We start from the raw sequence: 115,343 nt of genomic DNA on the forward strand, positions 1-115,343 counted from the left end.
TGCTTAGTGAGGCGTCTACATGGGCAGATTTGAACTTACGTTATGAATCAGTCGACCAAGATAATGCACTTGATGATGCTAGTGCATTAACACTTCGTACTCGCCTGGGTTTTAAATCCGGAACGTTGAACGGGTTTTCCTTTACCGCAGAAGTGGAAGATAGCCGCATTGTTATGGGGCAGGGCGATTATACAGTAGGCCCTACTGGCTATAACGTAGGTGAGTATTCAGTGATTGCAGATCCTGAAACCACAGAAGTGGATCAAGCCTTTATTCAGTATAAGAATGAAAAGCTAACACTCAAAGGGGGCAGACAAGTCATTGCCCTAGATAATCACAGATTCGTTGGGCATGTGGGATGGCGTCAAGATAGGCAGACCTTTGATGGCGTTACTGCTACCTATGCGCTTAACGAGAAAGTGAATTTCTTTTATGGGTACCTTACCCAGCGAAATCGAATTTTTGCAGAAGCCGCAGATTTTGATTCAAAAGATCATTTGTTCAATGCAAGTTTCAAAACAGCGGTAGGAAAATTTACCGCTTATGGCTACTTGTTAGAAATTGATAATGACACCGATAACGCGCTTGATACCTACGGTATTCGCTATAACGGCAGTATGAAAGGTGAGACGGTGAACTGGGCATACGGCGCTGAATTTGCTACGCAAAGCAGCGAGTCAGGTTCAGGCGACACCGCTACCGATTATGATGCGAGTTATATTAATGCCAACCTAGCGGCTACCTTTTCAGGCATTACCGCTAAGATTGATTATGAATTACTGGGTTCTGACGATGGTGCGTACGGCTTTGCCACGCCACTAGCCACCCTGCATAAATTTAACGGTTGGACAGATCAATTCTTAGGTACACCTGCACAGGGTCTTCAAGATATTACTTTTTCGGTATCTGGAAAACTAGCCGGTGGTAAATGGTTGTTGGCCTATCATGATTTTAGTGCCGATGAAGCTACAGCCGAGGTGGATGATTTAGGTAGCGAAATTAACGTGCAGTATGTGACTAAAGTGATAGATAACGTCACATTAGCCGTTAAGTACGGCAGTTACTCTGCGGGTGACACCAAGGTAGATGCCAACAAATTATGGATGTGGGCAAGTACCCGTTTTTAATCATGCTTGAAGGGAGTTTGATGACGTTTTTGATAAAAAGCGACATCAACTAAGCGTTACTAACAAGTTCTACCAAAAAAGCTCATAAAAAAGGTGCTAGAAAACCTGTTCTCTAGCACCTTTTTTGTCTTTTATGAGCGTTAACGTCAGGGCGTTTTACCGTTTTACCGTTTTAGCTTTTTGCTGGAAGCAGCCAATTATTTTGGACCGCGGTATCTAATTGCCGAGTGACGTAATCCCATAATTTAGGCGCACAATGCTTCAAATGTAAGTTACGCTTTTCTATCTTATCTCTGGTAACAGCGTGTTTATTCCAACTACCACCTTGGTTCTGCATGTTTTGAAACACAGGAAGCACCCGGTCCATCGCCTTGGCAAACTCAGCATCTGGAGTTTTCGCCTCTTCAAATTCTAGCCATAATGAGAGTAACTCATCGGCATAAGAACTAGGCAGTAATCCAAAAATACGTTTTGCCGCATCAAGCTCTTTTTGTGCTTGCGCGTCGTGTTCTGAGGCCTCGTTGAAGGCAAACAAATCGCCTGCATCAATTTCCACTACATCATGAATCAAAATCATCCGTATCACCCGAGCGACATCGATTGGCTTCTCGGAATAATGTGCCAAGGTACTGGCCATCAATGCCACATGCCAACTGTGCTCAGCAGAGTTTTCCTGACGATTGCCATCACAAGGTAAGGTTATTTGGCGCTTAACACGCTTTAGCTTGTCTAGTTCGCAAATAAAGGCACTGAAATCTTCCGGTAAAAACGACATGAATAGCTCCTGCTTTTTCACGCAATAAAAATGAAAATGGGCCTTAGCGTTAACCGCTACGGCCCATTTAACTCTTTACTGAAATAGGCATGTTGCAGCCTACTTCAATAATATTAGCAATTACTTTTGCTCAGATAACCAAACAATCAAATCAGCAATATCATCAAAGGTCATGTCAGCAGTAAACGTAGGCTGATATTTACCATTTATAACGAAGCTTGGTACGCCTGATAGGTAGTCTCGGTTCTTGTCGATAAGTTGCTGGTTCTTACGAATCATGTTGTTTACACCAAAGCTGGTGGCTAACTTATCAAACTCAGCGCCATCAACACCGTTTACCACAAAGATGTTTCGCAAATCTTTAAGGTTGGTAATAGTCGCACGTTGCTTATGAATGTAATTGAAGATAGCAGTGTTCATCGCATCTTCCTGTTTCATTGCACGGGCAATTAACATGGCATGGGTCGCGGCATCTTGAACATCAGAGCCTGTAAAGCGCATAAAGTTAACATGCACTTTTTCGAACTTAGTGTTCTCGCCTTTTTTCTCTTTAATTTGTTTTACGATTGGCTCAAATTGGAAGCAATGTGGGCACCAGAAAGAGAAGAATTCTGTAATAACTGGTTTTTTAGTCGCTTCTTCATCTAATACCGTGTAATGGGTACCTTCTTTCCACTTAGCTGTGCCTTCTTGGGCGCATGCGGTCAATGGCAAAAGCATTGCCATTACAAACAATACTGCAAACTTCTTCATGTAATTGAATCCTTTGATTTCAAATCTATCTATCAGTGCTGAGGTTACCACAGGCTTTTATTGGGCACTAGTTTACGCGACAAGCGAGCGGAAAAATGCAACGAATGGATAATATATGAGGGTAAAGCTTCGCTTCTTCGTAAAGAAGAAGCGAATAAAATGTCACTATTTGCGTCTAAAAAGTGACGTGGTAGGTTTTACTGGTGGCGGTAGCTCACAGATAGCAAAGCACGTCGTTCTTGGCCTGCATAGCCCACGATATCCTCGTAGTCGCTATCAAAAAGGTTATTCACTTTTAATGATAACGCCCACTTTTCAGAAATATTATAACCAAGATTAACTGACGCTAGTGTGTAAGCTGACAATCCCAAGGTTTCTGCATTCGCTGGGTAGGGTGGGAAATAAGTATCGTAATGGGTGCCGGTATAGGCCAGTTTTGCATAAAGGCTAAATTTCTCGGTACCTAAATCAGACAATACCGATAAAGCGCCTTGGTGTCGTGCACGTCGAAGCTCGGTGTTAGCAATACCATCATCTTTTTGCTCGGCGTCTAAATAGCTATACGACGCTGATACCTTCGCTAAATCGTGAAGCCACGTTACTTCAACGTCTACGCCGTCACGGCTACTTTCACCGTCTGTATTCGCAGCGGTATACACGCCTTGAGTGGTGTCAAAAACGAAGCCATTAATCTCATCTTCAAGTTGGGCACTATAACCACTTACTTGTGCTGAAACCGAATTCCAATTTGCTTTTACGCCAACTTCCCATTCTTCACTCTCTTCAGGTGTTAAGTCTGGGTTGCCAATAAAGCTATCTGGGAAATAGCCAAATCGCTCAGTAAAGGTTGGGGTTTTAATGGCCTTGCCGTAGCTAGAAAATAGCGCATAGTTTTTTGATACTTGCCATGTAAGACCTGCGCGATAACTCACGGCGTCATCAAATTCACTGTTGTTATCGAATCGTGCGCTTAAGGTTGCGAAAACATTCTCAACAAGGTCACCTGTAGCTTCACCAAATAGGCTGGTGGTATTGTCGTGTTGCTTTTGATTAGGATCGCCAAACAGCACAGGGCCACGTTGTTCAAACAAACGTTGTAAATATTCAGCACCACCTGCCACTTGCCAATTGTCGAAGCGATAAAAGCTTGTCCAGTTAAGTCCTAAGCGCTCGCCAGTCGTACCACCCGCATCGGCACCCGAAGTGGTATTGTCATTATCATCTTTTCGGTAATCGAAAGACACCGTAGATGCATAAGCTGATGCATCGGGTGCGTAGCGCCATGCTAGTTTAGTGCTTAGTTGGCTACCATCAGTCACATTGTCGGCATCAGCAGGCAACCCAGTGGTAACATAGTCAGTACCATCGTAATCATTTTCGTATTGGGTGCTGCGGAATTTCGCGCTTAATGTGTGTGCATCTGCCAACGCATAATCAACATTAATGCCTGCGGTCATGTTGTCATAACCGTCATCTTCATTACCGATGCGCGAAATGTTATCGCCATCTGTTTTAAGGTATGTGGCGTAAGTGCGCACTGCCACATCGCCATTTTGCGTAGCGGCGTTAATGCTGCCTTGGTAAGTACCTTGTGTGCCTATTCCTGCACTTAAATTAATGCTAGGTTTTGCACTGGTTCCTTCACCGGCTTTGGTGGTGATGCTCAATACGCCACCAATTGCGCCACTGCCCCATAAGGCACTTTGCGGGCCACGTAGTAGTTCTATACGGACCACGTTCGCTGAGGTCAAATGGGCCAAGTCTATCAAGCTTCCTTGGCCAATGTCGTTAGACACCACACCATCAATAAGCACAAGCAAGTGATTACTTTCGCTGCCTCGAACACGAAGTTCGGTAAGGCCGCCTGGGCTACCTGATTGGGAAAGGCTTACGCCAGGCAAACCACGAATTAAATCGGTAAGTTGCACAGCGCCTGAGGCTTGAATATCTTGCTCGGTAAGCACGCTTACCGATGCGGGTAGCTTAGCTATTTGTACAGGTAAACGGGTGCCGGTAACAGTGAGTGTTTCTATGGTATCAGGGGTTTGTGCTAAAACAGGTGCAGACAGCATTGTCGCCACAGCAGCGTATACTGCAGTGCAGGTAAAGTGTGTTTGAAATTTCATTGTATTTCTCGCTATGTACTCCGCCCGAGTACAAGGGTGAATGTAAGCAGAATAACTGCCGTGAAGCTAGGCCGGTATCCGGGCTCACTCACCAATACTGTGTATGGTTTCTCTGCCTTCCCATGTCGCGACATCAATAGCGATGACACAGTGGCGTATAAAGGAGAATGTGTGTGGTCACACTGAGTTTACCGTTGCGGGGGCAGCATCAGATTTCACTGATTTCCCGTTTAACCCATAGATGGGCACCTAAGCGCGACGGAGTATAGCTTAAGTGCCTAATAAATAGCGAGTGTGTTCAGGTTTTGCGCGCTAATATCCGAGTTTTAGAGGCGCTTCCTGCATGGCGGAAAGTTGTTCTTTTAACGCAAGAATTTGACCTTCCCAGTATTTATCATCGGCAAACCATGGAAAGGCACGAGGGAAAGCTGGATCTTCCCAGCGTCGAGACAGCCATGCCATATAGTGCACCATACGCATGGCGCGAAGGGGTTCAATTAGCGCAAGCTGATTGGTATTAAACGGCTGAAATTCTTCATAGGCTTCAATCAACGTATCGAGTTGCAATAGTTGTTGCTGTCTGTCGCCGCTCAGCATCATCCATAAATCCTGAATGGCAGGGCCCATTCGACAATCATCTAAATCAACAAAGGTGGGGCCATCGCGCCACAGAATGTTACCCGGATGGCAATCGCCATGCAGCCGAATAACGTCGGTGGCTTTGTAAGCCGAAGAGGCCGCGGTTATAACGGGGTTCAAAATAGCAAAAAAGGCCGTTTTAAGATGACTGGGCAACAAGGTGCTATTTTCTAAAACCTGGCGAGGTTCATCCAAATAACTTTGCGTGTCGATATCTGGACGTTGCTTAAAGGTTTTCGCTTGAGACACGCGGTGAATACGGCCAATAAAGCGCCCCATCCACTCAAGTTGATCTAAATTATCGTTCTCAAACTGGCGGCCACCTACCGAAGGGAAAACGGTAAAACGGTAATCACCATGGTGATGAAGGGTTTTTCCGTTTAGCGCTAGTGGCGCCACAATCGGAATTTCGCTATCAGCAAGCTCTTGGGCAAAACTGTGTTCTTCCAAAATTTGCGGGTCTGTCCAACGGGCAGGGCGATAAAACTTAACCACATAACGTTTGTTGTCATCGGCTTGAAATTGGTAAACCCGGTTCTCGTAACTATTGAGAGCAAGTAAGCCGCTTTGAAGAAAAATGCCCTGAGTCTCCAGGGCATCTAATATAGTGTCTGGATCTAATCCAGAAAACGAAAAGTCTTTCATCGATAAAGGAATTTGGTTGGCTCATTAACCGTAACGTTTTCACCTGAATCGGTGGTAGTGGTCACGGTGAATTGAATGTCTGTTACCACATCTTCCAGATTATACGGGTCGGTTGCAACCGAAATCGGTGTGCTATAAACCTCACCACCTTGTACCGTCACTTCTCTATTTCCAATAAAGGTGTATTCAGGCAGCCCTTGAACCGAAATAGTATAGGTCTGAGTTTGTTGAGATTTGTTGAGTACTTTAACGGTATAAACGTTCTCAATTAACCCTTCATTGGTTTCACGATATAACGAATTGCGGTCGCGAATAATATCAATTTCAAGAGGCACGCGGGTTACAATGTCAGCAACCAATAACCCTGTCATGACAATGAGTACGATTAGGTAGCCAATAAGCTTAGGCCGCACGATGTGTGTTTTGCCCCCCGCCAGCTCTTCTTCCGACGTAAAGCTTATTAGCCCTTTGGGGTAATCCATTTTATCCATTACACCGTTACACGCATCTACGCACGCGCCGCAGTTAATGCATTCATATTGTAAACCGTTTCGAATATCGATACCTGTGGGGCAAACCTGCACACATAGGTTACAGTCAATACAGTCGCCCAGGCCTTTTTCGTGCACCTGTTCATGACTTAGTTTACGAGGGCGGGGGCCTCGCTGTTCGCCTCGTTTCGCATCGTAAGAGACGGTAAACGTGTCTTTGTCGAACATGGCCGATTGGAAACGTGCATAAGGACAAATATGAGTACACATGATTTCACGCATGTAACCCGCGTTAGCGTATGTACACACTGCGAAAAAGACCACTGAGAACGCGGCCCAGAAACCCGTTTTAAAGGTAAAGAAATCAATAAAAAGGGCGCCGATGGGGGTAAAATACCCTACAAAGGTAAGTGCGGTAAGGAGGGCAACTGCCACCCAAGCCGTATGTTTGAGGGTTTTGCGAATAAACTTATCCGCGTCCATTTTTCGTGAATCTAGTTTTATGCGTTTATTTCTAGGGCCTTCTATCTTCTCTTCAAACCAAGTATAGATATATACCCAAGTGGTTTGAGGGCACATAAAGCCGCACCAGACCCTGCCAGCAAAAGTAGTCACAAAAAATAACGCGAATGCACCCACGATAAAAATATAAGCAAGCAAGGTTAAATCTTGCGGCCATAACGTTAACCCAAAGATAGAAAAGCGCTGTTCTACAATATCGAGTAGTACCGCCTGCTGGCCATTAAATCTTATCCAAGGAATGGCGGCGAAGATGGCCAGAAAAAACAAACCGAAAAAACGTCTAAATGTTTCAAGAGGGCCTTTAACCGCACGAACGTAAATTCGACTACGCGAGTCGTATCGCTTCCCTTCAGTATTCGATGCGGGCTTGTGCACCTTTACGGGAGTAACGTTTTTAACCGGAATTTGTTCGTTCATTTTTTCAAAACCTTAGCCAACTTCTTGTATTGCGCGGCGCATTATAACAGCTGAAATTTAAGCGTGTTTAACATAGATCAATGATAGGGCTAATGATCATCTTTATTTATCTTTCAGTCAATACTGAAAGTTCAGAAATTATATTTTATCAATCTATCTTTACTTAATGCTAGTTGACTACTATGGCGATAATAGCTTTTAATACCGAATAAAAATTACACAAGTAATTATCCTTTTGATTTTTTAACGAAAATGTTTGTTGAAAATAACTAACGATAGCTGTGTTGTTTGAATTAAGTATAGTAGTGGAATAATTTTAAATGCTTCGTTTCTTTGTAATCTGTGCCGAAATTGTATTATTGGTGATTGTGCTACGATCGCCTTTTGTTCAGTACTTTTTTTCAGATATACAAAGTACGGTCTCAGGTTGGTTTGTTTCCATTTCTGAGCTACCTGAACAAAGAGAGCTAGATGCGCTACGAAATCAGGCGACAGCGCAGCTTGCGCCATTAAAAGAATTCGAAGCAAACTACCTTCGAAGAATTCTGGCAAGTCGTTCAACGGTAATGCGCTTTCATATCGCTTACTGCGAAACCACCGATATAAACCCGAATTTTAGCCTCGGTAAGCGTCAGCAGTTGTGCACACTGATAGAGCAATCAAAACTACTGGAGCCCGATAGATAGTTACTGGAATCCGATAAATAAATAGTGCTAAGGCGTTGTTTCTTTTTTCTTGCTTCTTTTTGTTGTGCCTTCTAATCCTTCCTCACTTTTACCGAGTATTTAGAGTAAGCCATTCACTTTACGTTCAGCTTCCTGTGCTACTATTGAGCATATAGTTGTGATAAAAGTAGTAATGCTGCTATAAGTTGAAGCCATGCTTCATTAAGCGCCGTTACCCGTTTACTCAGTCTTGTAGCTGACTAATACCGGGTTTTTATAAACGAGGTAGGGGGTCACATGAAAATAGCTAAGTTAACCGGTTTATGTACGCTTTTGCTCGCCAGCATGGGAGTGTCTGGTGTCTTGCAAGCAGCGCAGGTTGAAGTAACCTGGGAAGAGCCAAAGTCTTACCGAGATGTTAAACCATCGAACGAATCTCGAACTCGCTTTAGAGAACGCACTTTTAAAGAGCTCGATGAGTTTTTTACTGAACTCGCAGAAAAACTTCCCGAAGATCAGAAGCTATCAATTACCGTCACTGATTTAGATTTAGCCGGTCAGGTTTGGCCTGCATCTTTTGTTGGTATGGGGCAGTCTGCTACCGATGTCAGGATCATTAAAGAAATAGACATTCCTAGAATGTCATTCTCATATGTACTTACAGGCGGTGACAGCACAGTGCTTAAAAGCGAAGAGGTTAAGATTAAAGATATGATGTTCATGAATACCGTTAATCGTAGGTTACCCAGCGATAATCTGGTTTACGAAAAGAACATGATTGAAGATTGGTTTAACGATACGTTTGCAGAAAGTCTGGTTGCTAATAAGTAGTTACGTTTAGCTACCAGCTGTTATGTATTGTATCAATATAAATAAAAAAACCGCCTATACAGGCGGTTTTTTTATTTAACTTGCTTGATTAAATGTAATCAAACTCACTGCCGGATACGGCCAGCGTGCTTTCGTAGCCTGCTGAGTATGCTTGCTTGTGCGCATTGCGACGAGGCAATATACGTTGCATGTAGAAATCACGGGTCTTCTGCTTAGAAGAAGCTAGCACAGCGTTGTCGGTACTCGCCGCTTTATCTGCCATGCTGTACCACAGCACACCAATTAGCGAGTAGGCCGAATAGGCTAAATAATCTGCTGCTGCCGCAGCTGCTGTAGTGCCATCCATACCTAGGCAGTCAGCTGATGATGCGCGCCAATCGTCAAGTAAGCCCTGCGCTAGCCCTTTACTTTCAGCATCGCTAATATCAGCAACTAGCTCAGCAAAAGCTTGGTAAGTGGCTTCCATCATTTGCCCGCCATCACGGGTTAACTTACGACCAATTAAATCTAATGCCTGAATACCGTTGGTGCCTTCATACAACATGGCGATACGAACATCACGCATCAATTGCTCCATGCCCCACTCACGGATAAATCCATGACCACCAAAAACTTGCACCCCAATGCTGGTAGTTTCAAGGCCCATATCTGTCATGTAGGCTTTGCAGATTGGCGTAAGAAACTGCAGCACTTTATCTGCATTTTCTTTTTCTTCGTCAGTGCCTAATTTTTCGATATCCATGAACTTTGCGTATAGCAAAGACAGTGCGCGGCTACCTTCAATTTGTGATTTTTGGGTAAGTAGCATGCGGGCTACATCTGGCTGAAATACAATAGGATCGGCTTTGCCATCAGGGTTTTGAATGCCTTGTGGCGCACGAGATTGAACGCGCTCGCGGGCATACGTTAACGCACCTTGGTAAGAGGCTTCTGCAGCGCCTAAGCCTTGCAAGCCAACTTGGAAGCGTGCGTCGTTCATCATAGTGAACATACAGGCTAAGCCTTGATTTTCTTCACCCACTAGCCAGCCTGTGGCGTCGTCGAAGTTCATTACGCAAGTCGGGCTCGCTTTAATACCCATCTTATGTTCAATACTGCCTACAGATAAAGAGTTTGCAGTACTTGGCTCGTTATTTTCATCAAGCATTAGCTTGGGCACTAAAAACAAGCTAATACCTTTCACGCCTTTAGGCGCATCGGGTAAGCGAGCGAGTACCAAGTGAATAACATTGCTGCTCCAGTCTTGATCGCCAGCAGTAATGAAGATTTTATTACCGGTAACTTTATAGCTTCCGTCACCTTGCGGTTCAGCCTTAGTGCTAAGTAAGCTAAGGTCGGTACCAGCATGCGGTTCGGTTAAGTTCATCGTACCTGTCCACTCACCGCTGATGAGTTTAGCGAGATACTTGTCTTTCAATTCCTTGCTAGCATGTTTAGTCACTGCCAAAGTGGCGCTTTCTGTTAGCATAGTTGTTAAACGCCAGCTTAGGTTTGCAGCATTTAGCATTTCATGTACAGGCACCGCCATGGTGTAGGGAAGTTCCTGTCCATCATATTCAGCCGTACCTAACATGGCGTTCCAGCCATTTGCTACATACTCTTGATATGCGTCGGCAAAGCCTTTCGGTGTGGTGATTTTTCCGTCTTCCAGCTTACAGCCTTCTTCATCACCTTCACGGTTTAACGGTGCAACAACATCAATGGCGAATTTAGCGCCTTGTGCAATGATTTCGTTGGCCAAATCGCTGTCAAAATCGCTGATACCCAATTTTTCATAGTGGGCATCTAGGCCCAACCAATCCTTAAGTAGGAACTGAAAATCGGTAGTAGGGGCGTGGTACAGAGGCATAGAAGACTCCCTTTTCAAACAAGTGTTTTAATTTTGCCACATTATAGACACAAAAAGCATAGACAGAGTAGCCCGTTAAGGGAAAGTTAATGAAAAATAATATCGCTGTATTTGCACAACAACCGCTCAATGCCTTTCAATTTTCATTACCGCGCCATCATAATCTTTGGCAAAGCTTGCTTTTCAACAGCTCGCTGGCATCCTATAACTATCGTTAATGCCATGTATTAAGAAGTAGAGTACTCATGAGCCACGGGCAATCAGTTTGTGTCGTTACCGGCGGAAGTTTAGGAATAGGGTTAGCGGTTTGTCATACCTTTAGTGAAAATGACTACCGAGTGATAAACCTAGATGTGAGAGATTTTGACGACACACCAACTAATGCTGAATGGGTGGCGTGTGATGTCAGTAGCATGGAGCAGGTGCGACATGCTATCGACAATATTGCGGTGAAATATGGCCGGATAGATGCATTGGTCTGTAATGCAGGCATGCACGTGTCGGCAACCATTGAAGACACCGATGAAGCATTGCTTGATAAGATAATGAGTCTAAACATTAAGGGCGCGTACGGTGCAATTAAAGCGTCACTACCTACCATGAAAGCACAAAAAAGCGGGGCTATTGTGGTGATGGGGTCAGATCAGTGTTTTGTGGGTAAACAAAACTCTTTTGCCTATGGGTTAACAAAGTCTGCTTTAGCGTCTATGGCGAAAACCACGGCATTGGATTATGCCCCTTTCAATATTAGGGCTAACGCGGTATGCCCAGGTACGATTGAAACGCCTTTGTTTCACCACGCCATTGATAAGTACGTTGCGGCTTCTGGCGCCGATAAAACTGCAGTTGTAGCCCAAGAAGCCGCCGAGCAACCTATTGGCCGCATCGGCCAACCCGAAGACGTGTCTGAACTGGTGTATTTTCTTTGCAGTGAAAAAGCGACCTTTATTACCGGTAGCTTGCATGCTGTTGATGGCGGTTATACCGCCAAGTGAATATCGTCGATGGTCACTTACATTTTTTTGCCCTAGAGGCGGGTGATTACCACTGGCTCAAGCCCCAAAACCCGCCGCATTGGCAAGATAAGCAAGCTATTGCGTTGCCGTGTGGTGAAAGAAGCTTAACACTTTCTAACGGTCATACCCTTGCTGGCTACGTGCATGTTGAGGCAGGGTTCGACAATGAACGCCCTTGGCGTGAAATCCGTTATTTAGAACAGCATGCCCAACTGCCGTTTAAAAGCGTTGCCAGTATCGATTTATGTAGTGAACGGACCCTGTCTGATATTCAAACATTGGCAGGGTTTTCTTCAGTAGCGGGGCTTCGTCATATATTAGATGAACAAGCCAGCTTTATATTAACCCACCCTAAAACAAAGCATGCGCTTAAGCGTAGTAGCGAATATGGGCTGTCTTTCGATGCCCAGCTGGATGTGGGCGACGACGAAGCAGTAAGTGCATTACTAAGGTTACTAGAGGCATTACCGGCACTGTCAGTCATTATTAATCATGCAGGCTCAGCGCTGCTAGGTTCTGCCGTTACCGCTGCCTACGTTAAGCAGTGGCGTATTAATATGAAAGCACTTTCTCAGTGTTCTCGTGTGGCGGTAAAACTCTCAGGGTGGGAAATGCATTGCAGAAACTGGCATAGGCGCAGTGTGCAAAATGTAGTCGTTGAAACAGTCGCTATATTTGGCGTGTCGCGAGTAATGTTAGCAAGTAATTTTCCACTTTCTAACTGGCGCCACAGTTATCAAGAGCTGTGGCTACAATATGAAAAAATGCTGGCGCCGTTTACCCTTGACGCGAAACGCAGCCTGTTGGCAAATAATACCGCCCGTTGGTATGGTCTAGATATTTAAAGGGCTGTGTCCGCCATTATTCTAAGCCGCCACTTTACACGCGTGTGCTAAGCATTAGTCTATAAGTTGATGGTGGGCGGCCACCGTCTGGCTCTCTATATGAATAAAGCTAAATTCTGCGTTTTGCTGCTTTTTCAAGATAGTGAGGAATGCACGAAGTTCATCCACAAAGCGCTCTGCTTTATCTGGCATTACCGCGCACCACACACATAGCGATTTCTCAGTAATTAAACTGGCGTCGTAGCGGGGTTTGAATTCGCAGGCATCTTCGCGCCATGAACCTTCACAATCAATGTGTGTACACCCACCATAATAAGTAGATAAGTATTCATTTAATGCGTGTTTCACGGGCTCGTAAGCATGTGTGCCTGGTGTCAGTATGATGGTAAATTTTGTGCGCTTATTCATTTGTTCTTCGCAAATAGTAAGGCCATTAATAGCACCGCTATTAAGGCTAGGTTAACCGTATTTTCAGATGACATTAGCGAGAAAATATCGTAGATACCCCACGTTGAATCGTGCTTCACAGATTGTGACGCTGCGACAAAGTTGTTGGTAATATCCACCAAAGAAATACCCCCAATTAGCATGAGTATTACTTCAATCGATTTATTTATAGCACGATTAAGTTGGTTCTCGTAACTTGATATGGCGTTATTAATATAGGCTGCCCTATCGAGTAAACTGTCTTCTACCGCATTAATTTCCCATGCATCTATAAGTGCGTTCGCGAGTGGCTTTCGACTTCCTTGCAGGCCTCGAAGCGAATCGCAAAACTCCAATCGAATATACTCTAGGGTTCTGATTGAAACCATGCGCTGGATCAACTTTTCCAGGGCTTTCCTGCGTCTGCTCGACGATAGTGCCTTTAGTGATTGCAGTTGATGATAGGCGCTGCTCATCGATTGTTGATAGGCATACAACATCGCATTGTAGTGCTGAAGCAAAAACAAAACCCGTCGGTTATCCAGCGACAGCGAAATATCATTGTTTAAAAATAGGCAATTTCCCGAACGAAAGAAAGCTTCATTATCTTCATAGTCGTTGGGCGGACATTCGTGAATAATTGTAAAGGCTTGTATGGCTTCCTCAGTAGACTCTGGAACGCGAGTAATATAACAACGTCCGGTCCACAATACCGCGTCACTGTCGGTGAGTTCAGAGGTCAGTAATTTACAGCGTTTACTCAGTGTATCGAAGCTGGTGTTTAGCAAGTTAATCATGACACCGCCTGCCGCTTGTAAAATTAAAGACAGGCGTTGTTCGATATCTCTGTTTTCAATCTTTTGCCAACACACAGTGAGTTGGGCCTCGGATGTGGGGGCCAATGTAGCTTGTAGTGTAGCAATACCCGTTTGATATAACCGTAAATTCAAACCCTGAAGCTTAAGGCCTATTTCTTCTAAAGTTGAAAATGCATGCTGAAACGCCGGGCTTTCGCGGTCAATTTCAAGTTTTACCAATGGGGTAAACATGGGGCTTAATAAGTCTGAGTCGGTAGATACATAGCCCATGTCCAGCTTACTTTCTTGGTTAAGCACCCAATCTTGGCTGTGCATGACTTCTTCAACTTTGCTAGCTAAAGACGGCGTAAGCGCGCTGAATTTACGAGTTAACGCGATAGGCGTATAAGTAACAATAGAGACCGGTGGTGAGCACAATAAAGCCGATGGGGAAGGCGAGGCTGACATACTTCTTCTTATCCTTGAAAACAGGCGGGGCAAAGAAAACCATTGCCCCAATCTATGTGTTTCGTTATTTAAGCTCTGTTACTGTCATGTGAGGTGAGCGGTAAACAATCTCATCGTTCAAGTCGATACCTAATCCAGGGGTATCTGGCGCTTCAATAAAGCCGTTTACTGGCTGTGGGTCTTGTAAACAAAGCTCGCGGTTCCAGTCTTTAATGGCGTAAGTGTGATGTTCGTGAATTAAGAAGTTAGGTATTGCGGTTTCTAAGTGTAAGCTTGCTGCTGTTGCCACAGGGCCGCCACATACATGGGCTTGAATGCGTACGTCATAAATATCAGCATAATCACATACTTTTTTCGCTTCAGTAAAACCGCCACACAAGCCTACGTCAGGCTGCAGTACATCGATAGATTGGTCTTCTAAATAAGGGCGCACGTCCCAGCGATGATACAAGCGTTCACCACCAGCAATCGGTACGTTTACATTTTTAGCCACTTTATCGTGGAGTTTTGAATTCAAGTAATTGACGGGTTCTTCGTAATACAAGCAGCCAATCTCTTCAACAATATCACCAAGCTGGATGGCGGTAGATGCCCCTAACAAGCTGTGGCATTCGAAAATAATATCGCCGTCTTCACCCATGGTATCGCGTATGGCTTGCAAGCGGGCTTTAAATAGCTTTAATTCTGGCTTAGAGAAAAGCTTGGTGCGGTCGAAATGGGTCACGCCATCTTTATCGTAAACAATAGGGTCTACTTTTACCGCATCGTAGCCGTCTTTTAATGCTTTTTCGGTCGCGCGTGCATAGTCAGCAGGATCGTTAAGCTTAGTAACTTCTTTATCCCAATCGAACTGCAATTGGCTAGCATAGCTGCGTAGCTTGCCGTTGGTTTTCCCGCCCAATAGCTCGTACACGGGCAAGCCTAGGGCTCTGCCTTTAATGTCCCAAAGCGCAGTATCAATGGCACTCATTGCTGCATAAATAACAGGTCCACCACCTAAGCCCCAAAAGCCTTCACGTAACATACGCGACCACAATAGCTCAGTGTGGAACGGGTTGAAGCCAATTAGCATGGCTTCTGCAATTTCTTTTATCATGTGCGCTGCGGCACTATGACCCCAATCGTAAGCTAAGCCTGCTTCACCGACACCGGTAATGCCTTCATCGGTATACACTCGTACGAAAACAGGGTTCCACGCTGGGCGCTTTGGGCACTCAATATCAAATATTTCTACTTTGGTTACTTTCATTTATGGTTTCTCTATTGTCTGTTTGTAGTCGTCGCTAGCGGCACTGGCAACGACGCATAATATGGATTATTCACAAAAGCCAGGGTCGAGCTTATAGGCTTTTCTTAGCATGGCGGGCCAGGCCTTCTGGCCGCCGGTTTCACCACTGTGCACTACGCTGGCTTGCTGATAAATGCCGTCAATAATAGGCTGCGGTATATCAATAACTTCTTCGTTCGACTGCATGAGCGCCAGCTGAATTTCACAGGCTCTTTGTAAATCATAAAAGCGCATGAAAGCATCGCCTACGGTGGGGCCGACAGTTAACCCTCCGTGATTAGGCAGTAGCATATGGTTGGTATCGCCTAAATCATCTTGAAGGCTTTTCTTTTCACTGTCATTTACTGCCAAACCTTCATAACTATGGTACGACAGCGAGGGAAGTGAAAATAAAGAATACTGGCTCCAAGGCTTTAATCCGCCTTTTACCGATGCCACAGAAATGGTGGCGAGTGTGTGCAAGTGAATAACGCACATTGCATCGTGTCGAACCTCGTGAATGGCACTATGGATAGTAAATCCGGCGGGGTTTATTTGGTAAGGCGAGTCATCAAGGATATTACCTTCAAGATCAACTTTTACAAGATTAGACGCGGTTACTTCGTCAAATCCTAACCCAAAAGCGTTAACTAAGTAATGTTCGGTGCCGGGAACTTTTGCCGAAATATGCGTATAGATAAGATCGCCCCAACGCATATCCGCAACCAGTCGATAGCATGCGGCTAAATCGACGCGGGTTTGCCATTCTATTTCAGACACTTTGCCTTTAAGGCTAAGAGGAGCTAATGAATACACGGCCTGTCTCCTAAATATCGTAGGCTAAACATGAAGATAATGATGGCTTAACCCCTTCTAATAACAGCGGGTAATCAAATTACCAAAGCAAGGGCATTGGCACAACCAAACGCACGTTATTCTTGCTGGGACTGGCTAGTTTTAATTTTATTAAAGCTATCGCGAAACGCAATTAGATCATCAGGAAAGCGAAGTTGAACATGGGTGAGCAAAAAGGGATCGACCTTTACCAATTCAATCACTTCCAGTTTTGCCCATGGCGGCGCATCAAACACATCTGGCAAGTGTTCTACCCCAGCATTTAATGTACACTCAAATAGCGCGAGACCATTTTGTGTAACGGCCAATTTTTCACCTACCTCGACATTGAAACCTGTTTCTTCCCATGTTTCTCGGTGGGCTGCGCAAACTAATGATTCGCCCTCTTTTTTTCCTCCGCCGGGGAAATCCAAACGGTTTGAAAGGCGGTGTTTAATCAAAAGCGCTTTGTTTTGCACTTTAATGATGCATGCAGCAGCATTTTGAGTATGCTCCTCGTTATTCGTGCTTCGGCAAAAAGGCGCTTCAGGTACCGTCTTTGAACATCCAAAAAACGTTAAAACTACCAAAATGGATGATAAGCGAAAATTGATACTCATTAGTTTGGGTAAAATACTATTCAGAAAAAATTAATAATAATAAAAACGTAGATAAAGGTTTTAGTTTGAACGCGACCCTGAATCTCGTTAATGCACCAACTTGGTTACTTTATCATGTGGTGCATATTTACCAATAGGAAAGGTTATGTCTTCACGCAAATTACTATCTCCATTATTAATAGGGGCTTTATTGTTAGCGGCTGTGGTTGTCTATTTAAACTTACCTGCAGAAGAACAGGTGAAAAAAGGCGGTCCACTACCCACAACAGTGAAAACCATATTGGTAGAGCAAGGCGAAATGGCAATAACTATTGAAGCACTTGGTACTGCCAGAGCGAACGAATCGATAGCAGTCACTGCGCAAGTTACCGAAACCGTGCGCTCAGTTAACTTCGAAGATGGCGATAGTGTGAAGGCGGGCCAAGTGCTTATTCAGCTAAACAATAATGAAGAGTTGGCTCGGGTGGCTGAATTGCGCGCCAACATTGATGAAGCTAAGCGCCAATATACTCGTATTTTCAATTTACGTGAGTCTAGCGCGGCATCAGAACAGTTGCTTGATGAGCAACAAGCACGCGTAAAAGGGCTAGAAGCGCAGTTAGATATCGCTGAAGCACAGGTTGATGATTTGCAAATTCGCGCGCCATTTTCAGGCGTGCTGGGTGCACGACAAGTCAGTATTGGTTCATTAGTGCAGCCCGCAGGTGTTATTACTACTCTTGATGATATTAGCGTAGTAAAAGTTGATTTCAGTATTGCCGAAAACCAGTTGGCGAGTGTAGCAAAAGGTCAGAAGGTTTCTGCTACATCAGTGGCCTATCCGGGTGAAACGTTTAGCGGTGAAATTACGCATATTGATACCCGATTAGACCCCATTAGCCGTGCTATTAGCGTACGCGCAATTATCGATAACGAAGACCAACGATTACGACCGGGCATGCTACTTACCATCGTGGTTGAAAAACGTGTGCTTGATACGCTTATCCTTCCTGAGAAAGCTTTAGTGCCAGTGCAAGATATTCAATATGTGTATGTAGTGGAAGATGACGTGGCCCATCAGCGTGAAGTAGTTATTGGCGAGCGTCGCCCGGGTATTGTCCAAATTGTTTCAGGCCTTAAAGCCGGTGATGAAGTTATAACGGAAGGCACCCTTAGAGTACGCGATCAGTCTGCTGTTAACGTTCTTAACCGTAACAACGAGGGTTAAGCCATGTTGTTATCTGACATTTCAGTAAAAAGGCCGGTATTTGCCACGGTGATCAACCTACTGTTGATTATATTTGGCGTGGTCGCCATTTCCATGTTGGCCCTTCGTGAATACCCAGACATTGACCCGCCTATTGTATCGGTTTCAACCAAATACACGGGTGCATCGGCTAATATTGTTGAAACGCGCATAACCCAATTACTCGAAGACAGAATTTCGGGTATTGAAGGGATTAAAAATATTACTTCAACGTCCACCAATGGGCGCTCTGATATCACCATTGAATTTAAATTATCCCGAGATATTGACGCTGCAGCCAACGATGTGCGAGAGCGAGTGAGTCGGGCATTGAATAACCTACCTGATCAGGCCGATCCCCCAGAAGTTTCAAAGGCCGACTCCGATCAAAGCGCCATTGTGTGGTACAACCTTCGAAGTACAAACCTTAATACCATGGAGCTTACCGACTACGCAGAGCGCTTCTTAGTTGACCGCCTCTCGGTAGCCGATGGAGTAGCACGGGTTCAAATTGGTGGTGGTCGTCGCTATGCCATGAAAGTGTTTCTTGATAGAAACGCGATGGCTGCCCGCGGCATTACCGTAAGTGATGTTGAAAACGTTATTAGTTCCGAGAACGTTGAACTTCCCGCCGGTGAAGTAGAATCGCTAGATAGAAACTTTGAAGTGCGTGTAGCACGTACGTTCTTATCGCCAGAAGATTTTGCGGCGTTAACCGTAGCGGTAGGGGACGATGGATACCTTGTTCGCTTGGGGGAAATTGCGAACGTAGAGTTAGCGGCTGAAGACGACGAAACCGAGTTTAGAGGTGACGGCGTTAACATGATTGGTTTGGGCATTATTAAGCAATCAAAAGCCAATACCTTAGATGTTGCACGCTCAGCAAAAGCGCAAATCAGAAAAATTGAAGAAACCTTGCCGGACAATATTTTCATTGTGCCTAGCTACGACTCATCGGTATTTATTGAAGCATCGATTAACGAAGTTTATGAAACCCTTGCCATAGCCATGCTTATGGTGGTGATTGTTATTTATCTTTTCTTAGGCAATGTACGCGCCACACTTATTCCCGCGGTCACCGTACCCGTATCTCTAGTCGCAGCATTTATTGTGATGTATGCATTAGGCTTCTCTATCAACCTACTTACCTTACTGGCCATGGTGTTGGCGATTGGGCTGGTGGTAGATGACGCTATTGTGGTACTTGAGAATATTTCCCGTCGTATAGAAATGGGCGAGCCCCCTATATTAGCCGCTTTTCGAGGCGCTAGAGAGGTGGGTTTTGCAGTTATTGCTACTACCCTGGTATTGATTTCTGTATTTGTGCCCTTGGTGTTTTTAGAAGGTAATGTAGGGCGTTTGTTTACTGAGTTTGCCTTAGCTATTGCTGCTGCTGTGGCGTTTTCTAGTTTCACCGCATTAACCCTATCGCCCATGATGGCCTCGAAAATTCTGAAAAAGCGTACCCGTTCAGCAGGATTCGGGGCGTGGATGGATAAGCGTTTTCATGCCCTAGAAAATCGCTATTTCAAAAGCCTAGGAAGTACTATTCACCAGCCGTTTATCATGGTGTTATTGCTGATTGTTTCAGTGGTGGCATTAGTGCAAATATCAGAAAAGTTACCTAGCGAATTTGTGCCAAAAGAAGATCGCGGTAATTTTTATATTTTAATGAATTCGCAAGAAGGGGCTAGTTTCGAAAGCAATGCCGCTAATTTAAAACTTATCGAAGACATTCTAATGCCTTACCGTGAAAGTGGTGAAATAGGCAGATTACTGGTACGTACACCTGGGTTTGGGAATAATGCAGGTATGGCTATTATTGGCTCTGCCGATTGGGATGAACGTGACTTTAGCACCTTCTCATTGATGGATGAAATCAGTGCGAAGCTTGATGTCGTGCCAGATGTAAGAGCATTTGCCATCATGCGAAGTGGTATTTCAGGCGCAGGTTTCGGCCGCCCAGTGCAATTCGTCTTGCAAGGTGATACGTACGAGAACTTAGTTGAATGGCGTGACATCCTAATCGAAAAAGCGTCAGAAAATAGAAACTTAGTTCGTATCGACTCTGACTATAAAGAAACATCACCTCAGTTGTTGGTCAATATAGACAGAGACAGGGCAGCTGATTTAGGTGTGTCTATAAGTGATATTGGCCGTACCTTAGAAGTGATGTTAGGGCAACGTACGGTATCCACATTTTTAGATAGAGGCGAAGAGTACGATGTTATTATCGAGGGTATAGAGGCTGATTTCAGAAGCCCAAATAGTATCGATAATCTTTATGTTCGCTCTTCCAGAAGCGGCGAGCTTATTCCCATGGACAACTTGCTTACTTTCGAAGAGCAGGCAACGTCCTCTCGTTTAAATCGCTATAACCGTATGCGTGCTGTGACCATTTCAGCCAACCTTGCCGGCGACTACACGTTAGGGGAAGGCTTAGCTTACCTCGAGAATATCGTACGCACAGAGCTACCCGACAACGTATCTATCGACTACAAAGGTGAGTCACAGCTTTATCAAGAACAAGGAAATTCATTTATCTATGTGTTCATGCTGGCGCTTGCAGTCACATACTTGATCCTTGCTGCGCAATTTGAAAGCTGGATACACCCGCTAGTCATCATGTTAACCGTACCTCTTGCGCTGATAGGTGCTTTTATTGGCCTCTATTTTGCCGGTATGACACTTAATATTTATAGCCAAATAGGGCTGGTTATGTTGATTGGTCTTGCTGCGAAGAACGGTATTTTGATTGTGGAGTTTGCGAATCAACTTCGCGATGCAGGTATGAACTTCGAAGATGCTCTGCGACGGGCAGCTGCTCAGCGTCTTCGCCCTATCGTTATGACTGGTTTTACGACGGTATTCAGTTCTTTGCCCTTAGTGTTTGCTTCAGGGCCTGGCGCGGAAAGTCGCATGGTTATTGGTATGGTTATCGCTGCAGGCGTGTTGGTTTCAGCATTCATGACCTTATACGTAGTGCCTACCGCTTACAGTTGGCTGGCCCGAAATACAGGCTCACCTCAGCAAAGAACCACTGAGATAGAACGCTTAGAAGTTGAAATTCCCTACCGTAAAGGAGAAGAAAACTAAGTCTGTTTTACTATGAGCAAAAGCGTGTTTATTAAACGCCTATTCAATTCATCTATACGTAGTGAATAACTAAGAAGTATTGAAAAGTTCAAAAAGTCGTACGATATTAAGGTATATGTTTTTATACATTAATATCGTTCGACACTCCTAAGTGAATTTTTTGATCTTCTTGTATGCATTTGATTATATTGGGTTTTATTTATTTTTCCGCTAAGCCTTAATTATTTTCACGTATGAATCAGTGACCCCTACCGTTACGCTTATCCTTTAGTATAGTTGTTTCTACGCCCTTCTTCCCTAAACTGCGCCTACTTTTTAAAGCCAGACTGAACGTACAGAAAGTTTATACGAAAATTTTTTCGTATCTCAGTTGGCAGTTTTTCCAATCCTTGCTAATACTTATCTTAATCTTTAAGCAGGAAGATATCTGTATGAGTAAGCTTAAAAAATAAGCATATCGGTGTTGCGAATTGAAGATTAACGTTCTTAAATCGCGCTACCGAAACAAATACGACTTAGAGGACATGTAATGAAACAGTGGATACTAGCAGCGAGTTTATGCAGCAGCATGGCTTTTGCAGATGTAGCAGTGATAGTTCACCCATCCAATGGTGATGCGTTAGATAAAGATTCAATCAGCCGCCTCTTCCTTAACAAAATGAAAGCTTTTCCAAACGGCACGAAAGCAGTTCCACTAGCACTTGCTGAAGGGCAAGCTGCGACAGATGAATTCAACGGTAAAGTTTTGAATAAATCAGCGTCTCAGCTTACCGCTTTTTGGTCTAAATTAGTTTTTACTGGGAAAGGTCAGCCTCCTAAAGCATTAGGTAGCGACGCCGAGGTGGTTTCAGCTGTTGCTGCAGACCCAGGTGCAATTGGCTATGTAGATGCTGGCTCCGTAGACGGAAGCGTTCGCGTAGTTGCCACTTTTTGATTACACAGTTTAAGAATTTTTAAGGAACGAGCATGAAAACCAAACTTGCCTTTTTGACCGCTGCTAGCCTTTTAGCCGCACCAGCATTTGCAGAAATTCAAATTAACGGCTTCGCTAACTTAATCGGTGGTATGACACTAGATGATGACGAAGCAGTATACGATTACGACAGCGACTTTACCTTTGATCCAGCAAGTGTCTTTGGACTGCAAGTACGTGGCGATGTAAGCGACAAGCTTTCTGCTACGGCGCAGTTAGTAGGCCGTGGTAGTGATGACTACGATGCAAGCTTCGAGTGGGCTTACATGACTTACGTGGTAAATAACAACGTAAGCATTAGTGCGGGTAGAATCCGTTTACCACTGTTCAAATACTCTGCGTCATTAGATGTGGGTTATTCGTACCACTGGTTAACGCCACCTGACTCTGTTTACGGCATCGATTTCAACAACATCGATGGTGTGCGTCTTGACTACAGCACATACTCAGGCGATTGGGAATATGGCGCGCAGTTTACTGTGGGTCGAGTTCAAGCTGATACTTTTATTTCCGGTACACCGGCTGAGCTAGAGTTAGAAAACGTAGTTGCCGTTTCTTTTGAAGCGACACGTGATTGGTTCAGTGCTCGTACTTTACTAGCACGCGGTAAAACCACGGCAGTTAACGAAGATTTTGATACGTTTGTTGCGGGGATGGGACAATTTGGGTCATTCATTCCATCAGCAACTGCTGCCGCAGAAGGGTTCAGCGTAAATGAAGACACAGGTACATTCTTTGAAGTAGCCGTGGCTATTGATAAATATGACTGGTTTGTTGGCGCTGAGTTTACAAAAACAGAAGTAGATGATGCAATCATCGCGTCAAACGAAGCATGGTATGTAACTGCTGGAATGCGCTTTGGTAAATTTACACCTCATATTACTTATGAAGTAGAAGAAGCTGATAATGCTGATCAAGTTGGGCTTGTAGCCGGGCTGCCTAGCATGATTGACACAGGCGATGCAGTAACGGATGCAACATGGTCTGCAATTTACCAAGCGGCTACAGGTATTGCTGCCGACCAAGCACAGGACACTTCTGCTGTTACTTTAGGCCTTCGTTATGATGTAGAGCCAGGATTTGCACTTAAAGCTGGCGTTACTTGGTACAGCGATGACCTAATTGACGCTAACGATGCTACGCTTCTTAGAGTTGGCGCAAACTATACATTCTAATTAGCATTACAGTTGGATGTTTTATAGCCCTGTTCAGCAATGCGCAGGGCTAAGATATTTCTAAAGTTTTTTGAGAAAGTGAAGATATAGAATAACAAAGCCATGTTTTGTGGCCGTGCCTAAAGTAACGTGACGTAATTGGTGAGATAAAAATGAATTTTCTAAAAAAAATGCCCATCGCAACAAAGATTTTCCTGATACCGGGAATTGCTGCATTAAGCTTTATTATTTACCTCTTAATTACGGTTTATGTTGCTTTGAACAATGGCGACACCCTAGAGAAAGTTGAGAAGGTTCAGTTCCCCGCACTTCAATTGTCTGCCTCTACTTTGGTAGATATGCAAAAGGTGAGGGATACATTGAGTAGCGCGGTGACCACAGGCGATCAAGATACATTAAGCGCTGCGAGTGAGTTAGCCTCAGATGCAAAAGCAGGGCTTGATGAGATTAAAGCAATTAGCCCTGAATTCGGTCCTGCAATATCTAAGATTTCCCAGGGGTTTGATGATTACTTCGAAGTGGCTTTCGGTGTATCTCAATCTATGGTTGATGGCACTGCTGATTTTAGCCGTTTAGGTCAATTGTCGTCGCAGATGAATGGCTCATATGACGCCGTTATTGCCTCTATGTCGAATTTTAGAGACGAGCAACAGGCCGCTTTTGTTGAGTCGTTTGAAAGAACCAACGCCGCTAATACCTCACTTATTAGTACCGGTGTGGTAATGACTATCGTCGTCACCTTATTATTGTTTGCTACCGCTGTGCCCATTGTTCGTGGTATCAAGCAAAGCATTGACGATGTAGTGCGCTCGCTTAAAGATATTGCCCAAGAAAACGGTGATTTGACCGTTCGTATCGCAACGAAAAGTGAAGATGAAATTGGTGAATTGGTTTATTGGTTTAACCAGTTCATGGATAAGCTGCAAGGCGTTGTGAAAGATGTGGTTGAGGCAAGTTTGCCGTTATCAAACTTGGCGCAAAACCTTCGCGGCCTAACGGAAGAAACCCAGCGTACTATTGATATTCAACAGCAGTCTGCACAAAACGCCAAACTAGCGGTTGATACAATGAGTGGTTCAGTAGACGGAGTAGCACACAGTGCCGCACAAGCTGCTGCTGATGCTAATGAAGCGACTAGCGCCGCTGGCGAAGGTCGTCAAATAGTACAACAAACCGTTTCTAGTATTCAGCAGTTAGCCGAAAACGTGCGTGAAACCGCTGATGTGATTGGGCGCCTTGAGTCAGATTCTAATAAAGTTGGTTCGGTACTCGACGTGATTAAAGGTATTGCTGAACAAACTAACTTACTGGCACTTAATGCCGCTATTGAAGCTGCTAGAGCCGGCGAGCAAGGGCGTGGTTTCGCCGTTGTTGCTGATGAAGTTCGTACACTAGCATCACGTACCCAACAATCGACTGAAGAAATTCAAAGCACCATTGAGCAGCTACAGAGCGCAGCGCATTCGGCTGTAGAAGTGATGTCTCGCGGTACCGAGCAAGCAACCAATAGTGTTGAAACAGCTAATAAAGCCGGTGTTAGTTTAGAAACGATTACCAGTACAATTGGTCGCATTAATCAAATGAACGAACAGATTGCGCACAACACTGAAGATCAGCGTACAGTGGCGGTAGACATTGTGAGGCATGTTGAAGAGATTCACCAACGTACAGAGCAAACCTCTAGTCGTTCGGGCGAATTAGGTGTGATGTGTAACGAACTTGCCGATTTAGCACAGCATTTAGAACTGATAGCAAAGCAGTTCCGCGTATAACCGCTAACTAAATATAAAAAACGCCCTCAACATTGAGGGCGTTTTTGTATCTGACATTAAGTTGCTATCGGCGAGTAAAAATCACGAAGCTACTGAATAATTAGCGCCGCAAATGGAACGTAATTACTTTGGTAAGTAACCATGTTGGCTGTTGCAAGTGACTATTTTGTGCCACAGCTTAGCGCCAATTCAGATAAAAAAAATCCCCTGACAAAGCAGGGGATTTTATATTGTTTTATTACTTGCGAGTATTCTACTCGTCTAAGAAGCTTCGTAGCTGCTCAGAGCGGCTAGGATGACGTAGCTTACGCAATGCCTTCGCTTCAATTTGACGAATACGCTCACGGGTAACGTCAAACTGCTTGCCCACTTCTTCAAGTGTATGGTCAGTATTCATGTCGATACCGAAACGCATACGAAGTACCTTCGCTTCACGTGCTGTAAGCCCTGCCAACACTTCTTGTGTTGCGTCTTTAAGGCTACCGCCGGTCGCAGAATCGAGGGGCTGTATAATGGTGCTGTCCTCGATAAAATCACCTAGATGCGAATCTTCATCATCGCCAATTGGCGTTTCCATTGAGATTGGCTCTTTAGCAATTTTCAACACTTTACGAATTTTGTCTTCTGGCATAAGCATGCGTTCAGACAACTCTTCAGGTGTTGGCTCACGACCCATTTCTTGTAGCATTTGACGAGAGATACGATTAAGTTTGTTAATCGTTTCAATCATGTGCACAGGAATACGGATAGTACGCGCTTGGTCGGCAATAGAACGGGTAATTGCCTGACGAATCCACCAGGTAGCATAAGTTGAGAACTTATAACCACGGCGATATTCAAACTTATCTACCGCCTTCATCAGGCCGATGTTACCTTCCTGAATAAGGTCAAGGAACTGCAAACCACGGTTGGTGTATTTCTTAGCAATTGAAATAACCAAACGTAAGTTAGCTTCAACCATCTCTTTCTTCGCACGGCGAGCCTTTGCTTCACCAATTGACATACGACGGTTGATGTCTTTGATATCAGCAATAACCAAACCAGTTTCTTGTTCAACCTGGTTCATCTTGCTAATACAGCGTTCAATTTCTTCTTTATTAACGGCTAATGCGTCAGAATAAGCTGCGTTAGCTTTAATCGCTTTTGTTAACCAAGCAGAAGACGTTTCGTTTCCTGCAAATGCCTTGATGAAATCTTTCTTAGGCATTTTAGCGTTAACAACACAGAACTTCATAACAAGACGTTCTTGGATACGCACTTTGTCCATCATTGAACGCATGTTTTTAACCATACGATCAAATTGCTTAGGCACTAGACGGAATTCTTTGAAGACTTCACTCAATGCATTGATTTGTTCACGAGCGGCAGCATGAGAGCGGCCTTTCTTCTCGATAACGTCACGTGCTTTGATGTATTGATCACGAAGTGCACCAAACTTAGCACGGGCTAATTCAGGATCTACACCGCCTTCATCTTCGTCTTCTTCATCATCGTCATCATCTTCATCTTCCAGTTCTTCTTCTGAAAGTTCAGAGCCGATGTGCGTGGCCGTAGGAGCAAGATCTTGATCATCATTCGGGTCAACAAAACCAGAAATAATGTCGCTAATGCGAATTTCTTCTGCTTCGTACAAGTCCCATTGATCGAGCAAATAGGTGATGGCTTCAGGGTATTCAGCAACAGAGCACTGAACCTGGTTAATACCATCTTCTATACGCTTGGCAATTTCAATTTCGCCTTCACGAGTAAGAAGCTCAACCGTACCCATTTCACGCATATACATACGCACAGGGTCGGTGGTGCGCCCAATTTCGCTTTCTACTGTAGCAAGCGCTTGAGCCGCAGCTTCGGCTGCGTCTTCATCGGCGGTTGCTTCTTGCATGAGAAGTTCGTCTGAATCTGGAGCAGATTCAGAAACTTGAATTCCCATGTCGTTGATCATGCGAATAATATCTTCAATTTGATCAGAATCGACAATATCTTGCGGCAGGTGGTCGTTAACTTCTGCAAAGGTTAAGTAACCTTGCTCTTTACCTTTTGCAATCAGGAGTTTAATCTGAGACTGCTTGCTTTGCGCCATATAACCTACACTTCTCACATTCAATTAGTTTGCAATAGAAATACCCATACCAAAGAGGTATGTACATTATTTCTCTGTAGTACTACTGTTGTATCAATGCCGCTTCCGCTCGGTGTCACGTCATATGAAACGGTGCACACCTGCCCGGGTTTGGTTCTGCCCGTTTTGTTCGGCTTTATAATTGCTACTGACATTGCTGCAAATTTGTTCACATTTATGCTTATAAGCGTGCGTGCAGCGAATTAGCCAGTATAGCAGAATTACTAATGGTTTTACCAGATTGACGGCTGTTTTTTTAGCCAGTTATTAGCCTCGACCTTATGGTCAGCTTTTCTGGCGCTCCTTCATTAACAAGTTCAGTTCCTCTTTTTCCACTTGAGTGAGTGGTTGAACCCGAGAGCGGGAAATTAAAGTTTCTATGCGGCTATCGAAATGCCAATCGAGTAATCGAGCAAAACTGTCGCTATAAACACGCTCAGCATCCTCGTCTTTAACAAGATGTTCTTGTAACAATAATTTCGCGATAGTAGAAGAATGGGGATGATTGCGGAAGTTTTCAACTAGCTGAGCAGTGGTTGCTTGGGGATATTGGGCACAATAGCGATGAATATCCAATAACAGGTCCATCCCGGTTGCGTCACTCCCTTCAAATACCGAAGGTTGCACGTCATCACAACGTGTGGCTAACGAGGGAGAGTCTAGCAGTAACCTAATCAGCATGCGTAGCGGTGACAAGCGAGCTTTACCTACTTGATTTCTATTCGCTGAATATGCGGGTTTGCTACTGGCGTGGTTCGCTTTGGATATATCTTGCTGTAACTTAAATCTATCGTATTCACCGGTGTGTTTAGCGAGCTCTTCTAGTAGCATCTGCTTTTGGTCGTCACCCTGCACACTCTCAATTAATGGCATGGCTGCTTTGCGAAGCGCTATTTTACCTTCCGGTGTACCCACTTTATGTGTTTTCAATTGGTTTTCGAAGAAGAAGCGTGACAATGGCATAGCATTATCAAGCATTTCCATGAAGGCATCTTTACCAATTTTTCTTACCATAGTATCTGGGTCTTCGCCGTCAGGTAAGAATAAGAAAGACAGTCTGACGCCGTCTTTTAACGCGGGCAGGGCATTTTCTAATGCGCGCCACGCCGCTTCACGACCTGCACGGTCGCCATCATAACAACAAACAATATGCGGGGTTGCGCGCACTAACATTTGCATATGTTCAGCTGTGGTAGCGGTGCCAAGTGCAGCCGTTGCTTGGTTAATACCGAATTGACTTAACGCCACCACATCCATATAGCCTTCAACAATAAGGACTGCGTCGAGTTGACGGTTCTGTTGACGAGCTTGGTAAAAACCAAATAGCTCGCTGCCTTTATGAAAAATGCGGGTTTCAGGGGAGTTTAAATATTTTGGGCCGCCGTCTTCTAATACACGGCCACCAAAACCAACAACGCGGCCTCGCTTGTCCCGAATGGGGAACATAATTCGGTCGCGAAAAAAGTCGTAGCGTCTACCTTGATCGTTCTGATTAACCAATTTTAAGTCGATAAGCTGTTTTACCCGGGCTTGGTCTTTGCCAAACGTTTTTAGCAACGCATCCCAACTGTCTGGTGCATAGCCTATTTCCCATTGCTTAACGATATCGCCACTAAGCCCACGGCTTTTTAGATAATCTATGGCTTTACCACTATTTTCATTTTGTTTTAATTGGTGTTGAAAAAAGCGAACAACTTGTTCCATTAGTGAGTAATCGTCTTGCTGCTGTTGCTTTTTCTCTTCGCTAACAACAGGCAAGTGACCTTTCTCTCTCGGCACTTCTAGTCCATAGAGTTTGGCGAGTTCTTCAATGGCCTCAACAAATTCAAGGCGGTCGAACTCCATCAAAAAGGAAATAGCGTTGCCGTGCGCACCACAACCAAAACAATGATAGAACTGCTTTTCTTGGCTTACGGTAAAAGAAGGGCTTTTCTCATTATGAAAAGGGCAGCAAGCTTGATAATTTTTGCCCGCTTTTTTTAACTTCACCCTACTATCAACAATGTCTACAACATCGGTACGTGAGAGAAGATCATCAATAAAATCGCGAGGTATTTTTCCGGCCATGGGGAGACACTAATGCTTATAACGGTAATTAGGGTAGCACAAAAAAGTACTGTAACAGGGAAGGTAAATAATGAAAATGCCAGGTTTGCCATTACACAAACCTGGCTAGGTCTATTACTACCGCTCGATTTTTATCGATGCTTAGGCATTTAAACGGGCTTTTATTTTAGCGCTTAGTGCGCCCATATCTGTGCGGCCTTGCACTTGTGGTTTTAAGCTACCCATTACTTTACCCATGTCCTGCATGCCTTGAGCACCGGTACTTACCATAGCTTCTTCAATTAAGGCGGCAAGTTCGTCTTCGGTTAAAGGCTGTGGAAGAAAACCTTCTAACACAACAATCTCTTCACGCTCTTTACTGGCCAAGTCATCACGGTCTGCGGCGTCAAACTGAGATGCGGCATCTTGACGCTGTTTAACCATCTTGGTTAGTACTGCAAGAATGTCGCTATCACCTAGGGTGATTTGCTCGTCGATCTCACGTTGCTTAATGGCTGCTATTGCCATTCGGATTGTGCCTAGACGTAATTTGTCTTTGGCGCGCATTGCATCTTTTTGTGCAGATTTTAAATCGTCTATTAAAGCCATGATGCTCCCAAATTAAGTAAAGTTTCAACAAAGAAGGAAAGTCATTATAAAGGTATAAAGAAAAAAGTTATAAAAAGAAAAAAGTTAAACAGTAAAAGTAAAAAAACATTCTATGCAGGGACACTCATAAAAAGGCATACACTATCTATAACGGGCAAGTCAGTGGGGTATTAAAAATCGGGAGTCTATCAGGGGGTCTTGATATTCACCGACGCACTGCAGGTTAATAACCGGCGCGTTTCGCGTAAACAAATAATGCTAACAAGCGCTAATCAAAAATTTTCTGTACCCCAGAAACGCGAAAGGTGCTGCAAATGCAACACCTTTCAGACTCGTAACTTAACCCTGTTTTAGTAGAGTTTTACGCGACGTGCGTTTTCACGAGCTAATTTCTTTAGATGACGCTTTTTCGCAGCGGCTTTCTTACGCTTGCGTTCCCAAGTAGGCTTTTCGAAGAACTCACGACGACGAACTTCAGACAATACACCTGCTTTTTCACAAGAACGCTTAAAACGACGCAGCGCTACATCAAACGGCTCGTTTTCTCTAACTTTAACGATAGGCATTTAAACACTCACCTCAAAACTTTTGCTGTATAATTCCGGGAAATTGAGCGCTAAAAAGGCCACCCGGGTTAAAAATGGTGCGAAATTCTAATCATTTCCGAACAGAAAGTAAAGACTGAATTGCCAAAAAATAGGCAATATTGCGCAAATAAACGAAGCACCATTCCAAGATATGCGGAATAAAGGTAAACTCTGCGCCCTCTGAGACAAGGTAATACCTTTTATCTGTCTACGTGAGAAGAAGAATTCAGCGCGATCCCGCATTGGTTGAGTGGATCATATCACAGATCGCAGATGATCAAACAGGTCAGGTGCTGATCTATTGCAATAAACTTTGTTGCAATAAGTGCTGAGGTAACTCAAGTATCCTCTTGCAGGGTAAACGATGCTGATTATGCTCAATACTTGCGATTCGGCTATAGCTTGGGCTCGACAGGTTCGATAACTAAGCAAGCCATTGGTGTTTGTTATACCGTAAACATTGTTGTTAAAGACGTAAAAGTAAGGTTTGGCTCAATGCAAATATTAGGAATAGTATGCGTATATTAGGAATAGAAACTTCTTGTGATGAAACGGGTATCGCCGTTTATGACGACACTGCGGGATTATTGTCACACGAATTATACAGCCAAGTGAAATTACACGCCGATTACGGTGGTGTAGTGCCTGAACTTGCGTCACGGGATCATGTTAGAAAAATTATCCCGCTTATCGAAAAAGCGCTTAGTGATGCTAACACCCAACCTAATGAATTAGACGGCGTAGCCTTCACCCAAGGCCCAGGCCTTATTGGTGCGTTACTAGTGGGTTCTTCCGTGGGGCGTTCTCTAGCTTACGCGTGGGGGGTACCCGCAGTAGGTGTACATCATATGGAAGGGCATTTACTCGCCCCCATGTTAGAAGATAACGCGCCTGAATTTCCTTTTATTGCATTACTAGTTTCTGGCGGCCACTCTATGTTGGTAAAAGTAGAAGGCATAGGCAGCTACGAAGTTCTCGGTGAGTCGATAGATGACGCAGCCGGTGAAGCCTTTGATAAAACGGCCAAACTACTGGGGCTTGATTATCCAGGCGGGCCTTTATTAGCCAAGCTGGCAGAAAAAGGCGAGCCAGGGCATTACAAATTCCCAAGGCCAATGACAGACCGCCCAGGTTTAGATTTCAGCTTCAGCGGCTTGAAAACTTTTGCCGCTAATACCATCCGTGCTGCGGATGACAACGAGCAAACCAAAGCTAATATTGCATACGCATTTCAAGAAGCGGTTATCGACACGCTTATTATTAAGTGTAAGCGTGCACTCAAGCAAACGGGTATGAAGCGCTTAGTGATTGCCGGTGGCGTAAGTGCGAACACCATGTTGCGTACACAAATGAAAACCTTGATGGACGACTTACGTGGTGAGGTTTTCTATCCTAACTTAGCGTACTGTACCGACAACGGCGCCATGATAGCTTATGCAGGTATGCAGCGTTTGAAAGCCGGTGAAGTATTGGGGCTTTCTTCACAAGCTAAGCCTCGCTGGCCGCTGGATACGTTAGCGCCAGTATAATAATGTTGTCATCACAGGGTTTTATCATGCATGCTAAGTAGCAAATAAATTTACTTAGCATGTAGGAAATCTAGTGGTGTTTTTCCGTGATAGCGCTCGGCTCACAATACCGTTTATTGGCGCGGTACTTACCGCTAGTTGGTTGTCGCTAGCGGCCTTTAGTGCCCATGCAGATAATAAGCATGCAATTAATAACACCGTCGTTAATCAGAATGCGGTTAGCCATAAGAATCTGGCCTCGAGCCAGTCGGCTGAAAGTAGCAAAAATCATGTAGTTCTTATATCTTTAGACGGGTTTAGACATGATTACATCGAGCTGCACAATGCAAAAAATCTCGCACGAATTGCTAAGGCTGGTGTTCGAAGCACATCGTTAACACCTGTCTATCCCGCCAATACTTTCCCCAACCATATTTCTATTGTGACTGGGCTACTCCCCATACATCACGGCATTGTCGATAATCGTTTTTATGACAAGTTGCGACCCAGCAAAGAGGGTAGCTACGCACAATATTCTATGGGGAAGGCGCAAGACGATAGCAGCTGGATTACTGCGATGCCGCGTTGGCATTTGGCCGAGTTTCAGGGGCATAAAGCTGCAACCTATTTCTAGCCTGAATCTGACGCTAGAATAGCAGGAGCGCTGCCTTCTTATCTTTATCACTACTCGAAGCATGCAGATTACCAACAACGGATAGACCAAATTGTTCAATGGTTAAGTCTGCCGGAAGCTGCAAGGCCACTTTTTGTCTCAGGCTACTTTTCATTGACTGACACTGTGGGTCACGACGAAGGGCCTATGTCCGAGAAAACAAAAGAGGCTGTTGCAAAGGTAGATAAGCTAATCGGTCAATTGTACGACCGATTAAATGCGCTTTCGATAGACGTTAATTTGGTTGTGGTATCTGATCACGGTATGACCAACGTCAAAGATAGCCACCAGATTATGGTTGAGTCTTTAAATATTCCTGATTATTTCACTGTGCTTAACAGTGGTGCGCAAGTGCGTTTATATGCTAAGCCAGAGGTTACCTATGAGCAAATTGAAGATGAAAAAAATCGCCTCCGGTTGTTAGCGGAAGGGAGATTCATCTTGCTTACCTCCGTTGAACGCGATGTCAGGCATGCACAGTACAATGCGCGAACCGGCGATATTATTATGGAAACTGCCCCGCCTGCACGGTTTAAAAGTGAAGGAGATACTCATGTGAGCAAAGGTAGCCATGGTTATCTCAATACGTTGCCAGACATGGGCGGGCTATTTGTGGCGTCCGGGCCTTCGTTTAAACAAGGTAAAATGCTTCCAGCTTTCAGTAATCTAGAAATATACCCAGCGCTTGCTGAAATTATGGGCTTGGCCTTACTTGCCCCTATCGATGGTGAAATTAAGGTACTTCGGGAAGGTTTAAAAGAGGAATAACGCTAGGGCAGCTTTACCATACGCCCGAGCGAAAATAAAACATGTACGCTAAAGAAAGGTTGCTCACTCTTTGGTGTTGCCTTTGTCCCAAATTTTGCCCTCAGAGCGGCTGACTAATCTTTTGATATTGTCGCGATGCCGCAAGATAATCAGCAAAGAGAGCATGATGACTGGAACGGTATAAAGGGGTTTTATTAACCAAGTAAAAAGCGGGGCAAGGCTTACTGCTACCAAGGCGCCAAGTGAGGAATAGCCGGTAAGAAACACCACTATAACCCAGCTCAAAATAAGCAAGCCAGCTAAATCTAATCCAATGGGTAACATGGCACCAAAGGCCGTTGCTACTGCTTTGCCCCCTTTGAAGCCAAAATATAAAGGGAAAATATGACCTATACATGCGGCAATAGCGACTAGGCCTAAAAGCACGGGGTCTAAGCCCAAAAAGTAGCTGGAATAAACCGGAATAGTCCCTTTTAAAATATCCATTACCAGCACCAGCAATGCCGGAATCCTGCCGCCAATTCGATATACATTGGTGGCGCCGGGGTTCTTAGAACCAGCAGTGCGGGGATCGGGAAGAGAAAATGCTTTGCAGATAACTACCGCGCTCGATAAAGAGCCAAACAAATAGGCTACGCAAATCATTAAAAGGGCCAACGGTATCATTATTGCTACTTTAACCTGCTGCTTTGTACACTAAACGTATATCTACACTAATAATATGGGGCGAATGCTATTGTGCGTGTTGCCCCCACTTGCAGTACAACGGTATAGTTGTGCCACCATCGCCCCATGGCGAATAACGTAAAGCGTAAAGCTACTCCATTCAAAAGTGATATACCACCTTTTGAGAAGAAGTTAACGTGGTAGTAAGACCAGTATGGTCATAAGAATGAAAAGGTTTATGGGAAAAATATATATAACAGGGCTGGCTGTCGATACCCTTATCGGTGTGTATGATTGGGAACGGGAGCGTTTAACCACGCTGTTGCTCGATGTTGAACTCGACGCTAACCTAGATGCCGCAATGCAGTCAGATAATGTCGACGATACCATTAACTATGCCGACGTGGCTGATTGTATTACCGAGGTAGGAAAAAACAGTCGTTTTATGCTGTTAGAAGCATTTGGCGGCGCGGTAATGAACAAGGTATTAGCCATGTTTCCGGCCCATGCCATCAGCCTTAAAATTGTGAAGCCGAATATTCTACCTAATGCCCAAACGGTGGCAGTGGCTATGTATCAGGAAAAGTCCTAGTGGGGCGTCATACCATTTTAATCAGTGTGGGTTCCAATATCGACAAAGAACACTACATACGAGAAAGTATTAAAGCGCTTAAACTGCATTTCGATGACGTTAGTTACTCGTCGGTATATGAGAGTGAGTCAGTCGGCTTCGATGGCAGTGCCTTTTATAACCTAGTGGCGAAAGCCGTTACTTCTATGAGTATTATTGAAGTGCGAGATACCTTTCGTCAGATTGAAAGTGACAACGGCCGTAAACACGGGGAAAAGAAATTTTGTTCCCGTACACTGGACTTAGATTTACTCACGTACGATGACCAAATTACCCATGAACCCGTTGTGCTACCTCGGGAAGAGATTCTGTATAACGCCTTTGTATTATGGCCGTTAGCTGAATTGGTTCCTAATGAAATCCACCCTGTTGAAGGCAAAACCTACGAGGCACTTTGGCAGGCATTTGATAAAGAAAAACAAACACTCTCGCCCATCAATTTTACTTGGAGCTAAGCAACGGAATGACACTGTTCGAAATAATCATATTGGCCATTATTCAGGGCGTTACCGAATTTTTACCTATCAGCAGTTCTGGGCATCTTTTGCTGCCCGCAGAACTATTTGGCTGGGTAAGTCAGGGGTTAGCGTTTGACGTTGCTGTTCACGTGGGAAGTTTACTGGCGGTAATGATTTACTTTCGCCAAGAAATCGCACAAATGACAGTGGCTTGGGTTACCAAGGGATTCACAAAAGAGCAAAACACTGACAGTAAGTTAGCCTGGTATGTGATTATCGCAACTATACCTGCTGTGATTATTGGTTTTGTAATGAAAGACTGGATAGAACTTAATGCCAGAACAGCCCTTGTTATCGCCGCAACCACTATTATTTTTGGTCTTGCCCTATGGTATGCCGACGCCACCGCGAAACGCACTCAAGAATTAACATCGCTTAACTGGAAACAAGCATTGTTAATTGGTCTAGCGCAAGTACTGGCGCTGATTCCCGGTACTTCTCGCTCGGGTATTACCATGACAGCAGGTTTGATGCTGGGCTTAAATAGAGAGAGCTGTGCGCGCTTTTCGTTTTTACTGTCTATTCCCGTTATTTTGGGCGCCGGTTTACTTGCCACTCTTGATTTATTACAAGCTAACGAAGCCGTTGATTGGTCTGCGTTGCTCTATGGCGCTGCGTTCTCATTTGTGAGTGCTTACTTATGTATTTACCTCTTCCTTAGCTGGATATCGCGAATTGGTATGCTGCCATTTGTGATTTACCGCTTACTGTTAGGCGTCATTTTGCTTTGGTTCGTTTTTGCATAAGTTGTTCCTATAAACTCAAGAGCAAAGAAGACTGGGTCGCAAATGACTGTGTTGGTGTAATACAATAAGGCGAATTCCTGTCTTGGGAAAGCGCCTCTTTTAAAGCATAAACAATGTAGTATGGTTACAATAATTGATGCAGGGAGTACGCAATGTTAGACACTATTTTTACGAAGATTATCAATAAAGAAATACCAGCAGATATCCTTTATGAAGATGATATCTCGTTGGCGTTTAGGGATATAAATCCGCAAGCGCCGGTGCATTTTTTAGTGATCCCGAAAAAGGCTATTCCTACCATTAACGACATCACTAAAGAAGACAGGGAAGTCGTAGGGCACCTATCTTATGTGGCTGCAAAGGTCGCGGGTGAATTAGGCGTAGATGAGCAGGGTTACCGCACGGTAATGAACTGTAATGAGTTTGGTGGGCAAACGGTGTACCACATACACTTACATGTGCTAGCCGGTAAAATCATGGGCTGGCCGCCATATACTGATACCGCAAAGCGTTTGGAATAGATAGGGTTTAGCGTAAAAGCCCTTAGAATGAAAAACGTTTTAACTCACCACTCAACGTAGAATGGTGAGTTAAATAGCCAGTCAGTTGCTTAACACAGGCAACTAACTGGCTTAGTGTTTAATGAACCGCTTATCGATAGATAGTGGTTAGTTCAAACCAAGTACCTTTTTACCTTGTTCGAAGTGAATATCGACAGGGATGTTTGCCGCTTCTAAGCGCGCTAAATCTGCTGCTAGCTGTGGTTTAATCACGCCCATATTGGCTACAAGTTCTGCAACACCATCGTAGTCGCCATCACCTTGCAGGGTTAAAATAAGCTCAGATAATGCGGCGACTGCTGCGCCCATCTTCTCAACATTAACGCGATAAACACCTTCTTCGGTTTGCTCAAAAGCGCCTTCTTGTGCAAAGAAATTAAAGCGAATCATATTCGCCTTACCGTGCGCACTAGAGGCCCCAAAACGTACTGAGCGGAAAATGCCGGCCATAAAAGTGACATAGTAATCTTCAAGTGTACCCTCTGAAATTTCGCCTTTTTCAAGCAAGCTTTGAATCATGTAAAGACCCAAAATGTCAGCTTTACCTTCTTCTAATGCCGAGGCGTGTTCTTTAAGTGAGCCTCTTACCGTATCGCTACCATCAAGGGTGTTTTTTATACCTAAGCCATGCGCCACTTCATGAAACATGGTGTTAGCAAAAAACGCATCAAACGTAATATGATCACGTTGCTCAGGTGCAATTAACATATCCGCAATAGGAATAAGAATATTGTCGAACTTGGCACGCATCGCGTTTTTAAGTTGCAAACGACGGGTGCCTTTTTCAAGCTGTACACGCTCATCATTAGGTAAGTTGATCGCAATGGTTTTACTGCCAGCATTTGAATGCCCCGCGTAATACACAACGTCATAGGCGTTTAAGTCGGCGTCGGAGCCAGGTACTTCCGCTTTGTACTGGGCAGGTACAGGCAAACCTTTTTGTAGCTCTGGAAGAAAAGCAGCGTATTTTGCGAGTTTTTCACTCCACGCTAAATCTTTTACCAAAACGTAGGCTTCAAAGGCGGCGCGATAACCAAATAGTTGGTCTTCATAGCTTTCGATTGGGCCAATTACCAACTCTACAGGGTTTGTCTTCATGTCCATCCACGCCATGTCCGAGGCTAAGTAATCGTCGGTAAGTAATGCTTGTGCGCGCAGGGTTAAGTAGGCTTTAAAGCTTGGATCTTCGGCAAGTTCAGCAGCCTCTTTAAGAATCTTTGATGCAGCGGTGAGTTCACTTTTGTACGCCTCAGAGTAGGGCACAGAGTAAAGGTTGCCAGCTTCATCTTGCTTCACCAACGAGTATAAGCCTTGTTTGTCATCGAACGTGGCGGTCGCGAAGTCAGCCTTTGTCATGTTGTGAGGATAAAATTCAGCACCTAGGGCTTTCTCTTCATAGCCTGAAAGAAACGCATTATCGCCGTTCAATCTGTCCCATGGGCCATAGTTGATTGAAGCAAAGTGTTTAACGTCGTCGTTTTCAATACTATTTAAAAACGCATTTTTATCGCCGAAGAAGGCCTGTTTCCAAAATAAGTCGTCCATTATTTTAGACGCATCTATGAGCAAACCTATCATCTTTTGTTGATTGTCGCTTAAATGGGATAAATCACTGGTCAATTCAACGGGATGATAAATAGATAGCCTAGACTCATTCACAAGAAGCGTGCTATCTGATGATGTGGTATGCGAAGCCTCTACGGAAGGGTTTGCTTTTGATATGCCTTCTTCTGGTGCCTTGGAGCAGGCGCTCATAAATAAACTTGTGGCAACTGCCACGGCAAGAGTAGAGTAATGTTTAGGTGATAATTTCATCATAAAGGTTTCTGTTTTAGATTTATTGGCAGGATAAGAATATACAATAAACTAACACGTTAGCGAGCAGCGTTTTGATGTGTATCAAGGTTTCATGTAAAGGCATATGTACTACACTATTCACAACGCGTAATAATGCATATTCAATGTTGAGTTAGTAAAAGGTTCAATATAACTTAAGCTTAATAAAGGTTATAACATAAGGGGAATATGATTTCCTGCTATCATAAAGCTATGCTTTTCATATGTGTAGCGTATAGTGGAATAGTAAGTCTCTGAGCAACTGCAACTTGGTCATTTACTCGCAAACAAGGATTACAGTGTAACCGCGGGTATCTTAAATTCATTGCCTTTTAGTGGCTATTTGAAACATATCTAAGGGTAGGTATATGTCTACACAAAATGCGCTCTCAACAATTCTTGTTGAAAAAATAACAAACGACACACTCGTACTTCCTACGTTACCGGCTATTGCTTTAAAAGTGAGAAAGTCAGCGGATGATCCTAATATCAACCTAAGTGCTATGGGTGATGTTATCGGACAAGACCCCTCGCTAAGCGCAAGAATGATTAAAATTGCGAACAGCGCTTACATGGGCCGGAGTATAAAAGTAAATTCTATCAGCCAAGCGGTAACTCGTATTGGGTTACGCCAAATCAAAAATATTTCAACCGCGCTTGCCATGGAACAGCTGTTCGTTTCTAAAAATGATGTAGTGAGTGCCTATCTACAAAAAGAGTGGGCGAATACCGTTAATATCGTGGCTAATTCAATGGCGGTAATGCAGCTTTATATCGCGCGCACGAAAAAGCGTGAAATGAGTATGGATATTATGACGCTAACAGCGTTAACCCATAACATTGGCGTATTGCCTATCCTGACCGAAGCAGAAAGACATCCTGAAGTGTTTGCGAATCCAACCTTTTTAGAAGTGGCCATCGACAAGCTAGCGGGCCGAATTGGCGCTAGCATCATGCGAGAATGGGGCTTTGGTGAAGAGTTTGTGAGTGTAGCCAAATGCTGGAAAGATTTGAGCTATATACCTGAACAGGTTACCTACATAGATTTCGTTCGTGTTGGCGCTGCCGTTTCTGGCGCAATGGACAGTCAAAAAGACGCGGTTTTGAACTTAGCCATACAGCGTGATGTTATTGATGATGTGGCGATACTTCACTCAGATGAATTTGCCGATCTTGCCGGTGCGGCGAAACAAATATTTGCCTAACACCTTACTAGCATAATGTTAGTAAAGCAGGATTATCTGAAGCCGAACTTATGTTCGGCTTTTTTGTTTGTTGCTTTCAACCAACATTAACAATAAGCCAAGTAAAAGGCCCCACACCGCTGACGTGATGGATAGAAGACTAAAGCCTGATGCCGTACATAAAAAAGTGACCAAGGCAGCGTGACGGTATTTGTCGCTCTCTACGGTTTTGACCAAGGCGGCTTGCAAGGTAGACAGCAGCGCAAGACCTGCCAGTAAATGCACTACAATCGGGGGCATTGAAACGAACAAAACCACCACAACAGACGCAAGTAGCCCCATAAATAGGTAACCAATACCTGCGGCGATGGCCGCTTTATAACGCTGACTTTTATCTTTATCTGCTTCTTCCCCCATGCACAAGGCCGCGGTTATTGCCGCAAGATTGAACGTGAACCCGCCAAATGGCGCTAGCACCCCCTGCAATATGGCAATGCCACTTAGCACTGTTTTATGGTCGGGGTGGTAACCATGGGAATGGTGTATCGCAATGCCGGGTAAATTCTGAGAAAGGGTAGTAATAATGTACAAAGGAACGGCAAGCCCAATGGCGGCGGTAACTGAAAACTCAGGGCTGACCCACACGGGAGTGGGTAGTGAGAGAGTTAACGGGATTTCACCGTTTAAGAAGCTACTAGTGACAATAGAAACAGCCAGTAAACACAACATAAGGTAGCGAGGGAAAAATCGGCTTCCAACAAGATAGATAGCCAGAAAACTGGCAACAATATAGGGGTGTTGTTCTACATCAGTGAATATCGATATACAGATAGGCAATAGAATACCTGCCAGTAGCGCCGATGAGATACTAGCCGGAATGCGGCTTATTTGATTGAGCAAACTGCGACTTTGCGCGGTAACCAGCGAAAGCACTGCGCAGATAATAAAGGCGCCAATACTCTCAGGAAGGGTGTACTGCTCCACGCTACCTAATAAAAAGGCCGCACCAGGGGTCGACCAGGCGGTGACGACAGGCATTTTCATTAGCCAAGAATAGAAAATACAGGAAATGCCCATGCCTAGGCCTAAGGCGAGAAGCCAACTAATGACCATATCAGGGCTTGCCCCCGCTTTACGGGCAACATCAATAACAATAACAACAGCACTGCTATAGCCAACGGTGACTGCCGTTAATCCTGAAGAAATGTGGCTAATCTGCCATTCTGATTTCATCTTTGCCCCAACCATTTGAACCTAAACCTAAACTACTTCATACTGTGTGCGTTATAACGTACACAATAAGTTAACTCTACACTTGTGCGTTATAGCGCACAAGGCGTTTTGCATTAAAATGCTAAATCGACTCTATTTGTAAGAATGTGACAAGAAGCAGTAAATGATGAAGACCAATAGCGATGCACTACAGGCGGGAGACTTTTCGTTAAGTATTTCTGCGCGTTTAAAGCAGTTGCGTGGTGATATGGGCTTGTCTCTTGATAAAGCCGCCACGTTAACCGGTGTGTCTAAAGCCATGTTAGGCCAAATAGAGCGGCAAGAGTCAAGCCCTACTATCGCTACCTTGTGGAAAATTGCGACTGGGTTGAATGCTTCGTTTTCCTCCTTTATTGCGGCAAACGCACAATCTGAATTCGATGTTAATCACGGCTTTATTCACGACCCAAACATGCAAGTGAAAACCCTTTTTCCGTTTGATGTAAACAAAGGTTTTGAGGTGTTTGAAATTACCTTAACGCATTTTCATGAGCAACGCTCTACGGCCCATCAAAGTGGGGTTACTGAACATATTCATTGCATTGGAGGCAGGTTAACCTTGTGGCAAGGTAATGAGTGTAAAACCATCAAAGCCGGCGAGCAGTATTTAATAGATGCCGATCAAGCGCATGGCTATAAAGATGAAAGTGGGGAAACCCAGTTTATTAATATTATCCACTACCCGGTGCTGTAAAGGCAGCTGGCAGGCAAGTGATTAGAGGTGAAGCGGGTAACTAACGGGTGGCAAAGATAAACAAAATGTTGAGCAATACCCATGGGGCACTGCTCAACACGTATTAATTTCACGCTAGTTAAACACGGTTTAGGTGTTAGCGTCATTCAAGTTGAGCGTTTCACGCAAGAAGTTTAGCAAAGTACAAAGCTCTGCAGACATTAACGCAAATTCAGCATCTAGGCGTGCTTCAATTTGGTCTTTAGGAATGTCTTCAGTCTCTTCTTTTAATCTATCGGTAAACTTAATACGCTTTAACGAGCCATCTTCAGCAATAACTGCCGTTAGGGTATCTTGATATTCAAACGCCACTTTTTGTACCAGCTTACCTGCATCCAAATGAATCGTGATTTCATCACTATCAAGCGGCTGGTTTTTACAGCGAATAATACTGCCAGCATCATCTGTAGATTTGAACTCGGCTTCTTCAAGTAGTGCTATGCCATCTGGCGCTGAGTCAGTCAGCCAGTGAGTCAGTTCAGACTGCAAACTGTGGCGGGCTAAAGGCACAACCGGTAGTGAGCCAATGGCTTTTCGAACTAGGGCCAAAAAGGCTTCAGCTTTGCCATCGGCAGAGGCATCAACAGCCACAAGGTTATCTTCTAACGAAATAAACCCATGGGTGTAAGTGTTTTTAGTAAACGCTTGAGGCAACAAGCGAGTTTGAATTTCCTGCTTAAGATCGGCTTTAGCCTTTTTACCGACAGGCGAACCGGTTTCCATTTCAATTTTGGCAACCATGTCGTCCAGTTCGGCATTAATTACCGCGGCGGGAAGTAGCTTTTCTTGCTTCTTAACGGTAAGCCAGTAACGTTGCCCAACACGCTGAAACATAGTGCCTTGTTTGCCGGCTTGGGAGAAAGGGGAGGCAAAGCCCATAGTGGCCAAGTCTTGACTCTTACAAGGACGGAAGGCTTGCTCGCTTAGCACGCGCTCTAGGTCGTCATCGTCAAGGGAAAGTGGCTGTGTAATTTGGTAGGCTTTTATATTTTTAAACCACATTTGAGGCTATCTCTTTTAAAAATGGTGGGCAAGCGTACCAAGCTAGCGAATGCGGTGCAACGGATATAGTACGGGAGCTATAGAGATTTTTTGTTAAGCCGGTTTGCCCTTCATGGGAAAGCGAATGGTATATTGGAGGCCATCGCCAGGTTTGCTTTGCGCTTCAATGTGGCCAGATAAAGACTGAGTAACAAGGTTGTACATAATGTGTGTGCCAAGCCCGCTGCCGCCTTCTCCTCGCTTAGTCGTAAAGAAGGCGTCAAACAACTTATCTAAATCATCATTAGACAAGCCTTTCCCGTTGTCACGGTAACGCATTTCTATGGTGTTGTTATCCGTACTCACATCTAACGTTATTTTGCCATCGTTAGTGTCTTCAAAACCATGCACTAAAGAGTTCACAATCATGTTCGTCACAATTTGGGCAATGGCCCCTGGTGCACAGCGAATATAAAGATCTTCAGGGCAACTAACCACTATTTCATGATTATTATGCTTGAAGCTTGGCTTAAGTGATTTAATGATGTCACGAATGTAATCGTTAAGGTTTATCTCTCGTTCAGTTTCGCTGGTTTGATCCACCGCCACTTGTTTGAAGCTGGCGATAAGCTCAGATGCTCTGTTTAAGTTAGTTAACAGGAGATTAGCCGTTTGTTCTGCTTCATTAATGAAGTTTTCCATGTTTTTTGTAGTCAGGCTTTTTTCTTCAAAACTCGTTTTTAAGTTATTAAGTCGCTCTTGCAAAAAGCTGGCGGCAGTTACGCCAACGCCAAGTGGTGTATTTACGTCATGGGTAATCCCAGCTACCAAACCGCCAAGAGAGGCCATGCGCTCAGATTCGACCAATTGGTCTTTGGTGAGTTGTAAATTTCCCATTGAATTCGCTAACTCCGCATTTTTTTTGCGAAGCTCATCTTCTATATACTGCCTATTTTCATTCTCTTGACGAAGCTCTCTTTGATTTGCGATAAGCTCGTCTTTTTGTTGTTCAAGGCTAAGCATAATTTGAGAAAGCGAAGAGGTTTTCTTAGCGACTTCTTGCTCTAAAATAAGATTCTGATCGTCTAGCTTTTTATTGGCATGCGATAGCTGGCTTTGAGCATTGGTCAACTTACCATTAGATACGATTAAATCGTCGATAACATTGTTGTACGATTCTTTTAATTGCAATAACTCATTATCGTCACTTATTTTGACTGAAAGCTTGCTTTCATCGGGATGAAGCGGATCAAATCCTTCCATTTGATGAATTATTTCAGCCAAGGGTTCGGACAACATGGTGCGAAACGCGGTCATAAAAAGAAACACCAAAAAGGTGGTTTTTATTAACGCATTTCCAATAAGAAAAAAGATGCCAATTTCGATACGGCCAAAAATAGTATCGAAACTTGAGTAGAGCGTTACATCGCCTACGGTCGATTCTCGTCCTGAAAATTTAAATATTAATGGAAAGCTATAACTGAAAATCCCACCCGGGTGGTCTTCAATAAGTTCTTCTTCGATAGGAGAGCGGGGACGCTGAATGCTTAAACCGTAGTCGGCAATTTGATTGCCATTTTCATCCCTAACTTGTACACCTTCAACAATAGGAAGTTCTAATAACCCCTCTGCTATTGAGCTAGCTTGTTCGCTGTTCAATTCCCACAGGGCACGGGTTAAGCTGGTTGAGAAGGTATTTTTTAAAGTTTGTAATTCGTCTTCGACATGATCTTTGGTACTTAGATACTCGGTAAAAATCTGTCCAACGGTAACAATAAGCGTAAGAATGAAGTATACAGAGAGCACTCGTGTCAGCAGTTTTCTTGATAACCCAGTTTTTACCGCCGCCATTGAACAACATTCCTCTGTCTATAATTTACTTTACCTTCATTGCCAAGAATATGCGTAAATGTATGAATAAACAAGCAAGCGCTATGAAGAAAATACGACCCATCTTTGTAGAAAACTTGACACATTAATGTAATCGTTTTAATAAAAGTGTCACAGTGCACATTAATAATAGCGGCGTTTTGTGATGAGCAGGAAAATAATAATGTCTCGTACAGTTTTGGTGGTTGAGGACGAAGCGCCCATCCGTGAAATGCTTAAGTTTGTGTTAGAGCAATCTGGTTTTAATATTATTGAAGCCGAAGATTACGATATAGCGCAAGAAAAAATATGTGAACCTTACCCAGATTTAATCTTACTCGATTGGATGCTACCTGGTGGAAGCGGCGTTCAATTGGCCAAGAGTTTAAAGCAACATGAGTTCACTCGTGATATCCCAGTGATCATGCTTACCGCAAGAGGCGAAGAAGAAGATAAAATTCGCGGTCTTGATGCGGGTGCTGACGATTACGTCACCAAACCGTTCTCACCTAAAGAGCTTATTGCTCGAATAAAAGCGGTGATGCGACGAGTAACGCCTACATCAAATGAAGAGCCTATTGAATTTAACGGCTTGAAACTTGAGCCTGTGTCTCATCGCGTTATGGCCAATGAAGATCCGTTAGACATGGGTCCAACCGAGTTTAAACTTCTTCACTTCTTCATGACCCATCCAGAGCGCGTTTATAGCCGTGAGCTATTACTCGACAATGTCTGGGGGACGAATGTATATGTGGAAGATAGAACCGTTGATGTGCATATCAGACGTTTACGCAAAGCTATCTCTCGTCATGGGCATGATGCTATGATTCAAACCGTGCGTGGAGCCGGTTACCGTTTCTCTACCAAACTCTAAATTCCCAGCGGATAAGAGACGCCGATAGCGTCTCTTCGCTCTCCGCGTTTCACTGTTTCAGGGCGCATTCACTATGTACTACCCGTTCTCATGGCTGAGAAGTACCCTTCGACTAGTGCTATACCTTTTGGTATTCGCGCTAATCGGTTGGTATATGAATGACATGTTATTTGCTGTAGCCATTGGCGCCACCTTGCTGCTTATCTTCAACTATTGGCATTTATACAAGCTTAACCGCTGGTTGTGGCATAGTCGTAAAATGTCACCACCCACCGTGCGTGGTGTGTGGGAACATATTTACGAAGGCATTTATTACCTGCAGCGCAGAAACAGAAATAAGCGTAAAGAGCTAGGTGAACTCGTGAAGCGATTTCGTGAGGGCTCTGAAGCCTTACCCGATGCCGCGGTAGTGGTGGATTCAAAAGCATGTATTATTTGGTGTAACCGCTTAGCCCGGCTGGATTTGGGCTTGAAGTGGCCACAGGATGCGGGCAGAAGGCTCGATAATTTACTACGCCACCCAGAGTTTATTCAGTACTTCCATGCTGGAAATTTCAAATATCCTATTGAAGTACCATCACCCACTAACCCGCATAAAACCTTTGAATATCGGGTTATGCCTTATGGTGACGAACACCTTTTATTAATTGCGCGTGATATTACCCGTGTTTCTCAGTTAGAGGCCATGCGTAAAGATTTTGTCGCCAATGTGTCACATGAATTAAGAACGCCGCTTACGGTAATTAATGGGTATTTAGAAATTTTGCCGGTGGATGAGTCGGCCGATCCTTTTATGCAAAAAGCCATGAAGGAAATGACCGCGCAAACTCATCGTATGCAAAATTTGATTGAAGATTTATTAGTGTTGTCTCGCATTGAGGCCAGCTCTGAACGCATTTATGAAAACGTAGTGAATATTCCTACGGTACTGTCTCAGATAGAGCGAGAAGCGCAGGCGCTTAATAAAGAAAAACAGCACCATATTGAATTTCATATTGATACCGAACTAAAAGTATTTGGGGTTGAAACCGAATTGCGAAGTGCTTGTTCTAACTTGGTATTCAATGCCGTGCACTACACTCCACCTGGTGGAGAAATTCATGTATATTGGCATGGTGACGAGGAAGGGGCTAAATTTGCCGTTCATGATAATGGCGATGGTATTGAGTCTAATCACCTTAATCGACTTACCGAGCGTTTTTACCGTGTCGATAAAGCACGGTCTCGCAAGACTGGTGGCTCAGGATTAGGCTTGTCGATAGTAAAGCACGTACTTAGCCATCACAATTCCCGTTTAGACATTGCCAGTACCTTAGGTGAGGGCAGTCAGTTTTCCTTTGTGCTTGATAAAGAGTTAATTGCGGAGCAAATTTAAATGCGAATAAAGCAATTCATCGCCTCGTGCAATGTGGCCGTTTTGCTTCTTGTATCAGGCTCGTTGGGGGCTGAAACTACCCATGAGCTAGAGTATGAACGCCAACCTGGGGTGGCAGGAAAGATCACCTCGGTAGGTTCAGACACACTCGCGAATTTAATGACTTTTTGGTCGCAAGAGTTCAAAGCCCTCTATCCGCAGGTGGGTTTCCAAATTCAAGCCTCGGGGTCTTCTACTGCGCCCCCTGCGCTTATTGAAGGTACAGCCACTATCGGCCCCATGAGCCGAGAATTAAAGCCTAGTGAAATTCGCGATTTTACCCGCAAGCACGGTTACCCGCCTTTAGTCCTTAAGGTTGCGATGGATGCTATCGCTATTTTTGTGGAACGCAGAAACCCGCTACAAGGCCTTACCCTGAAGCAAGTCGATTCTATCTTTTCTCAAACACAATTTTGCGGTGGGGATGGGCCAATCAATAAATGGTCAGAGTTAGGCATTGATGCTAATGGCTATCGCGCCCCAATTCGCTTGTACGGGCGAAACTCGGTATCAGGAACCTATGGATTATTTAAAATCATAGCCATGTGTGACGGTGATTTTAGAAATACGGTAAACGAGCAGCCTGGGTCGGCTTCAGTGGTACTTTCTGTCGCCTCAGGTAAAGGCGCTATGGGTTATGCGGCCTATGGTTACAAAACCGCAGGGGTGCGGGCGCTGCCGTTAGGTGAAACGAAAGATTCGTTAGTGCCACTTACCATAGATAACGTTCGTAGTGAGTCTTATCCGTTCTCGCGCTTCTTGTATTTGGTGATAAACAAAAAACCTGGTGAGCCACTGCCTACCCTTGAAAGAGAGTTTTTGCGTTATATTCTATCTGAACAAGGGCAAGAACAAGTCGCGCGTGATGGGTACTTTCCAATTCGTGAAGATATGCTCTTAAGGCAGCGTAGGTTGGTCGATTAATTTGTATCAAACAGGTGAATAACCGTGGAGCATGTTTCATCACGCTGGAAAAATTGGGTAGTTAAAAACCTTCTCGCAGGCACAGCACTTCCCGTGATTACAGAGCAGTTAACGCTAAATGGGTTTGATGCAGATACAGTTCGTCGGCTTTTAGGCCGTAATTTACCTTCAAACTATGTTTTCGACCGAGATGTAGAGTTTTATCGCAAGCTCGCAACGCCCGCATTTTTACATCAGCCTTCAATTAATAATGTGACCTGTTTGTGCGATGAAAAGGAAGTTCAGCTTTATCGCGTTGATAACTTTTTATCTGGGCAGGAGTGCCAAGATGTCATTAGTCTTTCCGCAAATAAACTTACCCCTTCTAAACTGACTGGTGCGCCTTCTGCAAAGGGGATAAGAACATCTTCAACCTGCGAACTCGCTTTCATGGACAGCGCGTTGGTTACCTCTATAGATAGTCGTATTGTCAGCTTCTTAGGATTGGGCGTAGGAGAAAAAGAGGTGATTCAAGCGCAACATTATAAGCAAGGGCAATATTTTAAACCGCATTTTGATTTCTTCCCACCAGGCACTCCTCAGTATCTAGAACATGCCAAAAAAAGGGGGCAGCGGACATGGACTTGCATGATTTATTTAGACGATAGCATGGAAGGTGGGCATACTCACTTTACAAAAATCGGCGTGTCGGTAAAGCCCTGCCGAGGCGCAGCACTGATATGGAATAATTTGACCCAAACCGGCGCGCCTAATTTTAACACTATGCATTATGCTGAACCGGTGACCGTTGGTAATAAAAACGTCATAACTAAGTGGTTTCGAGATAGAAATTAGTCCTTCTAACAATATAACCAGTTGCTGTAACACTCAAAATTCACTCCAACCCATTAAAAAACAAGACAATCTTTAAGCCATTAAAGGCGATCTACAAAAGTTCCAAATATTTCTACCTGAATGTACATTTGTAACAAAAATGTCACCCTTCTCATTTAATCTCTACCGGACTTTGAAATTCAAACTAAGATCTAACTGGAGAATTTAATGGAAATTCGTAATGTTTTTAAGATCAGTGCAATCACGACTGCACTTGTTCTTGCAGGTTGCGGTGGCGATATAAATATTAATGAAGGTGACGAAGTTGTTGCAACGCCAACGACTCCTACCACGCCGACTACCCCAACTACGCCAACTACCCCTGATGTTGATACGCCATTTTCATTAGGCTTGGCGACTGATGCATCAAGCGAATTCTCTACAATTACTGATAAGCCTGTTTATCGCTTAGATGACGATTTAGTGTTAACGCAAGACATGACGTTAACCAATGATGCGCACTGGATCATTAAGGGGCGTACAGCAGTTGGTAACGACAACGCCGATTCAACAGTACTTACCATTGAAGAAGGTACAACCGTTATCGGTGAAGACGGTGACGACTTCTTAGTAGTACGCCGTGGTTCACAAATTGAAGCGTCTGGTTCATCTTCAGCGCCAATTGTAATGACATCTATTCAAGACGTTACTGGTGAAGAAACATCAATTGGTCAATGGGGTGGTGTGGTATTACTAGGTAATGCACCCACTAACCTTTGTAACACAGGTGACGATGACCAAACGTCTGACGACGAACTAGCGTCTTGTGGTGTGTCTGCGGAAGGTGATGCTGGCTTGTACGGCGGAAACGACGCAGAAGATGATTCTGGTACACTAGAATATGTTGTTGTTAAGCATGCTGGTAAAGCCTTGGCGTCTGGTGATGAACTAAACGGTATTTCATTTGCTGGTATCGGTTCTGAAACAACAGTAAATCACATTCAAGTTCACCAAAATCTTGATGACGGTATCGAATTTTTCGGTGGTACGGTTAGCGTAAGCAATGTAGTGCTAACAGACATTGGTGACGATTCTCTAGATTGGTCTTTCGGTTGGACGGGAAGTGCAACTAACGTTTATATTCAGCAATCTGCAGACGGTGGTGACAACGCTATTGAAGCGGATAACAATGAAGATAACCCTTCATGGTTACCACTTACCAAGCCAACTGTTTCGAACGTAACCATTGTAAGCGCCGACGGTACTAACGGCGTTCGTTTACGTAACGGTACAGCAGGGGTGCTATCTAATGTAGTCGTTACCGGCTCTACATTAGCGGCTAACTGCCTGCGCGTAAATGGCGACGAGTCAATCGCGAATGCAGAGTCTGGTGAGCTTTCAATCACTAACTCGGTAGTTGCTTGTGAAACCCCCGCAAACAACTTTGGTTCAGATGAAATTAGTGGCGATTCTACGCAAGCGTGGTTCGAAGGCCAAACCGGCAATAGTGTACTAACACCTTCTGAACTTCTTTTTGAAGATAACGGGTATTTCCCTACGTCAGCTTCGCCTTTAGCAAACAGTGGAAACTACATTGGCGCATTTGACCCTGCTGGTGAAGACTGGACTACAGGCTGGACGGTTGGTGTAAACGGTGGATTCCCAACTGATATTCAGACTGCTTTCGAGCAAGGCCTTGCGACAGATGTATCAGCTAACTTCCCAGAATTAACTGACAAGCCAGTTTATGAACTTGCTGAAGATACAACACTAACCAGTGATGTAACATTAACTAACGATGCTTACTGGTTAATTAAAGGTCGCTTAGCTGTTGGTAACGACAACGCAGACAACGCGGTACTTTACATTGAACAAGGCACAACCGTTTTCGGTGAAGAAGGCGATGACTTCTTAGTAGTGCGTCGTGGCTCTCAAATTGAAGCTGCGGGTACGGCCAACGCGCCAATTACCTTTACGTCGGTTCAAGACCTAACAGGTCAAGAAACGTCTATTGGTCAATGGGGTGGTTTGGTACTTCTTGGTAATGCACCTACTAACTTATGTAACACGGGTGACGATTCAGATACCTCTGACGCTGAATTAGCAGCATGTGGTGTAGCAGCGGAAGGTGATGCAGGGCTTTACGGTGGTGCAGATGCTGAAGATAACTCAGGTACGCTTCGCTATATTGTTGTTAAGCATGCAGGTCGCGCATTAGCGGCAGGTGACGAGTTAAACGGAATTTCATTTGCAGGTATTGGTTCTGGTACTGAAGTTGAATTTATCCAAGTTCACCAAAATCTAGATGACGGAGTTGAATTCTTCGGTGGTACAGTAAGCGTTCGTAACATTGTGTTGACTGATATTGGCGATGATTCACTTGATTGGTCATTTGGTTGGACTGGTAACGCACAAAATGTTTATATCCAGCAATCGGCTGCGGGTGGCGATAACGCTATCGAAGCGGATAACAACGAAGATAACCCTGCGTGGTTGCCGCTTACTAGCCCAACTATCTCGAACGTAACTATTGTTGGTGCCGAGGGTACAAACGGTGTGCGTCTACGTAATGGTACCGCAGGTGCACTGCGTAACGTAGTGGTTACTGCGGGTGAAGGCTATTCAAATTGCCTACGTGTTAACGGTGCTGAATCTATCGCGAATGCAGAGTCTGGTGCGCTTTCAGTAGAAAACTCAATAGTTGCGTGTGAAACTGACGACAACTTCGGTTCTGATGAAATCGGCGGTGGTTCAACAGAAGCATGGTTTACTGGCCAAACTGGAAACAGTGTACAAACGGCTGACGCACTAATGCTTTCTACCGATGGCTTCACACCTCGCTCTGGTTCTCCATTGCTAGGCGCTGGTGTTGACATGTCTGCAGAAAGTGATTTCTTCACATCAACTGACTACATCGGTGCATTTGACGGCGAAAACAACTGGATGGACGGTTGGACTGTTGCTGTTAACGACTCAATTCCTTCTGATGTGACTAACGCATTTGAGCAAGGTTTGGCCACTGACGTTTCAGGCAGCTTTGCCGCGATTACTGACAAGCCAGTGTATCAGCTAGCCGCTGATACTATCTTTACCGCAGACGTTTCTTTAACCAACGATGCTCATTGGTTGATTAAAGGCCGCACTGCTGTAGGTAACGATAACGCTGATAGCGCTACGCTTTATATCCAACGCGGTACTACCGTATTTGGTGAAGATGGCGACGATTTCTTAGTAGTACGCCGCGGTTCGAAAATGGAAGCGTCTGGTACTGCAACATTGCCTATCACTTTCACCTCATCTGAAGATATGACGGGTGGCGAAACTACTATCGGTCAATGGGGTGGCCTAGTTATCTTAGGTAATGCACCTACTAACTTGTGTAACACAGGCGACGACGACGCAACCTCAGATGCGGAATTAGCATCATGTGGTGTATCTGCTGAAGGTGATGCTGGTCTATACGGCGGCGCTGATGCAGAAGATAGCTCTGGTACTTTCCGCTACGTTATTGTTAAGCATGCAGGTAAAGCACTTGCTGCTGGTGATGAACTAAACGGTATCTCATTCGCAGGTGTTGGCAGTGGTACAGAAGTAGACTTCATCCAAGTGCACGAAAACTTAGACGATGGTGTTGAGTTCTTCGGTGGCTCGGTAAACGTTAGTCACCTAGTTCTAACTGCCATTGGTGATGACTCACTAGATTGGTCTTTCGGTTGGACGGGTAAAGCACAGTACGTGCTTATCAAGCAGGGCCTTAATGGCGGCGACAATGCATTTGAAGCTGACAATAACGAAGATAACCCTACTTGGACACCACTAACAACGCCTACTGTTTCTAATGTAACCATTATTGGTTCTACAGATACCAACGGCGTACGTCTTCGTAACGGTACCGCAGGAACCATTAAGAACTTAGTAGTAACTGGCGGCGCTGACTACAGCAACTGCCTACGCGTTAACGGTGATGAATCAATTGCAAACGCAGCAGATGCTTCACTTACTGTTACTCACTCTACAGTGGCTTGTGAGTCTACCAGCGCATTTGGTTCTGACGTAATTGGTACGGCAACAACCCAAGAATGGTTTGAAGCACAAGACGGTAACACCGTTGTAGCAGACATTGACGCGCTAAGTTTCGATGATGCAACCGGTTATGTTCCAAGCAGTGATTCAGCGTTACTTGGTTCTGGTTTTGACGCGTCTACGCTAGATAGCTTCTTCGATAGCACAGATTATAAAGGTGCATTCGATGGCGAAGCTAACTGGACGCTAGGCTGGGTAACTGTAGGTCTTGAAGACTAATAAACTTTCATCATTCATTGAAGCTAAGGCGCTTGCGCGCCTTAGCTTTTGTGCTGAAAGGTCTTCCTAACCACAGTCCCATAGGAGTTTCCATAATGAAAAATAATCAATCGTCAATATTTAAGTTAGGTAGTCTGACGCTTGCCATTTCTACTATTCTAGGTTCAAGCTTATTGTCTACCACGGCAATGGCGCAACAATCAGAAGATGAAGTGATTGAAGAAGTTGTTGCTACAGGAACCCGATTAAAAGGGACAGCAACAGCGGTAATGCAAGAACGTCAAAACCAAGCGTTTGTTGCCGATATCATGGGTGCAGATCAAATTGCACGTACCGGTGATGGTGATGCTGCGGCGGCACTTCGCCGTGTAACTGGATTGACATTGGTAGATGGCAAGTTCATCTACGTTCGTGGTTTGGGTGAACGTTACTCAAGTACACAGTTAAATGGTATGACAGTACCTAGCCCTGATCCAACGCGTTCGGTGGTTCCGCTAGATTTATTCCCTTCAAGCATCATTGAAAGCTTGAACGTTCAAAAATCGTTTTCGCCCAATATGCCTGGTCATTTTGGTGGCGGTAACGTTAATATTCGCACTAAATCTATCCCTACTGAATTTGTTTTCAGTGTGTCCGGTGGAGCAGGTTGGAATTCAGAAAACAGTAACGATGGTTTTTTCTACGACGGTGGAAGCGACGATTGGACTGGACGAGATGATGGAACACGTGCCTTACCGTCTATCATAGCATCGAACCTAGCGGCTTCTGGTTCAGATGGGTTTGAAGGTGATTCTTCACGCACGTTAGCGCAAACACAAGAAATACTAAATTCGTTCAATTGGGATATTGGCCCTGAAAGTAAGTCTGCCGACCCAGACTTCAATTTTGGCGCAACCTTAGGTAATCGTTACACGTTTGACGATGACAGTGTATTGGGTTTTCTCGCGACGGTTTCTTACAGTAATGAATGGTCAATTACCGAAGAGCAATTGGGTAATGATATTGGTGGCGGACAAGATAATCCGCGCTTTACTAAATATCGTGACATGATTTCTACCGAGCAAAATGTTCGTTGGAGCGGCATGTTCAACGTGGGCTACGAGTTAAATAGCAACCACAAAATTGAACTTGTTAATATGATGCTGCATGACATGCGCGACCGCCTGCGCGATGGCGAATACTTCGACGACAGTGAAACAACGGTAGGCGTTGAAGAATTTAGCCGTATGGATATCATTTTCGAAGAGCGTGAAATGGTATCGTCACAGTTGAAAGGAACCCACAACTTCCTTGACATTGCTAACGGTGTATTCTTTGATTGGTATGCAGGTACAAGTCGTGCCTCACGTGAAGCGCCAGATATTATGGAAGTCACTTACCAGTTATTTTATGACGACGCAGGTGCGTTAGAGCTTGAACGTATTGATGATACTTCAGGGACTAACTTAAACCGTCAATATCAAAGCCTTCAAGATGAATCTGATACTTATGGTTTTAATGTCTCTACCCCCTTCTATGGAGACGGGTATGATATTGAAATTAAAGCGGGTTTCGACTATTACGAGAAAACTCGTGATGCCGTTAATATCGATTTAGCTATTCGTCATTTTGGTATCAATGATGAGTTTAAAGTGGGTAACCGTCTGTATGATATTTTCTCAGAAGAAAATATTAATAACCCAGACTTCTACGCAAGCTCAACCGGTAGCTCGTTATTCCAAGACAATACCGGTGAAGGTGATAAGTATTCTGCAGCAAGTAAATTGACTGCCGGTTACTTGATGGTAGATGCCTTTATCGATAAGAAATGGCGTCTAAGTGGTGGCGCACGTTGGGAAGAGTTCCAGCAAATTTCAGTCCCTTATGTTGAACACTCGAATGAGTTTGCAGCAGAGACAGATGAAATTGTTGATAGTATTTACAACGAAGATGACATCCTACCTTCATTCGCGTTGACGTATATCGCTAATGATGAAATGCAGTATCGTTTCAACATCAGCCAAACGTTAATTCGTCCTGATTTACGTGATATCAGCACCACATTCTTTATCGATCCGCTTACCGAATTCCTTGTTCGTGGCTCACCATCTTTGGTAGAAACAGAGCTAATGAACATAGACGTTCGCTGGGAATGGTATATGTCTCAGGGGAATAACGTATCTGTAGCTTTATTCTATAAAGACATGGAAAACCCTATCGAGATGGTTCAGTTCGATGGTGGTGAGGGTGTACCTCAGTTACTTACCGCTAACGGTGAAGAAGGTGAGTTGTACGGGCTTGAAGTCGAGTTTTTACACGACCTTAGCTTCGTCAGCGATTCAATGAGCAACTTCTTTATATCCGGTAACATGACTGTATCGGATTCAGAAGTGACTATTGGCAGCGGTGATCAAGACTCTTTGTTCTCACAGCAAGCTCGTGAAGCTTATGGCGGTACTATTACAGCGACTATTACTAATGACCAGCGTCGTTTAGTGGGCCATTCAGAGTGGGTTGCTAACCTTCAACTAGGTTGGGATTCAGACAATGGAGAGCACTCGGCTTCATTGGTGTATAACTCGTTTGGTGAACGTATTATTGCGCCAGGTGTTCGCGGATTTGAAGATGGTATTGAAAACCCTTTCCATTCTTTAGATTTTGTTTACACCTACTATCCAGATTTCAATACTACGATTAAGGTTAAGTTTCAAAATATCCTTAACGAGGATAAAGAAATTGAACAGGAAGGGCTACTGTTACGCCGTGAATCAGTCGGCACAGGCATTAGCGCTAGCGTGAAGTACGACTTCTAATTTAAAAAGCCCGGAATTATCCGGGCTTTTTATTGCACGATAGTCTACTGAATGTGACGGTTGTGTAATAAAACTGTCATGGAAAACTCCTATCCTACGCCCAGAATTTTATAGTCGGTAATCCCGATTTCTTTTAACTTTAAAGGTTTGAATGTATGAAGCTTATCAATTCTTTGCTTATTGCAGGCGCGCTTGTGGCGACACCTGTACTAGCACAAGACGATGAAGTACTAAATCCCGTTATCGATGAGGCGGCGAAAATTAATGAATCTGCTGCGAAGTCGCAGGAAAAAATCAACGGTATTACCGATCAGATTGACAGCAAACTTCAGCAATTCAAAACATTGATGAAAGAAATAGAAGGTTTGGATGTTTATAACACCCAACTTCGTAAGCAAATTAATAGCCAAGAACAAGAAATGGATGATTTGAACGCCGCTATTGATGAAGTATCGGTTGTTGAGCGTCAGATCACCCCGTTGATGATGCGCATGATTGACGGCATGGAGCAGTTCATTGCTCTAGACGTACCTTTCCTTCCTGAAGAACGTAAAAATCGCGTAATGGATTTGAAAGCCATGATGGACCGCGCAGATGTTGCCGCATCTGAAAAATTCCGTCGTGTAATGGAAGCGTACCAAGTTGAGATGGACTACGGCCGCACCATGGAAGCTTACAGTGGTTTGCATACTATTAATGGTCAAGAGCGTGACGTAGAGTTTTTACGCTTAGGTCGCACAGCGCTTATTTATCAAACTCGTGATGCTAGTTCACAAGGTGTTTGGAACAAGCAAACTCGCCAGTGGGAAGAGCTAGACAGTAGCTACCGCACACAAATTACCAAAGGTCTGCGCATGGCGAAGAAACAACTTGCCCCAGACTTATTAATGCTACCAGTGGCTATCACAGACTAAGAGGTTGATGAGAATGTTTAATTCAGTAAAACGTATCGCTTTTGGCCTAGTCGCCCTTAGCTTAAGCGCTGGTGCAGTAGCACAGAACGACCGCGCAATGGACCTTGATGCACTGCTTAAGCAGCTAGAAGAAGGTCAATTTGCCCAGTCTGAGCAAAACAAACAACGTGAGCGCGATTTCATCGCTCAACGTGCTGAGCAAGATCAAGTATTGCGTGACACCCGTGCTCGTCGTGACCAAATGCTAGCTCAATCAGAGCAGCTTGAAACGCAATTCGAAGAAAATGAATTCAAATTAGCTGACCTTAACGGCGCACTAGATACACGTTTAGGTTCATTAAAAGAATTGTTCGGTGTACTACAGCAAATTGCTGGCGATACAAAAAACAAATTCTATAACTCAGTAGTATCGGCGCAAATCTCAGGCCGTTCAGACTTCTTAGATAAGATGGCACAAGACATGGGCTCTAGCTCAAAGCTTGCCTCTATCGAAGAAATTGAGCGTGTATGGTTTGAAATGCAACGTGAAATGACTGAGTCAGGTAAAGTAACCAAATTCACTACTGACGTAGTTGAAGCGGGTGGCCAGAAAGTATCAAAAGAAGTGGTGCGCGTAGGACCTTTCGCATTAGTTGCTGACGGTAAATACCTTGAATACAACGGTGTGACTGGTACGGTTTCAGAACTTATCCGTCAGCCTGCTGACCGTTACAACAGTTCTGCTGCAGAGCTTCAAGAATCGACTAGCGGTGAACTTGTACAGTTTGGTATCGACCCAACCGGTGGTTCAATTCTAGGCTTGTTAGTTCAAGCGCCTAATCTGAAAGAGCGTGTAGAGCAAGGCGGCGTGGTTGGATACATCATCCTTATCGTTGGTGCGTTTGGTTTACTGCTAGCCATAGAGCGTTTGATTACCTTGTCGCTTATTCGCATGAAAGTGAACAAGCAACTTAAGAGCAAAGAAGTTAAAACTAACAACCCGCTAGGCCGTGTACTTAAAGTACGTGATGAGCATCCAAATGCTGATGTTGAAGCACTAGAGCTTCATCTTACCGAAGCGATTTTAGGTGAAGTACCTAAGTTAGGGCGTAACCTTACTATCATCAAGATTATCTCAGTAGTAGCACCGCTTATGGGTCTACTTGGTACGGTTACCGGTATGATTAATACTTTCCAGGCAATTACCTTGTTTGGTACAGGCGACCCGAAACTAATGGCTGGTGGTATTTCAACAGCACTAGTTACAACGGTTCTTGGCCTAGTAGTCGCGATTCCGATGACTTTGCTATACGCCATGCTTAATACACGTTCTAAGAACATCGTATACATTCTTCAAGAACAAGCGTCTGGCGTTATTGCAGAGCGCGCAGAGCGGAGCTAATCATGATCGAGTTTCTGGAGGCAATTCGCGATTTCACAGAAACAGGTGGCCAGGTTCTCCTGGTCATCGGTCTGCTGATATTCGTTATGTGGCTTTTGATCCTCGAGCGTGCCATGTATCTGATGATTTGGCATAAGCAAGCTAAGAAAGAAGCGGTGTCTATGTGGACTGCACGTAACGACCGCGCTTCTTGGATTGCACAGCAAGTTCGTCAGAAAACGATTTCACAGTTAACTATGCGTCTTAACGGTAGTATCCCGATTATTCAGTCTTTGGTTGCGCTTTGTCCGCTACTTGGCTTGATGGGAACGGTAACCGGTATGATTGAAGTGTTCGATGTGATGGCCATTGCTGGTTCGGGTAACGCCCGCTCTATGGCATCAGGCGTATCGAAAGCCACTATCCCCACTATGGCGGGCATGGTTGGTGCACTTTCAGGCGTATTTGCCTCTACATGGCTTAACCGTATGGTGAAATCTGAACGCACGCATCTTGAGGATGCATTGACTATTCAACGTTAATGCTACGGCATTAAGGTAAGGTAAAAATTATGAAGCAACATTTTCAAAACCTAGTTGATGAAGAAGAAGCAGCCATCGATATGACGCCCATGCTGGACGTTGTATTTATCATGTTGATTTTCTTTATCGTAACCGCATCCTTCGTAAAAGAAGCGGGTATTGATGTTAACCGTCCTGAAGCAGCCACTGCTGTTAAAAAAGACCGGGCTAACATTCTTATCGCTATCTCTGACAAAGGCGAAATTTGGATCAATAAGCGTCGTATAGATGAGCGTGCAGTACAGGCGAACATCGAGCGTCTTCACGCTGAAAACCCGCAGGGTACCGTTGTGATTCAAGCAGATAAAGAATCAACGACTGAAACCCTTATTAAAGTTATGGATGCCTCCCGTGCGGCAGGTGTTTTTGATGTTTCGATTGCAGCTCAAGAGCCATAAATCATGCCACGATATATAATCGCATTTGTTATATCCCTTGCGATCACGTTAGGCCTGTTCTTCTTGATGCAATCACTCATCAAGATGGGTGGCAGTGCGTTAACGGAACCGCCAAAGGGTAGTGTACTTGACTTTGTTAGGGTTAAGCAGGACGAACAGGTCGAGAAAAAAGATCGTAAGCCTAAGAAGCCGCCTAAGCCAGATCAGCCGCCACCGCAAATGGAACAACCTCAAATGGACTCACCTACTCCGGATGCGGAAGGGACGTCTATGGACTTTGGTGCAGATGTTGGTGATGATATTTCATTAGACGGAGGGTTAGCCCTTGAGTCTGGTGATGGCGAGTATTTACCTATTGTTAAGGTGGCGCCGGTTTATCCTCGTCGAGCTTTACAACGTGGTATTGAAGGCTTTGTTATTGTTGAATTTACGGTAACTAAGCAAGGCGCAGTACGAGATCCTATCGTGATAGAAGCCAACCCAGAAGGTATATTTGAACAAGCAGCAATGGATGCCGCAATGAAGTTTAAATATAAGCCGCGAGTGGTAAATGGCGAAGCCACGGAAGTGTCTGGTATTCAAAACCGTATTACCTTCCAGATAGACGGATAATGACATGAGAAAAAAACAAACGAATACATTGCTTAGTGCACTGGCGTTTGCAGTTGTTTGCGCAACTGTGTCTGTTCCTACTCTGTTGGTTGCCGGTGATGCAGTTGCTCAGGAACAAAAAGCCAGTGATAAGAAAACCCGTCGTGTGCCTACACTTCGTGGAAAGGTTTACGAGCAGTTAGCGCGAGCACAATCAGCCGCCGACGATGCGGGGAATGTAGAAGAAGCTATAGCTATTCTTAAAGAGGTGGAAGATAAATCTGACTCGATGAATAGCTACGAAAAAGCCATGATGTATAACTTTTTCGGCTTTATTTACTACAACGATGAAAATTACGACAAAGCGTTAGAGTCGTTTGAAAACGTGGTTAACCAGCAACCTATTCCTGAGAAGTTCGAAATGTCGACGCTTTTCAGCTTAGCGCAGTTGCATTTGATGCAAGGTAACTACGACAGAACGATTGAGTTTATCGAACGCTGGGAAGTATTAAACGACGGTGTTATACCACCTAAAAATAAGGTGTTAAAAGCGCAAGCCTACTATCAAAATAAGCAGTATCAAGAGTCTGCTGATTGGATAACACAGGCCATTGATGAACATGAAGCCGAGGGCATGTTACCCGATGAAGCATGGCTTATTCTTCAACGCGCGGTTTACTATGAACTAAAGCAACCTGAGAAAGTAAAAGATATTTTGATTAAGCTGGTAAAGCTGTACAGCGAACCGAAATATTGGATACAACTGGCTGGTATGTACGGTGAGTTAGGTGAAGAGCGTAAGCAGCTTGCGATTATGGAAACGGCTTACCAACAGGGTTTTGTAGAGTCTCCAGCGGATATCTTCAACATGGCGCAGCTTTATTACTATCACCGTGCTCCTTATAAAGGTGCATTGTTGATGGAACAAGCCATGAAAGAGGGCGTGCTGGAAGAAAACCTTCGAAATCTTAAGTTTTTAGGGCAAAGCTGGACGCTAGCCAAAGAGCAAGACAAAGCCATTCCGGTGATGATGCAAGCAGCAGAATTATCAGAAGATGGTGAGTTAGATGCTCAGTTAGCGCAAATCCTACTTAACGAACAACGCTGGGACGACGCTATTGCAGCGGCAGATCGCGCCGTTGAAAAAGGTGAGATGCGTAACCCAGGCTTGGTGTATTTGATTAAAGGCATGGCCCTTTATAATCAAAAGCAGTACGCACTGGCGCTTAACCAGCTTGCTGAAGCTGAAAAGCATCAGAAAAGCCAAGCTATGGCGCAGCAGTGGAAACAGTTTGTTCAATCTGAAAAGAGACAAGCTGAAATCATCGAAACTGAGTTTGGTAATAGTTAAACGCAACAGTTAGCACGTTTATACGTGGTAGTAGAAACGCCGCAGGCATCTAAACGAGCCTGCGGCGTTTTTGTTTGGGCCATCGTAATTAATGGCTTACTAGGCTGAGTCGTTACCCTTAAAGCCGCTGGCTAAAAGATAATGATACAAAATCTAATCCAGGGTTAGGCTTCTTAAAGCCGGCGTTGGAGTAATGAAAATAGCGCAATGACACGCGGTATTCTTGGTATTGTCCAAACGTCGTTGAAAATCCAATTCTATCTTCAAATTGATAATGGGTAGACACGTCTTTACCCGCAAATTGTGTATCGTCTAGCAACGACACCCCAATACCCAACTCTAAATCGATAGGTTTATCAAACACTGTGGTCAGTGGAAACCGTAAAATAGGTGAAAGGGCGAGTACGACATTTGAGTCGTACTGGTTATCGTCGCCATACTCCCAAAAGTTTGCGCTGGTTTCCATGGTTAAAGTCATAGGCCAACTTACGTTTAAAGGCTGGTCGATATTATATTGATAAGCTAATTTGATGCCATTTACAGCGCCTTCCCCGCGTATAAAGTCGATAGCATAGCCATGGGCGCTTTGTGTTTGTGTGGGCCATAGGCTAGTCGATTGGCTCTCGCTGCTACTAGCAGAAAGTGGGGTAAGTAATAGTGTGAGTAATGCCGTAAATGTAACGATGTGTGTGTTAGTCATAGTGTGTTCCTCCAACGCCCTATATGAGGGAGGAACATCGGTAACCCAATTCTAAAAAAAGACGTGTTTTATTCGATTAAATATGACAATTTTATTCTGATAATTTAGAGAAAAACGAACTAACAGATTAACGCTAAAACCCGTCGTTTCATCGTGGTTTTTTTCGCTATAAACTGCTTTCGCTGATTAGCGCCTTTCACAGAAGGCGCCAAGAATAAAGTTTCAGGGAAGAAAGGCTTCAATGGAGGGGAGTTCATTTCTAGCTTCAAGTTCATTCCAGTAAACTTTTGTTTTCAACACGTCTTCTTTGATAGACAAAAAAGTGGACACTAATTCCGGGTCGAAGTGCTTGCCCGATTCACTTTCAATGTAGGCAAATGCTTCTTCATCTGGCCACGCTTGTTTATAGGGCCGCTTCATGGTCAGGGCATCAAACACATCTGCAATTGCCACAATGCGTGCGCTTACTGGAATTTGTTCACGCTTTAATGAATTAGGGTAGCCACTGCCATCCCATTTTTCATGATGATAGCGCGCAATTTCTGCGGCCAAGCTAAACAAGGGCGAATTACTGCGAGTTAATATTTCATAGCCAATTGCCGCATGCGTGCGCATGACTTCCATTTCATCAAAGGTAAGTCGTCTAGGGGCTTTTAAAATATTATCAGGAATACCTATTTTTCCGGTATCGTGCATAGGCGCGGCTTGTGCCAGCAAAGAGGCTTCTTCAGGTGACCAACCATAGGCTAACGCTAAACACTGACAATAAGCGGCCATGCGCCAGATGTGATGGCCAGTGTCAGTATCGTTGTAATGTCCGGCTGCGGCCAACATGCTAATAGCACTTTGCTGACTACGAAGTAGTTCTTGAGTTCTGATTTTAACTTCTTGTTCAGTTACTCTCACTTGGTGTGCTAACGAGATGTGAGTTTTTACTCTAGCAAGCACCAAAGCCGGTGAGATAGGCTTAGTAATATAATCCACTGCACCTAATTCAAATCCTTTCTCTTCATCTTGACCTTGACCCAAAGCCGTTACAAATATGATAGGCACCTTAGCCAGTCTTGGGGCAAGCGCTGGGGAAGTTTTAATCTGTCTGCATACCTCATGGCCATCAATACCCGGCATCATGATATCGAGTAAAATAAGGTCTGGAGTGAACTGCTCTACGACTTTCAACGCAATATGCCCAGTGGGCGCTACTTTTACCTGGTAATAAGGCGACAAGATACCCTGCAATAAATCGATGTTTGCTGGCTCGTCGTCAACGACTAAAATGCTAAAGTCCGTTTTTCTCGATTTCTGGTTATCAGCCATTTAGCAATGTATCCCTCAGGCGTAAAAGTTCTTCAAGTGCTCGGCTGTAATCGTAAACACTAACAAGTTGCCTTGCATGGTTTAGTGCATGTGCCGATGCTGATGATGCATGTTTGTTGTAAAGCGTTGAAAGCAGAGATACTGCCTCGGCATCGTAAGACTCAAGGCTTGTGATCACCGCTGACAAATCTGAGATAGATAATACCTCTCCTGCTTCTTCATCATCATACTCTTTTGGCAATGAAAGCGTATGCGCAATAAGTCGAAGAGTGGCGTCTAAAGCGAATGAGATGTTCGATATTTTATGCGCATAATTAGTGTTGTCTTCAAGGCTGTTTGGTAGCCTTTCTAACGCAGTAACCAAAGTATCAGCCCCTATTTTTTTAGCATCGGCCAATAGCGAGTTAATAGCATCATGCTTCGCGTCATTCTCAATCATAATATTAATAAGCTGCGCGAGTAACTCTGCATTTTTGTAATTCGAGTAAAATTCAGCCAAGGAAATAAGGAAGGGATCGTCACTGTCATGCATGTTGTTTAAATTGACAGAAGTGTGAATATTGATGTCGATGACATGTAATATTTCAGCTGCGCTTGCGGGTTTTACCAAGTGGGCACACATACCAACGCTAGACGACTTTTGTTTGTTTTCGCTGCTACCATCAGCACTAAGTGCAATGATAGGGCAGTGCCAGCCATTTAAATTATTTAGTTCCTCAGCAACAGTGAATCCGCTCTTATTTGGAAGAATGCAATCGAGTAGTACCACGTCGAAGTCGTTACTATTTCCCAGTGCCAAAGCTTGCTCACCAGAGGTTGCTGTGGTCACACTCAAGCCTGCATCAAGTAAAATTTGCTGCGCTATTTCAAGACTTATACTGTCATCATCTACCAACAATGCGTGCTTTCCTGCTAGTCGTCGCTTGCGCCATATCTTGCTTTCTAGCCCATCAGTGAGGGTGGGTAACTTGGTATTTGAAGTAGGAACTAATTCCCGCAAGACGTCATTATCGGTAAAAGGTAGCTCTATAATATTAAGCGTGTTGAGTTTGACAGATTGTAATCGACGCTTAGCTTCTTCGGTGTCGATGGGGGTCACGATACACACTAGGTTTAGATTTTCATATTCACCAAGTTTTATATGGTTGACGAATTTTTGCCATTCTGCTGGCTTAGCGGGAAGCAACACCATTGCATCATGCCGCGTAACTGGGAACGCATCTGTATTTGGGTTAACAAAGCTGCAAGGTATGGAGAGTCGCGACAGTGTGTGTGCTAAAATATTGTTCGCTTCATCCATATCCTGACTTGTATTCACACACAGTAATGGGTGATTCCGTTTCGGTATGGGCACGGCTAACTTCACTTTTTCACGGCTAATTTCATTAACCGTCTCATGAACCAATTCCGGAAGTGCAAAACAAAATTGCGTTCCCCTACCAAGCTCACTGGTAAATTTAAGTTCACCATGCATCAGCTCAACTAAGCGCTTGCTAATGGCCAACCCTAACCCTGTACCGCCATATTCTCTTGAAATTGACGCATCTGCCTGCACGAAGGCTTTGAACAGTTTTTCTTTGTTGTCTTCATCAATCCCAATACCTGTATCGCTCACACAAAAAGAAAGCGCCTCTCCTTCTTGGCTAACGATTAATTTAACGAAGCCGTGACGAGTGAACTTGATTGCATTTCCCAATAAATTAACTAATACCTGATAAATCTTGTCGCTATCACCTTTACAGGTAACATCTGTGTCTAAGCGCATGTCGAATAGTAATTGTAAACGCTTCTGGCGCGCTTTATGTTGAAACACCTGCGCGAGCTTGTTCATCATATCGGCAAGGTTGAAATCAGCACGATGCAATTCAACTTGTTGGGCTTCAACTTTCGAAAAATCTAAAATGCCGTTTATTAGCGTAAGCAACGAGGTAGCGCTGCCTTTCACTTTGGTCATGTAACTTTGTTGCTGCGACTGATTATCGGTTTCAAGTGCTAAATGGGTTAAGCCAATAATGGCATTCATTGGAGTGCGAATTTCGTGGCTCATTGTCGCTAAAAAATCTCCCTTGGCCTTGTTAGCATTAGCGGCTTCTTTGTAAGCATGTTGTAGTTTACGCTCCAACTCTTTACGATCACTTATATCTCTGAACACACCAACATGGCCGTTGGGTTTGCCATGAATGTCTCCAAGGGGAACTGCAATAATTGAAATTGGAAAGATGCGTCCTCGCTTATCGGTAAAGAAGTCTTCATCAGAGCTATAGGTTTTTCCCTCACAAATAGCCTGATTTACAGGGCATTCATCTCGAGATAAGAGTGTGCCATCTTCTTTTTGATAATGAACCGCATTATGAAATCTATGACTTTGTAAATCCTCTAATTCCCACACTAATAAACGTGATGCTTCAGGATTAAGAAATTGAGTTTTGCCATTGGCGTCTACAGCATATACGCCTTCACCAATGCTATTAGTAATGCTTTGATAAAATTGCCTACCTGTCTCTAACCTTTTTTCTAACCTTTTTTGATTGGAAATATCTGTGCAGAGTACAACGAGGTTTTCAACACGGTCTTGATCATTTACATTGGGTACGATGGTACAAAATACAAACCAAGGGGTGCCGGATTTAGTGATACTTTGAAGCTCGCCGTGCCAAATTTCACCTTCAAATAAGGATTTCAGAATAGCGAGGCGTGTGGGTAAGGGGACATTTTTAACATTGAGCATATCCGCATTATTCCCGATAAGCTCGTCCCGAGTAAATTCAGATAACTGGCAGCACTTATCATTAGCACTTAAGATAGTGCCGTTTAAGTCGAGCGTGACCACTATGCTGTGCTGATCCATTGCTCGTCTCTGGATCAGCATGTCGTTTTCGTTGTGTTGTTGCTCAGTAATTAAGTCTAAGACCAAGGTGGACAGCGAGGTTAAGCTAGCAATATCGTTATCAATTTCAGGTCGCGCTTGCGCCGTTAATAATGTATTGACCGATTGAACAAGGTTATCTGTAATGGCTGCTAATTCTTGATGCGAGGTTTGCCCTTGTTCTAAAGGCTGTCTATCCATACTATTTTGACATGCGTACCCGCCGCTTTTTGTCTCGTCTTCGGCTTCAAGACCATGTTGGCGGTATGTATTGTCAATAGAGGCGAGCAGTGCACTAAGACCCGTGGTAAGGCGGGATGCATCATGGTTGTCTAATAAAGAGGTTTTATTAAGTATATCGTCTAACCAAAGTTCGCCTTCTTCGTTGTTTTCACAAGAAAAAGCAGCTTTGATTTGCTTGATTAAAAGGGAGTTCACAGCGTTGGGAGCAGACTTACGTTAGGCCTAATAGATTATGTATAGAATGAAAATGGTATTGCAGCAAACAAATCAGGTTATTCTTTGGTAGCAATAACCTGATTTTATTCATATTAACGGCAATTATCGCCAAGACAATTTAGACTGAACGAAGCTCTCTACGCAGAATTTTCCCAACGGTAGATTTAGGCAGCTCTTCTAAAACGGTAAGTTCCTTAGGGACTTTGTAATTGGTTAAGCTTTCTTTGCAAAACGCAATGATGTCATCGTTAGTAACTGGCTTGCTGACGGTGATGAACGCGCATACTCGCTCACCAGATTTTTCATCTGGTTTACCGACTACAGCGGCTTCCATAATATCTGGGTGGGCAGTGAGTACATCTTCTACTTCATTAGGGTACACATTGAAACCAGAAACAATAATCATGTCTTTCAAGCGATCGACAATTTTAAGTGCGCCAGATGCTACCCAAACGCCGATATCACCGGTTTTAAAGTAGCCATCTTTGGTCATGACTTTTGCTGTCTCATCGTCTCTGTTCCAATAGCCCAGCATCACTTGTGGTCCACGAACCGCAATTTGCCCTGACTCGCCTTCGCCTACTGGGTTATCGTAGCTATCTAGCAAAGCTACCTCAGTATCTTGCAGTGGTTTACCAACGGTACCAACTTCTTCTTCGCCAGGTAAGTTAAAAGAAACCACTGGCGCGGTTTCTGACAACCCGTAACCTTCAGTAATAGTATTGCCTGTTACTTGTTTCCATATAGATACTGCGCCTTGAGCGAGGGCTGTACCACCAGACATGGTTAAATGCAGTTTTGAAAAGTCGAGCTTGGCAAATTCTGGGTGACGACCCAAACCAACGAACAAAGTATTGATACCCGCAAACGCGGTAATTTTATGCGGCTTTAATGTTTGAATGAAACCGTCGATATCACGAGGATTCGGAATAAGCACGATATGGCTGCCCTTCGCGAATAGTGCCATCATACAAACAGTAAAGGCATAAATGTGATACAAAGGAAGGGGGCAAACAACCACCTCCTCACCTTCTTTGAAAAAGCCGCCTAGGTGATCGAGCATTTGAACGCTGTTGCTCATGACGTTTTTATGGCTAAGGGCTGCGCCTTTAGACACCCCTGTGGTGCCTCCCGTGTATTGCAACATAGCAAGGGATTCAAACTCTGTTTTAGGTCTGACTACGCCAGGCAAATCTGCACCAGCTTTAATCGCATCGGTTAATGACACTGTACCCGTTATAGCCGGAGCCGTAGCAGCATCTAATAATTCCGTTGCCGAAGTAGCAACAACGGTTTTAATTTGAGTGTCGCTTTTGATGGCATCAAACTTAGGCAGTAAATCACTTAAGATCACCAATGCTGTTGCGCCGCTATCAGTAAATTGGTGCTTCATTTCCCGCTCGGTATAAAGCGGGTTAGTGTTAACCACTACCAAGCCCGCGCGCAAGGCAGCATAAACGGCAATAGGGTTTTGAATGAGGTTAGGTAGCTGAATAGCAATTCTGTCGCCGGCTGCTAGTTTGGCTTCATGAGTGAAGTAGCGCGCTAAGGCTGCAGATTTTTCGTCTATTTCCTTGAAGGTTAGCGTTTGCCCTAGTGCGGTATACGCAGGCTTGTCAGCATGCTTAGTAAGAACGGCTTCAATATTGTCGGCCAGGCAAGTAACGTTTTCTGGGTACGTTAACATAATGCTTTATCCTGAATGAGAGGTTTCAATGAAAGATGACTATGCGGATACAGTAACAAATGTTCATTTTTATTTACATACCTATTACATTATAGCTAAATATTCACCTCAGTGATGATTGCTGACGACTTGAATAGATTTGAATAGGTTCAAAAAGGGGGGGAGCGTGGTGTTTGCGCTGGGGAGTGTGAAGCTATTAGCGCGTTGATAGCGGACGCGGCGTACTAGTTACTCGTAGTAAGCCATAAATAAAACCGCCTATTAAACCTGCGAAACATTGAAGTAAGAAACCATCGAACCCACGAGCACCTGCAATCAGTGTGACGTTAAGAATGGGCTGCATAGCAAGCAATGCAACGGCGATGCTACTTGCACCGGCTATGCTCGTTAATGCAATAACGCGAGGTTTTGTAACCTTCTGCTTCATGGCGTATTTACGAATAATAGTGACAACACTGAACGCAAGTAACAGTGCGATAGCGATAATAATGCCATAAGTGGGTAGCAAGCCTATTGCATCCTTCCATGCGGTAGATAGCCACTCAGAGGGGGTAATTACTACCCCAAGATTGGACAGTGCATCTAATACTTGGAATGTGTGTAAACTGCTAGCCAATAGAAAGGCTACTAACCACGCAGGAAGAAAACTTTTGATAAAAGACCACATAACCGCTCTTTTCGCTATTTTAAGGTGTTATAACATTCAAGTTACTATTGCATGCTAAGGTAGCGTAATAAATAGGGGGAAGGAAATTATGTTTATCCAAAGCGGGTTCGAAATGCCTGGTAGTATAAAAAACCAAGCAAAACGACCTACACGATATCTAACCTTGATGATGTTCACGTGCTTGAGCTTATTGTCGGTCAACGGTGTTTCAGCAGATACGTCGGGTAAAGGTGCTCTTGAAGTACAAACTTCGGATACAGCAATAACGAGGGTCATCGCCGATACTCTGCATTACCCGAAAGCCCTTCTGCAATTGCCCGATAGCAGTTGGTTAGTGGCCGAACGCGATGGCAGAATTGTCACCGTACCTTCTACAGAGGCTAGTTCAGATAAACCTTCTTTTTCCCAAGTGTTGCCACTTCCGCAGCTGTATCAAAAAGGGCAGGGCGGCCTGCTGCACATGGCACTTTCTCCCGACTTCAGCACCTCGAAAGTCATTCTCTTTTCGTACTCGAAGGGCACCGACGACGCTAATCGTTTGGCAGTGATGCGGGGCGTTTTGACTGATGATGGGCAAATTAAAGCACTAACACCAGTAATAGAAATAAAAGACAGCAAGGCTACGCCAGTGCATTTTGGTGGCAAGCTTGTAGCCATGGAAGATGGTACTTGGTTGGTAACCACAGGTGACGGTTTCGATTATCGGGAGCAGGGCCAAGTATTAAGTTCACAGTTAGGGAAAGTGCTTCGTTTTACTTTAGATGGAAAGCCCGTCTCAAATGTTCCGTTTAACAATGCACCGTTTGTTTACACCTTAGGGCACAGGAACCCACAAGGGTTAGTGAAATTGCAAAATGGTGATGTCTACTTGCATGAGCACGGCCCGGATGGCGGTGATGAGTTAAACAAGCTTACGCCTGGAATGAATTATGGTTGGCCGGTGGTTACGCTAGGTAAAGATTATTCGGGGGCAACCATTTCCCCGTTTAATCACTATGAGGGTATGGTGAATCCACTCGTAGATTGGACACCATCTATAGCGCCATCATCCATGGCGGTATACAACCACAATGCGTTCCCCACACTCACTAATCACTTGCTTGTTTCTGCCCTAAAAGCGAAGGCGCTTTACGCTGTAGATTTATCAAGTCAACCGTTTCAGTATCGAAAGGTATTTTCTTCTATAAATCAACGGGTTCGTGATGTTGCAGTAGGGCGCGATGGTGGTGTTTATGCGTTGACTGATGGAGAAAGTGCCGAGTTAATACAGTTACTGCCACCTGATTCTTTTGATGCTGTAACACGCCCAGACTAATCATATTCAATCCATGAGCTATTAAATATTGTAAATTTACAACATTATTGTTTATTATTTCATCTGGTTCGACCATAAATACGAGAAATACCTAAGATAAGTCATGCTTTGTATAGGTTGCTTTTATCATTGCCTCACAAAGCAATGTAAAATGAATGTCATGTGATATGGCTCTTCATAACTTAATGAAAAATAGTGGTTATTTAGTTTTTTGTGAAGTTGGCTTCAATCTGTCAAACGAGCAAAATGTAAATACCTTGTAGCTAATGAAAAGGGTAAAAGTGGCAATGTGCTCTTGTGCCATTTTCTAATGATTACCTGATGCTTAAAAATCAGTTAAAATAACCACTATAATTTCATGCGTATAGCTAAGACCGACGTATAATTAACCCCTGCGTATAAAAATAACTACGTATAACCAAGACCGAGAGAATTATATGAGTTTGTATTCAGAATACATGGCCGAAATCGAGACCCGTAAAGCGGAACTTGGTTTACACCCTAAGCCTATCGACAGTGCAGATTTGCTGTCTGAAATTATTGCTCAAATTAAAGATACGAATAATGAGCACCGTGAAGATTCTCTTAACTTCTTCATCTACAACACACTGCCAGGTACAACAAGTGCTGCAGGTGTTAAAGCTGCATTCCTTAAAGAAATCGTACTAGGTGAGTCAGTAGTTGCTGAAATTACACCTGAGTTTGCGTTAGAGCTGCTTTCACACATGAAAGGTGGCCCGTCTGTTGAAGTGCTTTTAGATTTGGCACTTTCTGACAACGAAGCAGTCGCTAAGACAGCTGCTGAAGTAGTAAAAACACAGGTTTACTTATACGAAGCTGATACAGAGCGTTTAGAAGCGTCTTACAACGCAGGTAACGTGATAGCAAAAGACATTCTTGAGAGCTACGCAAAAGCAGAGTTCTTTACTAAATTGCCTGACGTACCAGAAAAAATTGATGTAGTGACTTATATTGCTGCAGAAGGTGATATCTCTACTGATTTACTTTCTCCGGGTAACCAAGCTCACTCTCGTGCAGACCGTGAACTACACGGCCAGTGCATGATCACGCCTGAAGCACAGCAAGAAATTGTTGAGCTAGGTAAAAAGCACCCTAATGCTAAAGTAATGCTTATTGCTGAAAAAGGCACCATGGGCGTAGGTTCTTCGCGTATGTCTGGTGTGAATAACGTTGCACTTTGGGCCGGTGAGGCAGCAAGCCCTTACATTCCATTTGTGAACAAAGCGCCAGTAGTTGCAGGTACTAACGGTATCGCGCCTATCTTCTTAACGACCGTAGACGTGACTGGCGGTATTGGTTTAGACCTTAAAAACTGGGTTAAAAAGACGGATGCTAACGGTGAAGTGGTTCGCGATGCTAACGGCGACCCAGTGTTAGAACAAGCATATTCTGTTGCTACAGGCACCGTGCTTACCATCGACACTAAAGCGAAGAAACTGTTTAACGGCTCAGAAGAACTTGCTGATATATCAAGCGCTTTCACTCCGCAAAAAATGGAGTTTATGAAAGCCGGTGGTTCTTACGCGGTAACGTTTGGTAAGCAGTTACAAACTTTTGCTGCAAAAGTGTTAGGCACAGACGTACCTGAAGTTTATGCACGTTCAAAAGAAGTATCTGTAGCAAACCAAGGTCTAACAGCTGTTGAAAAAATCTTTAACCGCAATGCGGTAGGCGTTAAGTCTGAGACTCCGCTTCACGCTGGTTCAGACGTTCGCGTTAAAGTAAACATTGTAGGCTCACAAGATACAACCGGCCCGATGACATGCCAAGAGCTAGAGTCGATGGCAGCATCAACGATTTCTCCGCTTGTAGACGGTGCATACCAGTCGGGCTGTCACACAGCGTCGGTATGGGATAAGAAAGCCCAAGCTAATATTCCTAAGCTTATGTCTTTCATGAATAACTTTGGCGTAATCACGGCACGTGACCCTAAAGGGGTTTACCATGCAATGACTGACGTTATTCACAAAGTATTGAACGATATTACCGTTGACGATCGCGCTATTATCATTGGTGGTGACTCACATACTCGTATGTCTAAAGGCGTCGCGTTCGGTGCTGACTCGGGTACGGTAGCGGTAGCGCTTGCGACAGGTGAAGCGGCGATGCCAATTCCAGAGTCGGTTAAAGTGACCTTTAAAGGCCACATGAAGAGCCACATGGACTTCCGTGACGTTGTTCATGCTACTCAAGCTCAAATGCTGAAGCAATTTGGCGGTGAGAATGTGTTCCAAGGTCGTGTTATTGAAGTGCAAATAGGTACTTTGCTTGCTGACCAAGCGTTTACCTTTACCGACTGGACAGCAGAAATGAAGGCGAAAGCCTCAATCTGTATTTCTAACGACGAGACTATGATCAAGTCGCTAGAAGTGGCGAAGAGTCGCATTCAAATAATGATCGACAAGGGCATGGAAAACGATGCCAATATGCTTCAAGGTTTGATTGATCTTGCTGATAAGCGTATTGCTGAAATCGAGTCTGGTGAGAACCCTGCACTAGCACCAGATGACAGCGCGAAGTACTACGCTGAGGTTGTGGTTGATTTGGACCAAATCGACGAGCCAATGATTGCCGACCCAGACGTAAACAACGACGACGTTTCTAAGCGTTATACCCATGACGTTATTCGTCCAGTTTCTTTCTACGACGGCAAAACCGTTGATTTAGCCTTTGTTGGTTCTTGTATGGTTCACAAAGGTGACATGCAGATTATCGCTCAAATGCTTCGTAATTTAGAAAAGCAAAATGGCAGCGTGTCGTTTAACGTACCACTTGTTGTTGCGCCACCAACATACAACATTGTTGATGAGCTAAAAGCGGAAGGCGATTGGGACATTCTTACTAAGTACGCAGGTTTCGAGTTTAACGACGACAAGCCAAAAGAAGCAGCACGTACCAAGTACGACAACATCATGTACCTAGAGCGTCCAGGATGTAACCTTTGTATGGGTAACCAAGAAAAGGCAGAACCTGGTGATACGGTAATTGCTACCTCTACACGCTTATTCCAAGGTCGTGTTGTTGCCGACTCTAACGAGAAGAAAGGTGAGTCACTTCTTGGTTCAACACCATTAGTCGTGCTGTCTGCAGTGCTAGGTCGCTTCCCAACTATGGAAGAGTACAAAGCGGCGGTTGAAGGGATTAACCTTACTGACTTCGCGCCGCCAGCAGAAGACATGAGCGTTAAAGCTAAGTTCGAGCCAAGCGTTGCTGTTAAAACAGTAGGCTAAAACGCCATTTAACCTCACGTTAAATAGCAACTAGCATATAAAGCCTCAACGTCGGTTGGGGCTTTTTTATATCTCTCTTGCCACCCGTATTCTCACCTGTATTCTCACCTGTATTCCGCCTGTATTCTAGGCCTTCATGTAAACCAGTCTTAAGCCCAGTTTACTCACGAGTTGATAAGCGTAAGCTTTTTTGTTTTTTAACAAGAATGCCAAAATGAATTTTAAATATTTTATCTCGATACTACTACTGGCGATAAGTTTGCCTACCGTTTCATTTGCCACACCCGTTGCCATCCCCTTTGCCACTCCAGGCACTTACCTAAAGTCTGACACAACTGAACCAATGTCTGACTTTGCTAAGCCAATTTCTGATACTGCTAAGTCGATGGCTAACGTCGCCAAGCCAGTGTTTAGCCCCATTAAACGCGTGATAAAGCAGGGGGTAACGCCTATCCAATTGGCAGCGACCTACAATAAGAGTGACTACATCAATATTGCTGAGTATTTGGTTAGCGAAAAGCTAGATGGTGTGCGTGCCCGCTGGACGGGCACGCAGCTTCTTACCCGCAACGGTAATAAAATTCACGCTCCTGAGTGGTTTACCAAGAACTGGCCTGATGTAGTGCTTGATGGAGAGCTATGGACACAGCGAAGCAGTTTTGAAGCTATTGCTTCTATTGTACTTAGCCATACGCCTGATGAACGCTGGAGGACGGTGAAGATGATGCTGTTTGATATGCCCGTCAGTCATGTCCCGTTTGCCACACGTTTGTCTACGATGGAGACACTGGTAAGGCAAGCAAATAGTAATAGTTTAACTACTATCCCCCAGTTTACGTTGGATTCTCAGCGGGTTCTTGAAGCGAAAATAGATGAGGTCACCGCAAAGGGCGGTGAAGGCCTAATGCTGCATCACAAAGCTGCCTTTTATCAGGACGGACGCAGTAATCAGCTATTAAAGGTAAAACGGTTCAACGATGCTGAAGCCAAAGTGATTGGCTATGTAAAAGGTAGAGGGAAGTTCGCCGGCATGATGGGCTCGCTTATCGTCGAGACGCCAGAGGGGATACAATTTAAAATCGGCACAGGGTTTAGTATGAAACAGCGCCGATATCCGCCACCCATGAACAGTTGGATCACCTTCAAATACTTTGGCGTAACAAAGAAGGGCATTCCCCGCTTTGCGAGCTTTAGGCATGTGCGTCCAGCTAAAGACCTTCCAGATTTATAAGACGTTATGCCCTTGTGGTGTTCAAGCCGAGCTTGGTTTTCACGGTTATCGACTCCATTTCAATAAAGATAGGAAATAATAATAGGGAGCAATAGCGCTCAATAACACTTAATAAATTTGATTGCTTTTAGGGTTTAATTTTAAAGTTTTTAATAGCTTTAATCGTTCAATATCAAGTACGCTGAATGGCGACTATAAGTGAATAAAAAGCCTCAAAAATTTAATTTAGACAGGTTAATCGTTATACTTATGAAGTATTTTTAATCAGACCTTGCGTCAAGATCGTACAAGACCGTTATTCCCATTGCGCAAGCTAAACCAAGAGGAAGACATCGTGTTACAAGACTATCGCAAACACGTAGAAGAACGTGCTGTTGAAGGGATCCCTCCTAAGCCGCTAAATGCTGAACAGGTAGCAGGCTTGGTTGAGTTAATTAAAAATCCACCAGAAGGCGAAGCAGACAATTTACTAGAATTGTTGTCTGAACGTGTTCCACCTGGCGTAGATGAGGCCGCTTACGTTAAAGCCGGTTTCCTAAGTGCTATCGTTAAAGGCGAAGACAGCTGCTCGTTAATTTCAAAAGAAAAGGCCATTGAGCTATTAGGCAACATGCATGGTGGCTACAACATCGTGACATTAGTTGAGCTTCTCGACGATGAGAGCCTAGCGCCACTAGCGGCTAAAGAACTTAAGCACACGCTGCTGATGTTTGACGCCTACCATGATGTTGAAGAAAAGCACAAAGCCGGAAATCAATTTGCCACTGACGTTATTAAGTCGTGGGCAGAAGGTGAGTGGTTTACGTCGCGTAAATTAATGGACGATAAGATCACTTACTCTGTATTTAAAGTGACCGGTGAAACCAATACCGATGACTTGTCTCCCGCCCCAGATGCGTGGTCGCGCCCAGATATTCCACTTCACGCCTTAGCCGCTTATAAAATGACCCGTGATGGTTTAGAGCCCGAAGAACATGGTGTTAAAGGGCCAATGCAACAAATTGAAGATGTAAAAAACCAAGGTTATCCCGTTGCCTTTGTGGGTGATGTGGTAGGCACAGGTTCATCACGTAAATCGGCCACCAACTCAGTGTTATGGTTCTTTGGTGAAGACTTACCTGGCGTGCCAAATAAGCGCGGTGGCGGTGTATGTATTGGTAGCAAAGTAGCACCTATTTTCTTCAATACTATGGAAGACGCAGGGGCCTTGGTATTTGAAGCTGATGTAGAAAAAATGAACATGGGCGATGTCATCGACATCTACCCGTTTGAAGGCAAAATTACCAACCATGAAACAGGTGAAGTGTTAGCGGAGTACGAATACAAATCTAAAGTCATTTTAGATGAAGTACGCGCTGGTGGACGAATTAACCTTATTATTGGCCGCGCGCTTACTGAAAAAGCACGAGAAACATTAGGTTTAGGTGCAACAGATTTGTTCCGCACTCCAGAACAACCTACCGATACTGGTAAAGGCTACACCCTTGCCCAAAAGATGGTAGGTAAAGCGTGTGGCGTTGAAGGCATTCGCCCTGGTACTTATTGCGAACCTAAGATGACCACGGTTGGTTCGCAAGATACTACAGGCCCTATGACGCGAGATGAGCTAAAAGATTTAGCCTGTCTTGGTTTCACTGCCGACTTAACCATGCAGTCGTTCTGTCATACTGCGGCGTATCCTAAGCCTGTTGATATTGAAACACAGCATACCTTGCCAGATTTCATGATGAACCGAGGCGGTGTATCCCTTCGTCCCGGCGACGGCATTATTCACAGCTGGTTAAATCGCATGTTGTTGCCAGACACCGTTGGTACCGGTGGCGATTCACACACTCGTTTCCCATTGGGTATTTCATTCCCAGCAGGATCTGGCTTAGTGGCTTTTGCTGCAGCAACCGGTGTGATGCCCCTAGATATGCCTGAATCCATTCTGGTTCGTTTTAAAGGCGAAATGCAGCCTGGCATTACCCTGCGTGATTTAGTACACGCCATTCCGTTATACGGTATTAAGCAAGGCTTACTTACCGTAGAGAAGAAAGGCAAAATTAATGCGTTCTCTGGTCGCGTACTTGAAATTGAAGGGCTGGAACACCTAACGGTAGAACAAGCATTTGAATTATCTGACGCATCGGCAGAGCGTTCTGCGGCGGGCTGTAGTATTAACCTTTCAGAAGAGTCTATTGCTGAATACCTTAACTCAAACATCACAATGCTTCGTTGGATGATTAACGAAGGTTACGGCGACCCACGTACGCTTGAACGCCGTGCTCAGAAGATGGAAGAGTGGTTGGCCAACCCTGAACTTATGCGCGCCGATGCAGATGCTGAGTACAAGGAAATCATCGAGATAGACCTCAACGACATTAAAGAGCCTATTGTGTGCTGCCCGAACGACCCTGATGACGCGAAAACCTTATCAGACGTTGCTGGTGAAAACGTAGATGAAGTCTTTATCGGTTCATGTATGACAAACATTGGCCACTTTAGAGCGGCCGGTAAATTACTCGAGCAGTTCAATAAAACCTTACCTACCCGTTTGTGGATGTCGCCACCCACGAAAATGGATAAGGCTCAATTGATGGAAGAGGGCTACTACAACATTTATGGGCGAGTGGGCGTGCGTACAGAAATGCCTGGGTGTTCATTGTGTATGGGTAACCAAGCACGTGTAAATGCTGGCGCTACGGTGCTGTCTACCTCTACCAGAAACTTCCCTAACCGTTTAGGTGATGGGGCGAACGTGTACCTTACGTCGGCCGAATTAGCAGCGGTTGGTGCTATCGTTGGCCGTATTCCAACGGCAGAAGAATACATGGAATATGCGAGCAAAATTAACTCCATGTCGTCTGAAGTATTTCGCTACTTAAACTTCGATAAAATGCCAAGTTTCAAGAAGGCAGAGGAAGAGGCGAAGGCCAATATCATTCCAACGTTGAATGTTGCCTGATTTAGTGTATAAACTACAAAGCCGGGCACCGTAAGTGTCCGGCTTTTTTTATGGGTAAAAGGAATGTCTAATGGCTAAAACTACTTTCATCGCAATCGCGCTATTTGTGCTTCTAGGATATGGCGCTTTAAATGCCAGCGCACAAATGGAACCTAGCGTAGAGTTTGATCAAATCACCTTAACGATTGATGGAAAACTTTACCAAATGGAATACGCGCACTCTTTTGATCAACGTGCCCAAGGGTTAATGTTCAGAGAATCTCTGTGTGATGACTGTGGAATGTTCTTTAAGTTTGCATCGTCGCGATACGCCAGCATGTGGATGAAGAATACGAATATTGCTTTAGATGTCGCCTATATCGACAGAAATGGCGTAATTACAGATATAAAACCTCTAGAGCCTCACGACCTAACGTCTGTGCAGGCAACTAAAGAGGTACTCTACGCGCTAGAAATGAACCAAGGGTGGTTCGCTTCACACAATATCAGTGTGGGTGACCAGATAGAAATTAATCGTTAAACCGGTGCGAATAACCTATTCGCCGGTCATTATCGAGCACTATGCTCGGTAAAAGAAATTCGGAGTAAAATCGTGGCAAATGCTTTAACCATCGCCAAGTTCGGCGGAACCAGTGTTGCGAACTATGAAGTGATGCAAAACTGTGCGCGAATTGTTGCCTCAAACAGTGCGACCCGTATCGTGGTTGTTAGTGCATCAGCAGGGGTAACAAACCACCTGGTGAATTTAGCGCACAGCCCACTTACCCAAGAGCAAATAGAATCTACTTGCCAGTCTATTGTTGATATTGAACTTGCCATTCTCAACAAGCTTGCAGATAAAAGCTCGGTTGAAAGCAAGCTAAATGATTTGCTAGATGAAATGAAATCCCTAGCATTTCACGAAGAAATTTTACATAGAAACGATTTGAAAGATCAGTTGCTTTCAATGGGTGAGCGCATGTCGTCATTGATGTTCAGTGCAGTCTTAGCCGAACAAAAAGTAGCTGAACAAAATGTGACTACCATGAACTTCGATGTACGCAAAGTCTTGCGCACCGACAGTGAATTTGGTGAAGCAGTGCCACAGATAGACACCATTGAAGCTTTGGCAAAGCAATTGCTGGCCCCTGAAATTGAAAATGCTATTGTGGTTACACAAGGGTTTGTGGGTGCTGATGATGAAGGGCGAACTACGACCTTAGGTCGTGGTGGTTCTGATTTTACTGCCGCGCTTCTCGCAGAAGCATTAGACGCTGACGCCTGTGAAATATGGACAGACGTGATTGGGGTTTATACTACCGATCCACGTATCACTGCTGCTGCTCGCCCATTACCAGAACTTAGCTTTGAAGAAGCGGCTGAAATGGCGACATTTGGTGCTAAGGTGCTGCATCCTGCCACCATGGAACCAGCCCTTCGTAAAAACATTAAAGTGTTTGTAGGTTCAAGTAAAGAGCCAGAAAAAGGCGGTACTTGGATTGTTCGAGACTGCGTAGAAGAGCCACCTTATCGTGCCATTACTCGCCGTAAAGACCAAGTTATGGTAACAGTGAAAACACCTAAGATGATGTACGCACAGGGCTTCCTACAGCAGGTTTTTGCCATCATCGCTAAGCACAAGCTAAGTGTGGATTTGGTGACTACATCAGAAATCTCGGTGTCGTTTACCTTAGACAACCCTGCAAATTCAGTGGCACAGCGCTTAAACAAAGAAACCATTGCAGAGCTTGAAACTATTTGTGATGTGAAAGTAGAGAACGGTTACGACTTAGTCACTGTAGTAGGTAACCACATGCAAACCGCCATTGGTGTGTCTAGCAAAATTTTTGCTGCGGTGTCTGACTTTAACTTACGCATGATTTGTTTCGGTGCTAACCCGCACAACCTGTCATTCTTAGTGAATGAAACTGACAGCGATAAAATAGTGAAGGACTTACATAAAGCGCTTTTTGAGTAGCGTGTAATGTGTTTTTCATTTAACGCTGAGTGTTTAAGTTAATCTAATTCAATTAAAATAAATCAAATACTCAGTGTGATTTTATACCTTAAACTGACGGATAGATTGCTGTAGTTCTTCAGCAAGCCTTGCCACTTCGTGGCTAGAGTCAGAGGTTTGCTGGGCACCTGAAGTGGTCTCTTCAGCAATATTAACGATAGTTTCAAGCTTCTCGCTAATTTCTTGTGATACCGTATTTTGTTCACGTGCCGATTGTTCAATTTGAGAACTTACGTCGTGGGCTTTGTGTACCGCTTCAGAGATGATATCTAGCGCTTGTGTCGCTTTTTCCGTTTGCTCTACACAGGCTACTGTTTGCTCTTTACCTTGATTCATTACTGATACCGCGCGTTCAGCACCCGCTTGAAGTACCTCAATCATCGCGTTAATTTCTTGCGTAGACTGTTGCGTTCGGCTCGCTAGTGTACGTACTTCATCAGCAACTACCGCAAAGCCTCTACCTTGCTCACCTGCACGGGCAGCTTCAATGGCGGCATTCAAGGCAAGTAGATTGGTTTGGTCGGCCACGCCGCGGATAACATCAAGAATACCCCCGATGCTAGCGCTGTCTTGGTGAAGCTTGTTGATAACATCGGCAGCGTCTTGAACGTCTTTGGCGAGAATTTCGATAATACGTTTATTCTCAAGTGAGATTTGACGTACATTTTCAGCTTCGGCATCAGCATGGCGAATTTGGCTCAGCGTATCTTCAGCGTTTTGCACTACTAATTGTGAGGTAGAGTGCATCTCTGTAGTGGCGGTTGCCACTTGGCCAATTTGCGACTTCTGATCTTGAATCGAATGCGTGGTTTGCGCAGTAACGGCAGAGGTTTGTTCTGATGCCGCGGCAAGTTGCTCCGCACGGGTATTAATTCCTGAAATCAGCTCTTTGAGGTTGCCAATTAGGGTATTACAGTTTTTAGCTAAAAGACCAAATTCATCTTGAGCAGAATCGTCAAGGCGATGTGTTAAGTCTCCAGATGATGCTACGGTAAGCAACTCGTTCACGCGATAAAGAGGACGGGTAATAGCTCTTACCGTCACGTAACCAATCGCAGCGGCTATCAAAATTGAAAATATTACCACCGCTATAATGATGATATTGCCTGTAGTAATAGCACTATTCACCTGGTCTTCGACGTCTTTTGCTTTGGCGTCTGCAAGCGCTAGTAATTGTTCAAGTTCAACAATACCATTTGCAATGTTCTTATCTGATGCATTAAGTGCCGCCTCAGAATCGTTTCTGCGTTCTAGCCTCTCTACATGCAACGCCATTACGCCGTCACTAGCTGTAATCGCATTAAGGGCATCGTTTACTAATTCATTAATATCGCTAAGCGTACCAGACTGGTCTCGCTGTCCAGCGGCTTGGCTCATATCGCTAAGTAAAGTAGCAACCTTATCTACCACTAAGTCAACTTCGTTACCTAGGGTTTGAGAGCGCACGATAGTTTCGGTTTTTACGTATTCATAAGAAACGGTAAGTAAAGAAAGCAATGAGGTTTCTAGTTGGCTACCAATATCTGCTGCGCGTCTAAGATTTGGGTCACTTTGCACTGCGTCAAGGTCAGAAAAGTCTAGTAGGTAAGTGGACGCATCGTCAGCGTTATCTTCAGCATCACCTAAACGGTCGTCAATGGTGTTTCGGATATCCATGAATTTTTGGTGGTTCAGGTAAACCGCTTCAACATTCTTAATGTAGTTATCATAGGAAGCTCGAACACTGTTTAACTTACTTTGTAGTTCAGGTTCATTGGCAACTGCAGTGGCAAGCTTCTTATATTCAGTCTCGAACATATCTCGGCTTTGATTGAATGCTGTGCGCTTTTCCTGAAGGCCAGACAAATCTTCTTCAATATAGGCTTCGAATGTCAATCTACCCATGTTTAGGAAGTTCGCTTTTAACGCGTTACTACCCGCGACTGTAGGAAGCGCAACGTCATTTACCTCTTCGGTTGCTGAACCAATGGAATTGAGGTTAAACAACGAAACAACGCTAATGACAATCAGTAGACAAGTAATTGCTACAAAACCGCCGACTACGCGAGTGGCTACTGTAATCTTCATTGAAACTCCTAGACTATTTTTTATTCTTTTGCGTGACGATACTACCCCGCACTACGTCCAAAATACACCTCAATGACCTAGAGGAAGGTATTAAAATGTATAACATGAACGGTAATGGGATTATAGACTAACGTATATAACCAACGTATCGGCAGGTAAGCCATTAAGTTAACAAGTAAAGCACAAGAAATTGCGATTTAGTAGTTTGCTGTATCAATTAAGTCATTTACGCATGTACTTGGATGAGTTTACCTGTATTGACGTCCAGTATGGTCATTTCTTGACCCCAAACATACCCAGTGTCTAGCGCGACAAAACGATCATCTTGCGTCTCGCTGTTAAGTGCAGCCCAATGACCGAAGAGTACCTGTTCTTGTGCCTTAAGATGGAGGTTATCTACCTTGAACCAAGGAACAACAGATTTCGAAGCCTGACCAGGGTGGGTTTTCGTCTCAAACTCTAAGCTAGTATCTGCGTGTAGAAAGCGCATTCTGGTGCACGCGTTTACAATAAAGCGGGTTCGCGATTCACCTTCAAGTTTATCAGACCATTTAACCGGTGTGTTGCCATACATGTTTTTTAAAAAATCAGTGTAGTGCTTCGATTGTAATTTCTTACTGACTTCATCGCTTAAGCTGACGAGTGTGTCTGTACTCCAGTGAGGGTAGAGACCGGCATGTACGATGGTGTGATTGTCATTGATTTTTTTCGCGAGGGGAAATCGACGAAGCCAATCTAGTAGTGCTTTTAAATCGGGAGCATCAAGCAAGGGCTGTAGGTTGTCAGCTTTCTTAGGTTTACGAATTTTGTTCGCAACCGCAAGCAAGTGAAGATCATGGTTTCCTAGTACTGTTTCAAAACTGCTACCTAAGCTTTTTAGAAACCGTAAGGTGCTTAACGAGTCTTCGCCTCTGGCAACTAAGTCGCCGACGGCGAAGAGTTTATCTTTATCCGCAGAGAATTTGGCTTTCTCCAGCAGTCGCTGTAGCCCGCTATAACAACCTTGAATATCACCCACGACGAAGGTGTTGCGATAAGTCATAAATCTCAAAAATCAGTGAAGAATGTTGGGAACCGCTAAACGGAATACTTCAATTGGAACACGAAAACGTTCTCCGTTTTCACGCTCCATTTCGTAATAGCCTTGCATATTTCCTACCGGGGTATCAAGTACTGCACCACTGGTATAGTCAAAATCTTCGCCCGGTTTTAATATGGGCTGTTTACCCACAACACCTGAGCCACTCACCTCTGAGGTTTTACCATTAGCATCGGTAATTTGCCAGTAACGATTGATAAGCTGTACCGTTTCCTGGCTGTCATTCACAATGGTCACGTGATAAGCGAACGCAAATTGTGGCGAATCAGAAGGTAGGTGCTCGGGAAGGTGACGGGTTTTCACCCGCACCTTAATTTCAGACTCATTCATAAGCTAACTTTAATTTTCTTGTGCTTCTTCTAACGCTGATACTGCATTCGCTATAGTGGCGAAATCCTGCAAGGATAGCACTTCAGCCCTTATGGTTGGGTTTATACCCAGCGCGCTGATTTGTGCTTCAGTAAGACTTTCTTTTAACGAGTTTCGTATTGTCTTGCGACGTTGATTGAACGCCTGCGCGCATACTCGCTCAAGGGTGGCTACTGAAACCACATCTACTGGCGGTGTTTTGTGCGGAATAAGACGTACTACCGCAGAATCAACCTTCGGGGGCGGCTTAAAGGCACCTGGTGGCACATTGAGTACCGGCATAACCTTACAATAGTATTGGGCCATTACCGATAATCGGCCATAGCTTTTAGAGCCATGCCCTGCAGCTAAACGATTCACCACTTCTTTTTGTAGCATGAAGTGCATGTCATCTACGCACGCAGCGTGAGAGAACAGGTGAAACATTAGCGGCGTTGAAATGTTATACGGTAAGTTACCAAAAACGCGCAACCCTTTATCTTTCACGGGCATAGTTTTAGCCAGCTCGGTGAAATCCATGGTCATCGCGTCTTGTTCAATAACAGTTAGCTTATCGCCGTTAAACGGATGTTCTCGTAAACGCTTAGCCAAATCTCGGTCAAGCTCGATAACGGTAAGTGCTTCAACTTCATCGCAAACAGGATCGGTTAGCGCGCCTAAGCCAGGGCCGATTTCAACCAAGTTTTGCTCGTGTTGCGGATTAATGGCCGACACGATTTGTCCAATCACATAGTCGTCGTGAAGGAAGTTTTGTCCGAAGCGTTTTCTGGCCGTGTGGCCTAAATGTGTTTTACTCATTGTTGATGATGTGCAAGCTCAATGGCTTTTTCCAATGCTTTTCTGAAACTGCCAGGATCGGCATTACCATGGCCTGCTAAATCTAGTGCAGTACCGTGATCGACGGATGTTCTTATAAATGGAAGGCCAAGGGTAATGTTAACCGAAGCGCCAAACCCTTTATATTTTAGCACGGGAAGGCCTTGGTCGTGGTACATCGCAAGAACAACATCTGCATCTTCCAGATATTTAGGCTGAAATATAGTATCGGCAGGAAGTGGCCCGGTAATATTTAGCCCTTCTTCACGTAATTCGTTTAGCGCCGGAATAATGGTTTGAATTTCTTCTGTGCCAATATGACCATCTTCACCTGCATGGGGATTAAGCCCACACACGTAGATATGCGGATTACGAACACCAAATTTTAGTTTAAAGTCGGTGTTAATAATATGGAGCACTTTGTGAAGGCGTTCTTTAGTAATGGCGCGAGATACATATTCTAAAGGAATATGCGTAGTGGCTAGTGCGACATTTAAGCCTTCTGTTGCCAACAACATGACAACATCAATCGTATTGGATTGATACGCGAAAAATTCAGTATGACCACTGAAAGATACGCCAGCTTTATTGATAATGCCCTTGTGCACCGGTCCGGTGACTACCGCATGAAAGTCACCTTCCATGTTTGCTTGGCACGCTTGTCGAAGGGTTTCTACTACGTATAACCCGTTCTCACTATCTAAGGTTCCTGCAACCACATCGGCCGCTTTATCAATTTGCTTAATAAACAGCGAACCCGCAGGCTGAACCTGCGGGTTTGATGCATCATAAGGAAGCAGTGTAAGCGGTAAACCAAGTGCTTTCGCTCTGGTTTCAAGTATCTCGCCATCGGCGAATACCACTAACTGAGCTTGCCATGATTCTTGAGCCAGCTTGATAATTAAGTCTGGCCCAATACCGGCAGGCTCACCTGGTGTTACTGCAATTTTTATCGGTGTCATTTATGCTCTATATATTACTCGATAACTTCAATGTAGGCAGCGTCGCGCATTTCACGTAACCAGTTTTCCGTTTCTTCTGCGAACTTTCTGTTGAAAATAAGCTGATACGCTTTGTCTTCTTTGCGGCGCTCTGTTGCGTCGTCTACACGTCTATCGATTAATTGGATTAAGTGCCAACCGTGTACTGAACGTACTGGGTCGCTGTATTCACCAGCTGATAATTGCGCAAGGGCGTCTTTAAAAGCTGGTACGTAGTTGTTTGGATCTGACCAACCGAGCTCGCCGCCTTTAAGGGCTGAACCTGGATCTTCTGAATGTTCTTTAGCAAGATCTTCAAATTCAACTTCACCCGCTTCAAGCTGAGCTCTGAATTTAACTAGCATCGCTTTGGCTTTGTCTTCACTGAGTATGATTGAAGGCTTAACGAGGATATGACGAGAGTTAACCTCTTCAATAGTGACTTTTTCAATGCCTCGAGTATCTAATACTTTCAAGATATGAAAACCAGCACCACTTCGGATAGGGCCGACTAGCTCGTCTTTTGCTTTCCCCTGAATCGCTTCAGCAAACAAGGTAGGCATAGCGTTAATGTTCAACCAACCCATGTCACCACCTTCTAAGGCTTCATTACCTGATGATGATGCGATAGCTATTTTAGCAAAATCTGACCCAGAATTTAATAGAGAAAGTACTTTGTCTGCACGCTCTCTTGCTGCATCGATTTGTTCGTCGGAAGGATCCGATGGAAAGCCAATAAGAATGTGGCCTAGACGGTATTCTTCTTGTTCTGCACCTTGTTGTTCCATAAGTTCAATAAGGGTTTCTCTTTCTTGGTCGGTAATATAAACACGGCGGCGAACATTCGCGCGACGTACTTCACCCATCACGATTTCTTCGCGTATATCTTCACGGTAATCTTCATAAGCGATGCCTTCTAAACGCAATTGTCTGCGTAGTTCATCTACCGTGGTATTTTGGTTTGCAGCAATATTTGCAATGGTTTGTTCAAGCTGTGGGTCGCTTATTTGAATACCCATTCTTTGTGCCATCTGCAATTGAAGACTTTTGGTGATTAAACGCTCAATGGCTTGAGTACGCAGTGCGCGGTCAGAAGGAAGGTCTTGCCCATTTGCCTCTGCGTTACGTTTAACGTCATTCATGAGTGCATCGACTTCACTTTGAAGTACAACACCCTGATCGACAATAACCGCTACGCGGTCAAGCATTACTTCTTGCGCGTAGCTGCTAAACGACAACACTGCACTGACTAACAAGGCCCGGATTATGAACTTCATACTCACTCTTTTATTATTGGTTAATGCTTAACGTAGGGCTACTCCCCACGCTACAACGGATTAATTTAAACTATATGGCTGACGATAGCCAAACATGCCATCTTGTAACATGCTTCTTTGTGTACCAGACGTACCGATACCTTTGAATATAAATTGTAATGACACACCCGTATCGAAATCGTCGGTAGATTGTTCACCCGATGAATCATAACGGTTGCTTAAACTTCTTTCTGCCACTAAGCGTATTGCCCAACAACAGGATTCATACTGAATACCTGCATAAGTCTCAATACTTCTATCGCGCTCGATGTCACGGTAAGTTCTACCCACCCATTGCCAGTTTTCAGCAATAGGCCAACTCGCCGATATTCCCACTTGGTCAATGGTTTCACCACTTAAGTCACGAACATATCGGTGACTCAACTGAATAAATCGCTTTGCATCTTGTCGATATTCTAAGCCAACACTACTTAAGTCAACTTTGTCGGTGTCGGTAGTCACTTGAATATCAGAATGGGCGTACCAGTTTTTGTTAAAGCGCCAGTCCATCTCAGCGGCTAGCGCCGAACGGTCTTGATTTTTAGTCGCGGCAATAACCTTGTTATCTTCAAGGTAGAATATCTGACCCAAGCTAAGTACAAATTGTTCCCTATTGTTTTTATCCAATATTCGACTGGTTATACCAAGGGTAACTTGGTTGTTATCTGAAATTCTATCCAATCCGGTAAATTCTTGCCCTCTAAATAGCCCTTCAACATCGGTTAACAGAGGCGTTGAATCATACAGCCCAATCGCTGTTTGGTCTTCATATGAGGTGTAAAGATACTGAATTTTAGGTTCTAACGTCATGGCGGTATCGTGACCAAACCATGAGGAATCTTTTTCGAAATACAGCGCGCCGAATAGGCGAGCTTGACCTAAAGTACGCTCTACATTTTCTTCTAAGTCAGTATCTTGAATATTTTCTTGCTTATAAACCGTTTGCAACACAGTGGTTTCAGCAACAAATTCACCCCATGCTGCACGAATAGGCATAGAGAGGGTGGGGGCTACATGAAAGCGGGTTGCTGTTGGCGCGGTTTCAGAAGTGTTGTCAAAATACGCTAGTTCAGAGTTAACACTAAATTCGAAATAGCGGCCAAAAGGCGTACGGTAATCAATTTTCACTTCAGGAAGCGCACGATAACTGTCGGCGGTATCACCCAATATTTCGAAGTCTTTTACTTGCATATTTACTGTGAGATCTCGGGTGTAATAGCCCAAGCTTACGGTACGATAAAGGTGTGTATCTGCGCTGTTATAATAGTCAGAGCCTAAATCAACAATGTAGTTGTCATCACTCAAACCATTGAAATCGATACCCAGTACCCAGTTATCGTTAAGTTGACCTTGATGCTGTAAACGGTAGAAATAACGATCGGGAGACCCTTCAATATCACTGTCACTTGGCAAGTATTCTACGTACGCGGTCCCTTCACTTTTTTCGGTTAGGTAACGAAACTCTGTATTTAGCTGAATACCGCGCTGGGTCATCACCCGAGGCGAAATGGTCATGTCAAAATTAGGGGCAATATTCCAATAAAATGGTTGTGTGTAATCGATGCCGGTATTGCTAGAGCTTGTTATTTCGGGAAACAATAAACCTGTTTGACGTTCATTACTTACTGGAAATGCGAAATAAGGGAGATAGAAAACAGGAACGTCAGCGACATAAAAGCGGGTATGTTTGGCTTTACCCCATGCTGTGCCTTTTTCAATGCTAATCTCACTGGCCCGAATCATCCAATCTTCATGGCCTTCGGGGCAGGTAGTAAAACTCACTTCCTTTAAAACAATACCTTCATTGGTATCAACCAATATGTCTTCGGCTGCGCCTTGTCCAACAAACCCAGTGAGTTGATAACGGGTGTTTTGCATTTCTAAGCGTTCTTCTTTTGAACGAAGTGACACCGCATCACTTTCTACGCTTAACTGTGCATCGCGAAAATGCACATCGCCTTTTGCTAGCACGTCTTCACCATTGCCATTCACTTGTGCTTGAGACGCACTGATGATGGCGCTATCAGATGTAATATCAACATTACCTGAAAACAGTGCTACTTTATTTTCGATGATTTCAGTTCGGTTAGCTTCAACTTTCACATGCCCCTTCGGCATAAGTGCTGAGCTTTTAAAGACAATGGGCTCCACCGAGCAAAAGGCTAGCGGTGAGACTGATTCTGGATTAGCTTCCTGTGCAAACGCGACGTGAGTAGACAAGGTCGCGGAAACAAGCATGGCGCAGGTCTTTTTCATGCGGTGGTGAATGGCCTGTTTTGTTATTCGGTGCTGACACTATAATGATGTGACCTTAAGGCACACATATAGTTCTGCATAGAGTTAATAATACGCCAACCTAGTAGCGTTGGCAGTTAACGCAATGTAATTAGCCGTCAATTCTAAGCACTTCTGTTGTATTTACCAACCATTGGATTAAAAAAATCGTATTTCTCTTTATCTAAATAGGGATTTACCGCATATTTACTGACTTATTGGGTAAAAATCGTCTCAATTAATGAAGCGAATAGACGAGTTTTTAGCTTGAAAAGCGTCAAGCTGTACCTACTTCTAATGATTACTTTATTTTTATAGCCTTTTAAGGCTTGCAGATCATAGTGCTTAAACAACGATTTCAGACGTGGGTTGAGTGCAAAATCATCATCAATAATGCGCTAATGATTACAGGAGAATACTGACATGGCCGTGTGGGGAAAAATCCTTGGTGTGCTTTTTGGGTTTATGTTTTTAAAAATCCCCGGCGCTATTTTAGGGCTAATCGTAGGGCATTTCTTCGATAAGGCGTACAGCCAAGACTTTAATCAACTCGGTGGGTTTGGCCGTTTCTTTACCGATCAAAATAGTATGAAGCAACAAGCGGTATTTTTTCATAGCTTGTTCTCAGCGCTGGGTCATTTAGCGAAATCTGATGGCAAAGTAACCAGTCGTGAAATTCAAATTGCTACTGCACTCATGGATGACATGAAGTTAACCGGTGATGCACGAAAAGAAGCACAAGAAGCATTTCGTGAAGGTAAAGCCAGAGACTTCCCTATTACTGATACGTTGAAAGGGTTGTACGAGGCCAGTCATGGTCGCCGAGATATATTACAAGTTTTCTTGGAGATATTGATTCAAGCGGCATTTGCCGATGGCAAGTTAACCCAAGAAGAGTATGTGGTTTTAGAAAAAGTAGCGAAGCCGCTGGGTTTTAGACGCCGTGATCTCGATTATCTTATTTCCATGTTTGAAGCCGAAATACGCTTTAGGCAGCGAGGCGGACAAAGTGGCCCAAATGGACAAGGCCCCAATGGGCGTCAGCGTTCTTCGCAACAAAGTGCCTATACCGAAAAACAATCTCTTGATGATGCTTATCGTATTTTGGGTGTTAGTGCATCAGATGATGAAAAAACCATTAAGCGTGCTTACCGAAAACGTATGTCTGAGCACCACCCAGATAAACTCGTCTCGAAAGGGTTACCTGAGCAAGCTATGGAAATGGCGAAGAAAAAGACCCAAGATATTCAGTCTGCTTATGAGCTTATCAAGCAAAAGCGTGGCTTTTAATGGCGCGTGAGCTCACTTATGTGCCTGCTGCTAGTCAGGCACATATCGATGACTTTATAGACATGCTGTGGCTTGAAAAGGGGTTGTCTGATCATACGCAGCAAAGCTATCGTACCGATTTAACTAAACTGGCTATATTCTGTAATAACCAAGGTGTTAAAGACATTGCGGTACTGACCACCGAAATGATGCAAGACTATCTTGCCTACCGCCACGACAAGGGGCTTTCGGCGCGAAGTACACAACGGGCAATGAGTGCGCTACGAGCCTTTTATACGTATCTAATCGGTAAACAAATACGGGTAGATAACCCTATATCTTCCTTATCAAATCCCAAACTACCTAAATCTTTGCCTTCCTCTTTAAGTGAACGCCAAGTAGAAGATTTACTCGCTGCCCCCTTAGTAGAAGACCCAATAGAGTGTAGAGATAAAAGCATGCTAGAAGTGCTTTATGCCACAGGATTGCGGGTAAGTGAGCTTATCGGTTTGCAAATGAGCGAGGTAAGCTTACAGCAAGGCGTGGTGCGGGTTACCGGTAAAGGTAATAAAGACAGGTTAGTGCCATTGGGTGAAGATGCCATAGAATGGCTATTAACGTATATAAAAACTGCCCGCCCCGTGCTGGCCACTAAGCAATCAGACTATGTGTATTTGAGCAAACGTGGTCAAAAAATGACGCGGCAAACTTTTTGGCATCGTATTAAATATTATGCTGTTAAAGCGAATATTGAACAGCATCTGTCTCCACACACTTTGCGTCATGCCTTTGCCACCCATTTGCTCAACCATGGCGCCGATTTGCGGGTTGTGCAGATGTTGTTGGGGCACAGCGATTTGTCGACGACCCAAATTTATACCCATGTGGCGACCGAGCGTTTACAAACGCTCATTCACAGCCATCACCCTAGGGGATAACTCCACTAATTGGCAAGGCAAACTTCAGTGTTACCCAGCGAGTGGTGTGATAGCATTACGTTAAATACTCGCTAAGTATCGCTTTAGTGAAATGCGCAAATGAAATTTTTCTCTTGCATGGGCGGTCTTAGTTATATCCCATTTTAATATTTTGAAAGCATGATTGCTGTCGGAGTAAATATAGTGAAAGTAGTAAAATTTAGCTTATTGGTTGCAATGGTGTTCACTACGAGCCTTTTCGCGAGTGCCGCAAGCGCAGCAGATGAAACGGCAATTAAGAGTAAGCTGACTAATATGCTGGGGCTAGAGGTTGACTCTCTTGCTGATTCACCCATTCCAGGCTTGGTACAAGTATCGACCAATCGCGGTTTCTTCTATGTCAGTGATGATGCTAAATATTTGGTTCAGGCGCGTATTCTCAATATAGATGAAGGCATGCGTAATGAAACCGAAGCCGCCTATTCGGACCTTCGCATCGAAGGTGTGAAGGAAATGGAATCATCAGCCATTACGTTTAAAGCTAAAAACGAAAAGCATGTGATCAGTGTTTTCACCGATACCACTTGTGGTTATTGCCGAAAGCTTCATAAAGAAGTGGGCGACTTAAACGACTTGGGGATTACGGTAAACTACTTGGCTTTTCCTCGTGCAGGGTTAGACAGCCAGAATTACCAAGATATGGTGTCGGTATGGTGTGCAGCAAATCCGCAAAAAGCATTAACTGATGCAAAAGCGGGCAACGATGTGGCAACCGCTAAATGTGCTAACAAAGTGGCAGAGCAATATTTGTTGGGACAAAAACTAGGTGTAAACGGTACCCCTAACATTGTATTGCCAGATGGCTCGCTAATTCCAGGTTACCAACCTGCAGGTATGATTGCACAGGCTATTGAGCAAGCCGAATAGCGCCAATTTTAATTTTTTAAAACGCACCGTAGCAAAAGTGAATACTCAGGCTAGGTGCGTTTTTTTATGTTCTGATTTTACCTACCTCATTCCCTTGGGTATCATTACCCTCTAATTAACCGTAGTGATGAATGTCGATGATATTGCCTGTAGTGCGCCGTGAAACTGGTGACGCCCCTCTTGCTTCTACTTTGCACCCTGTAATAGACCGTATTTATCGCGGCAGAAATGTGCAAGATATTAGCGAATTAGAAAATGGGCTGAAGGGCCTTACCCATTTCAATGAGTTAAAAGGCATGGCCGGTGCGGCAAGTATTCTGGCAGACACTATTGAGCAAGATAAGACGCTTGTTATAGTGGGTGATTTCGATGCCGATGGGGCGACCAGTATTGCAGTGTGTATTCGTTCATTGCATATGATGGGGTTTAAAAAGGTTGATTATTTGGTGCCAAATCGTTTCGATTTTGGTTATGGCCTTAGTGTCCCTATTGTGGATATCGCCAAGCAGCAAGGCGCTGACGTTATTATTACGGTAGATAACGGCATTGCCTGTATTGACGGAGTGACGCATGCAAAAGCCTTGGGCATAGAGGTTATTGTTACTGATCACCACTTACCCGGTGACGACCTTCCCCCTGCCGATGCTATTGTGAACCCCAATCAACCAGGTTGTACGTTCCCTTCTAAAAACTTAGCGGGGGTTGGCGTGGCGTTCTACATCATGCTTGCACTTAAAACCGAGCTACAACAACGAAATTGGTTTACTAAAAAGAATCTTCCAGCGCCTAATTTGGCATCGTTACTAGATATTGTAGCCGTAGGTACAGTGGCCGACGTGGTGGTTTTAGATAAAAATAACCGAATTTTGGTACATCAAGGCCTGCAGCGTATCCGTGCAGGTAAATGCAGACCGGGTATTAAAGCGTTGGTTGAAGTGGCTAACCGTGATTGCGCTCACCTTACTTCAACCGATTTAGGTTTTGTTATTGGCCCTCGCTTAAATGCTGCTGGCAGGTTAGATGATATGTCTCAAGGCATAGCTTGCCTGCTAGAAGACGATACGATGCAAGCTCGCATGATAGCCTCGGAGCTAGATGCACTTAACCGTGAACGCCGAGAAATAGAAACCGGAATGAAGGCGCAAGCAGAACAAGTGCTAGAAAAAATGTCTCTTACCGAAGGCGATATTCCTGCCGCGTTAGTGGTGTATCAAGCCGATTTCCATCAAGGTGTGATTGGTATTGTGGCGGGGCGCTTAAAAGAACAGTATTTGAAACCGGTTATCGCTTTTGCTCATCAAGACGAGACGACAATAAAAGGCTCGGCTCGCTCTATTCCAGGGGTACATATTCGCGATGTACTCGATGAAGTGAATACGCGTTTTCCGGGTGTTATTGACAAATTTGGTGGCCATGCAATGGCAGCAGGGCTAAGTTTGCCGGTGGCTAATTTAGCCGCATTCCAAAAGGCCTTCATCGATATTGCTAAGCAGCATATGGATAAACTAGACGGTAACCAAGTGTTACTGTCTGACGGCAGTTTAACGGGCCAAGAGCTATCGTTGCCATTCGCCCACTTGCTTAGGCAAGCTGGCCCGTTTGGGCAGGGCTTTGAATCGCCATTATTCGATGGCGAGTTTCAAGTAGTGCAACAGCGACTAGTGGGTGAAAAACACTTAAAGTTGGTACTACGAGAGCCTTCGGTTGGCGAAGTGGATGCGATTGCCTTTAATATTGATATTAAAGCTTGGCCCAATGCCATGGTGAAGCAGGTACGCATTGCCTACCGATTAGATGTAAACGTATTTCGCGGCCAGGAGTCGGTACAGCTTATTATCGAACAGCTAGAAAGCGCTTAAAGGTAAAGCGCTTAACGTTCACATATCAGAATACAACGCGGCGCAAGGTGAATAACATGAAATCAGAGACTGACAAATTAATCAGCAAGCATGGCCAGTTAAATCAGTCTGATAATATGAAAGTGGTGTCGCATGTCCAGCGTGAAGAAGATGACTGGATACGTCACACGGTAATGCTTGAAGGCATTGATGTACCCTTTATCTATCGCCGCAAAAAGCAGTATCAAAGCTTAAAAGGTGCGCGGGTTAATATCACTTACTACCGACAGGTAGAAGAGGTGGCAGGGATTGAGTTTGAAACCATGAAAGTGGTACGCATTAAACGAAGCTAAGCCCATTACTCTGTTAGAGTTGCTAATACATACAGGAAAATGAATGAATAACGACTGGTTGACTGCTTTTGTGTTGCACCGCCGAGCCTATAGAGAGACCAGTTATATCGTCGATTTCTTTACCCTAGAACAAGGCAAAGTGAGTGCCGTGGCAAAAGGTGTACGTAACAGTAAGTCCGATAAAAAAAGTCTGCTTCAACCTTTTCAAGCTCTCAAACTACAACTTGCCGGTAAATCTGATTTAAAAAACTTGCGGCATGTAGAAAGCACCGCGCCATCCATTAATTTAGTGGGCACGCCGCTATTTTGTGCCATGTACCTCAATGAACTTACCAATCGAATAATGCCTGCTGGCCTTGCCAGTGATGCGGTATTTGAAGCTTACGGTCAGGCGCTTACAGCGCTATTTAGCGATGATGACATTGAAATTACCCTGCGAAAATTTGAACTGTCACTTCTAGATGAAATGGGATTACTGCCTGATTTCACTGAAGATGTAGAATATGAAATGCCCATCGAGGCCGAAAAGCACTATGTACTGCAGCCTGAATTTGGCTTTTGTGCGCTGCCAGATGATGTGCCAAATAGCTATACTCGCAAGGGTTTACCGGGTAGTGCATTACTTGCCCTAGCCCAAGGTGAGTTTACGCCCATGAGTAAACGTGTGGCCAAAGTGTTATGTCGTGATTTACTCAAGCCGCTAATTGGTGATAAACCGCTAAAAAGTAGAGAGTTATTTGTGGTACGAAAGCACTAGCAAGCTAAGTGTTACGCATATTTAATCACGCTTTTTGCCATGTGATAGTTCGAAAGTTTGTTACAATAGCGCTTAATCAATTTTAGACAGGTAATACGCGCCTTTACTATGAAGCGCTGATTACCAAAGGCTTGTTCTACTATAGGTATCTGTTAATGAGTACACTTCTTCTTGGCGTTAACATCGATCACATTGCCACACTTCGAAATGCACGTGGTACCAACTACCCCGATCCTGTGCATGCAGCAGATGTTGCAGAGCGCGCTGGAGCAGACGGTATTACTGTTCACTTACGTGAAGATCGTCGCCATATAAAAGACAGAGATGTACGCATTTTGGCGCAAACTATCAATACGCGCCTAAACTTGGAAATGGCGGTTACCGACGAAATGCTAGCGATTGCCGAGGAAGTAAAGCCGGTGTTTTGTTGCTTAGTGCCTGAGAAGCGTGAAGAGCTAACCACTGAAGGCGGCCTCGATGTAGCGGGTAATTTGGCCGTGATGAAACAAGCATGCGAGCGTTTAGCGGCCGCGAACATTTTGGTGTCTTTGTTTATCGATGCAGATAAACAGCAAATAGACGCAGCGGTTGAGTGCGGTGCGCCTTATATAGAAATTCATACTGGCCAGTATGCTGAAGCAACCAGTGAAGCCGAACTTGAAGAAGAGCTAGCTCGATTAGTGGAAGGTATTGAGTATGCCGATAAACGAGGTCTTAAAGTGAATGCTGGTCATGGTTTGCATTACCATAACGTGAAACCGATTGCGGCTATCCCTCAACTTATTGAGCTGAACATTGGCCATGCAATTATCGCAAGAGCGGCGTTTGATGGCTTAGCCACTGCGGTGGCTGATATGCGTAAGCTCATGTTAGAAGCAAGAAGTGGAATCTAACGTCACATCCGTTTAAGTTGCTAAACAAGTAAAATTGAAAGTAAACGCTAAAAACCAAAAAGAGAATACCTTGTGGCCATAGCTGGATTAGGCACAGACATTATTGAAATTGCACGTTTGAATAAAAGCGACGCTACTACCGAGCGCCTCGCCAAACGTGTACTCACGCCTTACGAGCTTAACCTTTATGTTGCTAGTAATGAGCCCGTGCGCTATTTAGCCAAGCGATTCGCCGCTAAAGAAGCAACAGTGAAGGCGTTAGGGACAGGTATTGGTAACGGCGTCAGTTGGCAACATATTGAAGTGCGCAATAATGCTTTAGGCGCGCCAGAACTTCACTTTACTGGAGAGGTTGCCATGCTGTGTGAACAGCGAGCCATTACCTCTAGTGTTATCAGCATTTCCGATGAAACTCACTATGCGGTTGCTACCGTTATTCTTGAAAATTAATGTAACGGGAGCACCACGTGGCCATATTTTATAAGCCGAGCAAAGGCAAAAACAAAAGCAATGTGAAAGGGCGAGTACGCGGTGCTGGCTCAGGTGAAAAGCAGCACATTGTAAAAACTAAACAATCATGGCCCTCGGTTGATGACATTAATACTGCTAATGAAGCGGTAACCATTGATGGTATGGATTGGCAGGGGCAGGGCGTTGCTCGGGGTGAAACCTTATTTTTTGTTGATGGCGCTTTACCTGGTGAAACCGTAGAAATAAAAGCACTTTCAAGCAACAAGCAGATTGTTAACGCAAAAGTCACTAAGGTGAATACCCCCTCAGAGCATCGCCAAAAACCGTTTTGTGGGGTGGCAAATCAGTGCGGTGGTTGTCAGCTCCAGCACGTAGAGCCTCAGGAAGCCCTCGCACTGCGAGACGATGCGCTTAAAAGTATGTTCCAGCGTAAACTCGGTTTCAACGAGGGGGCCTGGCAAGCGCCCGTCAGTGGTAATCGACCACGTTACCGCCGTAAAGCTCGACTAGCAATTGATGCAAGAAACCCAGATAAAATAAAACTTGGCTTTCGAGAAAATGCAGGCAAAAACATTGTTGATATCGAAGGCTGCCCAGTTTTAGTTGAATCGTTAAGTCAACTTATCGCGCCACTTAAATCTGCCATTACTGGCTATGCTAGCGCTCGCTTGGTTGGGCATGTCAGCTTATTGGCCGGAGAAAACGCGGTGCAAGTCACGGTAAAGCATACCCGTTCATTAGCCAACGACTTTATTGCGTCGCTTTCCCAGTTCGCTGTGGAACAAAACGTGAATATGACAATCGAAGACGGTAATGGCGAATTTACTCATTTGCATGAAATAGCGCCAATTACCTGTAACACAGTAGACGGCTTTTATTTGCAACCTGGGCCTAATGATTTTGTTCAGGTGAACGCAGAAGTAAATACTAAAATGGTGGCGCAAGCCCTGTCGTGGTTAGCGCCAAAAGCCGGTGAACGTATAGCCGATTGGTTCAGTGGTTTAGGTAATTTCACCTTGCCCATTGCCAACAGTGGCGCCACCGTAAGCGCGGTAGAAGGGGTTGCTGAAATGGTGCAGCGCGCCAAAAGTAACGCCCTCGAACAGGGCATAACGAACGTGGATTGGATGCAGCTTGACTTGGCTGATGAAAAATCAGTGGATAAAGCGTTAGCGGGTGGCTTCGATAAAGTCTTGCTTGATCCGTCTCGAGAAGGAGCATTGACGGTTTGTCATGCCCTGGTTCGAGCAACTCCTAGTACGATAGTGTATGTTTCTTGCAACCCGAACACTTTTTCGCGGGATGCGCGTGTACTGATAGATGGAGGTTATCAAATGCAAAAAGCGGGTGTGATTGAAATGTTCCCCTTTACCCATCACATGGAAACGATGGCGCTATTTTCACGCCAACAGCAATAGCGAGCAGCGGTTATGGTGACAACAAGAAAAGTGCATGCAGCCGATAGGCCTCCTTTTGAGGTGTGGCTAGACAGTCTCGATTTAAGTGAAGAAACGAAAGACAAACTACGCAGTGTGTCTTCTATGCCAGAGCGCCTTCTCGTTGGCCAAGAAATGGTCGAAATACTCTGTCAGTTGAATATGGATGACGTCACCTTGCAGGCGGCATTGGTCTTTCCTTACTGCGAACAACACTGTTTAACCGAAGCTGATATTGAGCAAGAATTCGATATTGAAATTCGTGACTTAGTGGTGGGGGTTAGGCGTATGGACGCCATTAAAACCTTACACGCTAGAAAAAATAATGGCTCGCCGTTCAACGAAAAATCTGATGAACAACATATAGATAGTATTCGTCGTATGTTGCTTGCTATGGTTGAAGATGTTCGAGCCGTTGTGATTAAAATGGCAGAACGTATTTGCGCCCTTCAACAAGCGAAAAAAGCGGATGAAGAAACGCGGGTTATGGTTGCCCGTGAATGTGCTAGCATTTATGCCCCGTTGGCTAACCGTTTAGGAATAGGTCAGTTAAAATGGGAGCTGGAAGATTTAGCTTTTCGCTATTTGCATCCTATCACCTACAAACAAATTGCTAAGCAACTTGACGGTAAACGTCGAGAACGAGCCGATTATATTGATGGCATCGTTGATGATCTTCAATCATTAATGAATAGCGAAAATATTCGCGCCGATGTATACGGTAGGCCAAAACATATTTTCAGCATTTGGAAAAAAATGCAGAAAAAGCGCCTTACCTTCGAACAACTTTTCGATATACGTGCTGTGCGGGTAATCGCTGAGCGGTTACAAGATTGTTATGCCGCGCTTGGCACCGTGCACGCCAGCTACAAGCATTTGCCCAATGAATTCGACGATTATATCGCCACGCCTAAAGCTAATGGCTATCAGTCTATTCACACTGTTATTGTGGGCCCAGAAGGTAAACCGGTAGAAATTCAAATTCGTACTCACAAAATGCATCAAGACGCCGAGCTAGGTGTTGCCGCGCATTGGAAATATAAAGAAGGCAGTACGGGTAAACAGTCGGGCTACGATGAACGCATAAACTGGCTTCGCCGCATATTAGCCTGGCAAGAAGAAGTGGCCGAATCTGGTGATATGGTGGAAGAGTTGCGCAGCCAGGTATTTGATGACCGCGTATATGTGTTTACGCCTAAAGGCGATGTTATCGACTTGCCTCAAGGTGCTACCCCCCTCGACTTTGCCTACTATATTCACAGCAACGTTGGGCATCGCTGTATTGGGGCGAAAGCCAATGGACGCATTGTGCCTTTTACTTATCAGCTGCATAGCGGTGACCAAGTAGAAGTGCTTACTGGTAAAGAGCTTAACCCCAGTCGAGATTGGATGCACCCAGGCTTGGGCTATGTTCACTCATCTCGCGCTTGCGCTACTATCCATTCCTATTTCAAAAAACAAGACAGGGATAAAAACTTAGCTGCGGGTAAAGAACTGCTAGAGCGTGAATTGCATCGCGCCCATTTGCCTTTGAAGATCACCAGTGAAGTATACGAGAAGTTCAATGGACATTGCGTTGACGATTTGTATGCAGCTATAGGTACGGGCGATGTGAGGGTGATGCAAGTCATCAACTTTATTCATTTCTTACAAGAGCCTGAGCCAGAAAAGCCTGAAATTAGCCCTAAAGTAAAAACAAAGCGAACGGCTAAAGGTGCAGGCAAGAAAGACGCAGTTGTTGTACAAGGGGTTGGCCACTTGATGAGCCAGTTGGCCAATTGCTGTAAACCCGTTCCGGGTGAGCCCATCATGGGGTATATCACGCAAGGGCGTGGAGTAAGCGTGCATAAAGAAAGCTGCGATCAATTGCAGCATTTGCTTGAGCAGCACCCAGAACGGCAAATTGAGGTGAACTGGTCTCAAGAACTTAAAGTAGGATTTGAAACCTCTGTCGATATTTTCTGCCACGATAGAACTGGTTTACTGCGCGATATCACAACCGTGCTGGCAAATGAAAACGTGCCATTGCTGGGTGTGAATAGTTTAAGTGATAAACACAGGCAAACGGCGCTAATTACCATTTCTATTGAAGTACAAGACTTAGATACCTTATCAAAAGTACTTGCACGATTACGTCAGTTAAAAGGCATAACGGATGCAAAACGCAAACAATTCTGAGTTGCCTGAGATAAAACGACTTCAAGAAATAATGGCGAAGCTTCGTGATCCGGAGTCTGGCTGCCCGTGGGATGTTAAGCAAACCATGGAAAGCCTAACCCGCTATACCATTGAAGAAGCGTACGAAGTGGCTGATGCTATCGCGAAAGGGGAGCCTTCAGATATTCGTGACGAACTGGGCGACTTGTTGTTTCAGGTGGTGTTCTATTCCCGTATTGCAGAGGAAGAAGACCATTTTACCTTAAACGATGTTGCGAAAAGCATTAGCGACAAAATGACCCGCCGTCATCCACATGTATTCGGCAATGCTTCAGCGCAGCCAAGCAGCGAAGAAGGCTTAACTGCACAGTGGGACAGTATAAAAGCCCAAGAAAAAGCGTTAAAGCATGAGAATTCAAAGCGACGGGCTTTAACGCAAAAGCCGACTTCCACATCGCCGAGTAAAGATAATGAACTGGCTTTCCCGAGTCTACTTGATGATGTGCCAGTGGGAATGCCGGCATTAATGTATGCCCAAAAATTACAAAAAGCCTGTGCGAAGGTGGGTTTTGATTGGCCAGACGTTGCACCTGTTTTAGATAAAGTGCGAGAAGAAGTTGAAGAAATTCAACAAGAGCTTGACGCCGAAACCCTTAATCAGCAAGCCTTAGAAGAAGAAATTGGCGATGCATTGTTTGCTATGGTTAATTTGGCAAGACATTGTAAAGTCGATGCAGATACAGCGCTTCGCAATGCCAGTAATAAATTCGCCAAACGCTTTAAAGTAGTAGAGTCTTTAGCCTTCAAAGCAGAATCAGCTAATAAAATAGCCTCGGAAGACTTGTCTATAATAGACGGCGAGCCCGAGAGTAAGGGCTCACCCTTAGCTAATATGACGCTTGATGAGATGGAAGCGCTATGGCAGCAAGCAAAAATCACCACTGCTAATTCATAACGCTTTACCGGTTTTACTAAAGCTTAGCCATGAAAGCTTGCTCGCTGCTTTTAAAGCTTATTCGTTACCTTGGCTTCTAATATTTCTATTTCTGCTCTTCGGCCTTTGTCCGCAATAGGGCGGTTTTGTTTTTCAGGCGCGCTTTTGGCTAATGTCAAATGCCGAGCTGCCTCTTCATACTCGCCATCATCAAACAAGTATTCTGCGTAAAAGTAGTGCGTATCCATACTGTTTGGGTAAAGCGCTAGCGCCTTTTCAAACAAGCGCGCTGCTTTTTTGTCACTGCCAAACGCAACCGGCCAGCCAGGTACATTGTGATACAGCGCCGCTAATACGGTTAATGCAGTACCTTCTAATACTTGCTCATCTGCCTCTATGGCTTTTTCTAGATTTGCTCTTGCCGCTTTGGCAAAGTCTAACGCACCTAAACCACCTTTTGCTTTTGCGGCACTAGATTGAGTAATGGCTAACCATGTCAGCGCTTCGGCACTGTTATTCGATGATGCAACAAAGGCTTCAGCATCAACAATAAGCGCTATAAAGGCTTTTTCTTTTTCGCTGTTATTAGCTTCATAATTGATTGACGCCCACTGCTGCTGGATATTAAGCATTGTGCTGCTATTGTCAGCGAAGGTAAGATTGGCATAAACCATAAGAGAGATACAAACCGAGATTAGTCCACGTTTACTGCGCATTGTGGGGTTCCTAATTGATAATAAATAGAATTTTAGTCGGGTGTTTTACCAGTAACTCGGGGTATAAAACAAGAAAAATGGGCCCACGAGGTAATTATTCACCTAAAAGCGCCTTCATGGCCTTTTCTTTTTCTAAATCCCAGCGTGCGTAATCAAGCACATATGGTAAAGAATGGTTTTGCAAAAAATGCCTAGCGCGATGAGGATCGTCCGCCAATGTCAGGGCGAGTTTATGAGATTCAAATTGATTAAACAGGGCTTCAAGAGTGCCGTTTTCAATCAGTCGTGACAGGCCAACACGAATTCTTTTTGCTAGAGCACTGTTATCAGGGGGCACGAAGAAGTATTCGTAATTGGGGTAAATAAGAAGATGATTTTTATCGATAGTAACGGGTTTGTCGGCATGACGTATTAAGTCACCGTTTACCTCAATAACATTTCGAGGAAAACCATCCACAATACCTTTTTCCACCATGGTGTACATTGACGTAAACCATAAACTCCATTCTTCGCCTTCCGCATTAAACCCGTTTGATTTGAGTACGTGTAAGTCGGGCCAGTCGTTCCCCTGCACTAAGGTGCGGGTTTTAAGCTCATCGGTACTTATTGCATGTGGAAAGTTGTGTTGGGCATCTTTTGCAATCACTAATACTCGGTACCCAGCCAATCCTTTTAAGAGGGGGAATTTAATTGGGGTGAGTAATTTCTCACGCTCAGCATTGGTCACACTCCACATTACATGGGCATCACCTTTTAACAGAGTTACTACTTGTCGACTTTGTGACATTGGTTGAGGATGTAGCGAAATCTGTATTTCACCATATTCGGGCGTTGCCGAAAAAACAGCCTCAAGGACTTTTTGCTGATACAAACCATAGTTGTCATCGGCGAATGCCTGTGTGAGCGTGACATCATTAAATTCGGCTTTAACATGAGTACTTGCCACAAATTGAAGCACAACTAAAACCAAGGCCGATAAACGCATTATTTCCCTATTCATTCTCTTCAGAAAAATCTTCTACTTGAAATTAACGGAATTAATTAGGCTTGTCACGGTTTCTGTAGAAAATTTGTGCAGAAAAAGAACCCATAATTGCAAATTAGGGGTTCGCATTTTCGTCAAAACCTGTATAATTCGCGCCCTGCCCAGTTACGCCCACCTTTGGGAAGGTGGAAGAATCGACCGGCTCGAAGGGGTCTTTGTGTTGATTTTATGGTGATTTCTGGTGTTCAGAAATCAGTAACGACGATATTATTCGGGTGATATTTAAATGAAAACTTTTGTTGCAAAGCCAGAAACGGTACAACGTGACTGGTACGTGGTTGACGCCACAGACAAAACTCTAGGCCGTTTGGCTTCAGAAATCGCATTGCGCCTTCGTGGTAAGCATAAGCCAGAGTACACTCCTCATGTGGACACTGGTGATTACATTGTAGTTATCAATGCTGATAAAATTACGGTTACTGGCCGTAAAGCATTGAACAAAATCTATTATGCACACAGTGGCTATCCAGGTGGTCTGAAAGAAACTAACTTTGAAAAGCTGCTAGCTTTCAAACCAGAAATGGTTATTGAGAAAGCAGTGAAAGGAATGCTGCCAAAAGGTCCTCTAGGCCGTGCAATGTTCCGTAAAATGAAAGTTTACGCTGGTGCAGAACATAAGCACGCAGCACAGCAACCACAAGTTTTGGACATCTAAGGGGCAATCGAAATGGCAGATACTCAATACTACGGCACCGGCCGCCGCAAAAGTTCTACCGCTCGTGTGTTCCTGCGTCCAGGCTCAGGTAACATTCAAGTAAACAAACGTGCTCTAGACGAGTACTTTGGTCGCGAGACTGAGTGCATGGTTGTTCGTCAACCTCTAGAACTTGTTGAAATGTTGGAAAAGTTTGACCTATACGTCACTGTTAAAGGTGGTGGTTCTAACGGTCAAGCTGGCGCAATTCGTCACGGCATCACTCGCGCTCTTATGGAGTACGATGAGACGTTACGTCCTGCTCTACGTAAAGCTGGCTTCGTTACTCGTGACGCTCGTCAAGTTGAACGTAAGAAAGTGGGTCTACACAAAGCGCGTAAGCGTCCACAGTTCTCAAAACGTTAATTTTACGTTTTATGCAAAAAACCCGGCTTTCGCCGGGTTTTTTATTTTCTGGCTTAAATAAAATCAAAAAAAGTGGAGGTGTTTATGCTTCACTGCGTATTAGTAGGTAGGCCAGAAATGAACGAAGAATTAGTGTGAAAGTTGTTTATTTAAATACTCAATCAGCTATAGCGCAGTCTCAAAGCGACAACGCTACGCTCTACCATCTTATTTCTGAGCATGAGCCGGCACTTCGTCGATTTATTCGTGTTCGAGCGCGTGCTAATGCGCCCGAAGTGGAAGATATTCTTCAAGAAATGTATACCAAACTCTTTTCACTTGATGAATTGGCACAGAAGGTTGAAGCGCGACAAGATACGTTTCGAAGCTTTTTGTTTACCGTTGTGACTAATTTAATTATAGATAGGGAGCGGCGGGCAAAAGTGCGCGATCATGATGCTCACGAACCATTTTCTGATACTCTATATTCTACGTGGAACAATGAGCCGGAAAAGTGTGCAGGGATTGCTGAGAAGCTAATTGAAATTGAAAACGTGCTTGAAAATATTAACCCTCATCACAAATCTGCATTTGTGCTTTGCCGCGTTGAAGGTAAGGCTTACCGGGAAATCAGCGACATATTAGGCGTTTCTGTGAGTACAGTAGAAAAATATATTTCAGCCGCACTGATGGCTATTCGAAATAAGGTGCAAGATTAATGGCTACCGCTTTGAACCAGCATTCAATTAATAAACGTGCAAGTGATTACGTTGTGCGTCTTTACTCTGGTGAACTGACAGCTAAAGAAGAAAGTGAGATCCTTGCATGGTGCGATGCCAAAGCCGCCCATCAAGCAGCTTTTGACGATGCGCTTTTAGTATGGGAGAGCTCTGCACACATTGCGCCTCATATAGGCTGGCGGCAAAAGCTGGAAAAACGCTTCTATCGAATGCGCTATCTAGCGGCATCTATTGTTGTTGCATCGTTCTGCTTTTTACTCATCACGCATCACAATGCGCCTGACCAAAGTATTGATAACAGTGAGCTTGCCAATAATTACTCTACTGCCATTGGCGAGGTGAGCAATGTTGGATTATCAGATGGCTCTACCATTACGTTAAATACAGATACCCGCATTAATATAAAGTTTAGTGAAGCGCACAGAGAGCTCTGGCTAGAACAAGGTGAGGCATTTTTTGATATTGCTAAAGATCGCTCTCGTCCATTCCTAATTCATACCGCAAACAAGACGGTGAGAGTCGTAGGAACGAAGTTTAATATTAAGCTGTCACAGGCTGGGTTTGATATCGCAGTAGAAGAAGGTACCGTTGCCATAGAAGAAAAGGCAGAGCCGAACACCGACAAACCAGCGAAAGATGATACTCAAGTGTTATTGGAAGCCGGCGCAGTCGCATCGTTCAATGATACCAGTGCACTTATCGCAAAACAAAGTGTGGACAGTGTAGTAAAAGCGCAAAGTTGGCGTACCGGTTACTTACGTTTTGATGAAGAACGGCTAGAGAAAGTGATTACCAGTTTTAACCGCTATAGAAGCAAAAAAATAGTGATTAGCCAAGAGATTGCTGATTTACGTATTAGTGGCGTTTTTAAACTTTCAGATGGTGATGCTATTTTAACGGCACTTGAAGCGACCTTGCCTGTAGAAATAAAAAAAGAGAATGAAAAGGTTAAATTAGTGAAAAAATAGCGGAGGGTTTTGTTTTTGGCTGCGTATTAGCTTATGGGAACACAACAAAATACTATAGGAGCAGCCATGAAGTTGCCAAAAACCACAACAAGTACGTTAGCTCTGTGTGTCGCACTATCACTAAGTGCAAGTATCAAAGCACAGCAAATAGAAAACATTTCAATTCAAGCCACCACACTTGACAACGCATTGCTCTCACTGGCACAGCACAGTGAAATTCAAATTCTGTTTTCAGACGCTAGAATAAAGAAAAAACTAAGCCCTAAGCTAGAAGGCAGTATGGATGTGCAGGATGCACTTTCTACCTTGCTTAAAGACACTGGCTTTACCTACAAGCAGACATCTAAAAGCACTTACATTGTTACTCCAATTGAAAATAAAGAGGAGAGCCAATCAGGTACGCGCCCTGCTACCTCTGCTCCTACTGACGTTCAAAAACAAGAAGCAAGTGTAGAGCGTATTCAAGTTACTGGCTCAAACATCCGTGGAATGCAAGATACTGGCGCATTGCCCGTCACCATGATGTCATCTGAAGATATTGATGGTTTAGGCTTAAGCAGTGGCGCGGAAATTTTAGCGGAGTTACCACAACAAGGTGCCGTAAATTTTAATAGCGAGCGTGTAGTTGGTGGCGTAAACGATGCACGTGGCGATGTCTCTTCAGTAAATCTACGAGGTATAGGTACAGGCTACACACTTACACTGTTGAACGGTCGCCGATTAGTGCTACACCCAGGTACGCAGGCCGAAAACTTGGTGCCTGTTACTACTGTGAATTCAAATACGCTGCCAGTTAAAGGGCTAAAACGCGTTGAAGTGTTACGCGATGGCGCTGCGGCTATTTACGGTACTGATGCCATATCAGGTGTAGTGAATTATGTATTAGACGATAAATATACCGGCGGTGAGCTTCAAGCTCAATATGGCAGTAGCCAAGGTACAGGTCGCGACCAAATCAATTTATCAGGCGCTGGTGGCTGGTTATTTAATAATGATAAAACACACGTTACTTTTAGTGGTGGGTACTATCATCGTGACATGGTAATGGCGAGTGAGCGGGACTATGCCGCCAGTTCTGACTTACGCAACTTCAGCGAAGTGCCTGCTGATTTTGTTGGCGATACACAGCTAGATAATCGCTCAACGGTAACGCCATGGGGCGAATTCTCCTCAGACAGTTTAGGCACGTTTCACCTTGAGCCAGCGTCATACAACGATTGTGTTGCAGACGTTAGTGGCGATGTGTGTGCGTCTTCTGGATCAACACCTCGAGATATGCGCTTCGATTCGAACTCACAGCGTAGCTTAAGCTCTGAAGTCGATAGGCTCAACCTGTACACCTTGGTGAATCATCAAATCAACGACGACGTTGAGATATACGGTGAAGCCCTTTACTACTCGGCAACGGCAAAACGTATTCGTGAACAATCGGGCAATCTAACAGCACAGCGTTTTACGGTGTCTGCTGATGCATTTTACAACCCTTTTGGTGAGGACGTAACAGTTCGTCGCTATCGTCCCATTGATACAGGCCCACGAAATATCGAAGTCGATGACTACAGTTATCGTTTATTAGCAGGCTCCCGTGGTTATATAGGCGATTGGGACTTCGATTCAGCCGTGTTGTATTCAAAAGCCAATACTATCGATACCGCAAATCGAATTAACACCACCTTGTTCCAACAAGCGGTTAATAGTACCGATGAAAGCACGGCTTACAATATTTTTAGCGGCGCCAGTGTAACTAACCCAAATACGGTTGACGATACGCCGGTATCACAAAGTGTTATCGATAGCTTTATGGTGGACGTTGAGCGGGAGTCAGAAACAGAACTTGCTTCAATTGATGCCAAAGTATCTCGACCAGATTTATTTAGTTTACCCGCCGGTGATGTAGGTTTTGCCGCAGGTATTGAATATCGCTATGAAAGCTTTTTCGACAAACGTACCGATGATTTGAACGGCACGTTGTTTTTCAGTGACTTAGTGGGTGGCACTTCGTCTGAAATTGCTAGCCAAGTATTAGGAAGTAGCCCTACGCCTGATGCCAGCGGAAGTCGCAATGTGGTATCTGCGTACGCGGAATTTGCTATTCCATTGCTGGCAGATAAACCCTTTATTGAAAGTTTGAATTTGCAGGTGGCTGGCCGATACGAAGATTTCTCTGACGTAGGCAGCATATTTAAACCTAAATTTGCCCTTGCATGGACGGTAAATGAAAACGCGCTAATTCGTGGTGCTTATTCAGGGGGCTTCAAAGCGCCAGGGCTGCCACAAACCACAGCAGTAAATGTTGCCCGTTCAAATACGAGAACCGATCCGTTGACACAAACGAATCGCGGTACGCTAGAACTTCGAAATGGTAGCGATACCTTAAGCCCCGAAGAAAGTGAAAACTACTCGTTTGGTGTAGTACTTACGCCTACCAAGGCGTTAACCCTTACAGTCGATTGGTGGCAAATCAAGCAAGAGAACACGGTGGGTATTTTAAATAGCCAAACGCAAATTTTGTATGACACATTATTGCGTAGCCAGGGTAGCGCGAATGAAAATGTGGTTCGTGATGAAAATGACGAAATTATATATATTCGAAACGACTACACTAACTTACTACCAAGAGACATTTCTGGTATCGATTACAGTGCTGATTACCGTTTTGAAACTGAAGTAGGTGATTTTTCCATTAAACTCAGTGCCGCCAATTTACGAAAGTTCGATCAAGGGTCTGACGATATCACAGACCTAGTGGTTGCAGCGCAAGAAGCTGGAAACGAAGCGTTATTGTATGAAGGGGAGCAAGTTGCCATATTTGGTAGCGATGGCGACCTTATTCGTCAAAACGAACGCCCAGAATGGCGGGCTAATTTATCGCTAACCTATTCTCGCGATGCATGGCGTGCCGGTCTTAAATATCGTTACGTTAGTGATGTTGAAGACACTAGCTTAAATTATACCGACGATTCAGGTGATTTAGTGACTTACGTCATCGATGATTGGTCAACGTTAGATGCGTACGTAAGTTACCGCTTAAGTGAAGACGCCTTATTTAGCGGAAAAACGAAAGTGACCGTAGGCATGCGTAACCTGACTAACGAAGAACCGCCGTTTGCCGATGAAACCTTTGGTTTCAGCAGTAGCCTTCATTCATCGATTGGCCGTTATACCTACGTAACACTTAATCATAAATTCTAAGTTAAACACTTAACCTACTTTTACATCATAAAAAAGCGCCTACCATTAGGGGGCGCTTATTTCATGGAGATATCATGTTTCGATTACTTTTCATTGCACTGGCATTTGCTTCCCCTGTTACATTGGCGTGTGAATTCGAAGGCGTTACTTTTTCTGCAGATTTTGAAGCCGGTAAGTTAGATTCCTGTGAAGTCGACGAAAATGGCACCTATGTATTGAGCTTCTTACCAGAAGATAAGCCCATAAACCCTAGTCCTTGGTATTACTTTAGTGTTACCGCAGTAGGTGATTCATCGTCAAAACAAGCAAAAAAAGTAGACGTAGTGCTGACCTTTGACGGTTATACGCCAAGGTATTTACCTAAAGTGAGTTACGATCAAAAAAGCTGGGAGATAACTGCGTTTGATACCACAGAGCAGGGAATGACAATATCTTTACCTGTGTCAAAACGACCACTCTATGTGGCAGCTCAGCGTCCTATTCCAAATTCAGTTTACATAAACTGGCTAAAACAAGCAGAGCAAGACTTTAGCATTAAGCCGTTTACGATTGGTAAATCTACCGAAGGCCGCACGCTGTCTGCATTTGCTCTAGAAAAGTCAGAAAACACAGAGTGGGTTATTTTCGTAGGTCGCCAACACCCACCGGAAGTAACAGGCGCAGTCGCTATGTTCTCTTTTCTAAATCAATTCTTAACCACTACGTCTGAAACCAGTGCGTTTTTGTCGCGATTTAATGTGTTGGTAGTGCCAAACATAAACCCTGATGGTGTAGCTAATGGACATTGGCGACATAGCCTTGGGCATAAAGATCTAAACCGCGATTGGAATGTATTCTCTCAACCAGAGACCAGAGCAGTGAAAACGTATTTAGATAAAATCACGGATGCTGGCGGGAAAATTGTAATGGGTATGGACTTTCACTCTACCCACAACAATGTTTTTTATACCATTCCGGTAGATGAAAGTATTGCCCCTAGCGACATGGTTGTAGACTGGTTAGCCGAGTTGCAAACGCAAACCAAAGGCGTGTTTAAAGTGGTAGATAAACCTGGCACCTCGCCAGGGAAGGGCGTATTTAAACAGTTTTTTGCTGATGTTTATCACGTGCATGGCGTTACTTATGAAGTCGGTGATAATGAACCCAATGAAAAAACTCGCTACGTTGCTAAACATGCTGCCAATACGCTTATCGATACGTTAATTGCCACCCCTGCTGAGGCCTTTTATATTAAAGCGTGTACAGACGAAGCAGCAAGTTGTGAGCAATGATGATGTATTTATGCACAACTAAACTCTTAGCATTTTGGCATAAACTCGCTTTCGCTATACTCATATCCTTCATTAGTGTTGTTGGCGCTGTGAAGGCTCAAAGTGTTGAGCAAACCGATGCTTCGGCTATAGACTCTAAAGCCGCGATTACGTTTGCTCATCAAAGCACGATGAAGCATATTGCAAAAACCATGTGGGAAAAGCCTGAACTGGTTTTTTTAGAACATAATAGCAGCGCATTAATGCAACAAACGCTGATTGAACGTGGCTTTGATGTTACTGCTGGCGTTGCGGGCATGCCCACTGCATTCATTGCGCAATACAGCCCAGCAGACCAGACGGAAGATGGCGAGCACAAGCCTGTTATCGGCTTACTTGCCGAAATGGATGCTCTACCCAGCATGGGAGTATTAAACACGTCTGACAAACAGCCAATTATCACCAACGGGTATGTTCACCCTGGCCATGCCTGCGGGCATAACCTATTTGCCGGAGGGGTAATAGGCGCTGCGCTTAGCTTAGCGGATTATCTCGATACCCATCCAAATCAAGGTTCTCTGAAAGTTTTTGGCGCACCTGCTGAAGAAGGGGGCTCAGGAAAAGTTTATTTGGTGAAAGCTGGCGTATTTGAAGATGTAGATGTTGCACTTCACTGGCACCCATCAGATAGTACATCTTCTTCACCCTCATCTTCGCTGGCCAATAAGAGCGGTAAGTTTCGTTTTTACGGTGTAGCTGCGCATGCTGCCGCAGCGCCAGATAAAGGGCGCTCGGCATTAGATGGCGTAGAAGCCATGAACATGATGGTAAATTTAATGCGTGAGCATGTGCCGGATGGCACGCGAATTCATTATGTGATCACCAATGGCGGAACGGCGCCGAACGTAGTGCCGGATTTCGCTGAAGTGTATTATTACGTGCGCTCAGCACATCCTGCTGTCGTGTTATCATTATGGGATAGATTGGAAAAAGCGGCGAAGGGTGCAGCACTTGGCACTGAAACCCGTGTTGATTGGGAAGTCACAGGTGGGGTGTGGAATGTTTTACCTAATGTGACCTTATCAAAATTGATGCACAAGCATATTGACGCCTCACCGCCGATTATCTTGACCAAAAGTGAGCAGCAGTTTGCTAGCGAAATAAGTAGCACCCGCGAGCAGACCTTTAGTCAAAATGCTCACAGCACACCAGAGCCCTTCGATCAAAAGATTACTGTTTGGTCGGCATCAACTGATGTAGGTGATGTGAGTTGGCAAGTACCTACCGTGGGGCTATCTAGTGCCACCTGGGTAAAAGGCACTCCTCCTCACACTTGGCAGGCGTCAGCAATGAGTGGTACTGACATTGGTTACAAAGGTATGTACTTGGCCAGTGAGGTCATCACGCAAACCGCCATATCCCTTTTCTCTGAACCTGAAAATATTAGTAAAGCGAAGCAAGAGTTTCAGCTACGAAAAAGTACGTTGCACTATGAATCCATGCTAGGGCAGAGAGCACCAGCACTGGATTATCGTAAGTAGAATATCTTCGCACTACTGGGTCGAAGGTTTATAACAATGTTTTAATATAACAAAGGGATTTGGCCGAATTTCGGTCAAATTCTTGATTTTATTCCAATCACTCACTAATTCTTAACTATGACCCCAGATTAATTTATTGCTTAAATACCAGTAAAACCTTGTGTTTATAAGGGCTTTTCTTTTATCATTTGCGGTCGAAATTTGACGAAACTTTAGTGAATTCTCGATTGGGCACAAAAGTGCCTTAGAGTTAACTTCATGACAAGCCATATGATGGGCGATCCTAACGTGATAAAACCAGTAAAAGTTAGGGTTATACATCATAATTATCCGAACCTGGAGAAATGTGGATGAGCAATGTATCTGTAGATGCAACAGAGTCTGCACACAATGATAACCAGCCAGAAAACAACACCCGTCGTCGGTTTTTGACCGTTGCCACGTCGGTAGTTGGTGGTGTAGGTGTTGTTGGAGCGGCAGTGCCTTTTATTGCGTCCTGGAATCCAAGTGCCAAAGCGAAAGCGGCCGGTGCTGACGTTGAAGTAGATATCAGCGGGATTGAACCTGGACAGCTAGTGCGTGTGATGTGGCGAAGCAAGCCTGTATGGATTGTTCGTCGTACTCCTGAAATTCTTGAAGAATTGAGCACTCACGAAGATAAACTGAAAGATCCTAACTCTGAAGCAGAGCAACAACCTACGTTTGCCCAGAACCGTTTCCGTTCTATGAAAGAAGAGTACCTTATCTTAGTCGGTATTTGTACGCATCTAGGTTGCTCACCGCAGCACCTTAAAGATGGCGCTTTCGAAGAAGTGGTTGAAGGGGTTCCAGACGGTTTCTTCTGCCCATGTCACGGCTCTAAGTTTGATATGGCGGGTCGAGTATTCCAAAACGTACCTGCGCCGTTGAACCTTGTTGTTCCGCCTTACCAGTTCGTAGATGACACAAACATCATCCTCGGCTCAGAAGCGGAGGCTGTGTAATATGAATGCTTTTTTAGAGTGGATTGAAGCGCGTATTCCAATTATGCGTGTGGCGAATATGCACGCCATCCAATACCCAGCGCCTAAGAACATGAACTTTTGGTACGTGTTTGGATTTTTGGCTACCATCGTTTTAGTTAACCAAATTATTACTGGAATCTGGTTAACAATGAACTTCGTACCAACTTCTGAAGGTGCGTTCGCGTCTGTTGAATACATCATGCGTGAAATTGATTACGGATGGATTATCCGCTATATGCACAGTACTGGCGCTTCAGCGTTCTTTATTGTGGTATATCTACATATGTTCCGTGGCATGATTTACGGTTCTTACCAAAAGCCTCGTGAATTGCTTTGGGTGTTTGGTATGTTTATCTACCTTGCACTAATGGCTGAAGCCTTCATGGGTTATGTATTACCATGGGGACAAATGTCTTACTGGGGCGCACAGGTAATCGTATCACTATTTGGTGCAATTCCAGTTGTAGGTCCAGACTTAGTTATCTGGCTACAAGGTGACTATGTAATCTCGGGTGCTACCCTAAACCGATTCTTCGCATTGCACGTTATTGCATTGCCATTGGTTATTGTTATTTTAGTGTTCTTACACATTATTGCGCTACACGAAGTGGGCTCTAACAACCCAGACGGTATTGCGATTAAGCATAAGAAAGGCTCGTTACCTGAGTCAGAAAAGACTAAATTCCAAATCCATGAGTACTACACAAGCAAGTATGATATCGCTGATGACATCTTGCCATTCTTCCCGCACATGGTGCTGAAAGACTTAGTAGCGTTCTGTATTTTCTTAGCCTTGTTCACTTATATCTTGTTCTTCGCACCTGAAATGGGCGGTAAGTTCCTTGAGCATCCTAACTTTGAAATTGCGAACCCGTTGAAAACACCTGAACATATCTTCCCTGTTTGGTACTTCACGCCGTTCTACGCCATCCTTAAGGCAGTACCTGATAAGCTAATTGGTGTACTTGCGATGTTTGGTGCTATTGCAGCCTTGTTCGCTTTACCATGGATAGATCGCGGTCGTGTTAAATCGTGGCGCTATCGTTGTGGTTTACACACCGTAAACCTTATTGTGTTCGCAATTGTATTCGTTTTCCTAGGTTACTTAGGTGCTACACCTCAAGAAAACTGGAAGATTGTTGCGTCGCAAATCGCGACTGTTATGTACTTTGGTTTCTTCGTGTTGTTGTTCCTATACAGCCGTAACGAGAAAACTAAGCCTGTACCAGAGAGGATTGCCTAATGAAAAAATTGATGTGCTTTTTAGCATTTTTTCTACCGGGTGTAGCGTTAGCCGCTGGTGGTAGTGTGCATCTTGATAAGGCACCTATCGACCTAACTGATAAGGCCTCGTTGCAACGTGGTGCGCAGTTGTTCATGAACTACTGCTTAGGCTGTCACTCAATGAAGTATCAGCGTTATCAGCGTACGTTTGCCGATTTGGGCATTCCAGATGAGCTAGGAACTGAAAACCTTCAGTTTACGGGCGAAAAGGTTGCTGATTATATTACGCGTGCAATGCCTGAAGATGCAGCAGCAGGTTGGTTTGGTGCTGCGCCACCAGACTTGACTCTTGTAGCTCGTGTTCGTGGTGAAGATTGGATTTACACTTATCTACGTTCTTTCTACGTAGATGAGAGTCGTCCATTTGGTGTGAACAATAAAGTATTCCCAGAAGTGGGTATGCCGCATGTACTTCAACCTTTGCAAGGTACACCAACTGAAATGCACGAAGAAGTTATGGTCGACGGTGAAATGGTTGAACAATATGTAGGTATTAAATCTGATGGTACAGGTTCAATGTCTCCAGATGAGTACGACCAAGCTGTTGCCGATATTGTTAACTTCTTAGAGTATACCGGTGAGCCAGCTAAGCTAGAGTCACACCGTATTGGTAAATGGGTTCTTATCTTCATTGCCGTACTGTTTGTATTTGTTTACTTGCTGAAGAAAGAATACTGGCGAGAAGTGCACTAATCGCACAGAATTATGTATAATGGCAAAGGGGGCTTCTCGCCCCCTTTTTTATTATTTGAATTTCGCCCGATTTAGCGGGCATAACTAGTTTCTCGACGGAGGAAATTGAATGGCCGTAGCCGCGAATAAACGTTCTATTATGACGTTGTTCTCTGACACAATTGATATTTACAGCCATCAGGTGCGTATTGTGTTGGCAGAAAAAGGTGTGGGTGTTGAAATAAGCTACACAGATCCTAGCAATCTGTCAGAGGATCTGTTGGAGTTAAACCCTTACGGAACCGTTCCAACTCTTGTTGATCGTGAACTGGTGCTTTATAAATCGCATATCATCATGGAATACCTTGATGAGCGTTTCCCGCATCCACCACTTATGCCAGTTTATCCGGTATCTCGTGGCCAAAGCCGTCTTATGATGCACCGCATCGAACAAGACTGGTATTCGTTAGCAGCTCGTATCTTCCGTGGTGAAGGTAATGTTGAAGCTGCGCGTAACGACTTACGTGAAGCGCTACTTGCATTAGCACCTGTGTTTGGTGAATTGCCTTACTTCATGAGCGAAGAGTTCAGCTTAGTTGATTGTTATCTTGCTCCGTTATTATGGCGCTTACCTGCTTTAGGTATTGAGCTTAATGGCGCAGGTAGTAAAGAAATTAATGCCTACATGAACCGTATCTTCTCTCGCAGTTCATTTAAAGCATCGCTAACCGATCAAGAGCGCGAGATCCATAACCCACTATGACATCTATGACGTCTAATCAGCCCTACCTTTTAAGGGCCTTTTACGAATGGATAGTGGACAACGATCTCACACCATACATTGTTGTTGATGCAACGAATGACATGGTGGAAGTGCCTTTAGAGTTTGTTAAGGACGGGCAAATCGTTTTAAACGTGTCGCCTAGTGCGTGTGTTAATTTTTCGTTGGACTTAACCGGGCTTTCTTTTCAAGCTCGTTTTGGTGGCCAACCAAGAAGATTAAGCATGCCTAGCGAAGCTATTATGGCGATTTATGCGCGTGAAAATGGCGCCGGTACTGTATTTGCTACCGAAGAGGAGATGGCCAAAACAAGTAAGCCATCTGAACCTCAAGCCACTGGGCCTGCATCTATTGAAGACGTAGACGCGTCGGATAATACAAATGCACCCGTTCCCCCTAAAAAGGGAAAACCTACCTTAAAAGTGATTAAATAAGCATTCTGACTTCCTGCTACCTTAGCAGGAAGTCAGTTTATTTCCCCCCCCCGTTGTTCTAGTGTTTCCCTTGTACTTCCCTTTAGCTTTGCGTTCTAATAGATATTGTTTAATAAACTAATAAAAGAATAATAACTACTATGAAAATTTTAAAGGTTCTATTGGGTTTAATTATTGTCTTCATCCTATGTGCAACGGCTTTCGCGTGGTATCAATCTAGCATCGCCGAAAAAGAGCGCCAGGCCGAATTAGCGCTGGAAAACAAAATACTTAATCGCGAGTTTAGGCCAATAATCGAAAATTATATTGGTGCATATAATCGATGTGATATCGACGAAGCGTCAACGTACATTAGTCAAGAGCAATTATCTTTTGATGCCGATGTAACGCGGCT

The 115,343-nt window shown here is 44.3% G+C and carries 94 protein-coding genes, 1 pseudogene and 1 riboswitch (2 of these 96 running past the window's edge); of the genes and pseudogenes, 61 read left to right on the forward strand and 34 right to left on the reverse strand.

Features of this window, described 5'->3' with window-relative positions; all coding sequences use genetic code 11:
• Window positions 1-1,127, forward strand: partial view of an alginate export family protein gene (locus J5X92_RS07755; protein WP_148259190.1) — the 3' portion only. 49 nt of this gene lie to the left of the window's left edge; 1,127 of the gene's 1,176 nt are visible here — the last part of the coding sequence; its start codon lies beyond the left edge, outside the window; it ends in the stop codon at window positions 1,125-1,127.
• A gap of 172 nt (window positions 1,128-1,299) precedes the next feature.
• Here J5X92_RS07755 and J5X92_RS07760 read toward each other — a convergent pair whose 3' ends face one another.
• The 5 genes from J5X92_RS07760 to ccoG all read right to left on the reverse strand — a co-directional run bounded on the left by J5X92_RS07760 (window position 1,300) and on the right by ccoG (window position 7,495).
• Entirely contained in the window at window positions 1,300-1,902 is a 603-nt protein-coding gene (locus J5X92_RS07760; RefSeq protein ID WP_013785458.1) for an HD domain-containing protein, read from the reverse strand.
• Between the two features lie 120 nt (window positions 1,903-2,022).
• Window positions 2,023-2,655, reverse strand: coding sequence for a thiol:disulfide interchange protein DsbA/DsbL (locus tag J5X92_RS07765; protein WP_208805292.1), 633 nt, complete (start codon window positions 2,653-2,655; stop codon window positions 2,023-2,025).
• Between the two features lie 197 nt (window positions 2,656-2,852).
• Entirely contained in the window at window positions 2,853-4,781 is a 1,929-nt protein-coding gene (locus J5X92_RS07770; RefSeq protein ID WP_208805294.1) for a TonB-dependent receptor, read from the reverse strand.
• 51 nt (window positions 4,782-4,832) lie between these two features.
• Window positions 4,833-5,049: riboswitch (cobalamin riboswitch) on the reverse strand.
• A gap of 44 nt (window positions 5,050-5,093) precedes the next feature.
• Entirely contained in the window at window positions 5,094-6,065 is a 972-nt protein-coding gene (locus J5X92_RS07775) for a serine/threonine protein kinase (RefSeq protein WP_208805296.1), read from the reverse strand.
• Complete coding sequence (ccoG, locus tag J5X92_RS07780) at window positions 6,062-7,495, reverse strand: cytochrome c oxidase accessory protein CcoG (RefSeq protein WP_208805298.1); 1,434 nt, start codon at window positions 7,493-7,495, stop codon at window positions 6,062-6,064. The genes J5X92_RS07775 and ccoG overlap by 4 nt, the downstream gene beginning before the upstream one ends.
• A 320-nt stretch (window positions 7,496-7,815) precedes the next feature.
• Here ccoG and J5X92_RS07785 point away from each other — a divergent pair, with 320 nt between their 5' ends.
• Both J5X92_RS07785 and J5X92_RS07790 read left to right on the forward strand, forming a co-directional pair.
• Window positions 7,816-8,181 carry a hypothetical protein gene (locus J5X92_RS07785; protein WP_208805300.1) on the forward strand — a complete coding sequence of 122 codons (366 nt, stop codon included), beginning with the start codon at window positions 7,816-7,818 and terminating at the stop codon, window positions 8,179-8,181.
• Window positions 8,182-8,457: 276 nt separating this feature from the next.
• Window positions 8,458-8,991 carry a DUF3016 domain-containing protein gene (locus tag J5X92_RS07790; RefSeq protein WP_208805302.1) on the forward strand — a complete coding sequence of 178 codons (534 nt, stop codon included), beginning with the start codon at window positions 8,458-8,460 and terminating at the stop codon, window positions 8,989-8,991.
• A gap of 88 nt (window positions 8,992-9,079) precedes the next feature.
• Here J5X92_RS07790 and J5X92_RS07795 read toward each other — a convergent pair whose 3' ends face one another.
• Window positions 9,080-10,840 (reverse strand): acyl-CoA dehydrogenase family protein, encoded by a 1,761-nt coding sequence (locus J5X92_RS07795; protein ID WP_208805304.1) that lies wholly within the window; start codon window positions 10,838-10,840, stop codon window positions 9,080-9,082.
• A gap of 89 nt (window positions 10,841-10,929) precedes the next feature.
• Between J5X92_RS07795 and J5X92_RS21255 the strand changes: the two genes are divergently transcribed.
• The 3 genes from J5X92_RS21255 to J5X92_RS07805 are packed head-to-tail and all read left to right on the forward strand — an operon-like array spanning window position 10,930 to window position 12,701.
• Window positions 10,930-11,058 carry a hypothetical protein gene (locus J5X92_RS21255; RefSeq protein ID WP_280115964.1) on the forward strand — a complete coding sequence of 43 codons (129 nt, stop codon included), beginning with the start codon at window positions 10,930-10,932 and terminating at the stop codon, window positions 11,056-11,058.
• A 27-nt stretch (window positions 11,059-11,085) separates the two neighbouring features.
• A complete protein-coding gene (locus J5X92_RS07800; protein ID WP_208805306.1) occupies window positions 11,086-11,835 on the forward strand; it encodes an SDR family oxidoreductase in 750 nt (249 codons plus the stop codon).
• The gene (locus J5X92_RS07805) at window positions 11,832-12,701 is read left to right on the forward strand and encodes an amidohydrolase family protein (RefSeq protein ID WP_208805308.1); all 870 of its coding nucleotides are present in this window, start codon (window positions 11,832-11,834) and stop codon (window positions 12,699-12,701) included. The genes J5X92_RS07800 and J5X92_RS07805 overlap by 4 nt, the downstream gene beginning before the upstream one ends.
• 54 nt (window positions 12,702-12,755) lie before the next feature.
• Here the strand turns inward: J5X92_RS07805 and J5X92_RS07810 are convergent, their stop codons facing one another.
• The 5 genes from J5X92_RS07810 to J5X92_RS07830 all read right to left on the reverse strand — a co-directional run bounded on the left by J5X92_RS07810 (window position 12,756) and on the right by J5X92_RS07830 (window position 17,113).
• A complete protein-coding gene (locus tag J5X92_RS07810; protein WP_013785447.1) occupies window positions 12,756-13,109 on the reverse strand; it encodes a hypothetical protein in 354 nt (117 codons plus the stop codon).
• Window positions 13,106-14,392 carry a hypothetical protein gene (locus J5X92_RS07815; RefSeq protein WP_208805310.1) on the reverse strand — a complete coding sequence of 429 codons (1,287 nt, stop codon included), beginning with the start codon at window positions 14,390-14,392 and terminating at the stop codon, window positions 13,106-13,108. The genes J5X92_RS07810 and J5X92_RS07815 overlap by 4 nt, the downstream gene beginning before the upstream one ends.
• A 64-nt stretch (window positions 14,393-14,456) precedes the next feature.
• Window positions 14,457-15,641 carry a mandelate racemase/muconate lactonizing enzyme family protein gene (locus J5X92_RS07820; protein ID WP_013785445.1) on the reverse strand — a complete coding sequence of 395 codons (1,185 nt, stop codon included), beginning with the start codon at window positions 15,639-15,641 and terminating at the stop codon, window positions 14,457-14,459.
• Window positions 15,642-15,707: 66 nt separating this feature from the next.
• Window positions 15,708-16,475: a class II aldolase/adducin family protein gene (locus tag J5X92_RS07825; RefSeq protein WP_208805312.1), complete on the reverse strand. Its 768-nt coding sequence runs from the start codon at window positions 16,473-16,475 to the stop codon at window positions 15,708-15,710.
• 116 nt (window positions 16,476-16,591) lie between these two features.
• A complete protein-coding gene (locus J5X92_RS07830; RefSeq protein WP_208805314.1) occupies window positions 16,592-17,113 on the reverse strand; it encodes an NUDIX domain-containing protein in 522 nt (173 codons plus the stop codon).
• A gap of 145 nt (window positions 17,114-17,258) precedes the next feature.
• On the opposite strand from J5X92_RS07830, the gene J5X92_RS07835 reads away from it, so the two are divergent.
• The 5 genes from J5X92_RS07835 to J5X92_RS07855 all read left to right on the forward strand — a co-directional run bounded on the left by J5X92_RS07835 (window position 17,259) and on the right by J5X92_RS07855 (window position 25,354).
• Window positions 17,259-18,320 carry an efflux RND transporter periplasmic adaptor subunit gene (locus J5X92_RS07835; RefSeq protein ID WP_208805316.1) on the forward strand — a complete coding sequence of 354 codons (1,062 nt, stop codon included), beginning with the start codon at window positions 17,259-17,261 and terminating at the stop codon, window positions 18,318-18,320.
• A 3-nt stretch (window positions 18,321-18,323) separates the two neighbouring features.
• Window positions 18,324-21,434, forward strand: coding sequence for an efflux RND transporter permease subunit (locus J5X92_RS07840; RefSeq protein WP_208805317.1), 3,111 nt, complete (start codon window positions 18,324-18,326; stop codon window positions 21,432-21,434).
• A 529-nt stretch (window positions 21,435-21,963) separates the two neighbouring features.
• Entirely contained in the window at window positions 21,964-22,368 is a 405-nt protein-coding gene (locus J5X92_RS07845) for a phosphate ABC transporter substrate-binding protein (RefSeq protein WP_126872457.1), read from the forward strand.
• A gap of 32 nt (window positions 22,369-22,400) precedes the next feature.
• The gene (locus tag J5X92_RS07850) at window positions 22,401-23,582 is read left to right on the forward strand and encodes a topoisomerase IV (RefSeq protein WP_126872458.1); all 1,182 of its coding nucleotides are present in this window, start codon (window positions 22,401-22,403) and stop codon (window positions 23,580-23,582) included.
• 152 nt (window positions 23,583-23,734) lie between these two features.
• Window positions 23,735-25,354, forward strand: a complete 1,620-nt coding sequence (locus tag J5X92_RS07855) for a methyl-accepting chemotaxis protein (protein ID WP_126872459.1) — start codon at window positions 23,735-23,737, stop codon at window positions 25,352-25,354.
• Between the two features lie 253 nt (window positions 25,355-25,607).
• Here the strand turns inward: J5X92_RS07855 and rpoD are convergent, their stop codons facing one another.
• The 4 genes from rpoD to rpsU all read right to left on the reverse strand — a co-directional run bounded on the left by rpoD (window position 25,608) and on the right by rpsU (window position 30,694).
• Entirely contained in the window at window positions 25,608-27,434 is a 1,827-nt protein-coding gene (gene rpoD / locus J5X92_RS07860) for an RNA polymerase sigma factor RpoD (RefSeq protein WP_013785437.1), read from the reverse strand.
• 324 nt (window positions 27,435-27,758) lie between these two features.
• Window positions 27,759-29,540 (reverse strand): DNA primase, encoded by a 1,782-nt coding sequence (gene dnaG / locus J5X92_RS07865; protein WP_013785436.1) that lies wholly within the window; start codon window positions 29,538-29,540, stop codon window positions 27,759-27,761.
• 141 nt (window positions 29,541-29,681) lie between these two features.
• The gene (locus tag J5X92_RS07870; RefSeq protein WP_208805319.1) at window positions 29,682-30,128 is read right to left on the reverse strand and encodes a GatB/YqeY domain-containing protein; all 447 of its coding nucleotides are present in this window, start codon (window positions 30,126-30,128) and stop codon (window positions 29,682-29,684) included.
• 350 nt (window positions 30,129-30,478) lie between these two features.
• Window positions 30,479-30,694 (reverse strand): 30S ribosomal protein S21, encoded by a 216-nt coding sequence (rpsU, locus tag J5X92_RS07875; RefSeq protein WP_012517258.1) that lies wholly within the window; start codon window positions 30,692-30,694, stop codon window positions 30,479-30,481.
• A gap of 536 nt (window positions 30,695-31,230) precedes the next feature.
• On the opposite strand from rpsU, the gene tsaD reads away from it, so the two are divergent.
• Window positions 31,231-32,244, forward strand: coding sequence for a tRNA (adenosine(37)-N6)-threonylcarbamoyltransferase complex transferase subunit TsaD (gene tsaD / locus J5X92_RS07880; protein WP_013785434.1), 1,014 nt, complete (start codon window positions 31,231-31,233; stop codon window positions 32,242-32,244).
• Window positions 32,245-32,320: 76 nt separating this feature from the next.
• Window positions 32,321-33,664, forward strand: a pseudogene (locus tag J5X92_RS07885) (ectonucleotide pyrophosphatase/phosphodiesterase).
• Between the two features lie 63 nt (window positions 33,665-33,727).
• On the opposite strand, the gene plsY reads toward J5X92_RS07885, so the two are convergent.
• Entirely contained in the window at window positions 33,728-34,330 is a 603-nt protein-coding gene (gene plsY, locus J5X92_RS07890; RefSeq protein WP_126872460.1) for a glycerol-3-phosphate 1-O-acyltransferase PlsY, read from the reverse strand.
• Window positions 34,331-34,568: 238 nt separating this feature from the next.
• Here plsY and folB point away from each other — a divergent pair, with 238 nt between their 5' ends.
• The 4 genes from folB to J5X92_RS07910 all read left to right on the forward strand — a co-directional run bounded on the left by folB (window position 34,569) and on the right by J5X92_RS07910 (window position 36,746).
• A complete protein-coding gene (gene folB, locus J5X92_RS07895; RefSeq protein WP_013785431.1) occupies window positions 34,569-34,922 on the forward strand; it encodes a dihydroneopterin aldolase in 354 nt (117 codons plus the stop codon).
• Window positions 34,922-35,416, forward strand: a complete 495-nt coding sequence (folK, locus tag J5X92_RS07900; protein WP_013785430.1) for a 2-amino-4-hydroxy-6-hydroxymethyldihydropteridine diphosphokinase — start codon at window positions 34,922-34,924, stop codon at window positions 35,414-35,416. Before folB ends, folK begins: the two co-directional genes overlap by 1 nt.
• Before the next feature lie 8 nt (window positions 35,417-35,424).
• Window positions 35,425-36,225, forward strand: a complete 801-nt coding sequence (locus tag J5X92_RS07905; RefSeq protein WP_057793864.1) for an undecaprenyl-diphosphate phosphatase — start codon at window positions 35,425-35,427, stop codon at window positions 36,223-36,225.
• A 152-nt stretch (window positions 36,226-36,377) separates the two neighbouring features.
• Window positions 36,378-36,746, forward strand: coding sequence for a histidine triad nucleotide-binding protein (locus J5X92_RS07910; protein WP_126872461.1), 369 nt, complete (start codon window positions 36,378-36,380; stop codon window positions 36,744-36,746).
• Between the two features lie 147 nt (window positions 36,747-36,893).
• Here the strand turns inward: J5X92_RS07910 and J5X92_RS07915 are convergent, their stop codons facing one another.
• A complete protein-coding gene (locus J5X92_RS07915) occupies window positions 36,894-38,600 on the reverse strand; it encodes a Zn-dependent hydrolase (protein WP_126872527.1) in 1,707 nt (568 codons plus the stop codon).
• A 389-nt stretch (window positions 38,601-38,989) separates the two neighbouring features.
• On the opposite strand from J5X92_RS07915, the gene J5X92_RS07920 reads away from it, so the two are divergent.
• Entirely contained in the window at window positions 38,990-39,826 is an 837-nt protein-coding gene (locus J5X92_RS07920) for an HDOD domain-containing protein (RefSeq protein WP_126872462.1), read from the forward strand.
• A 48-nt stretch (window positions 39,827-39,874) separates the two neighbouring features.
• On the opposite strand, the gene J5X92_RS07925 is transcribed toward J5X92_RS07920, so the two are convergent.
• The gene (locus J5X92_RS07925) at window positions 39,875-41,038 is read right to left on the reverse strand and encodes a benzoate/H(+) symporter BenE family transporter (protein WP_126872463.1); all 1,164 of its coding nucleotides are present in this window, start codon (window positions 41,036-41,038) and stop codon (window positions 39,875-39,877) included.
• Between the two features lie 163 nt (window positions 41,039-41,201).
• Here J5X92_RS07925 and J5X92_RS07930 point away from each other — a divergent pair, with 163 nt between their 5' ends.
• Window positions 41,202-41,771, forward strand: coding sequence for an XRE family transcriptional regulator (locus tag J5X92_RS07930; RefSeq protein ID WP_126872464.1), 570 nt, complete (start codon window positions 41,202-41,204; stop codon window positions 41,769-41,771).
• A gap of 129 nt (window positions 41,772-41,900) precedes the next feature.
• Here the strand turns inward: J5X92_RS07930 and rdgC are convergent, their stop codons facing one another.
• Entirely contained in the window at window positions 41,901-42,812 is a 912-nt protein-coding gene (rdgC, locus tag J5X92_RS07935; protein ID WP_126872465.1) for a recombination-associated protein RdgC, read from the reverse strand.
• A 93-nt stretch (window positions 42,813-42,905) separates the two neighbouring features.
• Window positions 42,906-44,642 (reverse strand): ATP-binding protein, encoded by a 1,737-nt coding sequence (locus tag J5X92_RS07940; RefSeq protein ID WP_208805321.1) that lies wholly within the window; start codon window positions 44,640-44,642, stop codon window positions 42,906-42,908.
• A 202-nt stretch (window positions 44,643-44,844) separates the two neighbouring features.
• Between J5X92_RS07940 and phoB the strand changes: the two genes are divergently transcribed.
• From phoB to J5X92_RS08000, 12 genes are all read left to right on the forward strand, one after another.
• On the forward strand, window positions 44,845-45,534 hold the full coding sequence (phoB, locus tag J5X92_RS07945) for a phosphate regulon transcriptional regulator PhoB (RefSeq protein ID WP_013785421.1): 690 nt from the start codon (window positions 44,845-44,847) through the stop codon (window positions 45,532-45,534).
• A gap of 73 nt (window positions 45,535-45,607) precedes the next feature.
• Window positions 45,608-46,909, forward strand: a complete 1,302-nt coding sequence (gene phoR / locus J5X92_RS07950) for a phosphate regulon sensor histidine kinase PhoR (protein ID WP_013785420.1) — start codon at window positions 45,608-45,610, stop codon at window positions 46,907-46,909.
• Window positions 46,910-47,872 carry a phosphate ABC transporter substrate-binding protein gene (locus J5X92_RS07955; RefSeq protein ID WP_126872467.1) on the forward strand — a complete coding sequence of 321 codons (963 nt, stop codon included), beginning with the start codon at window positions 46,910-46,912 and terminating at the stop codon, window positions 47,870-47,872. It abuts the gene before it with no gap.
• Window positions 47,873-47,896: 24 nt separating this feature from the next.
• Window positions 47,897-48,706 (forward strand): 2OG-Fe(II) oxygenase, encoded by an 810-nt coding sequence (locus J5X92_RS21415; RefSeq protein ID WP_208805323.1) that lies wholly within the window; start codon window positions 47,897-47,899, stop codon window positions 48,704-48,706.
• A gap of 207 nt (window positions 48,707-48,913) precedes the next feature.
• Window positions 48,914-52,987 (forward strand): hypothetical protein, encoded by a 4,074-nt coding sequence (locus J5X92_RS07965; protein WP_208805324.1) that lies wholly within the window; start codon window positions 48,914-48,916, stop codon window positions 52,985-52,987.
• Between the two features lie 95 nt (window positions 52,988-53,082).
• Window positions 53,083-55,779, forward strand: a complete 2,697-nt coding sequence (locus J5X92_RS07970) for a TonB-dependent receptor (RefSeq protein ID WP_013785416.1) — start codon at window positions 53,083-53,085, stop codon at window positions 55,777-55,779.
• 155 nt (window positions 55,780-55,934) lie between these two features.
• A complete protein-coding gene (locus J5X92_RS07975; RefSeq protein WP_129736551.1) occupies window positions 55,935-56,693 on the forward strand; it encodes a DUF3450 domain-containing protein in 759 nt (252 codons plus the stop codon).
• 13 nt (window positions 56,694-56,706) lie between these two features.
• Window positions 56,707-58,074 carry a MotA/TolQ/ExbB proton channel family protein gene (locus J5X92_RS07980; RefSeq protein WP_208805326.1) on the forward strand — a complete coding sequence of 456 codons (1,368 nt, stop codon included), beginning with the start codon at window positions 56,707-56,709 and terminating at the stop codon, window positions 58,072-58,074.
• Window positions 58,075-58,076: 2 nt separating this feature from the next.
• Window positions 58,077-58,595, forward strand: a complete 519-nt coding sequence (locus J5X92_RS07985; RefSeq protein ID WP_013785413.1) for a MotA/TolQ/ExbB proton channel family protein — start codon at window positions 58,077-58,079, stop codon at window positions 58,593-58,595.
• A 29-nt stretch (window positions 58,596-58,624) separates the two neighbouring features.
• Window positions 58,625-59,032 (forward strand): biopolymer transporter ExbD, encoded by a 408-nt coding sequence (locus tag J5X92_RS07990; RefSeq protein ID WP_013785412.1) that lies wholly within the window; start codon window positions 58,625-58,627, stop codon window positions 59,030-59,032.
• A 3-nt stretch (window positions 59,033-59,035) separates the two neighbouring features.
• Window positions 59,036-59,644: an energy transducer TonB gene (locus J5X92_RS07995; protein ID WP_013785411.1), complete on the forward strand. Its 609-nt coding sequence runs from the start codon at window positions 59,036-59,038 to the stop codon at window positions 59,642-59,644.
• 4 nt (window positions 59,645-59,648) lie between these two features.
• Window positions 59,649-60,974 carry a tetratricopeptide repeat protein gene (locus tag J5X92_RS08000; RefSeq protein WP_208805328.1) on the forward strand — a complete coding sequence of 442 codons (1,326 nt, stop codon included), beginning with the start codon at window positions 59,649-59,651 and terminating at the stop codon, window positions 60,972-60,974.
• Window positions 60,975-61,092: 118 nt separating this feature from the next.
• Here the strand turns inward: J5X92_RS08000 and J5X92_RS08005 are convergent, their stop codons facing one another.
• The 5 genes from J5X92_RS08005 to J5X92_RS08025 form a co-directional block, all read right to left on the reverse strand.
• On the reverse strand, window positions 61,093-61,674 hold the full coding sequence (locus tag J5X92_RS08005) for an acyloxyacyl hydrolase (RefSeq protein ID WP_126872472.1): 582 nt from the start codon (window positions 61,672-61,674) through the stop codon (window positions 61,093-61,095).
• 222 nt (window positions 61,675-61,896) lie between these two features.
• Window positions 61,897-62,991, reverse strand: coding sequence for a two-component system response regulator (locus tag J5X92_RS08010; RefSeq protein WP_208805330.1), 1,095 nt, complete (start codon window positions 62,989-62,991; stop codon window positions 61,897-61,899).
• Complete coding sequence (locus tag J5X92_RS08015) at window positions 62,984-66,295, reverse strand: ATP-binding protein (RefSeq protein ID WP_348272387.1); 3,312 nt, start codon at window positions 66,293-66,295, stop codon at window positions 62,984-62,986. Before J5X92_RS08015 ends, J5X92_RS08010 begins: the two co-directional genes overlap by 8 nt.
• Before the next feature lie 139 nt (window positions 66,296-66,434).
• Window positions 66,435-68,003 (reverse strand): AMP-binding protein, encoded by a 1,569-nt coding sequence (locus tag J5X92_RS08020; RefSeq protein ID WP_208805332.1) that lies wholly within the window; start codon window positions 68,001-68,003, stop codon window positions 66,435-66,437.
• Window positions 68,004-68,199: 196 nt separating this feature from the next.
• Complete coding sequence (locus J5X92_RS08025) at window positions 68,200-68,670, reverse strand: hypothetical protein (RefSeq protein ID WP_208805334.1); 471 nt, start codon at window positions 68,668-68,670, stop codon at window positions 68,200-68,202.
• Between the two features lie 88 nt (window positions 68,671-68,758).
• Between J5X92_RS08025 and J5X92_RS08030 the strand changes: the two genes are divergently transcribed.
• From J5X92_RS08030 to lysC, 6 genes are all read left to right on the forward strand, one after another.
• Entirely contained in the window at window positions 68,759-69,985 is a 1,227-nt protein-coding gene (locus J5X92_RS08030; protein ID WP_208805336.1) for a PQQ-dependent sugar dehydrogenase, read from the forward strand.
• Between the two features lie 437 nt (window positions 69,986-70,422).
• On the forward strand, window positions 70,423-73,236 hold the full coding sequence (locus J5X92_RS08035; protein ID WP_208805338.1) for a bifunctional aconitate hydratase 2/2-methylisocitrate dehydratase: 2,814 nt from the start codon (window positions 70,423-70,425) through the stop codon (window positions 73,234-73,236).
• Window positions 73,237-73,450: 214 nt separating this feature from the next.
• Complete coding sequence (locus tag J5X92_RS08040; protein ID WP_208805340.1) at window positions 73,451-74,467, forward strand: DNA ligase; 1,017 nt, start codon at window positions 73,451-73,453, stop codon at window positions 74,465-74,467.
• Window positions 74,468-74,801: 334 nt separating this feature from the next.
• Window positions 74,802-77,414, forward strand: a complete 2,613-nt coding sequence (gene acnB, locus J5X92_RS08045) for a bifunctional aconitate hydratase 2/2-methylisocitrate dehydratase (RefSeq protein ID WP_129736569.1) — start codon at window positions 74,802-74,804, stop codon at window positions 77,412-77,414.
• Window positions 77,415-77,484: 70 nt separating this feature from the next.
• Window positions 77,485-77,934, forward strand: a complete 450-nt coding sequence (locus J5X92_RS08050; protein ID WP_129736571.1) for a DUF192 domain-containing protein — start codon at window positions 77,485-77,487, stop codon at window positions 77,932-77,934.
• Between the two features lie 72 nt (window positions 77,935-78,006).
• Window positions 78,007-79,371: a lysine-sensitive aspartokinase 3 gene (lysC, locus tag J5X92_RS08055; RefSeq protein WP_013785399.1), complete on the forward strand. Its 1,365-nt coding sequence runs from the start codon at window positions 78,007-78,009 to the stop codon at window positions 79,369-79,371.
• Between the two features lie 81 nt (window positions 79,372-79,452).
• On the opposite strand, the gene J5X92_RS08060 is transcribed toward lysC, so the two are convergent.
• The 7 genes from J5X92_RS08060 to lptD all read right to left on the reverse strand — a co-directional run bounded on the left by J5X92_RS08060 (window position 79,453) and on the right by lptD (window position 88,313).
• Window positions 79,453-81,477, reverse strand: a complete 2,025-nt coding sequence (locus tag J5X92_RS08060; RefSeq protein WP_208805342.1) for a methyl-accepting chemotaxis protein — start codon at window positions 81,475-81,477, stop codon at window positions 79,453-79,455.
• A 226-nt stretch (window positions 81,478-81,703) separates the two neighbouring features.
• A complete protein-coding gene (locus tag J5X92_RS08065; protein WP_208805344.1) occupies window positions 81,704-82,519 on the reverse strand; it encodes a symmetrical bis(5'-nucleosyl)-tetraphosphatase in 816 nt (271 codons plus the stop codon).
• A gap of 12 nt (window positions 82,520-82,531) precedes the next feature.
• Entirely contained in the window at window positions 82,532-82,906 is a 375-nt protein-coding gene (gene apaG / locus J5X92_RS08070) for a Co2+/Mg2+ efflux protein ApaG (RefSeq protein WP_013785396.1), read from the reverse strand.
• A 9-nt stretch (window positions 82,907-82,915) separates the two neighbouring features.
• Window positions 82,916-83,743, reverse strand: coding sequence for a 16S rRNA (adenine(1518)-N(6)/adenine(1519)-N(6))-dimethyltransferase RsmA (rsmA, locus tag J5X92_RS08075; protein ID WP_208805346.1), 828 nt, complete (start codon window positions 83,741-83,743; stop codon window positions 82,916-82,918).
• On the reverse strand, window positions 83,740-84,723 hold the full coding sequence (gene pdxA, locus J5X92_RS08080) for a 4-hydroxythreonine-4-phosphate dehydrogenase PdxA (protein WP_013785394.1): 984 nt from the start codon (window positions 84,721-84,723) through the stop codon (window positions 83,740-83,742). The genes rsmA and pdxA overlap by 4 nt, the downstream gene beginning before the upstream one ends.
• Before the next feature lie 14 nt (window positions 84,724-84,737).
• On the reverse strand, window positions 84,738-86,024 hold the full coding sequence (gene surA, locus J5X92_RS08085) for a peptidylprolyl isomerase SurA (protein ID WP_256772040.1): 1,287 nt from the start codon (window positions 86,022-86,024) through the stop codon (window positions 84,738-84,740).
• A 54-nt stretch (window positions 86,025-86,078) separates the two neighbouring features.
• The gene (gene lptD / locus J5X92_RS08090; RefSeq protein WP_129736581.1) at window positions 86,079-88,313 is read right to left on the reverse strand and encodes an LPS assembly protein LptD; all 2,235 of its coding nucleotides are present in this window, start codon (window positions 88,311-88,313) and stop codon (window positions 86,079-86,081) included.
• A gap of 441 nt (window positions 88,314-88,754) precedes the next feature.
• Between lptD and djlA the strand changes: the two genes are divergently transcribed.
• The 11 genes from djlA to mazG all read left to right on the forward strand — a co-directional run bounded on the left by djlA (window position 88,755) and on the right by mazG (window position 100,304).
• Window positions 88,755-89,621: a co-chaperone DjlA gene (gene djlA / locus J5X92_RS08095; protein WP_208805348.1), complete on the forward strand. Its 867-nt coding sequence runs from the start codon at window positions 88,755-88,757 to the stop codon at window positions 89,619-89,621.
• Window positions 89,621-90,538: a site-specific tyrosine recombinase XerD gene (xerD, locus tag J5X92_RS08100; protein WP_208805350.1), complete on the forward strand. Its 918-nt coding sequence runs from the start codon at window positions 89,621-89,623 to the stop codon at window positions 90,536-90,538. Before djlA ends, xerD begins: the two co-directional genes overlap by 1 nt.
• Window positions 90,539-90,721: 183 nt before the next feature.
• Window positions 90,722-91,444, forward strand: a complete 723-nt coding sequence (gene dsbC, locus J5X92_RS08105; RefSeq protein WP_013785389.1) for a bifunctional protein-disulfide isomerase/oxidoreductase DsbC — start codon at window positions 90,722-90,724, stop codon at window positions 91,442-91,444.
• Between the two features lie 137 nt (window positions 91,445-91,581).
• Window positions 91,582-93,303, forward strand: coding sequence for a single-stranded-DNA-specific exonuclease RecJ (gene recJ, locus J5X92_RS08110; protein WP_208805372.1), 1,722 nt, complete (start codon window positions 91,582-91,584; stop codon window positions 93,301-93,303).
• Window positions 93,304-93,359: 56 nt separating this feature from the next.
• Window positions 93,360-93,635, forward strand: coding sequence for a hypothetical protein (locus tag J5X92_RS08115; RefSeq protein ID WP_057793797.1), 276 nt, complete (start codon window positions 93,360-93,362; stop codon window positions 93,633-93,635).
• 43 nt (window positions 93,636-93,678) lie between these two features.
• A complete protein-coding gene (gene recO / locus J5X92_RS08120) occupies window positions 93,679-94,392 on the forward strand; it encodes a DNA repair protein RecO (RefSeq protein ID WP_129736588.1) in 714 nt (237 codons plus the stop codon).
• Between the two features lie 155 nt (window positions 94,393-94,547).
• Entirely contained in the window at window positions 94,548-95,285 is a 738-nt protein-coding gene (gene pdxJ, locus J5X92_RS08125; protein ID WP_013785385.1) for a pyridoxine 5'-phosphate synthase, read from the forward strand.
• 72 nt (window positions 95,286-95,357) lie between these two features.
• A complete protein-coding gene (acpS, locus tag J5X92_RS08130) occupies window positions 95,358-95,735 on the forward strand; it encodes a holo-ACP synthase (protein ID WP_013785384.1) in 378 nt (125 codons plus the stop codon).
• A gap of 17 nt (window positions 95,736-95,752) precedes the next feature.
• Window positions 95,753-97,174 (forward strand): 23S rRNA (uracil(1939)-C(5))-methyltransferase RlmD, encoded by a 1,422-nt coding sequence (rlmD, locus tag J5X92_RS08135; RefSeq protein ID WP_129736591.1) that lies wholly within the window; start codon window positions 95,753-95,755, stop codon window positions 97,172-97,174.
• A gap of 12 nt (window positions 97,175-97,186) precedes the next feature.
• Window positions 97,187-99,370 (forward strand): GTP diphosphokinase, encoded by a 2,184-nt coding sequence (gene relA / locus J5X92_RS08140; protein WP_208805352.1) that lies wholly within the window; start codon window positions 97,187-97,189, stop codon window positions 99,368-99,370.
• Complete coding sequence (gene mazG, locus J5X92_RS08145; RefSeq protein ID WP_208805354.1) at window positions 99,348-100,304, forward strand: nucleoside triphosphate pyrophosphohydrolase; 957 nt, start codon at window positions 99,348-99,350, stop codon at window positions 100,302-100,304. The genes relA and mazG overlap by 23 nt, the downstream gene beginning before the upstream one ends.
• A gap of 50 nt (window positions 100,305-100,354) precedes the next feature.
• On the opposite strand, the gene J5X92_RS08150 is transcribed toward mazG, so the two are convergent.
• Both J5X92_RS08150 and J5X92_RS08155 read right to left on the reverse strand, forming a co-directional pair.
• Window positions 100,355-100,999: a tetratricopeptide repeat protein gene (locus J5X92_RS08150; protein ID WP_208805356.1), complete on the reverse strand. Its 645-nt coding sequence runs from the start codon at window positions 100,997-100,999 to the stop codon at window positions 100,355-100,357.
• Between the two features lie 94 nt (window positions 101,000-101,093).
• Window positions 101,094-101,984 (reverse strand): transporter substrate-binding domain-containing protein, encoded by an 891-nt coding sequence (locus J5X92_RS08155; RefSeq protein WP_208805358.1) that lies wholly within the window; start codon window positions 101,982-101,984, stop codon window positions 101,094-101,096.
• 286 nt (window positions 101,985-102,270) lie between these two features.
• Between J5X92_RS08155 and rplM the strand changes: the two genes are divergently transcribed.
• The 13 genes from rplM to J5X92_RS08220 all read left to right on the forward strand — a co-directional run.
• Window positions 102,271-102,699 carry a 50S ribosomal protein L13 gene (rplM, locus tag J5X92_RS08160; protein ID WP_013785378.1) on the forward strand — a complete coding sequence of 143 codons (429 nt, stop codon included), beginning with the start codon at window positions 102,271-102,273 and terminating at the stop codon, window positions 102,697-102,699.
• Between the two features lie 12 nt (window positions 102,700-102,711).
• A complete protein-coding gene (gene rpsI, locus J5X92_RS08165) occupies window positions 102,712-103,104 on the forward strand; it encodes a 30S ribosomal protein S9 (RefSeq protein WP_013785377.1) in 393 nt (130 codons plus the stop codon).
• A 134-nt stretch (window positions 103,105-103,238) separates the two neighbouring features.
• Window positions 103,239-103,802 carry an RNA polymerase sigma factor gene (locus tag J5X92_RS08170; RefSeq protein WP_208805360.1) on the forward strand — a complete coding sequence of 188 codons (564 nt, stop codon included), beginning with the start codon at window positions 103,239-103,241 and terminating at the stop codon, window positions 103,800-103,802.
• Window positions 103,802-104,791 carry a FecR domain-containing protein gene (locus J5X92_RS08175; RefSeq protein WP_208805362.1) on the forward strand — a complete coding sequence of 330 codons (990 nt, stop codon included), beginning with the start codon at window positions 103,802-103,804 and terminating at the stop codon, window positions 104,789-104,791. The genes J5X92_RS08170 and J5X92_RS08175 overlap by 1 nt, the downstream gene beginning before the upstream one ends.
• 66 nt (window positions 104,792-104,857) lie before the next feature.
• The gene (locus tag J5X92_RS08180; protein WP_208805364.1) at window positions 104,858-107,983 is read left to right on the forward strand and encodes a TonB-dependent receptor; all 3,126 of its coding nucleotides are present in this window, start codon (window positions 104,858-104,860) and stop codon (window positions 107,981-107,983) included.
• A 74-nt stretch (window positions 107,984-108,057) separates the two neighbouring features.
• Window positions 108,058-109,254, forward strand: a complete 1,197-nt coding sequence (locus J5X92_RS08185) for a M14-type cytosolic carboxypeptidase (RefSeq protein WP_208805366.1) — start codon at window positions 108,058-108,060, stop codon at window positions 109,252-109,254.
• Window positions 109,251-110,774, forward strand: a complete 1,524-nt coding sequence (locus J5X92_RS08190) for an amidohydrolase (RefSeq protein ID WP_244360442.1) — start codon at window positions 109,251-109,253, stop codon at window positions 110,772-110,774. Before J5X92_RS08185 ends, J5X92_RS08190 begins: the two co-directional genes overlap by 4 nt.
• Window positions 110,775-111,124: 350 nt before the next feature.
• On the forward strand, window positions 111,125-111,757 hold the full coding sequence (gene petA / locus J5X92_RS08195) for a ubiquinol-cytochrome c reductase iron-sulfur subunit (protein WP_013785371.1): 633 nt from the start codon (window positions 111,125-111,127) through the stop codon (window positions 111,755-111,757).
• A 1-nt stretch (window position 111,758) separates the two neighbouring features.
• Window positions 111,759-113,021 carry a cytochrome bc complex cytochrome b subunit gene (locus tag J5X92_RS08200; RefSeq protein WP_013785370.1) on the forward strand — a complete coding sequence of 421 codons (1,263 nt, stop codon included), beginning with the start codon at window positions 111,759-111,761 and terminating at the stop codon, window positions 113,019-113,021.
• Window positions 113,021-113,755: a cytochrome c1 gene (locus J5X92_RS08205; protein WP_013785369.1), complete on the forward strand. Its 735-nt coding sequence runs from the start codon at window positions 113,021-113,023 to the stop codon at window positions 113,753-113,755. Before J5X92_RS08200 ends, J5X92_RS08205 begins: the two co-directional genes overlap by 1 nt.
• A 109-nt stretch (window positions 113,756-113,864) precedes the next feature.
• The gene (gene sspA / locus J5X92_RS08210) at window positions 113,865-114,497 is read left to right on the forward strand and encodes a stringent starvation protein SspA (RefSeq protein WP_013785368.1); all 633 of its coding nucleotides are present in this window, start codon (window positions 113,865-113,867) and stop codon (window positions 114,495-114,497) included.
• Window positions 114,494-114,949, forward strand: a complete 456-nt coding sequence (locus tag J5X92_RS08215) for a ClpXP protease specificity-enhancing factor (protein ID WP_013785367.1) — start codon at window positions 114,494-114,496, stop codon at window positions 114,947-114,949. Before sspA ends, J5X92_RS08215 begins: the two co-directional genes overlap by 4 nt.
• Window positions 114,950-115,089: 140 nt before the next feature.
• Window positions 115,090-115,343 carry the 5' portion of a hypothetical protein gene (locus tag J5X92_RS08220; protein WP_013785366.1) on the forward strand. 283 nt of this gene lie beyond the right edge of the window, so 254 of the gene's 537 nt are visible here — the first part of the coding sequence; the start codon lies at window positions 115,090-115,092; the stop codon falls past the right edge of the window.

The sequence above is a fragment of the Alteromonas sp. K632G genome (assembly GCF_017653625.1).
Classification (GTDB): domain Bacteria; phylum Pseudomonadota; class Gammaproteobacteria; order Enterobacterales; family Alteromonadaceae; genus Alteromonas; species Alteromonas naphthalenivorans.

Bases quoted from the DNA above. Each gene is read 5' to 3' on its own strand.
- J5X92_RS07760 (WP_013785458.1), bottom strand. From the start codon at position 1,902: ATGTCGTTTTTACCGGAAGATTTCAGTGCCTTTATTTGCGAACTAGAC.
- J5X92_RS07765 (WP_208805292.1), bottom strand. From the start codon at position 2,655: ATGAAGAAGTTTGCAGTATTGTTTGTAATGGCAATGCTTTTGCCATTG.
- J5X92_RS07770 (WP_208805294.1), bottom strand. From the start codon at position 4,781: ATGAAATTTCAAACACACTTTACCTGCACTGCAGTATACGCTGCTGTG.
- J5X92_RS07775 (WP_208805296.1), bottom strand. From the start codon at position 6,065: ATGAAAGACTTTTCGTTTTCTGGATTAGATCCAGACACTATATTAGAT.
- ccoG (WP_208805298.1), bottom strand. From the start codon at position 7,495: ATGAACGAACAAATTCCGGTTAAAAACGTTACTCCCGTAAAGGTGCAC.
- J5X92_RS07785 (WP_208805300.1), top strand. From the start codon at position 7,816: ATGCTTCGTTTCTTTGTAATCTGTGCCGAAATTGTATTATTGGTGATT.
- J5X92_RS07790 (WP_208805302.1), top strand. From the start codon at position 8,458: ATGAAAATAGCTAAGTTAACCGGTTTATGTACGCTTTTGCTCGCCAGC.
- J5X92_RS07795 (WP_208805304.1), bottom strand. From the start codon at position 10,840: ATGCCTCTGTACCACGCCCCTACTACCGATTTTCAGTTCCTACTTAAG.
- J5X92_RS21255 (WP_280115964.1), top strand. From the start codon at position 10,930: ATGAAAAATAATATCGCTGTATTTGCACAACAACCGCTCAATGCCTTT.
- J5X92_RS07800 (WP_208805306.1), top strand. From the start codon at position 11,086: ATGAGCCACGGGCAATCAGTTTGTGTCGTTACCGGCGGAAGTTTAGGA.
- J5X92_RS07810 (WP_013785447.1), bottom strand. From the start codon at position 13,109: ATGAATAAGCGCACAAAATTTACCATCATACTGACACCAGGCACACAT.
- J5X92_RS07815 (WP_208805310.1), bottom strand. From the start codon at position 14,392: ATGTCAGCCTCGCCTTCCCCATCGGCTTTATTGTGCTCACCACCGGTC.
- J5X92_RS07820 (WP_013785445.1), bottom strand. From the start codon at position 15,641: ATGAAAGTAACCAAAGTAGAAATATTTGATATTGAGTGCCCAAAGCGC.
- J5X92_RS07830 (WP_208805314.1), bottom strand. From the start codon at position 17,113: ATGAGTATCAATTTTCGCTTATCATCCATTTTGGTAGTTTTAACGTTT.
- J5X92_RS07835 (WP_208805316.1), top strand. From the start codon at position 17,259: ATGTCTTCACGCAAATTACTATCTCCATTATTAATAGGGGCTTTATTG.
- J5X92_RS07840 (WP_208805317.1), top strand. From the start codon at position 18,324: ATGTTGTTATCTGACATTTCAGTAAAAAGGCCGGTATTTGCCACGGTG.
- J5X92_RS07845 (WP_126872457.1), top strand. From the start codon at position 21,964: ATGAAACAGTGGATACTAGCAGCGAGTTTATGCAGCAGCATGGCTTTT.
- J5X92_RS07850 (WP_126872458.1), top strand. From the start codon at position 22,401: ATGAAAACCAAACTTGCCTTTTTGACCGCTGCTAGCCTTTTAGCCGCA.
- J5X92_RS07855 (WP_126872459.1), top strand. From the start codon at position 23,735: ATGAATTTTCTAAAAAAAATGCCCATCGCAACAAAGATTTTCCTGATA.
- rpoD (WP_013785437.1), bottom strand. From the start codon at position 27,434: ATGGCGCAAAGCAAGCAGTCTCAGATTAAACTCCTGATTGCAAAAGGT.
- dnaG (WP_013785436.1), bottom strand. From the start codon at position 29,540: ATGGCCGGAAAAATACCTCGCGATTTTATTGATGATCTTCTCTCACGT.
- J5X92_RS07870 (WP_208805319.1), bottom strand. From the start codon at position 30,128: ATGGCTTTAATAGACGATTTAAAATCTGCACAAAAAGATGCAATGCGC.
- rpsU (WP_012517258.1), bottom strand. From the start codon at position 30,694: ATGCCTATCGTTAAAGTTAGAGAAAACGAGCCGTTTGATGTAGCGCTG.
- tsaD (WP_013785434.1), top strand. From the start codon at position 31,231: ATGCGTATATTAGGAATAGAAACTTCTTGTGATGAAACGGGTATCGCC.
- plsY (WP_126872460.1), bottom strand. From the start codon at position 34,330: ATGATACCGTTGGCCCTTTTAATGATTTGCGTAGCCTATTTGTTTGGC.
- folB (WP_013785431.1), top strand. From the start codon at position 34,569: ATGGGAAAAATATATATAACAGGGCTGGCTGTCGATACCCTTATCGGT.
- J5X92_RS07905 (WP_057793864.1), top strand. From the start codon at position 35,425: ATGACACTGTTCGAAATAATCATATTGGCCATTATTCAGGGCGTTACC.
- J5X92_RS07910 (WP_126872461.1), top strand. From the start codon at position 36,378: ATGTTAGACACTATTTTTACGAAGATTATCAATAAAGAAATACCAGCA.
- J5X92_RS07915 (WP_126872527.1), bottom strand. From the start codon at position 38,600: ATGAAATTATCACCTAAACATTACTCTACTCTTGCCGTGGCAGTTGCC.
- J5X92_RS07920 (WP_126872462.1), top strand. From the start codon at position 38,990: ATGTCTACACAAAATGCGCTCTCAACAATTCTTGTTGAAAAAATAACA.
- J5X92_RS07925 (WP_126872463.1), bottom strand. From the start codon at position 41,038: ATGAAATCAGAATGGCAGATTAGCCACATTTCTTCAGGATTAACGGCA.
- J5X92_RS07930 (WP_126872464.1), top strand. From the start codon at position 41,202: ATGATGAAGACCAATAGCGATGCACTACAGGCGGGAGACTTTTCGTTA.
- rdgC (WP_126872465.1), bottom strand. From the start codon at position 42,812: ATGTGGTTTAAAAATATAAAAGCCTACCAAATTACACAGCCACTTTCC.
- J5X92_RS07940 (WP_208805321.1), bottom strand. From the start codon at position 44,642: ATGGCGGCGGTAAAAACTGGGTTATCAAGAAAACTGCTGACACGAGTG.
- phoB (WP_013785421.1), top strand. From the start codon at position 44,845: ATGTCTCGTACAGTTTTGGTGGTTGAGGACGAAGCGCCCATCCGTGAA.
- phoR (WP_013785420.1), top strand. From the start codon at position 45,608: ATGTACTACCCGTTCTCATGGCTGAGAAGTACCCTTCGACTAGTGCTA.
- J5X92_RS07955 (WP_126872467.1), top strand. From the start codon at position 46,910: ATGCGAATAAAGCAATTCATCGCCTCGTGCAATGTGGCCGTTTTGCTT.
- J5X92_RS07965 (WP_208805324.1), top strand. From the start codon at position 48,914: ATGGAAATTCGTAATGTTTTTAAGATCAGTGCAATCACGACTGCACTT.
- J5X92_RS07970 (WP_013785416.1), top strand. From the start codon at position 53,083: ATGAAAAATAATCAATCGTCAATATTTAAGTTAGGTAGTCTGACGCTT.
- J5X92_RS07975 (WP_129736551.1), top strand. From the start codon at position 55,935: ATGAAGCTTATCAATTCTTTGCTTATTGCAGGCGCGCTTGTGGCGACA.
- J5X92_RS07980 (WP_208805326.1), top strand. From the start codon at position 56,707: ATGTTTAATTCAGTAAAACGTATCGCTTTTGGCCTAGTCGCCCTTAGC.
- J5X92_RS07985 (WP_013785413.1), top strand. From the start codon at position 58,077: ATGATCGAGTTTCTGGAGGCAATTCGCGATTTCACAGAAACAGGTGGC.
- J5X92_RS07990 (WP_013785412.1), top strand. From the start codon at position 58,625: ATGAAGCAACATTTTCAAAACCTAGTTGATGAAGAAGAAGCAGCCATC.
- J5X92_RS07995 (WP_013785411.1), top strand. From the start codon at position 59,036: ATGCCACGATATATAATCGCATTTGTTATATCCCTTGCGATCACGTTA.
- J5X92_RS08000 (WP_208805328.1), top strand. From the start codon at position 59,649: ATGAGAAAAAAACAAACGAATACATTGCTTAGTGCACTGGCGTTTGCA.
- J5X92_RS08005 (WP_126872472.1), bottom strand. From the start codon at position 61,674: ATGACTAACACACACATCGTTACATTTACGGCATTACTCACACTATTA.
- J5X92_RS08010 (WP_208805330.1), bottom strand. From the start codon at position 62,991: ATGGCTGATAACCAGAAATCGAGAAAAACGGACTTTAGCATTTTAGTC.
- J5X92_RS08020 (WP_208805332.1), bottom strand. From the start codon at position 68,003: ATGTTAACGTACCCAGAAAACGTTACTTGCCTGGCCGACAATATTGAA.
- J5X92_RS08025 (WP_208805334.1), bottom strand. From the start codon at position 68,670: ATGTGGTCTTTTATCAAAAGTTTTCTTCCTGCGTGGTTAGTAGCCTTT.
- J5X92_RS08030 (WP_208805336.1), top strand. From the start codon at position 68,759: ATGTTTATCCAAAGCGGGTTCGAAATGCCTGGTAGTATAAAAAACCAA.
- J5X92_RS08035 (WP_208805338.1), top strand. From the start codon at position 70,423: ATGAGTTTGTATTCAGAATACATGGCCGAAATCGAGACCCGTAAAGCG.
- J5X92_RS08040 (WP_208805340.1), top strand. From the start codon at position 73,451: ATGAATTTTAAATATTTTATCTCGATACTACTACTGGCGATAAGTTTG.
- J5X92_RS08050 (WP_129736571.1), top strand. From the start codon at position 77,485: ATGGCTAAAACTACTTTCATCGCAATCGCGCTATTTGTGCTTCTAGGA.
- J5X92_RS08060 (WP_208805342.1), bottom strand. From the start codon at position 81,477: ATGAAGATTACAGTAGCCACTCGCGTAGTCGGCGGTTTTGTAGCAATT.
- J5X92_RS08065 (WP_208805344.1), bottom strand. From the start codon at position 82,519: ATGACTTATCGCAACACCTTCGTCGTGGGTGATATTCAAGGTTGTTAT.
- apaG (WP_013785396.1), bottom strand. From the start codon at position 82,906: ATGAATGAGTCTGAAATTAAGGTGCGGGTGAAAACCCGTCACCTTCCC.
- rsmA (WP_208805346.1), bottom strand. From the start codon at position 83,743: ATGAGTAAAACACATTTAGGCCACACGGCCAGAAAACGCTTCGGACAA.
- pdxA (WP_013785394.1), bottom strand. From the start codon at position 84,723: ATGACACCGATAAAAATTGCAGTAACACCAGGTGAGCCTGCCGGTATT.
- lptD (WP_129736581.1), bottom strand. From the start codon at position 88,313: ATGAAAAAGACCTGCGCCATGCTTGTTTCCGCGACCTTGTCTACTCAC.
- djlA (WP_208805348.1), top strand. From the start codon at position 88,755: ATGGCCGTGTGGGGAAAAATCCTTGGTGTGCTTTTTGGGTTTATGTTT.
- xerD (WP_208805350.1), top strand. From the start codon at position 89,621: ATGGCGCGTGAGCTCACTTATGTGCCTGCTGCTAGTCAGGCACATATC.
- recJ (WP_208805372.1), top strand. From the start codon at position 91,582: ATGATATTGCCTGTAGTGCGCCGTGAAACTGGTGACGCCCCTCTTGCT.
- J5X92_RS08115 (WP_057793797.1), top strand. From the start codon at position 93,360: ATGAAATCAGAGACTGACAAATTAATCAGCAAGCATGGCCAGTTAAAT.
- recO (WP_129736588.1), top strand. From the start codon at position 93,679: ATGAATAACGACTGGTTGACTGCTTTTGTGTTGCACCGCCGAGCCTAT.
- pdxJ (WP_013785385.1), top strand. From the start codon at position 94,548: ATGAGTACACTTCTTCTTGGCGTTAACATCGATCACATTGCCACACTT.
- relA (WP_208805352.1), top strand. From the start codon at position 97,187: ATGGTGACAACAAGAAAAGTGCATGCAGCCGATAGGCCTCCTTTTGAG.
- mazG (WP_208805354.1), top strand. From the start codon at position 99,348: ATGCAAAACGCAAACAATTCTGAGTTGCCTGAGATAAAACGACTTCAA.
- J5X92_RS08150 (WP_208805356.1), bottom strand. From the start codon at position 100,999: ATGCGCAGTAAACGTGGACTAATCTCGGTTTGTATCTCTCTTATGGTT.
- J5X92_RS08155 (WP_208805358.1), bottom strand. From the start codon at position 101,984: ATGCGTTTATCGGCCTTGGTTTTAGTTGTGCTTCAATTTGTGGCAAGT.
- rplM (WP_013785378.1), top strand. From the start codon at position 102,271: ATGAAAACTTTTGTTGCAAAGCCAGAAACGGTACAACGTGACTGGTAC.
- rpsI (WP_013785377.1), top strand. From the start codon at position 102,712: ATGGCAGATACTCAATACTACGGCACCGGCCGCCGCAAAAGTTCTACC.
- J5X92_RS08175 (WP_208805362.1), top strand. From the start codon at position 103,802: ATGGCTACCGCTTTGAACCAGCATTCAATTAATAAACGTGCAAGTGAT.
- J5X92_RS08180 (WP_208805364.1), top strand. From the start codon at position 104,858: ATGAAGTTGCCAAAAACCACAACAAGTACGTTAGCTCTGTGTGTCGCA.
- J5X92_RS08185 (WP_208805366.1), top strand. From the start codon at position 108,058: ATGTTTCGATTACTTTTCATTGCACTGGCATTTGCTTCCCCTGTTACA.
- J5X92_RS08190 (WP_244360442.1), top strand. From the start codon at position 109,251: ATGATGATGTATTTATGCACAACTAAACTCTTAGCATTTTGGCATAAA.
- petA (WP_013785371.1), top strand. From the start codon at position 111,125: ATGAGCAATGTATCTGTAGATGCAACAGAGTCTGCACACAATGATAAC.
- J5X92_RS08200 (WP_013785370.1), top strand. From the start codon at position 111,759: ATGAATGCTTTTTTAGAGTGGATTGAAGCGCGTATTCCAATTATGCGT.
- J5X92_RS08205 (WP_013785369.1), top strand. From the start codon at position 113,021: ATGAAAAAATTGATGTGCTTTTTAGCATTTTTTCTACCGGGTGTAGCG.
- sspA (WP_013785368.1), top strand. From the start codon at position 113,865: ATGGCCGTAGCCGCGAATAAACGTTCTATTATGACGTTGTTCTCTGAC.
- J5X92_RS08215 (WP_013785367.1), top strand. From the start codon at position 114,494: ATGACATCTATGACGTCTAATCAGCCCTACCTTTTAAGGGCCTTTTAC.